We start from the raw sequence: 115,343 nt of genomic DNA, 5'->3' as shown, positions 1-115,343 counted from the left end.
CTGCAAGAAGGCTTCGACCAAGGCTGGATCGATGTGTATGAGAACGAAGGCAAGCGCAGCGGCGCTTACAGTTGGGGCGCATACGGCACCCATCCATACGTGCTGCTAAACCATAAAGATAACCTGAACAGCATGTTTACATTGACGCACGAGATGGGCCATGCGATGCACTCCTATTACTCGGACACTACGCAGAACTATCGTGACGCGCAATATACCATCTTCCTCGCAGAGGTCGCTTCTACGCTTAATGAAGCGCTGTTGATGGATTACATGCTAAACAAATCGACTGATCCTAAAGAAAAAATGTACCTGCTCACCTACTACGCCGACCAGTTCCGTACGACCGTATTCCGCCAAACCATGTTCGCGGAATTCGAAAAAATCGTACACGAGCGTACAGAAGCCGGAGAGTCGCTTACACCGCAAGATTTGTCCAAAATTTATTACGACCTAAACGTGCTGTACTACGGCAAAGGCATGGTCGTCGATAAGGACATCGAAGTGGAATGGGCTCGGATTCCTCACTTCTACACGAGCTTCTATGTGTACAAATATGCGACAGGCTTCTCTGCAGCAACGAGCTTCGCAAAACAAATTCTCGACGAAGGCGCGCCTGCGGTCGAGCGCTACCTCGGCTTCTTGAAGAGCGGCGGCAGCGACTATTCCATCAATATTCTCAAACGCGCAGGCGTCGATATGTCTACGCCAGAGCCGATTGAGCAAGCGATGGCCGTGTTTGAACAGCTTATCGAACAGATGGAGGAGCTGACGAAATAGTCGCTTCCCGCCAAATAAATAGGCTCGCTAACCTGTCAATCGATAAGGTTAGCGAGCCTGCTTTTGTATAATGGGACGAATTCTTTCCTAAGTGATGCTGCGCGGTGCAGAAGTTGACTCCCGCAAAATAAGTTCAACTGGCTCTACAACAACCGACGGGATATGATTCGGCTTTTCAACCAGCTCGATCAGTTGATTGACTGCCCGCTCCCCGATGGAATAAATATTTTGGCTAACCGTGGATAGCCCAGGCTTAACGATCGAAGCAAACGCTGTATTGTCAAATCCGACAACCGAAATATCTGCAGGAACCTGCAGCCCCGCGTCTGTAATCGCATTCATAACACCAAGCGCGATAGCATCGGCTGCACACACAACTGCTGTTGGCCGATCTGGCAGCTTGAGCAGATTCTGCATCGCATTATAGCCCCCGATGCTGTCGAAACTGCAAATCTCTACATAATCAAAATGATAAGGCAACTCAAACTGCTTAAGCCCCTGCTGATAGCCTTCAAACCGTGCCCGCCCCGCGACGAAGCCCATAAACCCAGAAACGAACGCAATTTTTCGGTGCCCAAGCTCATACAGATGCTCCATGACCATCAAAATTCCGTTCCGATTGTCTGCCGTTATGTAGCCTGCGCGCCGCCCGATTAGGTCGGCATCGACGAACATCGTCGGCAATTCTGCTTTGACAAGATCCAGCGGAATCTGGTGGTCGCGCCCCACCCCAAATACGACCATTCCATCGACATTCCGGCTGGAGCAATGGCGCACGATCGAATAATCTGGATCGTCAAAATCTGCCGATAGGAGCAGCAGATCATAGCCGCTTTTGGATAAAGCCTGCTGCATGCCCGCCATTAATTCCGATACGAACGGATTGGTCATAATATTATGCAACAAAATCCCAATCGTCCACGACCTCTTTTTGACCAATCCGCGCGCGACGACGTTCGGCTCATAGCGAAGCAACTGAATCGACTCATTTACTTTTTTCCGCGTCTTCTCGCTGACGTCAGAGTAGTTATTAATCACTTTGGAAACTGTCGTGATCGAGACGCCCGCATGCTTTGCCACATCCGTAATCGATGCCATTGCCCCCACCCTTTATCCACTAATATGGACTGCTAAGCTTAACCCCAATGCGATCGCCCCAGAAGCGATCGAGGCTAACATGTTTACTCGGTCATTGTTCATCCAAGCCCAACCCCGAACAGGTGTTGTAGCTTGTCCACAGTGGCTCGCCCGCTCCGTCTCGCTCCCGCAAGTGCTGCACCGAAACATAGCTTGGAGAGTCGCGCCAAAATAAGAATCGATAAATGCCCCAGCTAACCCTGACAAAGCGCCAATGCCGATAAGCAGGCCAATTGATGCTGCATAGCCGTTACTCTGTTGATAGCCCGCCGCACCCGCCAGGCATCCAGCTGTCAAACCGATCACGATTGCCCCCATCGCAGCTGCACTGCTCCCCAGCAGCGTGACCCCTCCGCTCGTCCCAGTTGAAACGCGCTTGCCTGTCACGACCGAGCGCGGCTGCTGCCGGCTTAATGCCCCGACCTCCGTCGCCCATGTATCCGCATTCACCGCTGCCATAACGCCGACGAAAGCAGCGAGCAAATAAGGGCTAGGGCTTATTGCATGTGCGCTGCACAAAATAAGGCCAATCCCGCCATTTGCCCATACTTGCCCTGCGTCTCGAGCACCTTTTTTCTCGTAGTTTTGCTCGGCAGCTTGCTTGCGGCGATGATGCTTCTTCCAACGGGACAGCAGCGTGGACGTGACGAAGAACATGAGCAGCGTCGCGAACCATAACAGGCCTCCGAACGTTGTATACCACGCCCCCATAACAGCCGCAGCCAGCGCTCCTGACACCGTCAAGGCTCGCTTGCGAACCGCTAGCCAGCCTACGCACGCCCCGCCAACGACACCGATGATGGCCCGGGGGATTTGCCCCTCCGAGCCTCCCCACATCCAATTCGTATCATGCAGCCAACTTTGCCAATCCAATAGATTCATCTTTTTGTAGCTCCTGACGTGCCCTCCCGCCATTTGTCGGGGTAATTCGTGCAAATCATGACATCGGGATCAAGCGCCGCATATTTTTTGATCGTTTTTGCATCGTTTAACGTCCAGAGCATCGTCTGAATTTTGGCTGCCTTAAGCGCCTGTATGCGCTTAGGCGTAGCATGTGGGTAGCCAAGCGAGATGAAGCCCGCTTTCATCTGTTGCAGCTCATCTATTAGGTTCTCGCGCCAGCCATCGATAATTAGCCCGGTAGCAACTTCGCCGTTCAGCTTGCGAACCTCTAGCAAGGAAGGGACATGAAACGAGGTAAGCACGGCATCATGCTGCAAGCTGTATTGATAGAGCAACTGGAGCACTTTATCCGCCAGCCCTGCGTAACGCCCATCCGTCTTCAGCTCGATATTGAGCCGGCAGCGCCCGCATGTAATTGCAAGCACTTGCTCCAATGTCGGCACTGGTTCTCCTTGAAACGCCTCGCTGTACCAACTGCCTGCATCAAGCCGCTGCAGTTGGGCAGCCGTATGCGCCCGAACCTCGCCACTTCCGTTCGTCGTTCGGCCGAGCGTATAGTCATGAATAACAACCGGAATGCCGTCCTTAGACAGTTGAACATCGATTTCGATCCAAAATAAATCGTGCTCCTCCATCGCCAATCGCATCGCGGCGAGCGTATTTTCCGGCGCTTTGCCTGACCAGCCACGATGCGCTACACACGGGTTTCGCACGGCTTCACTCTCCCAACCGTTATTTTGAAATAATATGGCCAGCCTGGTCGACCTTCGCACCTAACGAGATCCGGGACAGGTAGCCGATGATATCCTTCGACTTCTCCGCATCAGCCGGGGCTGGGCGGGATTGCTTCGCCACCATCGGATGAATCGTTAGCTTGCATTCGCCGGATTTCGTACATGCTGCATTAAGCACGCCAGTATCCTTCGTGCGCGGCGTTGCGGTTTCATTGAATACGAAATTGCCAAGGCTGTAGGCAATCCATTTGCCTTTGTATTGCTCGAAGCCTTGCAGGACGTGAGGATGGCTGCCGATAACCAGGTCCGCCCCCGCATCAATATATTGCCGTGCTAGCGTCGTCTGGTGCTCAACTGGCTTCTCCGCCCGTTCTACGCCCCAATGGACCATAATGACAACGAGATTCGCTTCTTCCTTCGCTCTCTTTATCGCTGCAACTGCACGCGTCGAATCATACGTCTCGGCAACGCCCGGATGGTCTTTGTCAGCTTTCCAATTCGTCTCAGGCACAACGCGGCTAAGGCCGATATAAGCGACCTTTACGCCATTCGCTTCCAGAATAACTGGCGCAAACGCTTCGGCATCATTGTTTCCGCCACCCATATGCGGCAGACCGGCTTTATCCAGGTGCTTGATCGTATCCAGCAAGCCTTCAGCGCCTTGATCTAATGTATGATTATTCGCTAACGATACGACATCAAAACCGGAATCCGTCAGCGATTTCAGCAAATCAGGTGCGCCTTTAAACACATACTGTTTATTTTGTGCAGGGACTCCCCGCGTCGTGATCGGGCCTTCCAAATTTCCTGCGGTCAGGTCCGCTCCAGCCAACAAATCAAGAGCACCTGAGAACGGATATCCAAAACCTTGGCTGCGCATAGTCGTCTCCACAGATGAACCTAGCAAAATATCGCCTACGAAAGCCAAGTTAACCGCTGCCGTTGGATCATCCGTTCCCGCCCCCGACTGATTGCCGGTTGTTGCTGGCGGTTGCTCGCCGGAATCGTCCGGTTTGGCTGGATCTGTCGCTTCCGATTCAGAATCAGCAGGGCCATCCGTTGTGCCCTCTGGCTTGTTTGTCTCCTCTGCCTTCGGCTGCTGCCCGTCACTGGTCGGCTCCGTCTGATCTTTCGGTTCAGGCTCGCCTCCCTTCCCCGCTTGGCTTGGGGCAGTAGCCTCGGCATTGTCTGCACGCTCATGCCCTGGCTTATTCGACGCGCCGCTTCGGGATTGATTGGAAGGGAAAATCGTCGACCAGAATACAGCGCCTAGTATTAAGATGAGTGCAAGCATTGTGAAGTTAATAACGACCAGCCGGCGCAATCGCCTCCGTCGCCGTTTCTTGTTCTGCTGCTGCGAATCCGAACGCGATACGTACATGACCAGACCTCCGATAAGGGCTAATAGGGCAATTTTATAAAAAAAAAGGCATAACAGGACTTCACCCATTATACCAGCATTACAGCCGTCCATGTCACACAGTTTTGGCGCCATTGACGGTCTATTCAATTATATCGCGTGTTTATTGCACGAGCTTGCCCGCCGCTTCAACCACGGCATCCGCAAGCGTCGCCATGTAACGGGGATCGCTGTTCAGCATCGCTATCCGCTCCAGCGCCATGTCCAGTTCGCGCGTGAATGCCTTCGCTTCGATATCCAGATCGTACAATACCTCTAGATGGTCAGACACGAAACCAATCGGCGCAACTAACGCCGCTTCGTACCCTTCCTCACGGAGAGCCTTCAACGTCTCTAGCACGTCAGGGCCAAGCCAAGGCTCACGCGTTCTTCCAGCACTTTGCCAAGTGAACTGCCAGTCAGCCACGCCCGCCGCTTCCGCAACCGCAGCAGATGTTTCTAACAGCTGGCGTTCATACGGATCGTTCATCTCACGAATCTTCTCCGGCAAGCTGTGCGCGCTGAACAGCACTTTCGTCCGAACGTTCGACGATGCTCCACGTTCCTGCTCAGCCGTATTTGCCAGGCGCTTCAGGCCATCTTGCACCCGCTCTGCCAGTGCAGCCACTAGCTCAGGATGCAGGTGATACGATTCCACGCTGGCCATCGTAATGCCAAGCTCTGCTGCCTTCTCTTGCGCCCGCTTGTTATAGCCGCCGACGCTCATAATCGAATAATGTGGCGCCAGTACGATGCTAATCGCCTGCTTGATGCCATCCGCCGCCATTTGGGCAACACCGTCTTCAATATAGGGCTTCGCATGCTTCAGGCCTTGATAACAAACATATTGATTCGGCGCAACCTGCTCTAGCTTATCCTGCAGCGAAGCGACTTGTTGGTCTGTATTCGCCCGCAGCGGGAACACGCCGCCTACGATTGCCTCATAACGGCCGCGCAGCTCGTCGAGCTGCTCCTGGGTTGGCGGATGACCGCGGCGAATATGCGTGTAATACGTTTCAACATCATCCATGCTTTGTGGCGTGCCATAAGACATAACAAGGACGCCAATTCGCGAGTTAGACATGCGTGCTTTCTCCTTCCCGCGTGCGTGCGGCAATTGCTTGTGACGAGTAATCGTGGGCAAAGTCGGTCAATGCCTTCAGCTTATCGAGCGAAGCTTCTGGGAATAGGCCATGCCCAAGATTGAATACAAAGCCTGGCTGCTCCAAGCCCTGGTCAATAATCGCCTTTGCATGCGCTTCAATAACCGATTGGGGAGCCGTAAGCACGACAGGGTCCAAGTTCCCTTGAACGGCGAATTTGCCGCCCAACCGGCGGCGCCCCTCCGGAATCGATACACGCCAATCCAGCCCGATCACATCGGCTTGAAGGCCGTGCAGCTCCGTCAGAAGCTCGCCTGATGCAACGCCTGGGAAGTAGATCTTCGGCTGCGGCAAATCCGACAGCTCCGAGAAGATCCGTTCAATCGTCGGAAGCACGAACGTACGGAAGTCATGCGGCGCAAGCGCACCGACCCAGCTGTCAAACAGCTGGAACGCCTTGCCGCCTGCTGCCATATGTGCGCGCAGATATGTAATAACCATGTCACCGAGCTTGTCCATCAATCTAAACCATACGTCTGGCTCGCTGTACATGAGCGCCTTTGTACGCAAATAGTTTTTGGACGGGCGTCCTTCGATGATATAGCTTGCTATCGTAAATGGCGCGCCTGCGAACGTAATCAGCGGCACGTCCAGCTCCCGGTCCAAAATGCGAATCGTCTCGATGACATGCCCGAGATCCCCTTCAACGTCAATCGGCTTAAGGCGATCAACATCGGCTGCAGAACGAATCGGATTCGCAATGACAGGCCCAATGTTTGCAACAATATCAAAGTCGATGCCGATCGAAGCAACCGGATTCATAATATCTGAATACAAAATGGCAGCATCTACACCTAATTTGCGCACAGGCATCATCGTTACCTCAGCTGCTAGCTCAGGCTGGCTGCATATTTCAAGCAATGAATATTTTTCTTTAATTTTCCGATAATCGGGGTCATAACGCCCAGCCTGCCGCATGTACCATACCGGCACCCGGTCGACGGCCTCCTGCCGGACAGCCCGAATAAATCGGTCGTTATAGCTCATTCCCGTTCCCCATTTCTGCGATTTTCCCTTCGTTTCCATTATGCCCGTTTTAGCATCTGCTAACAACTGCCGTTGCCAGCTTTCGTTGACAATAGTATGACAATCCCGTCAGATTGCGTCCTCCGCCCTGCCAAGAATCGACAATAAATCTATGCTATACTTGGCGGGAGGTGAAGGATATGGAGCAATGGAAAAAAAACTTAATCGTCTTATGGATCGGCCAATTTCTCGTCATGGCAGGCATGACCATGATCATTCCCTTTCTCAGCCTTTATTTGCAAAGTGACCTCGGCGTCCATGGCGAACACAATGTCGCGATGTGGTCCGGCGTTATTTTTGCAGCTAATTTTGTAACATCGTTCGTGTTCCAACCGTTCTGGGGCAAGCTCTCTGACCGAATCGGGCGCAAGCCAATGCTGCTTCGTTCCGGATTCGGCATGGCCGCTGTCATGGTGCTCATGGGATTCGCCACCGGTCCCTGGCAGTTGCTGCTGCTGCGGATGGTAAACGGGACTATATCCGGATTTAATCCCGCATCCGTCTCGCTTGTGTCCACGACTACGCCCAAGAACCGAATTGGCTTCGCAATGGGCACGCTCCAATCGGGTGCCATCGCAGGCACGATTCTCGGTCCTTTCATCGGCGGGCTGCTGGCTGACGCCGTCGGCTTCCGCCCTATCTTTTATATTACGGGAACGCTGTTGTTCCTCGCTTCGCTGCTGTCCATGTTCGTAGTCAAAGAGAACTTTAACCGGGAGGCAGCAGCAGCCAAAGTGCAAATGTCCGTCACCGAAGGGCTGCGCAGGCTTAGCCGCGTCCCACAAATTCCGGCGTTATACGCCGTTACGTTCCTCATTCAGTTCGCTATGATGAGCCCGATGACATTAATTCCTCTCTATGTGCAAAAGCTGCATGGAACGACCGAGAACTTAGCATTCTACGCCGGCTTCGTTGGTTCCGTGACCGGCTTGTCCAACATGATCTCATCCCCGCTGCTGGGCAGGCTGAGCGATCGGGTCGGCGGCGAGAAAATACTCGGTATCGCGCTTATTGGCGCAGCGGTCATGTTCATTCCGCAAGCTTTCGTCCATACCGTATGGCAGCTTCTGCTTTCCCGCTTTGCGCTCGGCATTTTCCTCGGCGGGCTCGTTCCATCGGTTAACGCGTTGCTCCGCAAATACGCGCCCGAAGGCATGGCTACGCGTGCATTCAGCTTCAACAGCAGCACGCTCGGGCTAGGGAATATGGTCGGACCAATTACCGGCGGCGTGCTCTCAGGCTGGACAGGCATCGAGGGGCTGTTCCTCATCTCAGCCGTGTTCATGTTCGCGAATGCGTTCTGGGTGTACCGCACGCTGCTCCGCCGGAAGGAGCCTCAGACAGCCAGCTCGTAAAAAAAGGCCACGCAAGCGTTAGTTTTCAACGCTTCGTGGCCATTTTTCGATTTGATTGTTAGCTACTTTACGACTGCTAGCGCCAGCCCATCATAAGACGGCAGCATCGCGCCAATGAGCCGCTCATCATTTGCAATCGCTTCGTTAAACGCCCGAATCGCAAGCACCGAGGGGCCTGTACGCGACATGTCGATCGTTTTGCCTCGAAGCAACGTATTATCCGCAGCAATGACCGCTCCTGGCCGCGCAAGCTTAATCGCCCATTCGAGGTATGCGGGATAACCGCCTTTGTCCGCATCGATGAAGAAGAAGTCGAATTTCCTGCCTTCTTCCGCAAGCTGCTCCAGCGATTGCATCGCATCCCCAATCCGGTATTCGACGGCATCGCCGAACCCGGCTGCCTCCATATTGCGCTTCGCGACTTCGGCGAACTCGGCCTTGAGCTCCAGCGATACGAGCGAGCCACCCTCACGAATGCCGCGTGCCAGGCAAATGCCGCTATAGCCGCCAAGCGCGCCAATTTCGAGCGCATCCTGCACGCCGGAAGCGCGCACTAGAAGCGTAAGCAGCCGGCCATAGCCGGGTTCCACCGATATGTCTGGCATTCCATTAGCCGCCAGTTGTTCCCTTACTTTCGTCCACTGCTCGTCCTCTGCGAACAAGCCGTCCACGTAGCGTTCTGCGCTTTGGACGGATGCTTCTTCTTCATGACCGTTTTGGTTCATAGCCGTTCCTCCAACTCAGGTTTGTACAAGATTGCTCTTTTATCCTATACTTGATTGTATGATTTTGACCGGTGGCGCACAACTGTACGATTGCAGCAGCCGCCCATGATACGAAACGGGGATGACTATGACAGAGCGCAAATTACAATTAATCGCTACCGCTCCGATGGGGCTTGAGGCGATCGTCGCGCGCGAGCTCAAGGAGCTTGGCTACGAGGATATGACCGTAGAAAACGGAAGAGTAACGTTTACAGGCGGTCCTGAGGACATATGCCGCACCAACCTTTGGCTGCGAACCTCTGACCGGGTGCTGATCAAAATGGGAGAGTTCGAAGCGACCACGTTCGACGAGCTGTTCGAGGGCACAAAGGCGCTCGATTGGCCGGACTGGATTCCAAACAATGGCGAATTCCCAGTCGAAGGGCGTTCCCACAAGTCGCAGCTGTCGAGCGTGCCGGCTTGCCAGAAGATCGTGAAGAAAGCGGTCGTTGAAAAAATGAAAGAGCGCTACGGCACCGAATGGTTCCCAGAGGACGGCGCCCGCTTCGTCATCGAAGTGATTATGCTCAACGACCGCGCGCTGCTGACGCTGGACACGACAGGCCCTGGCCTGCACAAACGGGGCTACCGCCGCCTCGTCACCGAAGCGCCGCTGAAGGAAACGATGGCTGCGGCCATTCTCCAGCTCAGCCGCTGGGCGCCGCATCGCCCGCTGTATGATCCGTTCTGCGGCTCAGGCACGTTCCTCGTCGAAGCCGCGATGATCGGCTGGAACATTGCGCCAGGGCTTCGCCGCTCGTTTAACAGCGAGCATTGGCCGCTCGTAACGGAGGAGATGTGGTCGCGGGCACGCGAAGAAGCGTTCGACTCCGTGAACGATGATATTCCGCTCGACATCGCAGGCTCCGACATCGATCCGAATGCGATCGAAGTAGCCGAGGCCGCAGTGAAGAAAGCCGGCTTCGCCAAAGAGATCAAGCTGCGCAACCTGTCTGTTGCCAAAGCGCAGCCGCAAGGTTCCTACGGCGTGATTGTTACGAACCCGCCATATGGCGAGCGGTTAGCCGACCAGAAGGAAGCGGAGAAATTGATCCGCCAGCTCGGCTTCTCCTATTTGATGCTCCAAAACTGGTCGCTGTTCGCGATCAGTCCGGAGAAGCAGTTTGAGCATCATTTTACACGGAATGCCGATAAGAAGCGCAAGCTGTTCAACGGGCGCATTGAGTGCCAGTTGTATCAGTACTTGGGCCCGCTTCCTCCGCGCAATAATTAAAATGATGACAGGGCGCCTATTGGGGCGCCCTGTTTGGCTGTCGAGAAAGTCTCGACGGCCTTATTTGCGTCAAAGAGGCTATCGCGCCGAAGGGCGTATAGGGTAGATTTATCTGCCCTATTCAGGCGATTCACTCGCCGAAGGGCATTTAGGGTAGAGAAATCTGCCCCGTCCCTACGCGCCCTCCATAGGAAGCGTTTGGAATCTATCATTACTGAGTGATATATTAAGTGTGAGGATTTGGTAAATCCCACACATATGGTAAGCATTCATTGCTCAACTCATCTTTCGGAGGTACGTTTCATGGATTTTGTAGCAATAGATTTCGAGACGGCCAATTCGAACCGTTCGAGTGCCTGCTCCGTCGGGCTTGTTGAGGTTCAAAATGGGCTAATCGTCAGCGAACAGTCTTGGCTCATCGATCCCAAGCAGCATTTTGACGGAATGAATATTGGTGTACACGGCATCACGCCGTCAATGGTTGCAGGCAAGCCAAGCTTCGAACAACTGTGGCCCACCCTTCAACCGATGCTGGAAGGCAAGCATGTCGTTGCGCACAATGCTTCCTTCGACATGAGCGTACTCCGCTATTGCCTTGACAATAGCACGATTCAATATCCTTCATTCCAGTATTACTGTACCTACCTATTTGCCAAACGGCTGATTCCTGACCTGCCATCCTATCGCCTTAACGACTTGGCCAGGCTCCACTACATTCCTTTGAACCACCACGATGCCCTCGATGACGCCAAGGCATGTGCGATTTTATTATTGAACCTGCTGCACAATCATGAATGCGACAGTCCCATAGCTTTATCGAAGGAACATGGGTATAAAATCGGAAAACTATTTATGGGCGGTTACACCCCCTTCTCTGCACCTGCTGCGAATAAAGCAAAGAAAAAACAATATTTACCGCCGCAAGCCGAAGCCGAGCAAAAACGCTCACCCGCTCCTCCTTCTCCTGCCACTGAACCGATTTCATTAGCACCCGTGCAGTCGAAACGCACCGAACCGACTCCCGCACGGCATAGCAGTTCTCTTATTCGCGGCCAAAAAATCGATGTCACCAAAAATGAAAGCATCGATAAACTGCTAGCCGAGGTAGAGTGGGATCTGCTTAATCCAGACATCGACTTGGATTCTTCTGCTTTTTTATTGGATGCGAACAATGTTTGCACAAAGGATGACGATTGCATTTTTTATGGAAATCCTGATCATCGCAATGGTTCCGTTGCTTACCACAAAATCAATTCGAACAAAGCGCAGTTCAAGATCGCATTTGATAGGCTGGCCTTTCAGGTTCAGAAAATCGCGTTTTCCCTCACAATTTACGAAGGCGAGGAGCTGTCCCACTCCTTCAGCCAAGTGTCCGAAATCCGCATCCGGTTATTGAACGATCGAACAGGCAAGGAAATCGCAAGCTTCAGCTTCGGAGAAGGCCTGACCCAAGAAACAGCGATCGTCATCGGCGAACTCTATGTTTATAAAGGCGAATGGAAGTTTAATCCGATTGGAAGCGGATTTTTTGGGGGGCTGCGCGCTCTATGCTTGGACTTTGGCCTAGAGGTTCAACAATCACTCCCTGAGGTGGCGGCTGATGCGCAATCCATTGCGTCCAAAGACATCTACGACGTTTATGAAACTTTTCAAATTGGGCAAAACGTGGAGCGCGTGCGACGCAGCCTAAGCACTACCCAAAAGCAATTAGCTGAGAAAATCGGCTATAAAAGCGCCAATTTGATTTCAAGGCTGGAACGGGGCGAATTAGACCGGTTTAGCCATGCGCAGCTTATTCAGCTGGCAGAGGCACTTAACGTGACCACGAGACATTTGTTAAGCAGATAAGCGTGGATTATTTCGTTCCATACAAATCATATTGCGATAAGCCAACCTTTCCCATAACCTTGCATTACGTTTCTACTAGACTATAATGGAATATGGCTTATTAACTATTGGTGAAGAAAGAAGGCTACGTTCCACTATGGATAGACCGTTACAAAGTACGGCGCGGCGCGGGCTTCAAGCTACGTTACAGTTTGCCGTACGCCTCCTTGCCGCAGACCTGTTGTGCTTCTTCTTGCTTATGATGTTCAAACTCGTTCTCTTCGACCGTTACATTCATGTGCCAAATATGGCGATGAGCGTCGACGACGTCTTTGTTGCGATTGGCTCGCTGGCGCTCGCCTCCTTCTGGACGATCTTGCTGCCAAAACGCGGACGGACAATTGCACTCGTCATTCTCAACCTCATTCTGACCTTCATCGTGTTCGCAGATTTGATCTACTTCCGTTACTTCCAAGACTTAATCTCAGTGCCGGTATTAACGCAAGCTGGGCAAGTCGAGTCGCTCGGCGACAGCATCGATTCCCTCTTAAGCTGGAACGACCTGTGGCTGTTCGTCGATTGGCCATTCGTCATCGTGCTGTCGATCCTCGGCATTCGCCGCAAACCGATTAAACAAGACGGGCTTAGCTTCCGCCGCTCGCCTAGGCTTCGCCGGGTGCTGTTCCGCATTTCTTTTGCACTCATCGTATTCGCAACAGGCTTGACGCTCGTCTTCGTGCCAGTAAACATTGCGAAGAAAACATGGGCACAAGGCTTGTTCGTCGGCAACTGGTGGAACCTATCGATCTATAACGTGACAGGCGTGCTTGGCTTCCACGGCTACGACGTTTACCGTTACGCGAATCAGCACTGGATTCATAAAGCTGTCGCAACGGATGATCAAGTGAATGAAGCTGAGCAATGGTTCAAGGAACGCGGTGACGTTCGGCGTACGCTTGAATCCGATCCAACCTTCGGGGAGTACAAAGGCAGCAATGTCATTATGGTGCAAGCCGAAGCGTATATGAATTACGTCATCGGCCAATCGATTGGCGGGCAAGAGATTACGCCGAATTTGAACGCCTTAATCAAAGAAAGCGCCTATTTTGACCGGTTCTACCACCAGACATCACAGGGCAGGACATCGGACGCCGACTTTGCCGTCCAATGCTCCGTACAGCCTCAGCCTAGCGGCTCAGTCTTTATTCAGTACGCGCAAAATGATTTCGACTGCTTGCCCGCTACGCTCAAAGCGAACAATTACTCCACTTCCGTATTCCACGCCTATGACGGCGGCTTCTGGAACCGGAATACGATGTATTCGCGGATGAAATACGATACGTTCTATAGCCGGACGCATTTCACGACAGAGGAGCCGCTGGGCTGGTCGATCGGGGACAACTCGTTCTTCCGGCAATCGGCAGACGTTATGGGCGAGCAGAAGCGGCCATTCTATTCGTTCCTCATCACGTTGTCGAGCCACCATCCTTACGCCCTGCCAGCAAGCTATCAAAAGCTTGATGTCGGCTCGTTCAAAGGCACGATGTTCGGTGACTACCTGCAGGCTGTCCATTATGTGGACGAATCGCTCGGCAATTTCGTAACGAAGCTGAAGCAAGAAGGGCTATGGGATCGCTCGATCTTCCTGTTCTATGGTGACCATGACAATTCCATTCGCGACTGGGCGCCTTTCGAGCAGCTTCTCGGCAAGCCGCTAAACGAAATTCAGCGCCAGCAAATTTTGCGCCAAGTGCCATTCATCGTCCACCTGCCTGACGGCAAGCATGCGGGCACTTACCACAACGTAGGCGGCCAGCTCGACGTATCGCCAACGATTTTGCATTTGCTCGGCATTTCGACTGCAGATGAGCGTAAGGTCGGCACGCCACTTGTGCTGGACAAGCCGCTCGAAGGCAAGAAGGTCGTCTTCCGAAGCGGCGCCTTTACGGACGGCAATGTGTTCTATATGCCTTCCTCAGACGGCATTGTCGCTAACGGCGTATGCTATGATGCCAACACAGGCGAGGTGACCGATAAAGCAGGCTGCGCCGCAGGTGCAGAAGCTGCGCGGGAAGAGCTTCGCGTCTCCGATGAGACCGTACAGTACAACATCATCGGCATTTTGAACAAGCGCTCGGCCGAGACAGCAAGTACAGCGGCAGCGAATAGTGCGTCTAAGTAAGGGCAGGCTAATCGACCGCTGGCACTTCCATGGTCCCTGCTGCCTGTGTCAACAAATATGGAGCGAGTATGCTCCAAAAGAGAAATGCCATTGCAGATTCTGCGATGGCATTTTTTCTTTCCACTCTACGGACCGCAGCGCAACGCGGCGGGCGGATTCTAACGGACCGTGGGGACGTTATTTGCCCATTTTGCTGCCTTTTGAAATTGTAACGGACTCAGCAGCCGTTATTACGCAGATAAGCGGCGAATTCGCTGCAAAATAGCCTAAATAACGTCATATGTGTCCGTTACACGCAAATCGAACGAATTTTGCGCGATATAACGGCCGTGGAGTCCGTTAGCGGCGGTTGCCGGTTGGCCGTGGGACCCAGCGGCGGCCGCCGCTCCACAAAACAAAAAAACCGCGGCTCCACCGCGGCTTTCTGCACTTGCCTATTTCAAATACTTCTTGGCTGCTTCGATAACGTCGTCTTCCGATTTCCCTTTCAAGTATCGCCCATTCACGAAAATAAACGGATACTTAGCACAGGGACCACAGTAAGACTTGCAGCCTACTTTAATTTCCGTTTCCGGCACAAGCTTGGCCAGCTTAGGAAGCATCGTCTTGATGCGAATATATTTGCATTTGTCACAAATTCGTATGTCGTTAGGCATGATGCAACGCTGCGATTAATGATCGCCGTGATTGCCTCGGGACGGATTCGTAACGGCAAACCCTTCTTCCGGCACGTAGAAATAGTCAACGCGAACGCCATCGAGGAAATCGACGCCTTTCTCAAGAATAACGTCAATGTCTTTATCCGTCTTCACGATTTCGTCTTTCTCGGTCGGCGTGTCAATCGCCATGCCGTAATGCGCGTGGTCGCCATGGGCATGCGTCACATGAATGCGGAGAAACTTTCCTTCATTCTCAGGCTTGTCCAGCTCTAGACGGAGAACTTTCGCTGCGTTTTTCGATATTTTGCACTTCATTGGTTAATCGCTCCTTTTACTCTATCAGGCTTATCTTAGTTATTGTATAGAATGCCTCGCATAAGTTCAACCCGTTCATCTGGCTTTTATCGGCTGCTGATGCCGTATTTGCGTTCCATCCGGCCTGCAAACCAGCCTGCAATAAGCAGCGTAACCGCAATATCGTCCAACGGCATAAACGGAATCGGCACGATCACATCGGGCAAAATCCAATACACGGCAACCGGCACAATAAACAGAAGCTTGTCCCCTAACTTCACCTGCGGCATTGTGAGCAGCTTATAGACACGCATCAGCAAATGCTTCCATCGCCGAAGCGACAGCAACTTATTCACTCGTATCCCTCCCTCGTCGGCAGGAATAAGCGACGCATGCTTCGCACGGCCTCTGCCTTTGGTACAAGTATACCACGCGGCAGTGGGCCGCTAAACAGTTACGTTTAGCAGCCTCTTATGCCTATCGTGCCTAGCGCATTCATTCCCTTATCGCCTTACGACTGCATCGCCTCTAGCAATAGCTTCACAATATCGTCATACATATCGTCGAATTGCTCCAACGGCAGCGGATTGACCCCTATACCCGCCTCAATCGTAAACCCTGGCTTACGGTAGGCCTGAATAAACCAATCCTTGTAGCCCGCATCGCTCCCAGTCAAATAGACAGGGCGATATCCGCTAGCCTGCCCTAATCGGAAAGCGATCCCCTCTGATCCAGGCGGTTCATATCCGCGATAATTCCAATAAATTTCCTGCCCTTGCGTATGAAGCGCCAACACAAGCTCGAATTGCTGCTCCTCCGTAAATGCCGCCATCGCAGCCGCCTCCGGCTCACTGAGCGGGCTAGGCCCCGGATAATCGCGGGGCCCCGGGCCTGGTGTTCCCCGCCGGCTGCACTCCTCCTCCCAATGGGCAGGAAATTGGTCATTCAGGTCAACGCCCCGCACGTTCGCTTTCCATCGGCTGAATCGCCCCGACCCTCGATTCATTTCAAGCAACTCCGCATAGAGCGGATGCCCAACATGCAGCCCTTCTTGCACAAGCTGTACGCCATCAGGATTAACCATTGGCACGATCCATAACGTAACCTTTGTTAATAAAGACTTAATATCAACGGCCCGCAGAAGCAGGTTCATCTCCGCCGCTCGAGCCGCATCCTCTACAAAAGCCATCAACAGCACGCTCGTAATCCATTCATTGGCATGGAATGCGCCATTGGCATGAATGACGCGAGGGCCGTTGCCAAGCTTGATCGCTATGATGGGCTTGCCCATTACGCTTTCGCCAATGCTTCTTGCCTCGACAGCCGTGCTATAACGGTCTGCTAACAGCGCACAATCCCGGCTAAGCTCATTAGGGCCATATTCCGCGCGCGCGTCTACGATGCGGTTCGGGGGACCCACAGGAATGCGAAGCAGCATGCCCGGCACCCACTTAGCAGGCGCGCAGCAGCGATTAGCCGCTTCGACAGCGGCCGCCTCTATGCCGAACAGCTCGGACAGCCGCTGAAGGGTATCGCCTTCCTGGACGGTATACCAGACATCCGATGCCGGTGGAATTTGCAAAATGATGCCAACTGGCATAGGTTCCCCTTCTGTTAGTCTAGGGTTGCAGGCAAGCAGCGATGCTGCCGAAATGCCAAAATCCCGCGCGACACGCAGCAGCGTATCACCGGGACGAACGGTATAGGAGAGCAATTGGCCTCCTCCTTTTCTCCCGATCAATCGATCTCGATTATTCGTTTCGTTAAAATGCTTATCCTTATATCGTATTCGCTCACAGGAACACTCATTCCCAGAAAGCCAAAAAGGACAGTGCATCTTGTCCCCGTACGAGTGCGGGCACAGATCACTGTCCTGTCTATTTGTACTTCAATTACCCAATATGAGACACTTGCCATACGACTGGCGCCAGTTCAATCTGCTTGCCCAGCCATTGTGTAGCGATCAGCTTAAACATCTGCTGTTGTCCGCTGCAAAAAAATTGATGCACAGGCTCCACTTCCGTGCTTGCCAGCTTGCCTTGCCCTTCTAGAATCGCTCGAATTTCACGCACGGTTTCCTCAGCGGAGCTAATCAGCGCCACGTCAGGGCCCATCACTTCACTTATGCTCTCGGTCAAAAACGGATAATGCGTGCAGCCGAGAATCATGCAATCAAGCGGATATTCCCGCAAGTAACCAAGCGCCTGCCGGACGGTATCGTACGTTTCAGTTGAACGAAAGTTCCCTTGCTCCACTAACGGCACAAATGCCGGGCACGCTTGGCTAATCACATGGATGTGCGGCGAGAGCTGTTTTAGCGCAAACTCATAAGCGCCGCTTCGAACCGTTCCCTCCGTGCCAATAACCCCGATTACGCCCGTATTCGTTCGGCTTAGCGCAGCCCTAGCCCCTGGTTCAATAACGCCTACAACGGGAACCGATACGATTGTTTTAAGGTCATCGAGGGCGAATGCCGTCGCCGTATTGCACGCAACAACAATCATTTTGGGATTGTATTGAGCTAAATAATCAACAATCTCTTTCGTAAATCGAACAACTTCACCTGCCGGACGCGGACCATACGGCGTGCGAGCGGTATCGCCAAAATAGACAATTTTCTCGCGCGGGAGCTGTCGCATCACTTCCTTGGCAACCGTTAATCCGCCAACTCCGGAGTCTAATATTGCAATCGGCTGCTGCACATCCACACCGCTTTCTTTTCAACAGTTTGACAGATTTCAATAGCATATGAATCCCATCGTGGAAATGTACCTAATTGTTAGCCTTGCCGCGGGAAAACACGGTGGGGCAGCAACTTCGCTTCACGAGCTATTCGCGAATGGTTCGATTGCCGGCAGGCGGACAACCCTTCAAACGCCAAAAGGCGGCCGCCCCTTTAGGGCCACCGCCTCCTGACGTCAATCGCCACTTCGACGGCCAATGAATTTATTCATTAACCAATCGTTTGAAGCGTCTTGTCGATTGTTTCCACTTGCTCTGTTTCCGGCTCCAGCAATGCCAATGCATCGGATTCCAGTTCCGTTTCCGACGAAGCAATGCCTGCTGTCAGCGAGCTAATGATGGCTCTCTCCAGCTCTGCCTCCACTTTCTCTTCGCCGCTCCGCCACGACCGGACACTCGATACGACGCCTACAGCTGCGGACTTCGCACGCTCAGCCACATCAGACGCGCCATTGCCTACTTGTTTGGCGATGCGTCCCGTCGTTTGGCCAACTTGCGATGCGAATCTCGCCGTTGTGTCGCCTACCTTTTGAGCGCCTTCTGCAATGTCATGGCGAAGCTCTTTCCCAGCTTTTGGCGCAAATAACAGCGCGGTAACTGAACCAACAACTACCCCCGCCAATGCGCCGAACAGAAATCCTTTGCTGCCTGTAGATTTTGCCATTATTAATCGCTCCCTCCATCTTTATCGTACCCATCGCCCTCCCCAGAGCATGCGGGCTTATTCGCAACTTTGTCACGCACGGATTGCCACAGCTGCCATGCCGTCATGCCAACTTCAGCCCAATCAAGCGCCTCATCGAGCCCCTTCAGCCGCTTGTTCTCAATCCGTTCCGCTTGCTGCCTAGCCTTATTGGATAAAGCCGCAGTCATTGCATTCATCGCAGCTGAAGCATTCTCGACCGATTCGCCCATGAGGGAAGCCGCTTGGAATAGGCCACTCATCGCACGCAGTTGGGCACTTACGAGCCCAAGCGTATCATCCATACGGTCTGTTGTCCCTTGCAGTTTAAGCATTAGCGTCCGCATATCCCGCTCCAGCTTTTCCGTTGATTGCTGCATCAGGGCCAGCCTATACACGACAGCCCGCAAGCCTATAAGCAAGCCTATCGCCAAAACGATGAATACGACCGTCGCCGCTACCGCACACCATGCCGCCGTTATCATGACATCGCGCTCCTTTCCCGCTCGCCTCTTAGTGGAAGTAGACGAATGCCTAATTTGTAATGACAGTATAAGCAGCATAGGCTTGGATTGACACACCGCTCGATACAAAAAAAACATCGCATGTACCTAAAGGGTACGTAGCGATGTTCTTCTTGTTCGGTGATACATGCTTTTATTTGATAGCGTCTGGCGCTTCCGCTGCATTCGCAATGGCATACGTGCATTTAGCGCCGCCCTTAGCCAGGCATTCCGTTCGCTCTACGCGTGCCTGCAGCAGTTCTTCGAACAATTGCAGCTCGCATGTGCAAGCTTGCTGATACGGCTTCGCAACCTGTGCAATCGGGCAGTTAAATTCATGCAGTTGGTAACTGCCGGCCTCTCCCTGTTCAATCTCCACCATATAACCGCCGGCGTTCTGGATGGCTGCCAGCTCCTCGACCCGATCATGCAGCGCCTTGCCAGCCATTCGAGGCGCGTAACGCTCCAACAGCTTGCGTTTACGGCTCTGGAATAACTGGTCGACAATCGGCGCCGTCGCCTCATCCTTCGCTAAATCATCGAGAATGTCGAGCGTTAAGCCGTGATAATTTTTAGGAAAAAGCTCCTCAGACTCCGCTGTCAGCGTGTACATATGCTTCGGCCTTCCGGCTCCGCGCTTCACGGAAGTCTGCTGAATAAACCCATCGCTCTCAAGCGCATATAGATGCCGGCGTATCGCCATCTCTGTCAAGCCGAGCTGGCTTGCCAGCTCGCCCGCGCTCTGGGTCCCCTTCGTCTTCAGCAATCTGACGACAGTCTGGCGCGTCGATCGTTCGTCCTGCTGTGGAGGATGGCCTGCTCCACTCTGTCTATCGCTTCGTTTCATCCTCACACCGCCTTTCGCTTGCGTTTACGACATTGTAACCGATTTTGCAGCATTCGTAAATTTACATCCCAAAAAGAGCCTGCTATCAGATCGCTGATAACAGGCTCTTCCCTAAGCGCAGAAGTGCATAGGCTATGCCTTCAGCTCACGCTCCAAATATTGTTCCACGGCTGCCCGGAAACGGGAAAGCAGCTGAGGAAGCACAGGAGAGAGCTCATGCAAGCTTGTACGCGGCCATTCATAATAATATTGCACAAGCGGCTTGCGCAGCTTCACCAGTGCCATAAGCGGCTCATGAAGCTCCTTCGCAAATACATGCTCTTCCGCAATAATATCTACAAGATCCTCGTAGCTGCTCGCATCACGCATAATAAATCCGTCAATGAGAAAGCTTCCGACATCCGTAACCGTCTCAATAGCCAAATGCAACGCCCGTTCCTGTGCCATTCCTTCAAGCAGGGACCCGCTCCAGCCTTCTGCCAGCAAAGTTAGCGTGTTCGCAATCTCCGGAATTGCCTCCAGCCGTTGGCGAATCTGTTCGACGTTCACATAGTACATAGCTGGTTGCTGCTCCCTTCTTCGCCACCGCGTTATGCGTTATTCCGCATCCCGCTTGGAGGCTGATCGACGCCCTTTACGTTTGAGCCATGCGACCATAATAATGCTGCTGACAATGACCACAATGAGATACGTCAGCAATTGGTATAAATCTTCATTACCGTTATCCATCCGCTTCTTGACTCCTTAGCTTACGTAGTCGACGCTTGCGGACGCTTCGCGCACCTGCGCCATGTGCTCGATTACTTTTTTGTGAACAGGATGCACTTGGTACGCTTCCAAATCTTCCATCGACTCGAACTTGGTGACCAGTGCGATATCATAAGAACGCTCCGAGTGCAGGACATCCAAGCCTACTTCAAGAAATTTCAGTTGTTCGATCTTGCCTTCCATGTCACGAAGCACTTGCGCGGTCCGTTCAACCGCCTCTGGGCTGCGGTCTTTGAGCTTGAACATAACAATATGGGTAATCATAGTATCCACTCCATTCTTCAGTAAATGCGCTTCGCATGAGATGATAGCGGGTGTCGCATAATAACGGTACCGAATCAGCCAAATTGACGAAAAGGGGATCGGCAAACGTTATGCGCTATCCGGTTACAATTGTGGCCACCCTCATTGGGCTAGCCCTCTGCTTGTACAATTCTACGGGCTATGACCCGCACAACTTCGTATTTTTCATGTTAAGCATTCCCGCATGGATTGCCGACTTGGCGTTCGACATCCATAACGTTGCCGTCATGAGCATCTATGTGTGGACCGTCGTAACGTGGGCCGCGCTCGGCTTCGTTGCTGACCTGATCATCCATCGCCAGCGCACACGGCGCCAAGCAACGGACTAATAATGGGCCTGAAAGTAAGGAAAAGGAGCCATCGGGCTCCTTTTTTGTCTTATTCTACGATCAAAACGGATTTCATCGTTTCATGGCCCGAACCGCACATAACAGAGCAATGCATTTCGTATGTGCCTGGCTTGTCGAGCTTGATGTCTTGCTGCATTTTGTCGCCTTGCAGATCAACGTTCAGATCTTTGATTGCTAAACCGTGGATACCGCTTTTGTTTTGCAGAAGCAGCCGCACTGTCGTGCCAGCTTTCACATGGTATTCTTTCTCGTTGAATACGTAATCATTCGACGCTTGTACTTTCAACAGCTGCATTCCTTCTGGCAATCCTGCCGTCTCGTCCTTCGGCTTATCTGGAAGTCCGAACGTCAGCAAGTATACGCTCAGTAAGGTTGCCGCCGTAAACACGACGAACATGATCCATTTGTGCATAATCTGTGCTCCCCCTTGCAGGCTTTTGTCTACTCCTTATAATACCCAACTTCGTCCATTGTTCTCAACCTTTAAAATGAAGGAGATGAAAAATTTTTGTACAGGATGTGACAAAAGTTTGAACGATTTATTCATGCAAATACGTCTTTAGCAATCGTTCGGATTCCGCTTTCACGAACCCCCACACCATTGCGAATTGATGATGGTAGCCTCGGCATACATACTTCGCATGCATGGCCTCCTTCTGCTGGCTCTCTTCATAAATCTTAATGCCCGCATCGCGAAACTGGCGCCGGAGCGCTGCGAGATCCAGCAGCACGCGGTCCTGAACCGCACGCAGCATCGACTCGTACAGCCGTGGCAGCTTCATCCCAGCGTTTCCGACAACGCGAATATCATGATCAAGTATGCGCATTACGATCCCAAGCAGCACATAACGCTTCACAAGCCCCTGCTCCGCCTCGCTCTGCGCCGGCGGATGGGATGCCTCACGAACCAAGGCCATCACTTTATCGTTCGTAACCGCCATAGGCGATCCCTCCAATAAGAACATTTGTTCTTATTATAACGACAATAAGCCCGCTTATGCAAGCGGGCTATTAGCCATTTTGTACCGCGCATGACGGTTCTGCTTCACTTTCCTTTCGTATTGTCTTTATCTTTCAACACCTCGATAATACGCCTTACTTTTCCCGGCAGCGGCAATCCGAGACGGCCATAGTTCTCTGTAATCGAGATCATTTCATTCGCCAAGTAAAAGTAAATGGCAGCTGCCATTGTCGTATCGTTCGTTTGAAGCAGCTCGTCTATCTGGTGGGCGAGCAAGATAATGAGCAGCGTCAATCCCTTGCGAGTCAATCCCCAGGCGCCAACATTGCTATTTAAGCCCTTCTTCTCCTTCAACGATGCCGCAATGCCTGTCAGATAATCAATGCCCATAGCGATTAACAGCACCGTGAGCGATTGCGGCCAAGCGCCAAAAGCAAAAGCGGCCACATATCCAAACGTGCCAGCAATCGAGCAAACCCACGCTAGTGGCATATCCCCTCCCCTCCTTAATTCTGCCTGCGTTTTCCTGGCCAGCTATGGCGAGAAGCCGCAGCAGTGGGAATATATTGTTACTATATGCAAGCTGGAGCAGGTTGTCCGATGCGGATGCCCATTTTATGACGAAATCTACTAATCGCTGCACTCACGTTCCCTTGCACTTTGTGGTAGGATATATACGGAAGAAAAACATAGAATACTGCGCATTTCCGGAAGATTAGGTGTTCTATCGATCTAAATTTGGAGGCGATTACATTGGCTACGGAACAACAAGCGGCAGAGGGCTACTTCGGGCAATTCGGCGGAAGCTTCGTCCCCCCCGATCTGCAAGAAGTGCTGGACAATCTAGCGGCGCAATTTCATACATTCAAGGATGATCCCGCATTTAACGAGGAGCTTCGTTACTACCTTCGCGAATATATAGGCCGCGAGAATCCGCTGACCTTTGCGCAGCAGCTCACCGAGCAATGGGGCGGCGCCAAAATTTATTTGAAACGGGAAGACCTCAATCATACCGGTTCCCATAAAATCAATAACGTCGTCGGGCAAATCCTGCTGGCCAAACGGATGGGCGCCAAACGCGTCATTGCAGAAACCGGCGCAGGGCAGCATGGCGTCGCAACGGCAACAGCATGTGCGATGTTCAATATGGAATGCGTGATCTACATGGGAGCCGAGGATACGCGCCGGCAAGCGCTGAACGTATTTCGCATGGAGCTGCTCGGAGCCAAGGTCGTTGCAGTAGACAAAGGGCAAGGGCGCTTAAAGGATGCAGTCGATGAGGCGCTGAATGACCTTATCGCGAATTACAAATCGACCTTCTACCTGCTTGGATCAGCGGTCGGCCCACATCCATACCCAACGATGGTCAAACACTTCCAATCCATTATCAGTGAAGAATCCAAGCGCCAAATCCTCGAGAAGGAAGGCCGCCTGCCAGATGCGGTCATCGCTTGCGCGGGCGGCGGCAGCAACGCAATTGGCTCGTTCGCCCACTATATTGACGAACCGTCGGTACAGCTCATCGGCGTCGAGCCGGACCAAGCCCCAACGATGACTCAGGGCGTTCCTGGCGTTATTCATGGGTTCAAATGCCTTGTCCTGTTGGACGAGCAAGGCAATCCCAAACCGACCTACTCCATCGCGGCGGGGCTCGACTATCCGGGCATTGGCCCAGAGCACAGCTACCTGCAGGAGAGCGGGCGGGCACAGTACGTGACCGTAACGAACGAGGAAGTGCTTGCCGCCTTCCAAGAGTTGTCCCGTGCCGAAGGCATTATTCCTGCGCTTGAGAGCGCGCATGCTGTTGCTTACGCGAAGAAGCTTGCGCCTACGCTAGGCCGTGATAAGGTGCTAATCATCAATCTGTCCGGTCGCGGCGATAAAGACGTTGAGCAAGTGTTCCATATGCTGAATAAGTAATTCCAGAACGATAGCTATACAAAAAGCGGTTCCAGCCTTCATGCGCTGCATGAGGCTTGGAGCCGCTTTTTTTGCCACTATAAACCCATCCGCCCTCACCGTCTGTACATCGTTGCAATAGTGTATCGTATAGCTGCCTACAAAGGAGGAGCGTTTCCATGAGCATAAGCAAGGTTCCGGCCGTACACGCATCTAGAGCTAAGCTCTCCCCCAGCACGCTTGGCAAGACAGCCAAAGCCATGCTTCCCTTCTATCGCCGCGTCGCGGCAAGCCGCCCTTACTCGCTCCGTTGGGCTAAAGCGGTCCGGCGGGGCGATTTGGATACGATGATCGCGATGCTGCATCCGTATGTGCCCCGTTTTGCGATTGATGGAATCGCAACGAACGGCATTGGCTACTTCGTCGATTTTCCCATTTCCGGCAATCAGCCGCCTTACACGAACGCTACCTCAATCCGTCCCGGGCAAACGCAATTTACATTCTCAGCAGCCATCCATCGCCAGATTGCCAATGCGATTATCCCGTTATACACCGAGATCGCTGCCAATAAACCGTTTCGGGACTATCTGGTTCAGGCAATCAACGCCAGCAATCAAGCGCTAGTGAGCCGGCTTGTGCGCAGCCTCGTTCCCACGCATAGGCTGAAGACGGTCCGCATCGCACAATCGGGCATTACGCTCGGCTTCCGTTATCCTTCTAGCCGATATGTGTACCATAATGAATTTTTCCAGGTTCGGCTATACTAGGCTCTGCAAATAAGGAAATAAAAAAGCAGCTTCCCGCCTGCCATTCATTATAAATGGCAGGCGGGAAGCTCCTTGGCGCTATGCCCTCAAGGCATCCTCGTTCTGTTCGCAAAACTTAAACCGCGGTGACTGGCAATTCATTGTATGCCTTCAATAGGGTGTGGCGGTTGGCACGCACGCGATGCGCCTCGCGCAAGCTTCGGGTGAGCAGCTCATCATCGACGCCTAGCTCCTGCGCTGTTGCTGGCCCCCCAACGACACGGAGCAGCTGTTGCAGCTCAGCCGTGGACGGCACCGTGGCAAGCGCCTGCTCCAATCGCTCACGATCCGCAGCGAACAAAGTTTCGCCCTGCTCCTCCGCAATTCGGCGGTATACGCCGGCGATAGCCGCGCTTGCAACGCCCACCTTCGCCCCGTGCAACAACGCAGGGCGGCCAAGGCGAAGATACTCCATCTCCCAATAATGGGACAAGTGGTGCTCAGCTCCCGATGCAGGATGCGATTGCCCGAACAGCAGCATCGCGAGGCCTGACTCGATTAACGCTTCCATCAGGACGCGAATGCCTTCTTGCTCCCGGCGCCCAATCGATTCTGCGTGCTTGACGCATTTGTCCAGCGCGTATGCCGTAATCGCAGCAGCTGCATTATCGTGCGGCTCGTTGCCCGCGGCTGCGCCATAAGTCCAGTCGAACAGCGACGTATATTTGCCCAACATATCGCCAAATCCAGCTGCAACCATAGCCGAAGGCGCAGCGCACAGTACATCCAAGTCAGCGAAAATCGCATCCGGTGCAGTGGCGGCAAACGTCCGCTTCTCGCCTCTGATAATGAGCGGGGCCCCCTTGGAGTTAAAGCCATCGACGGAAGGCGCCGTCGGTACAGAAACGAACGGGATGCCTAAGGTATAGGCTGAATACCTTACGATATCATGTATTGTCCCAGAACCAACCGCAATGACGAGCTCTGCGTTCGTCTGGCGAATATCCATTAACAATTGCACTAGTGACGATTCATCAGCAATGACATCGCCCTGCGCATCTGGCTTAATAAGCGCCGTCTGGACCGAAATGCCCGCATCGGCAATGCGCGGCCATAGCATCGTTCCTGCTGCGGCATGCGTGTTCGCATCGGCTGCGATTAGCACGCGCTGAATGCCTCGGTCCTGCAAGTAAGGGGCAACATGCCGGAGCGCTCCTGCTTCGATGATAATCGGATTGATCGCAATTGCTTGTAACGCCTTCCCATCGAGCCAAGGCGCTGCCGCCTTTAGATTATCCAACACCTGATTCATGCCGTTCCCTCTCCTTTTACAGCTGCTTTAGTTATTAATTGTGCGATTGAAGGCCAAATCCAGTCCGGCCGTGCTGGCCAGAGGCCGGCAGCCTCCATTGTTGTTGATCCCGTTAACACAAGCGCGGTTCTCATCCCCGCCCGCTTGCCCAAGCCAATATCGGACGCTAAGCTGTCGCCGATCATCAGGCATCGTTCTGCCGGCAATTGCAGTGCCGTTAGCGCTGCTTCCGCCATAAGCGCGGATGGCTTGCCCACGACGAGCTCCACTTGCGCTCCTGTTGAAGCCGTAATGGCGCCAATCATGCCAGCGACATCGATATGGTCCCCGAACTCGCCAGGAAATGACCGATCCTCATTCGTCGCGATAATGCGTGCGCCATGCCGAACTGCGCGGAACGCATCATTCAATTCATGATACGTCAACGTCTCATGCAGCGTAATGACGAGCCAGTCCGCCAACTCCGGCCGATCCGCCAGCGCAATGCCGCCGGAAGCAAGCTCCTCTTTCAAGCCATGATCGCCCAGTGTCCAAGCTTCGCAGCCTGGATGATGCTCCCGCAAATAGCGGGCCGTCACCGTTGACGACAATATAATTTCATCCATAGACGCTTCCACGCCAAGCCTGCGAAGTTTTGCTAGGCACATCTCTCTTGATATATTGCCTCGGTTGCTAAGGAAGACGAGCCGCTTGCCATTGGCGCGAAGCGAAGCAATCGCTTGCGGCGCGCCTTCGACGGCCGTCTCTCCCCTAAACACCGTACCATCCAAATCAATGACAAACCCGTCCAGATCCATTGCAATCATCGGTGGGTGCCCTGCCTCTCGCGAACCATTTGCTGATCGCATTCGTGTGGCGATCCATACCATCTTATTGTCCGCCTCACGCTGCTCGAAAGTCAATGATTGTTTATTTTTATTATCATTCTCATTCATTATCAATTGAATCGACAGGTGTTGCCGTAACAAAACAAAAACACCCAACGAATATCGTTGGATGTTTTCAGTTAATGCCATTAAACGCTGCTATTCGGCAGGCTCCGCAACAAGCAGCTCGATTCCTGTAATTTGCCGCAGGAACGCAGGGTCGGCCCCTTCATCCGTAATGATCGTATGGACAGCTCGCGTCTGCACGCTCGTCGCAATCGATCGCCTCCCAAGCTTCGTATGATCGAGGAGAGCAACGATTTTGCTTGCGTTCGCGGCCATTAGCTTCTTAAGCTCCGCCTCGTATAGGCTGAAGTCCGTCATTCCTTCCTCGACGGTAAATCCAAGCGAAGAGGTGAAGAAAAGGTCGGCATGAATTTCTTCCAATATCGTCCGGCCAAGCACACCTTCAACCGAACCTGAGCCCGGACGCAGCACGCCGCCGACAAGAATAACGTTAATGCGGGGATTGCGGTTAAGCGTAAGCGCTGCCTCTACCCCATTGGTTACAACGGTCAAATAGTCGCAATCGACGAGCGCCTTGGCAAGCTCCAGCACCGTCGAGCTCGCATCCAGCAAAATGCATTGCCCCTGATGAACCAGCTCTGCTGCTTTCTTCCCAATCGCCTGCTTCAGCTCGGCATTCAATTCGCTTCGCGACGTCATGCGCAAATCTTGAAAGGCTGGCTTCTTCGCGCGAACTGGGACAGCCCCGCCATGCGTGCGTTCCAGCAGCCCCTCCTCCTCCATTTGGCGCAAATCAGCGCGGAGCGTGCCTTCCGACACGTTTAGCTGAAGTGCCAGATCCTTTACGATCACCTGCTTTTGCTGTTGCAACAGCTGTAAAATTTGCTCTCTTCGATGAGGCGCGAACATGATGGGTTCCTCCTGATTGCTATGGTCGTCACGAATATTATAACGAAATTCGATAATAAACGATAGCAAATAACAATCCTTTTGCAAAACGCCGATGGACCGCTTTAAATCCCGCCTTTACAGACGAACATACATTCGGTACAATATCGGTGTATTAATTTTCCATAAGTTACAGGAGGCGTTCCTGATGGCCGATGCAATCAAAGCAAGAATTGAAAACTCTCTGACTGTCCTGTTAGTATCCGACGTTGAAAAATCGAAGCAATATTATGCAGAAGCATTAGGCTGTGAAGTGAACGAGCATTGGGCCGTCCGGGACGATTTTGGGTTAGGGTTTAAGTTAATTCAAGCTGCTGATCCCGCTGATGTAAAACCCAACAAGGGCACATGGAATACGTATGCTTATGTCAAAACCCATGCCGAGCTGGATGCGTTATATGGCGAATTCAAGGCCAATGGGGCAATTATCGTTTCCGAACTTCAATTAACGGAGCATGGCTGGGGCGTCTGGAAAGACTTTTCGGTCAAAGATTTGGATGGGTATGTCATTGGCTTTGGTTCGGGCAATAAAACTAGCTAATCTAAAAATAAAAGCCGCCCTACGCCATGAACCCATGGCGAGTAGGGCAGCCTTATGAACGGCTGAGCCGATAAGATGCTAGCTTACGCTTGCAGCTTGTTGAACGTATCGGTCAGAACCGGCACGATTTGTTTCTTGCGGGAAACTACGCCTTTGAGCACTGCCGTGTTGTTCGACAGCGACACGTTGTACGCCTGCTCGACTACGCTTGCGGAACGGCCAAGTGCCAGACCGATCGAATCGTTCGTCAAGATGTCCGTTACGACGAACAGGAACAGGTCGAGGCCTTTTTCTTCGATGATCGTGTTCAGTGCAGCTTCGAGCTCGCCTTGGCGGGAAAGCACGTCGTTCGTGTCAACCGCGTTAACTTGCGCGATTTCAACTTTGGAGCCGCCCATCGAGAACTCTTTCGCATCGAGGGAGATCAGCTGTGCGATCGATTTGTCGCTCAGGTCAGCGCCAGCTTTAAGCATTGCCAGACCGTAGCTGTCTGCGTCAACGCCAGCAATAGCAGCTAGCTCTTTCGCTGCGTCTACGTCTTCTTGCGTGCACGTAGGCGACTTGAACAGCAGGGAATCGGAAATGATTGCCGACAGCATCAGGCCTGCGATTTCCTTAGGAATCGCTACGCCTTTTTCTTTGTAAATTTTATTAAGAATCGTCGCCGTGCAGCCTACTGGCTCAGCGCGGTAGTACAGCGGGTCGCTCGTCTCGAAGTTAGCGATCCGGTGATGGTCGATAACCTCGATAACGCGTACGTCTGCGATATCGTTCGCGCTTTGTTGGCGCTCGTTGTGGTCGACGAGAATAACTTCTTTCGCTTCAGCAGCAACCGCTTCTACAAGGCGCGGCGCTTGAATGCCGAATTGGTCGAGCGCGTATTGCGTCTCGCCGTTTACTTCGCCAAGGCGAATTGCTTCAGCGTCAACGCCAAGCTGTTTTTTCAGTTCGGCATAAGCGATAGCCGAGCAAATCGTATCCGTGTCCGGGTTTTTATGACCGAAAACAAGAACTTTAGTCATGATTCACTTTCGCTCCTTCATGTTTCGATATTCGATTCTGGCGTTTCTCCTAGCACAGATTAAAGCTCACAATGGCAGCAATTCTGCTTGTCCAGTTGTACATCCTGGCAAGGGAGAAATAGGCTCGTCCATAATAATAGCATACTTATCGGAATATTTTTAGGTCGAAATCTTGAAATTTATGGCGCATTTGCATCAACAGCGCTTGCCACTGCGCCGCGAACGGCTCGGTAAGCGCTGTCGATACTGCAAGCAATGTTCAGCCTTTGACGAGCGCGTCAATTGCCGCCTTTGTCTCAGCGCTAAATCCGCGGAAGAACGCGATCAGCTCAGCGTTGCATAACCCAGCGTTGTACAGCATTTGAATCATAACCAGCTCGGCGTGCCCCTTATCATTGGAAGTCGTAATAAGGCCTGCGCCTTTAGCCGCAATAATGGCATCATTGGCCCATGCAGGAGGCGTCTGGTTGCTCGACATATTAACACGCTCCTCAAGCGCCGCCACGCGATCCGCCAAATCCTGCATTTGCTGTTTTTCTGCGTCTGTCATCGAATCATCCTCCCCGTTCTCGCCATCTTGGGCGTAGGCCTTGCGCAGCTCATCTTCCGTGCCCGCGTATTCATTCAAATCGACCGGACCAGCAATGCCTGCGACCGCTCGGCCGCCGCCTGGCCGCACGCCACCTGCGGAACCATCGCTGTACTGCCAGAACGTCCACTTGCTCCACGCCACTGTATCGGCAGGCGGAGAACTGCTATAGCGTGCTGCCCATAGCTCATAAGCGCCCATCGAAGCGTCAAAATTGTTTGCGAAACTGCTGCCAGAATAGATGATCGGCTTAACGCCGGTCAGCCGCTCTGTCTCCGTCAGAAACGCTTTCGCTACCGCATTAATGTCCCCCTTGCTCATGCTCGAATCTGCCTGCTCATAATCCATGACCGGAGGAAGCTCGAACGCTGCCGCTCCACCTGCCGAAGCAATCGCATCGGCGAAATTTGCCGCTTCCTTAGCTGCCGCATCTGTCGTTTTAGCATTGACGAAGTGGTAGGCGCCAATTAGAACGCCTGCCGCTCGGGCACCATTCGCGTTGTTGATAAAAGTTGCATCCCGTGAGCTGGTTCCTTGGCTTGCTTTTAAGAAAGCAAACGAAATCCCATCACTTTTAACCTCGCTCCAGTTGACCGTGCCCTGATAATGCGAAACATCAATCCCTTGGGCGTTGCCTGCGCTTCTGTCCTGCATGTAAGATCCCCTCGCCTTCTTAATTCCGGCAGCTAACTGCCCCATCCTATGCGCCATGAACGCGCTTCATGCCTGCTAATCTCGCAGGGACGGCCCGAACTAGCGTAAATTTCCCAGTCATGCTAATCTGTACAAAGCGGCACTTTCGTTCTGCCCCTAAGGCCAACCACTCCGGCAGAACTATACGCATTGTGATCCATCCTACAAGCTGTATAAAGAAAGGACGTACTTATGATCATTCAACCTAAAACAAGAGGCTTCATTTGCACGACTGCGCATCCAGATGGCTGCGCCCGTCAAGTCCAGCGCCAAATTGAATATGTACAAGCTCAACCGGCCATCCAAGGCCCTCGCAACGTGCTCGTTATCGGCGCATCAACAGGCTACGGCCTAGCGTCGCGCATCGTCGCATCATTTGCTTCCGGCGCTAACACCGTAGGCGTTTACTTCGACAAAGCGGCAGAAGGCGCGCGCACTGCATCGGCAGGCTGGTACAATTCCGCCGCATTCGAGCAAGCTGCCCAAGCAGCGGGGCGCAAGTCGTACAGCATCGTCGGCGACGCTTTCTCCGACGAAATCAAAGCGAAAACGATCGACCTCATTCGCACGGAGCTCGGCAACATCGACCTGGTCGTATATAGCGTTGCTTCCCCGCGCCGTACGCATCCGAAAACAGGCGAAACGTTCGCATCGGTCATCAAGCCGCTTGGCGAAACGTATTCGAACAAAACGGTTAACTTCCACAGCGGCGAAGTCACGACGGCGACGATTGAACCTGCAACCGAAGATGAGCTGCGCCAGACGATCGGCGTCATGGGCGGCGAAGACTGGGCGATGTGGATCGACGAGCTGCAACAAGCCGGCGTGCTGGCTGACGGCGCAACGACAGTCGCTTACTCGTACATCGGGCCGGAAATCACGCATGCTGTGTACAAGGAAGGCACGATCGGCCGCGCGAAAGACGACCTCGAAGCAACGTCACAGCGCCTTAATGAGAAGCTCAGCGCTACGGGCGGACGCTCGTTCATTTCGGTCAACAAAGCGCTTGTTACGCAATCCAGCTCCGCTATTCCAGTCGTTCCGCTGTACATCTCTGCACTGTACAAGGTCATGAAGGAAAAAGAGCTTCATGAAGGCTGCATCGAGCAAATGTACCGTTTGTTCAATGATCGCCTGTATAGCGACGCTCCAACTGCTGTCGACGAGCGTGGCCGCATCCGCATCGACGATTGGGAAATGCGCGAAGACGTTCAAGCGGAAGTGTCCCAGCTTTGGGCAGACTTGACGACGGAAAACGTGTACGAGCTGTCTGATCTCGAAGGCTACCGCCGCGAGTTTTTCCAGCTGTTCGGCTTCGAAACCGAAGGCGTCAACTACGAAGCGGAAGCAAACGCGGACGTAGACATTCCGAACTTGCGTTAATGCCATTCGTTCAATACGCTTAGAAGAAAGGCTGCGGCGAGCAATCGTTGCAGCCTTTTTTGCCCCGCAATTCCTTTTCACCGCAGCCCTTTATGCGACAGTTCTTTTGGACTAGCATCCCATGCCTATCGAACCTATCAACATGAAAACTAGCATAATTTACTAGTTCTTGCAACCTTATTTCTTGGCGAAAAAGAGCATTTCTCAACACCTCGCCCTCTCACTTCTCACTGCAATCCCCCTATTCACCACGTGATTGCAGTTTGTGCAATGAAAACAATCCTCAAGCATGGCTCAGAGCCATGCTATTGCATGCTGTGCAATGACTGCTCTCGCAAACATCCCTACGTGCTAGATTCGAGCTACTTTTAACCTTTTCAATTGCACAAACTGCAATGGGAGCTAGATTAGGCGCTAGCTTGGCGGACGCCATTGCATGAAGTGCAATCACGGCTAGATTCAGTGGTGCGAATGGTGTAGTGTGTGCTGTGGATGCATGCGAATGCACGATAAGGTGCAGTGTGCTGTGAATCCATGCGAGGCGCGGTGTGGCACAGCTCGGTGTGATACGTTGCAGCACATTGCATAAAAATCCCTATTGACATCCAGAAGGAGATTTCTGTAAGATGATGAACAAATCAAGCGATGACCAAAGACATGATGCCCGACACGCGCTGCCCAGAGAGAGAAGCCTTGGCTGAAAGCTTCTTCAGTAACCGGTTGTGGCGTTACCCCTTTGCAGCTGTGGCGTTGAACCCGACGATTGTTGAATCGCGGCAGTATACGGCACCGGCTAATCCCCGTTAGCGGATACCAATAAGGTCCTTGCAGCAGCAGTTTCGCGGCGATTCTCGCCGAGAAGCCATGCGCTAGAGGATGAATTAGGGTGGAACCACGAGCTGAACGCACTCGTCCCTTTCCGGGCGAGATGCGTTTTTTTGCGTTCAAAAAAAACGCATCCCAGCCAACCAAAACGCTCAGAATGGAGGAAAACGCATGGAGATCAACGTAACGTTGCCAGATGGCGCAATCAGGAGGTATTCGCAAGGAACAACCGTGGGAGAAATCGCTTTATCTATCAATGCCAACTTGTACAAAAATGCGGTCGCAGGCAAGCTCAACAACGAGCTAGTCGACCTCAATCGCCCCATCGAGCAGGACAGCACGGTTGAGATCGTGACGTTGGACAGCCAACTGGGCCTCGAAATTCATCGGCATAGCACGGCGCATGTCATGGCGCAGGCGATCAAGCGATTATTCCCAGGCCAGAACGTGAAGCTCGGCATCGGGCCGGTCATCGAGGACGGCTTTTATTACGATATCGACATCGACAAGCCGCTATCTAGCGAGGATTTGGTGGCCATCGAGTACGAAATGAACCACATTATCGGCGAAAATCTCCCTATCGTCCGCCGCACGGTTAGCCGCGAGGAAGCCGTAAGGGCATTCGAGGAATGCCAGGAGCCGTTGAAGCTGGAAATAATTCGCGATTTGCCCGAGGAAGCGGTTATCTCGATTTATGAGCAAGGCGAGTTTTTCGATCTATGCAGAGGTCCGCATCTTCCCTCCACAGGGCGGATCAAAGCGTTCAAGCTGCTTCATATGGCGGGCGCCTACTGGCGCGGAGATTCGAATAACAAGGTACTGCAGCGCATTTATGGGACGGCTTTCGCGAAGAAAGCGCAGCTGGATGAGCATTTGCACAGGATTGAGGAGGCAAGAAAACGCGATCACCGCAAGCTCGGCAAAGAGCTTGGCTTGTTCATGTTTTCCGAGGAAGCGCCGGGCATGCCGTTCTACCTGCCGAAGGGCATGGCCATTCGCAACGAGCTTGAGAGCTTCGCACGCGAAATTCAAAGGCTCCGGGCATATGAAGAGGTGCGCACGCCGCTCATGATGAACAATCGGATCTGGGAGCAGTCCGGACACTGGGACCATTACAAGGACAACATGTATTTTACACAAGTCGATGAGACGAAATTTGCGCTGAAGCCGATGAACTGTCCCGGGCACATGCTCATCTACAAAAACAGCCGGCACTCCTATCGCGAGCTGCCGATCCGGCTATCCGAGTTCGGCCAAGTGCACCGCCATGAGTTTTCCGGTGCGCTGAGCGGCATGATGCGCGTTCGCACGTTCTGCCAAGATGATGCCCATCTGTTCGTGCTGCCGAGCCAGATCGAAGAAGAGATCGGCCGCGTCATTGAGCTAATCGGCCATATTTATGACGTATTCGGCTTTTCGTACAAAATCGAGCTGTCTACGCGCCCAGACGATTATATGGGTTCAGAAGCACTGTGGGACCAGGCGGAGCAGTCGCTGCAAAGCGTGCTCGACAGCCGCGGCATCGCGTATACGCTTAACGAGGGAGACGGCGCGTTCTATGGGCCAAAAATCGATTTTCATATCCTCGATGCGCTCAATCGCAGCTGGCAGTGCGGAACGATCCAGCTTGATTTTCAAATGCCGGAAAAATTCGACCTCACTTACATCGGCGAAGACAACCTGAAGCATCGCCCAGTTGTTATCCATCGTGCAGTATATGGCTCCATCGACCGATTCATCGGCATCTTAACGGAGCATTATGCCGGGGCCTTCCCCCTATGGCTCGCGCCCGTTCAAGCGAAGCTGCTGCCGGTATCCGACCATTATCTTGACGATGCCTACGCCGTGAAGAAGCAGCTTGAGGAAGCCGGCATTCGCGTCGAGGTCAACCATCGCAACGAGAAGCTAGGCTACAAAATTCGCGAGGCGCAGCTTGAGAAGACGCCGTATATGCTCATCCTTGGCGAGAATGAACGGGGCAGCGGCAGTGTTTCGGTCCGCAAACGAAGCGGCGAAGAGCTTGGACTGCTTGCTGTTCCAGCGTTCGCAGCCATAGTGATGGATGAGATTTCGAAACGCAGCTAGAAGGCTGCCCGTATCGGATCGAGGATAATGGTTTTGCTTTACGGGCGGCCATGATAGCTATGAGCTAGATCTAACGCTAGCACTTAGCTATCACGCTCTGGTCCAAACCAAAGCAAAAGCGCCCGTCGCCTAATGATCAGGCGCAACGGGCGCTTTTTTCCTTCGGTGCTGCCGCACAATACTGCACTGCTGAGCCTAAGCTTTCTTCTTCTGCCGGCTATAAATATCCACATACACCGCAAGCACGAGTATGCCGCCCTTCACGATGTACTGCCAGAACGACTCCAAGTTCATCAGGCTCATGCCATTATCCAAGCTGGCCATGACGAGCGAGCCGATGATCGCGCCAGCAATGGTGCCCGTGCCGCCCATCAAGCTTGTGCCGCCGATGACGCATGCCGCGATGGCGTCCAGCTCATAGTTTTGCCCTGCGCTCATCGTTGCCGCATTCAGGCGGGCCGTCAGCACTAGCGCTGCAACAGCTGCCAGCGTGTTGCACAAGACGAAAACGAGCAGGATGCGGCGTTTAATGTTAATGCCCGACAGCCGCGCAGCCTCGGGATTGCCCCCAATGGCATAAATATGCCGGCCGAACGTCGTGTTGCGCGAGATGAAGGTGAACACCAATGCCAGCACGATAACCATAACGAACGGAACCGGAATGCCTTTGTAGCTATTCATTAAATAGACAAAGCCAATAATAAGCGCCCCCGTAACGCCAAGGCGAAGCATGCTGACCGCGAACGGCTCAACCTCAAAGCCAAATTTGGCGCGCGCTCTCCGCTTGCGAATAATAAGAAGCGCTGCAACGATCAAGCCGATAATGCCGAAAATCCAGCCGATCACATCACCAACGTACGATTGCCCGATCGATTTCAACGATGGCGTCAGCGGCGCAATCGTTACGCTGCCTGTTGTTCCGAACAACGCCCCGCGGAATATAAGCATGCCGCCAAGCGTCACGATAAACGCAGGCACTGCCCGATAGGCAATAATCCAACCCTGAACGAAGCCGATTGCAGCTCCGGCCCCAAGCGTAGCCAATATGACGGGAATCGTGCTCCATTCATACCAGACGTTAAGCATGGCGGTGATGCCGCCTGTAAACCCGACAATCGAGCCAATCGACAAGTCGATCTGGCCCGCGACGATGACGAGCACCATGCCGATTGCGAGAATCGAAGTGACGGACATTTGCAGAAACAGATTCGATAAGTTCGTTGGCGATAAGAACCGTTCATGCAGCAGCGAGAACAAAATCCAGATCGACATTAACGCGCCAATCATCGTATACGCGCGCATATCGAATTTGAACCAATTCGGCCGCTGCTTCAGGCGGGCATGCTCTAATACCGTTTCGTGATTAACGCTCATATCCGATTACCTCCAGTGGCAGCCGCCATTATCAGCTCTTGCGTAGCCTCTTCCGCTTGAAACATGCCTGCTTGCTTGCCTTCGGCAATGACCATAATGCGATGGCTCATGCCCAGCAGCTCCGGCAGCTCCGACGAGATCATAATGATCGCGACGCCTTGGCTGACCAGCTCATTCATCATGTTATAAATTTCGAATTTCGCGCCAACGTCAATCCCGCGCGTCGGCTCGTCGAGAATTAATATTTTCGGATTCGTCATGAGCCATTTGCCCAAAACGACCTTCTGTTGATTCCCGCCGCTAAGCGTGCCGACGACCGTCTCGACGGAATTCGCTTTGATCCTAAGCGAGCTGAGATAGTGATTGCCGCTAACGGCTTCCTTGTAGTGATTAATGACGCCCCCTGATGCAATGCTGGAGAGGCTCGCCATGCTGACATTGCTCTTAATATCCATGCCGAGCACCAGCCCGTATTTCTTGCGGTCCTCGGATACGAGCGCCAGCCCCTCGCGTATCGCCGCCCGCGTATCGCTCAGCTTGACCGGCTTGCCGTCGATCTCTACCTTCCCTTGTGACTTGCCTGCATATGCACCGAACAAGCTCATCACAAGCTCAGTACGCCCTGCTCCCATCAGCCCCGCGATGCCGAGAATCTCGCCTCGGCGGACATCGAAGGAAAAGCTATCGATAACCTTCTTGCCAGGCTGGTTCGGATTAATAACGGAGTAGTCCGACACGCGCAAGACGGCCTCACCCGGATTGGACGGCATGCGCGGGAAGCGCTCCTTCAGCTCGCGCCCGACCATCAACGAGATGACCTTATCCTCGGTAAGCTCGCCGATCGGATACGTGCCGATCGTCTGCCCGTCGCGCAGCACCGTAACGGTATCTGCGATTGCGAACACCTCATTGAGCTTGTGCGAGATATAGATGCACGTCACGCCGCGCTTTTTGAAGTCTTGCAATATGTTCAGCAAAATCTCAACTTCCTGCTCGGTAAGCGCCGCAGTCGGTTCGTCGAGAATGAGCAAATTTGCATTTTTGGACAAAGCCTTGGCGATCTCGATCTGCTGCTGCTTTCCAATCCCGAGCGTCCCGGTTTCTTGCTCCGGATTAACGTCTACTAGCCCGACCTCTCGCAGCCAACGCCCGCTCTCGTGGAAAACTTGCTCCCAGTTAATGATGCCCCACTTCGCCGGCACCTTGCCCAGAAACAAGTTCTCTCCAACGGACAGGTCCTTGGCCAGTGCAAGCTCCTGATAAATAATCGCGACGCCCGCCTGCTCGGCATCCTTGATCTGGTGGAACCGCTTCTCCTCGCCCTCAATGACAATCTGCCCCTCGTAGCTGCCATAAGGGTACAAGCCACTGAGCACCTTCATTAACGTCGACTTGCCTGCTCCATTCTCCCCACAGAGCGCATGCACCTCGCCCTTCTTGACTGTAAAAGTGACGTTGTCAAGCGCTGTGACGCCCGGAAATCGCTTCGTAATATTACGCATCTCTAATGCGGCTGCCATCGGATTCGCCACCTCATCTATAAGAAGAAGGGGAAGCATGCGGGAATTCATTAGCCGCTTCTTCCCCTTCTTGCTCGTTCTACGTGCTTATTTTACGTTTTTGTATACATCTTCTTTGGAGTGGAAGCCGTCTGCGATAATCGTCGCGTCGATGTTGCTCTTATCCACGGCAACAGGGTCGAGCAGGACGGAAGGCACATCGATTTTGCCATTGTTCAGCTTCTTGTCTGCGCCTGGGTCTTCGCCTTTCGCCATCTTGATCGCCATTTGGGCAGCAATCTCCGCTTGCTTCTTGATCGGCTTGTAAACCGTCATCGCCTGCGTGCCTTCTACGATACGCTGCGCTGCAGCCAGCTCCGCATCTTGGCCGGATACTGGAATTTTGCCTGCAAGGCCTTGTGCCGTCAGCGCTTGGATAACGCCGCCCGCCGTGCCGTCATTCGCTGCAATGACCGCATCGATGCCATTGTTGTTCGCTGTCAGCGCATTTTCCATGTTCGCCAATGCATTAGCCGGGTTCCATTCCTTCGTCCATTGGTCAAATACGACTTGGATATCGCCGCTGTCGATCAATGGCTGCAACACGTTGAAAGCGCCTTGCTTGAACAGATGCGCATTGTTGTCCGTTTCCGAGCCGCCGATGTAAACGAATTTGCCTTTTGGCGCTAGCTTCAGAATCGCTTGCGCTTGCAGCTCGCCGACCTTCTCGTTATCGAACGATACGTACAGGTCAACGTCGGAGTTTTTGATCAAGCGGTCATATGCAAGCACTTTAATGCCCGCAGCATGTGCCTTCTCGACGATTGCAGCCGTTGCTTCCGCGTTATGCGGAACGACGACGAGCAGGTCAACGCCTTGGCTGATCAGGTTTTCCGCTTGCGCGATTTGTTTGGCATCATCGCCGTTAGCTGCTTGTACTTCTACTTCTCCGCCGAGCCTCTCCACCTCTGCTTTGAAGAAGTCACGGTCCTTCTGCCAACGTTCTTCTTGCAACGTATCGAGCGACAGCCCGATAACGATTTTCTTATCCCCTTTAACTTCCCCCTTGTCTTCCGTTGCGGTTGTCGTCTTAGCTGGCCCATCATCCGTGCTTTCTTTTTTGTCGTCGCTGCCGCATGCCGAAAGTGTAAACATCATCGTCAGCGCAAGTGCCATTACCCCGCTTTTCATCCATTTGGTTTTCATTTTCTTCTCTCCTTCACCCTCTAAATGTAACTGCTTACATTTGCAATCTTACCATCTTGGAGAGCGTCCGCTTTATACAACGATCTGCAATCTTTTATGATCATCTGCACTTTTTGGAGGAGGAATTCCTGCCCGCACGCCTAGGAGCTACAGCTTCTAGTGAAGCACCATTTTGCGATATTCGCTCGGCGAAGCGCCGCATATTTTTTTGAATACCTTGCTGAAATAATTCGGATCGTTGTAGCCAACCTCGAACGTAATTTCCTTCATGCTGAGTTGCGGATTAAGCATGAGCGCCTTCGCCTTATTTATGCGGCATTCGGTCAGAAAGTCGATGTAATTGATGCCGAGCTGCTCCTTGAACATTTTGCTAATGTAATGAGGGCTTAGCTGCACCCGCTTTGCAATCGTTTCAAGCGAAATCTCCTCCTGCGAATGCTCCGCAATATACTGCTTGATTTCCCCAATGATGTCTGGCTCCAGCTTGCTGCGATGCCGGGTGAACGATTCAATAAGCTGGTCGAGCACGCTCTGCGCCTCTGAACGCATCTGGTAATATTGCCGGGCCTGAAACGAGAACAGCGGCCGATCCGCCTCCACGCCAAGCTCCATCGCCGTCCGGTAGACGATCCACAGCTGCTCCAGCACCGCCTGGCCGCATGCGACCAAGCTTGCTCCGCTATGCTCGAAACCATCAATCAGCCGGCTGACCGACTGGCGAATGCCCTCCCATTGCCCAAGCCGAATTCGCTCAACCGTCTCCTTGTCCACGCGAATGCGATCAAGCCCGCCGATGCTGCTTGCTGGCTGGCGCAAATCCATGTCAGCATAAAAACGATGGCGGGCGAGCAGCGACGCATCTGCTGTTGCAAGCAGCGCCTCGCGAAACGAATGGCGAATATCGTTCAAGGAGCCATACGGATTGCCAATGCCGACGAAGCCATCTGTGCCAATTGCACGTTGCTGAAGCGTTAGCATCTGCTGCACAAGCGAAGACGCCTGCGCACGGAACGAAACGCCCAATTGGCGAAAAATAACGATAGGCACCTGCCGCCCCGTCATCGCGCCTACCCATCCGCAGCCCAGCTCGCGCATCCTCCGTTTAATCGCGCTGTAAGCTGCTTCTGCTGAGCAATCACCGAGCACGACCAGCAGGACGAATGCTTCCTTGGTGTTGTCACTGCCAAGCATAGCGAGCATTTCCTCAATATGAATCTCGTGCACATGATCATAGAGCAATCCCGTTACGACATCACATTCGATCAGAGGCATGACACGATGCAGCGTTTGCCGTTCCTGCTGGATCTGCTTTTCGAGCGCGCGTTCCTGCAGCAACTTTTCCGTCGCATGGCGGACAACCGCTACGATCTCACTTGCTTTGCTAGGCTTGAGCAAGTAGTCGCTGACCCCTAGCTTCATCGCTTGCCTCGCGTAATCAAACGCCTCATATGCAGAAACCATAATGAATTTCATGGCAGGCTGCGCCTTCTTAATAATCGCCACCGCTTCGAGCCCGCTCATCCCAGGCATTTTGATATCCATCAGAATGATGTCCGGTTCAAATGATCTTGCGACCTCGACCGCCATCGCGCCGTTGCGCGCCAACTCAATATGCGACTCCGGTATGCCATGATGCAAAATCGCTTGCAGCCCTTCGCGCTCCAACGGCTCATCATCCACGATTAACAGCTTCAGCATGCTTAGCAACCCTCCCATCGACTGGAATTTTCAACGTTACCTTCGTTCCATGTTGAGTGCCGCTATCGATCTCGATCACATCCTCTAGGCCAGTAAACAGCCGGAGACGCTTGACAACGTTGCTAAATCCGATGCCCGTGGAATGCCCCTGCTTGCTCCCCCCCTCTTGCGATTGCTCCTCCAGCATGCGATGCACTTGATCCGGCGCCATGCCCGCCCCGCTATCTTCTACCTCTATTCGAACCGTATCGCCATCCTCGGACAAAATGCGGAACACGATTGTGCCCCCCTCCTCCAGCGGCTCAACCGCATGGATAACAGCGTTTTCAATGATCGGCTGCAGCGTTAAGCATGGCAAATGGACATCGAGCCACCGCTCATCGATTTGCTGGACAAACCGAAGGCGGTCCGCGAAGCGCGCTTGTTGGATTTCGATATACTTTTGAACGACATTTAGCTCCTCGCGAAGCGTAACGGAACGGTCCAAGCGGCGCAAATTGTACCGGAGCAGCCCTGCGACATTTGCAATTAAGTCGCTTGTCTCCGGCGAGCCTTCCAAATAAGCTTTTTTGCTAATCGTGTCGAGCGTATTAAACAGAAAATGCGGATTAATCTGGCTTTGCAAGCTGCGCAGCTGGCTCTCCTTCAGCAGCAACTTACTCTCTTTAAGCTCCAACTCTAGCTGTGCAGTGCGGTGAATTTCAGAGATAAGCTCATTAATATTGATGCGCATCCGGTCGAACGTACGGGCGAGGAACGAGATTTCGTCATTGGAATGCACCTCGATGCGCATATCGAACTTGCCGCGCGCCAGCTCCCTTGCCGCAACGGTCAGCTTCTGGATAGGCCTGGTCATGCTGCGCGAGAACCAATAGGCGAATAAGAGCAGCGTTACGGTAATAAAAGTAAGCAGCCAAACGCCCAAGCGCTCAAGCTCGGTGCTCTGCTTCATGATGCTGCGGTAAAAGTGGTCATACGTCTTGAGATCCTTATCGATAAGCGACAGCGTCGTCTCCGCGATGTAGTTATGAATGCGCGTCGCTTCTTCGAACCGGGCGTTCGAGAGTTCGTTGTTCTTCTGGCTATGAAACATAACGGACCGATTTTCGGACTCAACGAGGCTTTCAATCATGTGCATGTAATTGGTGAGGGTAAAGCCATTGTCGGCTGTGCGAAGCTTGGCGATTTCGGCGTTCGCTTGCAAAATCCGCTCTGTGGTGACGTGGAACGCATCGAGGGTATTGGGTGTGGGCTGCAGCAGATAAACATTCAAGCTTGCGATTGTCTGCTGGCTGAGGTTGGTCATTTCATTCATGCGCATGTAGCGCTGCAGCACTTCATTGTACTGCTCTTGTGTCTTCTGGTTATAGTAGGTCAGGACGACCCATATGGTCGCCATAATAAATAGGACGATAACGGAGAGCGACATAATTTTGCGTTGGATGCTGTTCATTCGGCTTCCCCCGCCCGCAGCACGCGGATGTTTGTAAAATAGCCATCTGGATTAAGCGGCACAACCTTCCCATCCAGCCACTGGACCATCAGCTTCACGCTTAATTCGCCCATCTGCTCGGGCGATTGGGCAATTAGGGCATCGATCTTGCCCTGCTTCAGCAGCGCCATCGAATCCGGGCTGTCATCGAACGAGTAAATAAAATACGGCTCGACCTGCGACCGTTTCTCGATTTCTTGAATAATGACGTTCGCGTGATTGGCGGCGACCGCAATGAATGCTTTGGCATCAGGCTGCGTGTTAAGCAGCTCGTCCGTCGCCGAGACAGCTGCATCCTTCTCGTCACCGGAGGCGACGATTTCCGTCTTCACCTGTGGGTACGCCCTTAGCACCTCTACTATTCCTTTCAAGCGCGAGCGCTGGTAATCCTCTTGCCGATCAGAAACCATGAGCACCACTTTGCCAGTGCCCTCCATATCCTTGACGAGCTGGCGCGCGATCATCCGTCCTGCCTCGAGATGGTCTGAGCCCACATAGGTACGCCGCAAGCTATCGTTCATCGGCACATCATTGGCGACGGCCAGAATCGGGATGCCGCTGCCTGCTGCTTTGATTTTGGTCAAATACGTAAATTCCGGTGTGTTAAGGCCCTGTACGATAATGCCGTCTACTTTGGAAGCAATCGCGATCTCAATCTGTTTCAAAAATTCATTGCGGTCCGAGCTGTACGTCCCCCACATCTCCAAGCTTACGCCTCGCTCGGCAGCGGCGGATAAAGCGCCCTTCTTCACTTGCAGCCAGAATGGCGTGTCCAGCTCCTGCGTAATGACGACCAGCCGATAGGCGTGGGCATCAGCTTCAGCTTCGGCTTCGGCGGCAAGCGCGAGGCCCGGCACGGGCAAATCGGACGCGAACAGCTTGTACGCCGCATGCACCGTAAAATAAAACAAGACGAGAAAACCAATCGATAGCGCAGCAATCGCCAATCGGCGCATGCCTGTCATTCCCCCAATCGTGTGGCCAAGAAATGTAGATGATCGGTGAATTCAAACCAATTGACCTCATCTTAAATCTTTCCCACTTGATTGCCAAGCATGAACAAAGTTAGAAATTGTCGAAGGATGTACGATTTAACTTCATTGTAACCGGTACAATGGCAAACGTTTGTTAGAAGCAGCTTAGGCACTGCCATTGCAGTTTGTGCAACGGCCACCGCTGTTGGAGCACCTATGACACGTTTTTTACAAGAAAAAGGGGGTTGCCATTGCATGAATTGCAACGACACACGGAGCAGCGCCGCACATTAACCATTTCATTGTACAAACTGCAATGAGGAGCAGTTTACGCTGCACGCGCTGATGAACGTCATGCCATGCGCGACGAGCACTTTCCCCTGCCGCACCACGGCGAACTCTTTGCGGAAGCCTGCTTGCTGCTCATCCTCAATGTGGGGAATGAGTTTCCAAATGCCGATGAGCGCGATATCGCCTGTTACGGTAACGACCCAGAAGGTCGAGCACCAGCCCACGTTTGCCCGATCCAAGTGCCAAGTGGAATGCCAAGTACGTTGGACATCGTCAAGCCGCCGAGCATAAGCGCCACTGCGCTTGCTTTTTTGTCTGGAGCGACGACGCGTGTTGCCACAATTGAGCCGATGCCAAAAAACGTGACATGCGCGAGCGACGTAATGATCCAGGCTAGGCATCCCCCGTAACTAGCAGTCCTGCCGAGCTTAAGGATACATGAAGAGCAGAAGCGACATCGGGCAAAATGCCCATGATCACAAACTCCGTCGTTCCAATCGCAAATGCACTGATGAGCAGCGCGTAAAGCGCCAATGGCATTTTATTTCTTTTCTCTCTAATATTCACAACTTAAATCTCCTCTTTCTGTTGCTCTCAGCTGTTAAGGTAAGCTAATCGACGAAAACGTACGCCAGCAAAATCGACGTCATCTTCTCGATGATGCATGAAGAATCGACCGCCCAGCGCGAAGGGCATCGGATCATCTGCGAGCATCTACTATCAGCGCTCATTACGGTCATCCAGCGGATTGTCCAAGTTGATGGGGCAACCGTGAGCGATCCCGATACGCTGGCTAACCCGATCAAGGATTATTTGGACCGAAGCCTTTTGAAGCATCTGCAATTAAAAGATATCGCGAACGCATTCCATGAATGCGAACTATTTTACGATCATGTTCACGAAAACGATGGGAGAAACGCCAACCCAATACAAAAAGAACGAAAGGCGCGAGCCTGTAGACCTATTTGAAACCCGGTAGGCGGCCGGAGTAGCGCAGCGCTGCCCTATTTTCCAAAATATGACTCGGCATCCGCCCTCCCCTATAGTAGAATGATAGTCACATCATGCTAGGACAAGGGGTTGGCGCATTTTATGATATCGATCCTCGGCTGGCTGTTCTTCCCGTACATCATGCTCGCCATTCAATGGCGGCGATTGCGCAAGATTCCACGCTTGGCCGGCATAATTTGGGCAATGATTGCCCTTCTCTTCATCATTGGCTCACTAACGAACTCCGATCAGCCCGAGCCTAACGCAGCCTTTGATGGGAAATATGACGTAAAGCTCGAATTTCCCGTTGACCGTTATCCCGAAACGGCCGACCACATTCATGACGCGATCGCCAATGGCGAATCGGCGGTTTGTACAATTGAGCGTGATGCCGCGGAGTCCCATCGGGAAGCTTCACTTGCAGGCATTCCGACCAAAAAAGGCTACGACCGCGACGAGTGGCCAATGGCAATGTGCGCGGAAGGCGGAGCAGGTGCGGACATCCGATACGTCACGCCAAGCGACAACCGCGGTGCGGGCTCTTGGATTGGCAACCAACTCGACGGTCTCTCTAACGGAACGCGGGTCCTCATCGTATTGGAAGGCGGCAAGGGCAACACCGCCAACACGACGTCAAACGATAGCTTGACCGTCAAGAAAGATAGCGGTGCTGAAAGTGTAAACGTGCCTGTAAAGAGCAACCTGGCGGACGAGAAAAACGGTGCGAAAGTGCCGGCGGAACCGCCGAAGGATACAGGTGCCGATGAGAATGGCGCGACAGGCGAGCAAGCGGACACGCAACCTGCCGAAAGCGCAACAACGCCGGCAGCGGAGAAGCCTGCCAGCAAGCCGCAATCGGACGCTTCCGGCAAGCCTGCCGCCACCACACCAGCCGTCGAAACTACGCCAACGAAGCCTGCAGCCAGCGAGCAACCAGCAGTCAGCTACCGGAACTGCACCGCCGTCCGCGAAGCTGGCGCCGCTCCATTATACGAAGGCGATCCCGGCTACAGCCGCAAGCTGGATCTGGACGGCGACGGCGTCGCTTGCGAGTAACGGTGGCGCTGCGAGTCGATTAATTATGATTACACTGGATACTTGCTACAGAACAAAGGGCCGACGCGATGCGTCGGCCCTTTCTGACTTATAAGAAACTCTCAACCGTTTTCTTTACCTCAAGACCTAGCTAAATCCGCCCTATTCAATCAACTAACACACGAGGTGCGGATAGGAGACAGAAAAACCTGCTATATTTAACCAATTAACGCACCGGAGCACGAATAGGTCAGAAAAACCTGCCCTATTCAGCCGGCTAACGCGCCACTGAGCGAATAAGGCAGATATATCTGCCTTATTCAGCGAGACGAAAAGTCCACTTTAAACCAACGCTTCCGAGTCATATGCCGCTCTCGCATGCTGAACCTCGGCCAAGTGGGCGCTTGCCCATTCGGTTAACTGCTTCATGTAAGGAATCAGCGATTCCCCAAGCCGTGTCAGCGTGTAGTCGACAACGGGCGGAACGGAGGGCGTTACTTTTCGGCTTACCAATCCGTCCCGCTCCAGTTGTTTTAAGGTCTGGGTCAGCATTTTTTGCGAAATGCCTTCGATCCGCCGGTTGATCTCCCCGTATCGAATCGTGCCATCCTCAAGAGCATAAATAACCAGCGCCGTCCATTTGTTCGAGATGATATCAAGCACATGCGAATAGCTGCATGCCGTCAAGGAAATATCCGGTTCCCTCATATTCCCTCCCCCTCCTTGCGCACCTTCTCGTTCGTAACCGACCTAAAAGTGCCGTCTTACCCGATTGTAGATCAAGAACTATGATAAGTCTATTCCACCGTAAGGAGAGATGTACAATGAAAGCTTTTGTCCTTCAAGGCGGCTTCGGCCTGGACCATATCGTAGAAACCAATCGGGAGATTCCGAGCCCTGGACGCGGCGAAGTGCTCATCCGAATGAAAGCTGTGTCGCTGAATTCCCGGGACATTGGGGTTATCGACGGATTTTACAACCCCGATCTAAACACACCGCTAATTCCTGTTTCCGACGGGGTTGGGGAAGTGATCGCGCTAGGCGAAGGCGCAACGAAGTTTCAATTGGGAGAACGCGTAAGCGGAATCTTCACGCAAAGTTGGAAAACGGGCGAAGCGACGCAACAAAATTGGGTCACGACACTAGGAAGCCCTCTCGACGGCTTGCTTGTGGAATATGCTGTTCTGCCGGAAGAAGGTCTTGTTCGCGTTCCCGGCTATCTGTCCGATGCCGAAGCCGCCACCCTTCCCTGCGCGGGCGTAACGGCATGGCATGCGATAGTAGAGGAAGGCAAAGTGAAGGCGGGTGACACCGTAGTCGTACAAGGCACAGGCGGCGTCTCCTTGTTCGCCCTCCAATTCGCCAAGCTTCAAGGCGCCAAAGTGATCGTCACCTCCAGCAGCGATGGGAAGCTCGAACGCGCAAAAGCGCTGGGAGCAGATTTTGGCATCAATTATAAGAAGAATGTGAACTGGGACCAAGCTGTTCTCGATTACACCGATGGCCGTGGCGCGGATCACATCGTCGATCTTGGGGGGAGCGCTACTCTAAACCGCTCTTTATCAGCCTTGAAGGTAGGCGGGCAAATCAGCATCGTTGGCCTATTATCGGGATCTAGCGTCGAAGGATTAAATCTTATCCCGGCCATCCTACGCAAGGCGCGGCTGCAAGCCATTAACGTTGGAAGCCGTACGATGTTCGAACATATGAATGCCGCACTGCAGCATCACCGCTTGCATCCGGCCATCGACCGGGTCTTCCCTTTCCCGCAAGCCGTGGAGGCGCTTCAGCATTTGGCTCATGGTTCGTATTTCGGGAAGATTTGCATTACGTTCTGATAAGCAAAACGGCGGCCTTTCTCGGGGTGAAATCGCACACCGGGATAGGACCGCCGTCTTCTTTTCGTTAAAAACTTAAGTTAGCGATTGCAGCTCTGCAATCTCCTCTTCCGTTAGCCGGAAACGCATCGCATTCACAAGCTCCTGCGCATGATGCGGCTTGGATGCGCCCGGGATCGCGAACACCGTATCACCGTGGGCATGGATGAGCCAATTGAGCGCGATTTGCGTCGGGGATGCTTGATATCGCTCTGCAAGCTGCTCCAGCCGCGCGATCAAAGGGCGCGTACGCTCAAGTGACGAAGGCTTGAACCCGCCGTAGTTCCGCCGGAACGACGTCAGCCCTTTCAGCAGAGCCGGGTCTGCATGAAACTTCCCGCTTAGCAGCCCTTGCTTAAGCGGGCTATAAGCGATTATCGCGACGCCAAGCTCCTTAGCCGTTTCCAGCACGCCGTTATGCTCGATTTGCCGATCAAGCAAATTGTATTTGACCTGATTGGATGCAAGGCGCAGCCCGTGCTCGCGAAGCGTACGATCGGCAGTACGCATTTGCTTAGCGGAAAAATTGCTAACGCCGATATAACGAATCTGCCGTTGCTCCGCCAGTTTCGCCATTTGCTTCATTTCGCTAGACACAGAAGAGAAGGAAAACGGCTGATGCACCTGATACAGGTCAATCGTCCGCCCTTCCAGCACGCGCTGGCGTTCCCCAATCGTCTTCGGAATGCTCGCAGCAGTCCGCATGATTGGCCACCACTTGGTCGCAATATGGGCGGCTTGGCTAAGCGGCTCCAGCTTGCGCAATGCGGCAGCCAGCACACGTTCCGACTCCCCGCCACCGTATATTTCAGCCGTATCAAACCAGTTCACGCCGCCTTCTAGCGCAATTCGTATAATATCCTGCACCTGTTCCTCCAGCAAGGGCGCCCAATACTTTCCTATCATTCCTTGGCCACCGCTGAACTGCCACGTTCCTAGCCCCAGCGGGGACAGCTGTAAATCCGTTGTGCCGAATTTGCGCAGCATGCTATGGCCTCCTTGTTTGTTTCCTCTATTAAACATTTTCACTATAGCATAATGCAATCTGAGGCGTATATTGGCGATCAAACATAACGCAGCGCCACTAAGCCCCACCATACAAAATAGAGCTATCTTCCCGATCTATTTCAGACCGGAAAGACAGCTCATAAAAACAACGCAAGTTAACCCATCATCGATTCCTTGGCTGCAAATTCTTGCTCCGCACTCGTCGGGCTTCCCTTCGGCTTTCTGATCGTCAGCCCTAGCACCAGCGCGACGACAGCAAGCGCAGCAAGCATAAGATACGTGTCATGAAAGGCTTTTGCAATCGCATCTGGCATCGGTTTGAGCCCTTCCGCCACATGATGGTTCGTCCGGCTGACGACGATCGTCGTCAAACCGGCTACCGCAAAGGAGGTAACGACCTGCTGGGTCGCGCTCGTCAACGAAGTGACGCGGCTAACCAGATTCGCTGGCGCCGATTGGATAAGGAACGTATTCAGCGGCAGGAACGACAGCCCCATGCCCATGCCAAGCAGCGCTCGCGGAATGAAGAACGCCCACGCGCTCTGGTCCGGCGTAATGCGCGAAATCAGATACGCGCCCGTTGCGACGAGAACCATCCCTGCAATGACGAGCGGACGTGCGCCAATCCGGTCATACAAGCGTCCGCCGAACGGCATAAATAGAGCAGCGGCAAGCGCCTGCGGCAATGACCACATCCCGGCATGGAACGCGCTCATCCCCATAATACGCTGCATGAAATACGGGATTAAGAAAATAATGCCGAACATCGCAAACTGCAATACCCATTGAATAATAATGCCACGCGTAAACAGCATGGAACGGAATACGCGCAGCTCCAGCAGCGGCTGCCCTTTGCGCGTCAGCTCAACCGCTATGAAAGCGCCCAGTGCAACAGCGCCAACCGCAAGGCCGATAATCGTTTTATCCGTTGTCCAGCCCGCTCCTCCCTCGCTTATGCCATAAGACAATCCGGCAAAAGCAAGCGGCCCAAGCACAATGCCCCATTTGTCCAATCCAGTCGAAGCACTCTTCGGCAAATTAGGCAGTTGCCATACGCAAAGCACAAGCCCAATAATGCCCACCGGCACATTAATGTAGAAAATCCAATGCCAACTCACATAGTCGACCAAATAACCTGCGAGCATCGGTCCCAGCGCTGGCGCGAGAAGAATGGGGATGCCCATCATGCCCATGATGCTTCCGGCTTTCTCCGGGGGGCTCATGCGGAACGTCATTGCAAATGCAATTGGCATGACCATGCCGCCGCCTAACCCCTGCAGCACACGGAACAAAATGAGCTGCTCAGCCGTTGTCGCCACTGCGCACAAAACCGAGCCTAGCGTAAACAACACTAATGAAATAATAAAAATCCGCTTCGCTCCGAATTGATCGGACATCCAGCCCGCGAGCGGGATAACGGCGGCCTGCGCAAGCGCATAGCCCGTAATGGTCCACTGTACGACAGTCAGCGAACGATGGAAGTCATCCACGAAAACAGGAAGCGCGACATTCACGGCAGTCGTATCCAAAATAACCATGAACATTCCGACGATAATAGCGATCAACGGCCCAATTAATTGGCGCGTCGACAAGACGAGCGATTGCTCTGAAGCTTGTGCTGCCATACTGCCTCCTTCTGCGATCCCGCATGTTCGGGTCTCATTCTTTCTCACTATCGATGTGAGTTTATCGCATTGGGATAAATTTATCAATATACCAGAAATAAGATAACGCTATCATCACAACTGCGATGGGAAGCATCCGCTAATTGTTGCTCACACCGCAACGGGACGTTTGAAAAAAGCGACGGTCTGCGTTCCTGATGGCAGCACGGATACAAGCTCCCAACCATACCGCCCCCAGTGGGCTAGCGCCGCATCAAGCGTCCAGCTCGATACTTGCCCATCCCCTCCTGGCTGCAAACAATCGCTTATCGCGACGTCGGTCGCATACTCCCAGCGAACAACTTCCTTCGCCTGCCCGGCAAGCGCAGGGCCTGCCAACCGTTCCTCGGGCATATCCCAGCGATCTCGCGTCGCCGCGTTAGACAATGCAGTTAAGATGCCATCCCGTTCTGTAGCGTCGACCGAGACAAACCGAGGCGCACGCGGGAGGCGGAATGCACGATGCGAATGATAGATTTGGAGAATTAACGTACCTAGCAGCTCTCCGCTTTCCGAAGTGACAACGTACCAAGCGCACCGTTCCCGTTCCTCAGGCGGCCCCCAGTTCTCAATCGAATCGTTTCGGTTAAACCCGCCTTTTATTACCCAGCCTTGTTGTGCCAGCTGTGCCACAATCGGCGGCATAAAACGTTGAATCCACACGCCATATGCACGGTCCCCCCATTGGTTGAACATATCCTCCCATTCCGCTTCTTGGCCCTCGTAAGCCTGTCTCCATGCGGCAGGCAACGCCTGCTGCGCAACGCGAACAATCGCATTCATCGGCCTCTGGTTTGTATCCTTGCTCATTTGAATCCCTCCGCCATCATTTAATTTAACAATAATAAATTATAATTTAATGACGTTAGATTAATCCCTTATGCTATAATTGTCAATAACCAAATGAGTGGAGGCTCACGAATGGCCCGAAGACGCATTTATCCCACTTCCGAATCTATACCGCTCGCCGGGCAACAGGAGCCGCTTCATACGCCTCTTGATCGTGACCGAATTATAAACATCGCATTAGAGCTGCTTCAATCGGAGAGCCTTGCGAACATTAGCATGCGGCGAATTGCGGATGCACTTGGCGTGAAGGCAGCCGCCCTTTATTATCATGTCAAAGATAAAGAGCAGCTGCTCCACGGGCTAGCGGAACAAATCAGCAAACAAATCCCGTTCCCAGATGCAAGCTTAGCTTGGCGTGAGCAGCTGGCACAGTGGGCAAGCAACTTCCGCCACACGCTGAACCAATACCGGGACGCCGTCACGATTATGGGCGCTACCATTGCAGGAAGCCCTTCTCGGCTTGCTCATATCGAATACTTATACCGTGTGCTATCACAAGCGGGATTTCTCGATGCCCATGTCCCATGGCTAGCGGCCATGATCAAAAACTTCATCATGGGGTTTGCTGACGAAGAGCGCCGGCTGCAAAGCCGCGCCTCGGACAAAGGCGAAACAATGGAGGCAATGAGTGCAACCTATGCCGACCGGTTTCAATCCCTTCCGCAGGACCAATATCCGCATGTTATCCGATTGGCAGCCATAACGACAGCTCCCGATTTAGATGCCGAATTCGCCTTTGGCCTGAACGTATTGTTCGACGGCTTCGAAGCTTCCCGCCAATAACAAAAAAAATGCCCCAAAAGCCATTGTTAGCAGGCTTTTAGGACAGCTTTTGCTGTGAAAGAACATGCTTTCATGTCGGGAATTGCGGTCGAAAGCAATAGGGGGAGTTTCAACTTATGTAAATGCGCCACATGATGCGGTCCACGGTGGGATCAGCTGCTTCATTTGGGCTGATTGCTATACCGTTGCTTGCATTTTGTGCAACGATAAAGGCAGGACTAGTCCGCCCCGAAGGTTCCCATTGCAGTTCATGCAATGAGATTCGGCAGAGCAGAGCCACAATGTGCCCCAAACATACAAAAGCCGCGTTTCCCGTTGCACGATCTGCAATGACATCCCCTCGATGCCGTATTCGAGCTGTTCCCATTGCACGATCTGCAATGAGCAGGCTTCCGCGCGCATCAATGCGACCTCACCCGGGGCATACTTCGGGGCACATAAATACACCACAGTCCGCACGCAAACGCAACCCCATTCCACCCGCAACTCCGACCCCTACAATGCACAAAGAGGTGTCCCCCAGCCTTCGTGGCTGTTGGGACACCCCTCACTCCTCTTGTTCATCTTCGTATATGCATCTGCGCCTGCCACTGCCAGCGGGCAGGACATTAGAACGGGTTCACCACATGGTAAAACACATTCGGCGAAGCCATCCGGTAATAGTAGCTGCACCAGCCCAAGCCGCGGTTATTGAACCGGTTAGCCGAACTGTACACTAATCGCTCCTGCTCTAGCTCTTCGATCCGGCCAAGCCGGCCATCGGCATATTCCAGCAAGCGATAAGCTGCTGTATCCAGCCGGCTCAGTACGCCGCCGTAACGAATATCAATTACTTCCCAGCCGAATGGCTTGAAGGTGCGCAGCCATACCGTGCGATGCGCTGCCCGAAGCGCGCGGACCGCCTCGGCAATCGCAGGCAGCTCAACCAGAGCAGCATGGCGAAGCGCCTCACGGTCGCCCGCGTCATACGCCGCTTTGAGTGCGATGCCCTGTTCGCTCTTCAGCTTCAATACCGCGCACAGCTTCTCAGGCACGTCCAGCACATGGTCCAGCTTATCGCCCGGTACGCGCTTGCTCAGAATGCGCGCTTCCAGTTGCGCATAATGGCTGTTCAGCTCCAATCCTGCGATCTGGTGATCGAACAGCCCAAGCAATACGTCCTGATACAGCAAAAACTTCGACGGATTGCTTTGCTTGCTGTTATTCGGCTCCGCACCCGGCGTCTCGTCCAAATCCTTCTGCAGCAGGAACGACTCCGCGTCCATGCCCGTACATTGCTTCACGCGCTCCGCAAGCTGCGCCGCTGTCGGCTGCCCAGCTGTGTAAGCGTGCTCTGCATACAGTTGCAGGCCAAGCAAAGCAGCGAACGGGTTGCCCTCGTTGCCATCATCGCCCCACATCGTCGCGTATACCTCATCAATGCCCTGCTCCTTGCACACTTGAAGCGCCGTATCCGAGGCTGTCAGTGACAAGCCATAATTGACGCCGAACGTGTTGAAAATCCAGACCGCGCCTGCAAAAATAAGGCGGCTGCCAATCGGGCGATGGGCTGCGATCAGCTTCTCGTAATCTTCCCGCTCCGTATGCACGTAATCCCAGTACACCATATCAACGCCGCTAGGAATCCGGCTAGCCATCTCCTCGGGAATCGTCGTTTCGGTGTCGTAGTCCCGCCCTTCCGCTCCCGAAGCAATCTTCAAAAACATGTCGCTCCACATCATCGGCTGCAAGCCTTGGCTGCGCACGACAGCCAGCACGCGGTCCAGATGCGCAGTCATAATGTCGAACCGTTCCGAGAAGCCGTTGCGATCCAAATACCGGCCGCGCCCCAGCTCCTCTGCTTCATCCATCCCGATATGAATCTTCTTGCTGCGGAACGGTGCACTAACCGCCTTAATCATCCGCTCGACCAGTTGGTTTGTCCGCTCATCGCCGACGAGCAGCGCACCTTTCGTATCCTTATAATGGAACACTGGCTCCCACTTCAAAAACTCCTCCATATGCGCCAGCGTCTGAATACTTGGAAACGCCTCGATGCCGTACTGGTCCGCATAATCGTCGATCTCCTTCAATTCATAGAAGGAATAACGGCCCCGCATATAGCCGAAGTACGGTTCGCCGTCAATCGTGTACGTATCCTCCATATACAGCATGACTGTATTCATGCCCATCAAAGCCAGCATATCGAGCATTTGCTTGAAGCTCTCCACCGTCAATACCGCATTACGGGACACGTCGAACATCGGGCCGACTTGGCGAAAATGCTGCTCTTCCTCCACTCGGAATGGCTCGCCCTGCTTGTAGTGTTGCACGAATAAGCTCAGCGCCCGGAAAAATTGATGCTTCTCCGTATAGCCGATCCGTCCCGCCGCGCCATCCCAGCTTGCGCTCAGGCCGCGTGCCAAATGCGACACTTGTACCTGAATCGCATCCTCTTCGCTTGATAACGTCACGCCAAGTGCAGGCGCTAGCCGCTCAATGCCTTGCAGGAGCGTTTCCACTTCACCGTTAAATCGAATCTTCATCGTAAGAGCCCTCCACTGGGTTCAAATTAGAAAAAAGCAGGAAAGCTCGCGGGTCTATGAAGTCGCCGCGAGCCGTGCTGAATTTGTTTCTTCATAACCGTTTCCAAGCGTTTAACCTTTAACCGCTCCTGCAACCATCCCTTGCATAATCGAGCGTTGGAACACGAGATAAACAATGATTGTCGGGATAACAGCCATGGCAAGCGCCGCCATCGTAAGCTGGTAGTCCGTCATGTAGCCGGTTGCAAACATCGACAAGCTGAGCGGCAGCGTTTTGAGTGCTGGCTTGCTGATGAAGACGAGCGCGAACGAGAAGTCGTTCCAGTAGCGAAGGACAGCCAAAATCGCGACAGTCGACATCGCAGGCGCCGAGAGCGGCAGCATCATTTTACGGAAGATGCCCCAGTAGCCCATGCCATCGAGGAACGCAGCTTCCTCAATCTCGCGAGGGAACGTGTTCATGTAAGCTTGCAGAATGAAAATCGCAATCGGCAATTCAAATGCAACATACGGGAAAATGAGCGCGCCGTACGTGTTAAGCAAATGCGTTTGGTTCATCATAATGAAAAGCGGCACCAGCGTACTGTGAATCGGAATGAGCATGCCGAGCAGGAACAATCCCATCACGAGCAGCTTGAGGCGGAATTGGAAACGCGACAGCACATATGCGGCTAATGCGGCGATGACCAGCGTCAGCACAAGCGAGATGCCCGTTACGATGATGGAGTTGAACATCCCCGTCCCCATATCCGAGACGTTCCAAGCGCGGGAGAAGCTGTCCCAATGCCACTTCGTCGGCAGCAGAAACGGCCGCGAGTAAAATTCTTCGTTCGATTTCACCGAGCTCATGAATAGCCATAACAGCGGATAAAGCGTAATGAGTGCATAGAGGACCATGAGCGCTTTAACTAAGCCGCTCTTCCATTTGCGCTGAATCAGCTGCATCATAGACGATCCCCCCGTTTCATCAAATATTGGCTGCCAGCGACCAGAAGTAAGCTAATGATGATGATGACCGTCGATACCGCGCTGCCGTAGCCATATCTGTAAATCGAGAATGTATTATTGTACATGTAGGATGCGAGCAGCTCCGTCGAGTGCGCCGGGCCGCCGCCTGTCATGACGTAGATCAGGTCGAATGCTTTCAAGCTGCCGGAAATACAGAGTACGACAGCTACCTTGATCGTATCCCATACGAGTGGAAGCGTAACCGAAAACAGCTTGCGGGAGCCTTCGGCGCCATCGATCTTCGCGGCATCGTCCATCTCGCTCGGAATGTTGTTGAGCGCCGCGATAAACATGATCAGATAAGGGCCGATATAGTTCCAGATGATCGGCACCATGAGCGAGTACATGGATACATCCGGATCGGACAGCCATTCCTTCTTCCACGAGCTAAGCCCAATCCCATCGAGCAAGAAGTTCAAGATACCAATCTCAGGGTGATAGATGTAACCCCAAATGATGCCGACAACGACGGAAGAGAGAACCATCGGCATAAACACGGCGCTGCGGATAAACGTATGCAGTCGCGAGTTTTTGACGAGCAGCAAGGCAAGCACTAACGCGATTGGCACTTGTCCGAATACGGACGCAATGACAATGAGCATATTATTTTTTAACGAAGTCCAGAAGATGGGATCTTTCACGACCTCCGTATAGTTGTCGAATCCGATGAACGTGGCAGCTCCAATGCCTTTCCAATCGAAGAAGCCGTAATAGGCGGACCAGAGAATCGGAAGAATAACAAAGAGTACAAATAAGAGCAGCGCGGGGAGAAGCCCGACCGCTATAAACGCTTTCGTGCGGCTGGCAGATGTCATAATGTCCCCTCCCTTTCTATTTCAATTCGTGTTGGAAGTAACGGCCCGGCTCTCCTTCATCAGAAGAACCGAAGCCGCGTAATCTAGTTGTGCTGTTGCGTCTTATTCCTTATTGTTACTTCTTTTCCACTGCGCTTTGGATTTTCTTCGCGATCGATTCTGGGCTTCCGCCCATCAATAGTTCTTGCAAACCGTTGTTCACTTCATCTGCTGCTGCAGAGGACAATACTCCATCGTATACTGGCGTACGCTTCACGTTGTTCACCAGCTCATACACTTCAGCGAAGATAGGCGTTACTTTCGATTTATCAAGGTCAACCTTGTAGCTTACCAACTGGTTGCTTTCCAAAACCTGTTTCTGCGCTTCTGGCCCTGCCAAAGCATACATCACTTCATAAGCCGCGTCCTTCTTCTCGCCCGACACTTTAGCGCTCATGCCAAGGCCAGTGCCGACTACGCCAGCAAGCGTGTTCGGGTCGCCTTTGCCGCCCGGCACCGATGGAAGCACAGTCGCGCCCATTTGAGCCATCGCTTCCGTCGAAGCTGTCGACGCAATGTTCGTCAGTGCCCAGCCGCCGTCAATCATCATAGCTGCTTTGCCTTGGGCAAAGTATTGCTCTGCTTGCGTGTTGTCCAGCGAGTTGAAGCCGGATTGGAACGCCCCGGCGTCACCGAGGTCCTTCATATATTGCAGCGATTGGATGAACTCCGGGTCTGTGAACTTCGCACCGCCCTGAGTGGCTGCGTTCAAGAACCATTCCGTGCCTGTCACGCGGTCAGCAAGCGAGCTCAAGATGCTCGATTGTGCCGGCCAAGCCGCTTTGTTGCCGAGCGAGATCGGCGTAATTTTTTTGCTTTTGAACACTTCAACCGCGTGCATCATGTCGTCCCACGTTTTAGGCACTTCCAGGTTATTTTGCTCGAACAGCCCTTTGTTATAGAACAAAATCGAAGTTGGGGACAAGGCGATCGGCGCGCTATAGATGTCCGTGCCAATCGTGAACCCGTCGAAGGAGCCCGGCAGGAAGCCGTCTTTCCATTCCTTCTTGCTGTCGAGCAAGCCATTGATTGGTTGGATCAAATTGCCGGCTTGGAATTCCTTCGTCATAACGCCCGGCCACATCACGAACAGGTCTGGCATTTCGTTCGCCGCCGCAACCGTCTTCAAGCGTGTCCGGTAGCCATCGGGCGGAATCGCTTGTACGTCGAGCTTAATGTCCGGATGCTCCGTCTCGAATTTCTCGATGAGCGAGCGCATCGTCTTCGCACGTTGGTCGTCACCGGAATAGTTATGCCAGAGCGTGAGCGTTACTTTGCCTTTGCCGCCCTCTGCTGATTTATCTGTCGAATCGTCGGCTTTTCCACAAGCGGTTAATGTAAGCGATGCTGCAAGTACAAGGGACAGGATCATAGTTGTCTTTTTGTTCATCTTTAGAACCCTCCTATTAGTGCTTGTCTGTGAGTTACTCCGTGAGGCGTTGTTGCTTGTGCCCGGTGGAATAATCTTAGTATAGAGGGGACAGCGATCATTGGGCAGGGGACAGGCTTCAGCATGAGGGTAGACATCCATCAGGTGTTGAGCCGGTACTCTGAAGGCGTTTTCCCCGTCGTTTTTTTGAACAATTGGCTAAAATACTTGACGTCCTCGTAGCCGACAAGCCCTGCAATCTCGCTGATCTTGGCAGGGGACTGCTTCAGCAGCTCCATCGCGCGTCGCATGCGTTCCTTCGTGACGAATTCAATATACGTCAGGCCCGTCTCGCGCTTGAACACCTCGCTGAAGTGATTCGGATTCAGGTGCACATGCTTGGCGACCTGCTGCAGCGTCAGGTTTTTGTCCAGATTGTCGGCAATAAATGCAACGGCGCGCTTCACATACGGTACGCGTTCGCCCGTGACATGCTCCCGATAGATGTCCATAACAGCTGCAAGCTGATTAAACAGCGCCTCCTGCGGCGACTTTGATCGAGCCAAGAGCTCTTGCCCATGCTCATCACTAGGCGAGGCAGCTTCCCCCACCGCCTGCAGCGCACGCTCCAGCCAGCGATGGCCGGAGATAACGATTGAATGGAGATAAGCGTGCAGCGAATCCGGCGTTAGCTGGTCATCGGCGAGCTGAACGGCAACCGCTGCGTCGACCCAGCGCCGCAATTCGATTGCACTGCCGCTCTTAAGCACAGCGACCAATAGCGTCTCATCCTCTTGCGAACACACCGTTCTGCCGCCTTTGCGCGCGCGCACATCTTCGAACGAAAGCTGGGCATCTTCGCCTGCAATCCAGTGGAAGGTAAACGCGTAAGCAGCTTCCACATACGATTGCTGCAGATGCGCCCTGCCGGCCCCAACGGAGCCAGCAGCCGTAAAGAGCTTGCACTTGAGCTTGCGGCTAATGCGTTCCAGCTCAATGTGGAATGGCCGTGCAGCATCATGCCGAATAGCCAGCACGATATGGTCTTTGCGCAGCAGCGCCTCGCCTTCGATAAGCTCTTGGACCATGTTCGATACAGCGAATTGTGCCAGTGAAACATGATAAGCATCGTCTCCCCAGCCCGACGCAGCCAGCAGAAGCACCTGATACAATTGCTCCTCTTCCGCTAACAGGGGCAATAGCTCTCCAATAGCATCCGCAAGCGGTCCCTTCCTTTCCCCCTCTGTAAGCAACCGCTCCAGCAGTTGGTCGCGCAAAGCGATACGGGACTGAATATCCTGCTTCTTCGATTGCTGCTTGGCGACGATCCGCTGCTTTGCCTTCATCGCGGCCATAATGATTTCTTCCGGGCGGCTCATCTTAAGCAGGTAGTCGCTCACGCCCTCGCGAATCGCTTGCTGGGCATAGGTAAACGTGTCATAGCCGGTCAAAATAATCACTTCCGTATCCGGCATCTGCTTTTTCAGCTCCGCTGCAAGCTCTAGGCCATTCATGCCAGTCATATGGATATCCGTAAGCACGATATGCGGCTTCTCCTGCTGGAAGCGGGACAGCGCCTCCTCAGCCGAAGCCGCAGGGGACAATAGCTCGAAGCCAAGCTCCTGCCAGTTAATGACCGTGCTCAGCCCGTTCCGGATAATAACCTCATCATCTACAATTAACAGCCTCATCGTTTGATCATTCCTCCGTCACTGGCAAAATGAAGCTTATGCGCGTACCGACGCCCGGCGTGCTCTCGATCTTCAGCCCCGCATCCGCTCCATAATGCAGCAGCAGCCGCCGATGCACATTGCGAAGGCCATAGCTTTCCTCTGGGGAGCGGTCCCGATGCGGGGCATCCGGCGCATTCAGCAGCGAAACGAGCCGCGCGAGCCGATCCGGCTCTATCCCGATGCCAGAATCCTCAATGGCAAACATCATCTCTGACCCTTGCTGGCTAGCCAGTACGCTAATCACGCCTTTGCCGCTCTTCTTCTGAATGCCATGAATGAGTGCGTTCTCGATAAGCGGCTGCAGCAGCAGCTTCACCATCATTGCTCCGCGAAGCTGGGGGTCCATCATGAACATCATCTCGAATTGCTCGGGGTACCGTATCGCCTGAATGTTGGCATAGTGGCGCGCATGCGCAAATTCTTGCTCCACTGTACAATATTGCGCGCCCTTGTTTAAGCTGAAACGAAGAAACTCCGTTAAGCTGCCCACCATCTCTGCCGTGTTATGGTCTTGTTTCATTAACGCCATCCAATGGATCGAAGACAGCGTGTTATATAAAAAATGGGGATTGATTTGCGCCTGCAGCGCAATCATATCCGTATGCGTCCGTTCAGCCTCGGCATGCTTCACTTCCTCGGTCAACCGTTCGATGCGACCGCTTAATCGGTTATAGCTGCGGATGAGCTGGCCTACCTCGTCCATGGATTCCACCGGATATGTTTTCATCGGCTGCTCGGGATCCGAGTTTTTTAAGAACGCAGTCAACATGCGCAGCGGCCTTGTCAACCGCTGGACGAAGAAGATAACGAGTGCAATAATGAGCAGCAGCGCAACGCCAACCGCAATAGCCGTCAAGGCCAGCACGTAACGGTTCTGGGACGTGTACGTCGCGGACGGAATCGCTTCGAGCAGCTTCCAGCCCACTTTCGGCATCGTCAGAAAGAGGACAGACATCTGTTCATTGCCGTCATCCCCTTGCAGCGCGCCGGATTTCCCTATCATTGCAGCAAGATTAGGCAGCACTTCGCTTAGCTTGCGAGGCAGCGGGTCAAGCGAGCCAGAGAGAACGCTATTGTCGCGGTCAAGCAGCAGTACATAGCCCTTGTCTGGCAGCCCTGAGCTTTGCAGCATGCTGGCCACGACAGACTCATCCAAACTAACCACGAGCTGGCCGATGGGATGGTACCCGCTTAAGCTGCGTACAGGGCGCACGTACGAGACGACGCGTTTATCCCCTCCCGCTGTGCGAATGTTATATAACGGCGACCACCATGCGGCCGTCGATTTGCTGGAAGGATTAAGCCGTCCGCCCGGCATCACCGTAAGATCCGATTCGAAGATGGTAACATTGGATACCGGGCTAACTTGGTTATTTGGATAAATCGTAATGTCCGATATGTAAGGCTTAGAGTACACGAGATTCGTCAAAAACTCCGTCATCCGTGTTTGCTGCTTAATGGCTTCGCCCTCCGAGCTGGTCAAATATTTCTGGACATCCTTATTGCCTATCAGAAAGATCGACATGTTCTCCATGTCCTTCATAATAAAATCGAGGTTCGTTTCCATCTGTTCGAGTATGCTGATGCCCGATTGCTTAGTCTTCTCTTCCGTCAGATCCGAAGCGATCCAGTACGAGAAAAGCCCGAGTGATATGAGAGGCACCAGAATGGACACGAGCAGCAAAATCGTTATTTTGCGCTTCAACGACCTACGGAACCATTGTGCCATGAACGTCCACTTCCTTCTCCCGTCCATTTTCATCCTAAGCTACTGCTATTGTGATCCGCTTGCGCCTGCCCAATACAAGAAACTCCCTCTGCCGCCACAAGAAGGCAGGCCTTCTTAGGCGCATGGGAGTCCGAATTGCGTTATCCATCATAGTTAACGACATAAGGATGCAGCTTCGTGTTGTAATAGCCGACACTGTATTCGATCAATTCCCCGTTCTCGCCATACGAGAAGCGTGACCGCTGAAGGCACGCCGCATCCTGTTCATGAAGCCCCAGCGCCTCCCGCACAGCAGGCGGCGCAACGGACACTGCGAACGCATCCCGATGCTTATCCAGCACCACGCCTTGCTCCTCAAGCAGCTCGTATAATGACTGTGCGCTCAAGTCAGCAGCCGATACCTCAACCAGCTCAGCCGATACATAATGCTTGAAATGAATATACGGATGATTGTCCAAAAGATACAGCCGCTCAATACGCAAGCACCGGGAGCCGAACAGCCGGGCTGGCTCACTGCCCTCTTCATTATCCACAAGCTCCGACCGTAGCAGCTGCTTGCGAATTTGATGCCCTTCCTCCACCAGTACCTCGGTAAACCGTTTCAGCTTCGACAGCTTAGAGGATGAAGTGTTGCGAATGACTCTCGTCCCTCTGCCGCTGCTCGTCTCCAGGTAGCCGTCTTGCACGAGGGCTTTAATGGCGTTGCGAACCGTAATCTTGCTCACTTCGAACTCCTGCTCTAGCTGCGGCTCCGATGGAATCGTCGAATCGACGGGATACATCCCGTGCAAAATACGGTCTTTAATAATGCTCATGACCTGCAAATATAGCGGCTTGCCGTTGCGGGTTAATTTCATCCGGCTTAGTCCCTACCTTTCTACATCACCTGCAGCTTCAGTCATCGCTCGGCGGACATCCCGCTCCGAGGACATCGGCGTGTCGCCTGAGATTGTATGCGCGAGCATCGCAGATGCAACGGCGAAATTGACTGTCTCCTCTGGCGTAAAGCCCGTCAATTCGCCATGCACAATCCCGCTGGCATAAGCGTCACCTGCACCGATTCGGTCATAGACGGAAAATGTTCGAGGCTCCGCGAATGTAAAAGCATCGTTCTTATAATGAAATCCACGCAAGGTGTGCGTATTGTCTCCATTCACTGCACGATGCGTCCCTGCGAGCACATTAATTCCGTAATGCTTGGCTACCTGCGGAAGCAGCTCTACTAGCTGCTCCTCGCGCCCTTCCTGCTTCGCCGGCATCCCAAGAATGAGCATCGCGTCCCGTTCATTCATCATGGCGATATCCGCCAGCTCCAGCATTTCCTCATAATGCGGCTTCGCTAACGCATAACCGCCTTCTCCCCAGTGGGCAGGGCGATAGTTGCAGTCGAAAACAACGGTGCCGCCCTTCGCCTTCACGGCTCTAGCCAGCGCCTTCATTTGCGCGCGTACGCTATCGTTCATCGCAAGCGAAATGCCGCAGAAATGGATGAGATCGATTTGCGGCGCAATCCGCTCCGCTTCGTACGTGCCGTTCGGCGCCGTATTGAAGCTGCTCATTTGGCGATTCGAATAGGTCACGCGGCTTGGACGGGCGCCGAACCCATTTTCGAGAAAATACATACCGAGGTACGCCCCGCCGCGCACAATGTGTGGCGTTAAGATGCCGAGCTTCCGCAAGAAAGCTTCCGCCGCATCGCCTAGCGGATTATCGGGCAGCCGTGTCACGAGAGAGGCCTCATGGCCAAATCGCGAAAGCGCCGAAGCGACATTTACGCCCGTGCCGGAAAAGGAATATTGCAGCGTATTCGCTTGCGTCAGCAATTCATATCCCGGCGCTTGCAGGCGCATCATGACTTCGCCGAAGGCTGCAACCCGTTTGCGTTTAGCCGCCATATTGATCGACCAGCTTCTTCATCGTCGCCAGCAGCTCACTGACATCGCTTGGAATCGTATTCCCCGTCGCCTTGTCGATAATAGAAGAGTACACATGCGGAATAACTTGCGGCACACCAGCTTCAAGTGCGATGCGCACAATCGGTTCGAAGTTTACTTTATCAATGCCACCTGTCGGCTCTAACGCGAAGCCTTCTTCAGCGCAAGCCCGCGCCACCTCGCGAAGCTCATCCTCGCAGCTAAGCCCGTTCATCGGGAAATATTTGAGCGCATTGCCGCCCATGTCGCGCACGAGCGCAATAGCTGCCCGAACGGGAACAATTGCATGCTCGCTTTGTGCCGCACTGGCAGGGCCCGTCGACAAGTTCACGTAACCGACTTTGCCCGTAGGCGAAACAAGGCTGTTAATCCAGCTATCCTGTGCGCCAAGATTCGCGCGCGTAGCGCCTACTGCCGGAAACATCTGATTAATGTGCGTGCCCGGATACGATTTTACAATCTCCGCGACGACTGCAGCTTGACGATTATCGCCAGCGCCTAGCCCGATAGAAACCGCGTCTTCAATCGCTTCGCCGTAAACCTTCATCGCAGCCACTGCCGCTTCAACCGTCGGATAGTCCTTGGATAGGACACCGACAAGCACATAGCCTTCTGCCGCTTCGAATACTTCTCGTGCATTGTCCACGCTGCCAGCCAAAACGTTCAAAGCCGCGCGCCCTTTATACAGCCGTTTCGCCATCGTTGTAGGAATCGTCATCGTTAGTTGCCTCCTGCTTGTGCTAGTTTACGGACTTGATCTGCAATAACGTCCATGTCGTCACCTTGTAGCGGGCGAGGATCGATATCAAAATACCCCTGCTTCACGCCATAATCGCGCGTATACACCGCAATATCGCCGTCCATGAGCCTTTGAACAACCGCCTTGGCCGTCGTGCCCGATGCAGCCGGATCAATCTGGATACGCGCACGGTAGATGGTCCGTCCCGCTTCATCCTGTACGACTGTCACTTTAACGCCAGCCAGCTCATTGAGCGGCATGAGCTTGTCCAATGAAGTGCGCTCCTGCTCGCTGCGATCAACTTTCACTTCATACTCGTCAAGCGCCTGAAGCAAGCCGAATGTCGTTTCCTTGCCAACCTTCATGCTGCGGCCGATGCCATGCAGCTGTACTTTCACCCATTCGATGTATGCCCGTTTGCCGGCAACAATGCCGGATGTCGGCCCTTCAATTGCTTTGGAGCCGCTGTAGATCGCAAGATCAGAAACCTTCACGTATTTGCGCAAATCCTCTTCCGCCGCCGCATCCACGATGAGCGGAATGTTGTTCCGCTGTGCGACTTCCCACGCTTCTTCGACGGAAATCATATTTTTCTGGACGGCATGATGGGATTTTACGTACAAAATAGCGGCAGTCCGCTCGCCGATTGCATCCTCAATATGCTCGGCTTTTCCTTCGTTTGCATAACCAACCTCGATGAGCTTCCCGCCTCCGAGATATACCATCGTTTCAACCGGTGCGCCATACTGTACGTTATGGCCTTTGAGAATAATGATCTCATTCACCGCGATTGGCTCTTGATGAAGCCGGACGCTCAGGCGGCGATTGCCCTTCGTCACGATGCCCGCCACTGCAAGCGCAATGCCGCTCGATGCTGAATTCACAACAACAGCCGCTTCTGAATCGATCTGCCGAGCGATATAGTCCCCCGCCTTATCAACGAGCTCAGCAATCTCAACATAACGCTGGCCGCCTTGCTTCATTGCTTCCATAACCGAATCGGATGGAGCCGACACGCCGAGTATGCTCATGCGCCCGCTGGCGTTAATAACGCGTTTTAACCCATATTTAGCATTCAATGAATTGACCATGTATATAAGCTCCTTTGGCTTGAATTCGTTGCGTTGCCGTTCGGCGCACCCCTTCAGAGTCGACGAGCTCCACGTTCTCGGCCGTGACGGTGTAAAGCGTGAGATTGGCGGGCTCGCCAACTTGAATGCGACCTAACTCCGGCCTGCGCAGCCATGCCGCTGCATGTGACGTTACTGCTGCGATGACCTCTTCCAAGGCATAGCCGATATGCAGAAACTTCGTTAAGACGAGCGATAAATTGTAAACGGGACCGTTCAGCCGGTTCCCGCGATAAATATCTGTACTAATCGTGTGCAGCGGAACATGGTTCGCTTTCGCCGCTTCCGCCACCTCAAAAGAAAAGCTTGCCGTGCCATGGCCCACATCGAGCTGAACACCTCGCTTTAGCGCATCTGCCAGCACTTGAAGCGGTTTGCCGTGGTCGTCGAACAGCCGATTTTTTTTGCCGTTCAAATAATGCGTAATGACATCTTGGTCCGCCAGCAGCGGAACGATTCCCTCAATGCCGGGCGGCTTCGAGCCGATGTGCACCATTAAAGGAAGCCCTGTCCGCACCGACAGCTCGCGTGCGGCGATTAACGGCTTCAAGCCGTTTTCCCCGATGACGCTGCCGCTCATTCTCGCTTTCAGCCCGACAATAAAGTCAGGATGCCGCTGAACAGCGTTGACTGCTTGGCCAAGGTCGATCCACGCCATGTTCGAAAGCTCGTCCACGCGCTTTAAGCCGATTTTTGAAACATTAAGTAAAGCGAGCAGATTCGTCTTCGCGGTTGCGCGGCTGGCTGCTAAATCATCGATTTGATCAGCGCCGCAGCTGCCTGCATCTACAATTGTCGTCACGCCCTGCTTTACGCCAATTTCGTCGATTTCATCCCCATAAGGCTCTAGCTCAGCAAAGGCATGGACATGAAGGTCGATCCAGCCGCTCGATACGAATTGCCCCGAACAGTCTAGCACTTCATCACCATTGCCTTCTCCCGCTGCTAAAAGCTCGGCGATTTTTCCTTGCTCGATGACGATGTCCATCGGTTCTTGGACGCCTGCCATACTTACGTTCCGCCATACGATTCGTTGTGGTTTCATTTCATCACCTGTCTCCAAGATCATTCTCGTTAGCATACGCATCGATGTGATAACTCAACCATTTATAACGTTATAATGTTAAGATACATCGAAAAGCCGCTCCGGTCAACAAACATTATAATGTTTGAACACCTAAACGGCTTTTTACGCAAGCCTTATGATCATTTCCCCGGAAATAGTAGGCCTATTAGCGCATAGTAGCTTACTTCTTCCCGATAAATTCATCTGCAATTTTTCTGCCTTAGCCGCGTGGATCAAGCGCAAAATTGTGTTACTGCACACCTAGCTGATGCAACACATAGGATAGGGCAAATGACCAGTCGCCTAATAAAGCGACAAGAAAGGCAGGTACTTCGTGTCCGTTTCTTATATGGATTACACGTCCCCTAATGTTCAATTTACTTATGATTTGCGCAATAACCCCTTCTTCCGCAAAGATAACCAGAACTACATTAATGCCCTTTCCATCAAACAACTGAATACGCTAGGCAACGTATCCATGCTTGATATTTTTCTCAGTACGGGCAATGTGGTCGAGCCACATATCCACCAAAACGCATCGGAATTAGTTTATTGCGTCTCAGGTGCAGCGGTCGTTTCGCTTATCAACCCTTTTACCAAGAAGCTGTTGAACTTCCCAATTCAACCGGGACAAGTCGCCAACGTTCCGCAAGGCTGGTGGCACTATGAGGTCGCAACTGTCGATAATACGCATCTCATCGCAATCTTCGATGCACCTGTGCCTGAGTTTATTCCCGCCTCAGACATGCTGCGCTTAACGCCAGCCAACGTATTCGCACATACCTATTGCCTCAATGAAGCGCTAGTGAAGCAGGCATTCGCGCCGATTCAAGATACGGTCGTCATCGGTCCTCCTCGTAACTGCAATATGCCTATGCCACTGCCAGTGTCGCAGCCACAGGTGCAAGGAGTAATGCAAGCAGCCCCTGTCCACACCGGCCATCCGCATTCGCACCACCAGCACTATTACCCCGGCGTCGTAAACCACCGTGCTGGGGACTCGCATTACCCGCAGCAGAGCATCGGCAATGGCTGGGCATTCGATCAGAGTGAGCCGCCATACGGACGGTGAAGAACGAGTAAATCGATTCAGGTGGGCTGATAGGGCAGGTTTTTCTGCCCTATTCGGCCGATTATCGCCCCTGCGGGCTGATAGGGCAGGTTTTTCTGCGCTCATAGATTTGCTATACCGACGCTAAAATCACGGCATAAAAAGATGGCTACACAATTCCGGATAACCGGACTTATATAGCCATTAATTATGTTATGGGAGGGGACTTGCTAAGGAAATTACCCGCACCGATTACTTTTGCAAAATCCGCAGCAGCAATACGGTTGCTTCCGCGCGTGTCGTTTCTGCATTCGGCTCAAAGCGGTTGTCGCTTCTGCCTTGGATAAAGCCTTCGGCTTGAAGTACGTCGATTGCGCCTTGTGCCCATTGCGGGATAGCCGCTTGGTCTGAGAAGCCAGCCGCTTCTGCGCTAGAGGTGATGCCTAAAGCGCGAGTAACCATAGCTGCCATTTCGGCACGGGTAATGGTCGCGTTCGGTTGGAAGCTGCCATCCGCGTAGCCTTGAACGATGCCTGCTTGGACAGCAGCTGCAATCGCTGCTTGCGCCCATGTGCCAATCGCATCTTTGTCTGCGAATGCAAGTTCAGCACCTTTGGCTTCTGGATGCAGTGCATTCATCAGCATGAAGGTAAACTCCGCACGCGTGATCGTGTGATCAGGCTGGAACGTTCCGTCTGGGTAGCCGCTAACGAGCTTCTGCTGTGCTGCCGACAAGATTTGCTGTTCTGCCCAATGCCCGGTCAAGTCAGAGAATGTAATTGGCGTCGTTGTTGTTGGAGCCGCCGAACGGTGAATCTTAACCGTGTACGATTTGGTCAAGCCAATCGCCGATCTTACCGTAATGACAAGGCTATTATCGCCTTCCTTCAGCGCAGCTTTGCCATCACTAATCGGTTGGCCGTTCACGGCCAACGTCGCAGTTGCCCCCGCATGCGCGGTTTTAACTGCTACTTGCACCTGAGCTGCTTCTGTTGCCGCTGTGTATGACGTCACATTGGCTTGGAAAGCTGGCGTAATCGCCAAGCTCTTGCCATCCGCTTGAAGCTCCAAGGATTGCAAGTCTGCATTGTCGGACAAGTTGGCGCCTCCACCGCTGGATACTACTGGCGGTACTGTTTCTACTGTCCATGTGTAGCTTGCTGGCGTTGCATCCACATTGCCTGCTGCGTCAATCGCACGCACTTGCAGCGTGTGGCTGCCGTCTGCTAAGCCTGCAAGCGTCAGCGGGTTTGTGCTTGCTGCGAATGCTGCGCCGTCCAAGCTTGCTTCGAACGTGCCGCTCTCGTTGCTGCTGAACGTGAACGTTGCCGTTGCACTGTTCGATACTGCCGCTGGACTCGAATCAATCGTCGTTTCTGGTGCCGTCGTATCTTGCGGAGGCGTTACGGCTGTGTCGATTGTCCATGTGTAGCTTGCTGGCGTTGCATCCACATTGCCTGCTGCGTCAATCGCACGCACTTGCAGCGTGTGGCTGCCGTCCGCCAGGCCTGTGAGCGTCAGCGGACTTGTGCTTGCAGTGAATGCTGCACCATCCAAGCTTGCTTCGAACGTTCCGCTCTCATTGCTGCTGAACGTGAACGTTGCTGTTGCGCTGTTCGATACTGCTGCCGGACCCGAATCAATTGTTGTTTCCGGTGCCGTCGTATCTTGCGGCGGCGTTACGGCTGTGTCGATTGTCCATGTGTAGCTTGCTGGCGTTGCATCCACGTTACCTGCTGCGTCAATCGCACGCACTTGCAGCGTGTGGCTGCCGTCTGCCAGGCCTGTGAGCGTCAGCGGGCTTGTGCTTGCTGCGAATGCTGCGCCGTCCAGGCTTGCTTCGAACGTGCCGCTTTCGTTGCTGCTGAACGTGAACGTTGCCGTTGCGCTGTTCGATACTGCCGCTGGGCTCGAATCGATCGTCGTCTCTGGCGGCGTCGTATCCGAAGGTGTTACGACCGAAGGCGTCCCATAAACATAAATCTCATTGATGGACCACCAGCTTCCAGAAGTGCCTGTCTGTACGATTTTGATATAGCGAACATTTTGGGCAACCGCATCAACGGAAATAACCGCGCCTGTACCTGTGCCGCTTGCTATAGCGCTGCCCCAGTTCGTGCCGTCTGCCGAAGCATAAATTTCATACCCGCGGGCGTAGTCATTCGCACTATTAGATGAGTCCATTACTACTCTCGTAATATCGTTAGCGGCCTGCATGTCAATCGTCAGGCTTTGGCCTGGAACCATCGTCGTGCCTGCACTCCAACGGGAATTCAAATTATCATCGAATAAATTCGAGTAAGGGTCATTGCTGCCAGTAGACGTCGTAGCCGTCCAGCCGATACGGTCGACTTTGCCGCCATTGGATTGCGTTGTAGCTGAAGCCGTATTGCTGTCAGCGGAAGTGTTGCTGGCTGCATCCTTCGCCCTGACCGTGTACGTATACGCCGTGGAGGAGCTTAAGCCGCCGTCTTGATAGCTCGTTGTGCCACTATATCCGACTAGAACTCCATTCCGGTAAATATCGTAGCCTTCTACCCCTACATTGTCGGTGGAAGCTGTCCAGTTCAATTCAATCTTGCTATTCGATATTGCCGCTGCGGACAAGTTGGCAGGCACGCTAGGCGCAACCGCGTCACCGCCGACGAATTCCGTAAGCGTCTGCCTCATCGCAGATTCCGGGCTATTCGCATAAACCCTGCCGCCATTTTGATTCACAATATGCGTAATTTCACTGCCCGCCATGCCGCTCAGGAAGATCGTCGTAGCATGATGAATTTTGATTCCGGGCACATTCGGCACTTCGATTGCACTTTCCAATTTCACAGCAGCATCCCTGAAGTAGGAGTAGATGCCTAAGCCCCATGCTTCATGTGTCGTTACCCCATCTGCTACCTTATAGGATGCATATCCGTTAACTGTTCCATTATTGCTCATCCAATCCGCTTGAGCCGGTGGATCATAAGGAATTTCCGATTGGTAGAAATAAGTCCGGCCGCGCTCGCCGTTCCACAACGTTTGATACTCGCTATGATGCTCATTAAACAAACCATACATGGTGATGTCATCCCCGTTGACGATTAATCCAGTCTTAGAGGATGTTCCCCACGTCACGGAAGCGCCATGGTCCGCACGCCATATCCAGAAGTGATCACCGATTACATCGTCACTGTTGATCGTCATTACGTTGTCTGCCAAACCAAGAATGTCGCCGCCCACACGGAAGAACAAATCATGCAGGGAAGTTGGGTTCGCCGCATGGTCCAGCGAGCTGCCTGCCGGCCCGACTTCCAGCAAGGAAGGCGAGTTTTGCGGTCCCGCATCGAACAAGAGCCCCGCGACTTTAACGCCATCCACGTCCGCAATCGTCATGCCAATTTGCCCATTATCCGGAATAATGGTAGCCATGCCGAGCCCCAGCACGATCGTGTCAGGGTTCGTAATGCGAATGGTATCATCCGTGTGGAAGATGCCTGGCGTGAAAATCACATTTTTGCCGCTGCTCAGTGCCGCATTGATGCTTGCTGCATCGGAAGTGCCTGGCTGAGCGATATAAAAATCATTGATCGAAACCGAATGTCCAGGCGTCGAGCCATTCGCCCAGCTTACGCCTTTAGCATTCGTTTGCTTATCAGGCACGAATACTTGATATTCGCCATTCGAATCGATATACAAATACGGCTTCTCGCGAATGACCGGCGACTCGTCAACAACGGTATAAGGCTCCTGCGGGAACGTTCCAGAAGGCGGAGCCGAATCGCCAACAAACACCATATTCCATACGCCATTGGACCAGCTGCCATATTGATTATTGCGGGAGAACCATTGTTGCTGCGAAGCTGGAATGATTTGATTATCGATAATGGAATCCGCCAAGAAACCGCCGCTTCCCCAGCCTGCATTCCACCACGGATCGAAGTCGAACAGGAGCATGTTGCTCTTGATATGCATACGGCGCATCGGCGCTGCCTGTGCAACCGCATATTTGGTATCATTGCCTACCGGGTCTATAGCAAAGTTTTCGAACGACCGCCAGAAGTTCAGCGTCGCATTGCCGCCCCACCACTGCGCATCGACGTTCGCGCTGCCGGTAATTAACACATCGTCAGGATTTTGTCCCAAGCCTGAAACCTGCGTATAAAAGCCTGCCTTCACGTCCACATCATAAGTGCCGGGCTTGAATAACAGCGCATACCGGTCATTGCCGAATTGGTTATCTTCTTGAATGTCGAAGACGGCGTTGGCATCGCTTTCAATATCACTCGTAGACATCGATTGATCGAATACGAACACATTCGGCCCGAAAATCGAATTGTTAGCCCCTGTAGCTGCGCTTGCGGCTGCCGGAGCTACCAGGCATAAGCTGCTGGCAACGACAGATGCAACGGACAAAGTTGAAATCATCTTCTTTAGTTTTTTCATTCGCGTCCCCTACCTCCAGTAATTAAACAAATAGATGATAACAGTGTGGTTTCATCCAACTATAGCACTACGATTTTTTGAAAAACATGCGTGATTTTTATGATAGAGTACTAGAAACTTTCGAATATAGGACTGGATTGGCAGCGCATACATAGATGTTGGAATAGTCAATGCCAGCCCTGCCTCTTGGCTAGTCTGCAAGTACTACAAAAAAACAAAAACATCTCCAAAATTGTCCCCACCTCTTACGGCAAAGGAACAATCTTGAAGATGTTCATCATGTTACATTTACTAGTTCAAAATTCGAAGCAACAATACCGCTGCTTCTGCGCGAGTAGCCTGTTCATTAGGCGCGAAGCGATTGCCGCTGCGGCCTTGGATTAAACCATTGGCTTGAAGAGCATTGACTGCCTCTTGCGCCCATTGCGGAATGGCTGTGAAGTCAGCGAACCCAGCAATATTAGCATCGGTTGTAAAGTTGAGCGCCCTTGCGATCATAACTGCCATCTCTGCACGAGTGATCGTTGCGTTCGGATGGAAGTATCCGTCCGTGTACCCTTGGATAATGCCAGCATGCACGGCTGCTGCGATTGCCCCTTGGGCCCACTCTCCAATCTCAGCCTTATCCTTAAAGGTTAGTGATGCCCCTTGCGATAAGTTTGGCTGGATCGCATTCATCAGCATAACTGTAAATTCCGCACGCGTAATCGAATGGTTAGGCTTAAACGTACCGTCAGGATAGCCTGTTACAAGCTTTTGTTCAACGGCCTTCAAAATTTGCTCTTCCGCCCAATGCCCCGCCAAGTCGGAGAATGATGCCATGAGCCGAATCGTAACCGTATACATCTTCGTTACGCCGCTTTCTGCTTTCACAACAATAACGAGGCGATTATCGCCTTCCTTCAAGGCCAGCTTTCCTCCATTTATATCTTGGCCGTTCATCGTTAAAGCAGCTTTTGCAGAGGCATCTGATGTTTTTGCCGTCACCAACGCTTCATTTGCCGTCGTTTGTGTCACATAAGATGTAATATCCGGCCTAAAAGCAGGCGTAATCGCTAAATGTTCTCCTTCTGCTGCCAGCTCTAACGAGAATAGATCAGCATTAGCGGACAAGGCTGTACTACTGCCGCTGGTTACAGGAGACGTAGCGGGCGCTGCTATCACTTTTACAACCCGCTCGACCGTATCCGCCGCATTGCCCGCTGCATCGGACACGGTGTAGGCCATCGTATATTCGCCAATGGTTTGTGTGTCTACAGCATCACCGGAAACCGTGATGGCCGTTGATAAATTGCCATCCACGTTATCGGAGGCGGAAGCGCCAGGATCTGTAAAAGCTGCTCCCTGAACGATCTCAATGCGGGCGTCGCCATTTCGTGTAATGACGGGCTTCACTCGATCGATCATCCACGTATAGCTTGTTGGGACCGCATCCACATTGCCTGCTGGATCAATAGCCCTGATTGCCAGCGTATGGCTGCCGTCCGCTAATCCATTCAGTGTTATGAGGCTCGTGCTTGCCGCAAACGCAGCGCCATCCAAGCTCGATTCGTACGTTACGCCACTCTCGTTGCTGCTGAAGGAAAAGCTCGCACTGGCATCCTTCGTTATGGCCGCCGGGTTTGTGTTGATGATTGTATCTGGTGCCGTGGTGTCAACCGTCCATGTATAGCTCGCGGGTGTTGGATCGACGTTGCCGACGGGGTCAATTGCTTTAACGAGCAGCGTGTGGCTGCCGTCTGCCAATCCGCTGAAAGTCTCGGAGTTAGCACAAGCGCTATACGCCCCATTATCAAGTTGGCATTGGAAAGCCACATTATCCTCATTGCCATTAAAACTGAAGGTTGCGGAAGGTGTTGAAGCCAAGACAGCAGGCCCTGACACGATTGCCGTATCTGGCGGCGCCGTATCAAACACGATATCCGTTCGAATCGTAAAATTGGACCCTGTCGTATGCCGCTCTGCCTGGAACAAAGCAAAATCATAAGCTTGCCCAGGTATTAATGCTTTAGTGTCTAAATCGACAGTGGCACTTATAGGTCCATGAACGCCTCCGCCATCAACGACTAATTTGTTATCAATAAACACCCAGTAATCATCATCCATCGTGAAGGAGACCGTTTGTCCTGGTTCATATATAAATTTACTATGCGACTCGACTGTAAAATGATAATTATGAGGCAAGCCCTCATTCCCCCATAATTGATTGTCAATCGGGAAGAAGCTTGCATTCGAATACGTATAGATGCCATTTTGCATCGTCAACTCAAGAGTGCTATTAATGGCTTGGTTAAACGAGTTATCCGTGTACCACTGCCCAAAGCTTGCCGCGCTAGATACAGCTAACGTATTCCCTGAAAAAACAGGCTTGCCGTTTGCGCCTAGCGTTGTATTCACGATCCCGGTAACAAAACCTGTATTGAACGTTTCAAAATCGGGATGTTTTTGAGGCGCTAGCATGGAAAAATCGCGAATGACGACAGGCAGGCTTATCGCCGTAGGTGCCGAAGCCTCAGCAGAAGGCGAAAAGCTCGCATAACACGAACCAATAATTAGCGCGGTTATCGTTGTGAATAACCATTTCAATGGAGTAATCCCCTTTCTATTTCTAAAGAAACTATCAAATTAATTCCTTTCAGTATATCGATTTCTGCCAGTTAAAAGAAGTATTTTTTCGTCACAAACTACTATAATTCGACATCGGTTCATTGCATGAACATAACAAAAACACGCCTTCCGGGCGTGCGCGGTCTTTACCGTTCCACTGTGCTGCAGTAAAAACTATGAAGCAAAAAGCGGCGATGCCGCCAATACAGCAACGATAAATACAAGCTGAAGCAACGTTCGAACCGCGAGATTCGGCACTGGCTTGCCGCCAATCGTCAGCTTCTCCTTCGCTGCCCTTACATTCGCCGGGAACATCGCGAGGAGCATGAGCACCAAGCCTAAGGCAGCAGCCGATGAAACAGCTGGAATGAGGATGCCGATCGCTCCTGCGATTTCGAGCCAACCGGTAGCGGTGACGATCCAATCCGGCCTTGGGAAGGATGGCGGCACCATCCGAATCAGGTCGCCACGCCTTTTGCCCCAATGGGCCGAAGCTGTTAACAGGAACATGACAGCAACTGCAGCTTGCAGCGAATGCTGCCATTCTTCTACATAGGACCAGCCAAGTAACCCCGCCAACCGAAAAACGCCGAACGACACGATAAGTGCAATGAACGGTGCCATAAGATTAGTCCCCCTTCTCCCCCATATAGTGCCTATTAATCGGGTAACGTAATATACTCCGACACGCGCGACTCTAACAATGCAATCACTAACTTCTTGAAAGTGTTAGGGGTATTATACGAAACTTGGTTCCCGTTAGGTAGCTTAAATTTAGTTCCGGCCACACGCTTACAAAAAATCCACATTGCCACTTATTGACATCTTTCAAGCTTGCGCATATTATAATTACGTTACCGTTTAGTAATTTAATTAGGCCGAGAGGATGATTAGCCATGATTATTCAAAAGCTTCCTTGGGCAGGTATCCATGTCCAAACGAAAGAAACAAACGTCGTCATTGACCCGCTTTACAATTTCCCAGAGAAATTCGGTGAATCGCATGAGCCAATGATCCCGTTTCATGAATTCGGATCTGTAGACGCCGTTTTCATCACGCATCATCATGGCGATCATTTTGATCCCGCAGCTATCATTCAATTTTATGGCGCTGATATTCCCGTATTCATGTACACAGATTCACTGCCATTTGCTAGCGAGAGCGGGCTTACCCGAATTCAAGGCGTAGCACTCAATGAGTCCGTCACGCTTGGCGGCATTACGGCAACGGCTACTTACGCCGTCGATGGCGTAGGCGATCCGCAGGTGGCTTGGATCATAGATGATGGGAAGAAGAAGCTCATTCATTCTGGGGATACGCTGTGGCATGGCTACTGGTGGAAAATCCGCAAAACCTACGGCCCCATCGACATTGCATGCTTGCCGGTCAATGCAGCTGTCGTCCAATTCCCGGGCATGACGCCGAGCGGACAGCCAATTACCCTCTTGCCTGAACAGGCTATTGCGGCTACAGTTATATTTGAAGCAGAAGCACTCATACCGATTCATTACAAAGCGGTTCACCGTCCTCCACTTTACACAGAGACGCCGAATTTGATGGAGCGATTGCAAGCGGCTGCTGCTGAGAAGGAAGTTAAACTTGCCGTCTTGATGTCGAAGGAAACGTATCACGTGAAATAGATGTCGAGCGGATACCCCAACCGTACGAGGTGACGCCCTATGGACACATCACGCAACCGAAAACCGGGGCGACCGCGCAAAGAGCAAACCGATCAGATCATTCTGCAGGCCGCTCGCGAGCTTATGTTGGAAAACGGCGTACAAAGCTTTAGCATGGATGCGCTTGCCTTACGCTCAGGCGTCAGCAAACCCACGATCTATCGCCGATGGGCGACCAAAGAACAGTTGCTCACGGATCTCTTCGGCCAAGCATCGCATCAGATGGCGATTCCCGATACGGGGCATGCTTTGGAAGATTTGCGTATGCTGCTTACAGGAATGTTGAATGGGGTTTATCAAAATTTCGGGGCGCAGCCGCAGTCCATCCGCCGGTTTATCGCTGGCATTATCGATTCTGAACAGCTGGTCGCACAATATAAGAAGCAGTTCATTGAGCCTCGAAGAATTGCTTTTGCAGAGATTATTACGCGTGGCATCAAACGTGGAGAACTTCGCAGCGATGTTCATGTGGATCTTCTGGTCGATTTGATCGGAGGGGCTTATCTGTATTGCTTATTATTCAGGCCAGATACCATTTCTTCCGGAGACTGGCTGAAGGATGTTAGCCAATTATTGATGCAAGGCATCAGTAACGCAAGGCTGCCCCATGATTGAGTGATCATGGGCAGCCTTTTTGTCATTGCCAGCATTGGTTAGGACGGCCATTTGCTGCGAAATTTGCTTGCAGCCGCTTTCTTGATTTCCTTGCCGTGTCCAAAACAAGCAATTTCGAAATCCAGTTTCCCAAGCTGCTGCAAACTGCGAATGCCAGCCTGTCGATCCTCATATCCAATGCTCCAGTTCAGCCCCATCACATTCGCAGCTGCGTCCGCAGCGAATAAAACGCCTCCATGCTGCGGCAGCAGCAGCGCGAGTTGCCCTTGGCTGTGGCCTGGTATGAGGATCGTCTTCATTCCTTCTGCAAAACTTAATGTTTCGCCATCTTTCAACTTCCGATCGATGGCCACAGGTTCAACCGGCGTATCTCTCACAAATGCAGCAAACAAAAGCTTATTCATCAAACCAGGCGAGGGCACCATCGGCCGCGGCTTCCGTCCTTCCTCCACGATTGGCGCCTCGATTTCACTCATATACAGCCGCACATGAGGCACGAGCCGCTTCAGAGCAGCTGCGCTTCCTGCATGATCCAGATGGGAGTGCGTGAGAATAATCGATTTTAGGGCAGACGGGTTGTACCCAAGGCTCTGGATCGCTGCTAAGATCGCTTCCGCTTTGCCCGGCGCCCCAGCATCGATCAACACAAGCCCTTCATGAGCGGTTTGAAGCAAAAAAGCATTCACGTTGCCTAGCGGCAACGCGTATACATTAGGCGCAACTTGTCGCAGTTTCATAAAATATAGTCTCCTCCGACTTTTATTTAGTCTACCTAATTAATAATCTAAAAAAATATACCTTTCCTCTCTTTATCGTCACCTATTCAGGCAAGTTCTGCCGCATTTTGTTCAACCAAACCAGCATTAGCGACACTTCCTCTGGGATCATGCCTTGGCGGACGAGCTGTTCGAGTTCGATAATCATGCCCATACAGATATCCCGCTGCGCCAACCCTTGTTCGGTCAAAAAAATCCGCTTCAAACGGGCATCGCCTGCATCCAGCTTACGCGCAACCCATCCGCCTTCCACAAGCGTATCCAACAAATTCGTGAGCGAGGCTGGGCGAATTCTAAGCCGTTCATGCAGTTGCTTCTGCGTCTGGCCGTCTCCCGCCGTCCATAGCTGCTCTAGCACATTCACCTGAGCGGCCGTAAGGCCGTAATCAGCTAATTTTTGATCATATAAATCATTAAATGCCCGAAAAAACTGCTTAATGCCATAACCGATGAATGATTCAAACGGATGAGACAAATCATTTAGCCCCCCTAAACAAAATACAAGATATTCAGCTGAGATGCAATCTCTTTTTTAAATAATCTATACCATTGTACATCATGCTAAGGGGGCGCTGCCTTCTGCCGATATTAATCTCTTCCGATCTCGTGGAAAAACTGGGCTGTTCTCGCGATAGCGTGCTCAAGTGCGTCCGATGTCCCTACGAAAGGATGTCCGCTATTAAACGTATGGTCGGCACCCGCGATTGTTATATGTAACGCCTGCTGCGCCGATTCCCGTAATTGGCGATTGCCGGACAAAATTCGCTCCGAGTCTCGATCCCCTTGAATGACGAGCAGCGGTGTGATTAGCTGCCCCGCACGGGCTGCAATGTTAAATCGTTCGCCACTGCGCTCCAAATCATCGAAGAAATCGGCGCGAATCGGCATCTGTTGCTTCGTCCTCGCATTCGCCACATAAGCTACGCCATTACGGCGTACTTCATCACGGAATGCCGCATCAAACAAATTCGGGTTCGCATTCGAATTCCAAGTCGCAACTGCCCGGATCGCCGTTGGATGCTCATCAGCGAAAACGATGCTGGATCCGCCGCCCCGGCTATGCCCAACCAAATACAAATGCTGCAAATTCAGGATCGATGCCAGCGGCAGTTCACCATGCAAGAGAGCGGCGTAGAGCGCTGCCAGATCCTCCTGATCTCGCGAATACGTATTCCGGGCGAATTTTTCCAGCTCATCAAAATCGGTTTCATTGACGCCATTGCGGGAGTAATTAAACGAAATCACGCCAAATCCACGTTCAGCTAGCGATTCAGCTACATAAGGGAACCAGCCCCAGTCCTTAAAGCCTTTGAACCCGTGGCTAACGATAACTACAGGCTTAGCCTGCCCATCATCGATCACGCGGACGTCACCGCGCAGCCAGAGATCATTCCCCAGCGATAAAACAAATTGCTCATGCTTCCGTTCCGCAGGCATGCCGCACTACACCTCTCCTTCTATTCTCACATCACGATGACTATTTATGATTGACGCTCTTATCTTACATGATATAATCTCGCTGAATCAATAATTTGGCTCAGAAGGCAGGTTTTGCACGAAGGAACCGCGTATCTGATCTTCGTTGGCATTGAATTCGCCGCGGCTGGCGCAGGAGCTTTCTTACTCATGGGTTTCCGACAACCATACGCCATTCGCCGCTTGAATCGCTGCTGCCGCGCGAGGCCAGCCCGTATAGAACGCCAAATGGGTGAACGCTTCAACCATTTCTTCCTGCGTCAGGCCATTCTCACGGGCAAGCCCAAGGTGGTAGGGCAGCTGTTCCATGCATCCACCTGCCACTAAAGCTGCTATCGTAATGAGGCTGCGGTCCCGCAGCGGCAACTGCTCCCGTCTCCATACGTCGCCGAACAGCACCTCTTCCGAATACTGAACGAATGCAGGAGCAATCTCGCCGAACGTGTCGCGCGCACTAGAGTGGATAAGCCGATGCTTCATCCTAACGCCTCCGCTTGTGCCTCTGGTTGGTTAAGCATCTGTGCGATGCCGTTGCCGAATGACCAATCCTCGAATTCCGTATCGACCAGCACAACGAATACATCCTCCCGCCGCATAGGAAGTGCCGCCGAGAGCTTCTCCGCCAGCAATCGGTAGAAGCTTTTCTTCTGTTCCGTGCTTCTCCCTGACTTCAGCGTTATTTGGATATAAAGCAGCCCGTCGCTTCGCTCGACATTTAAATAGTTCCGGCTGTAATTAAATTCGCTCTTTCGGTGAGCATGGAACACTTGAAAATAATCGTCCTCCGGGACGTTAAAATGTACGGTTAGCGCGGCCATGATGGCTTCGCTGGCTGCCTTTAGCTGCTGGTCCGAATACGCTTGTTCGAGGTAACTTACTCTAACGAATGGCATAGATGGCATCACTCCTTCCACGAGTTAGCCTTATTGTAATCCCCTTCACTTCATTTGTATAATTGAATATAATGAATATCTTATTCAATTTGATCGATGGAGATGAGAAGCACCTTATGGATCTAAAAGAACTGCTAACGTTTCGGGCCATTCTGCAAGAAGGCAACTTCTCTAAGGCAGCTGCGAAATTAAACTATGCGCAATCAACCGTCACGAATCAAATTCAGCGGCTGGAGAAGGAACTGGGGATATTGCTATTTAAGCGGGGATGGGATGCTGAGTTAACCGCTTCTGGGCGGTTATTCGCAGCAGAAATCGACGGCCTGATTCAGCATTGGAACGATGTTGCGGAGCAAGCCCGTGCATTACAGCGCGAAGAGGTTGGCAGCTTAAGCTTCGGGGGCCTCGAAATGCTGGCAGAGCATGTGCTGCCCTGCGCGATCGGGCGTTTCGCCGAACAAAAGCCCCTAATTGCATGCCAACTGCACATTAGCAACACCGACACTTTGAGCCGCATGGTTATGCAACAGCAACTCGACTTTGCGATCTGTGGAGAGCCGGCTGATCCTGCGCCTATGTTATTCGAACCTTTATACGATGAGCACATTACGTTCATTGCAACTGCCAGCCATCCCTTCGCTGAGCGGGAATCGATCCCGTTCGAGGAGCTGTTAGGCGGGCTAATTATTGCAGGCGGAAGCACTTGTCTGTATGCGATACGGTTAGCCAAGCATTTTTCCTATTACGCCAAAACGCCATTGCTTTACAACGTCAGCCAAATCTCCGCTATCCCGAGATTCGTCCAGCAGTTGCCTGGCTCCGTAGGCGCCGTCCTAGCGTCGACGCCATTGCCGGAGGGCATAAAGCAATTGAAGGTCGCATTGCGCGACCCTGCAATATCAGTTGGCATGCTGCAATTACGGAACGCTTCGTATCGCTCTTCGTCCTCCAAGCTGCTCATGAGCCTTATTAAGGAAGAGCTTCTGAAGCAATTCAGGGCTCGCTAAGGCCGCCTCACACGGCACATTTGCATCGTTGAAACAACTAAAAAGACTGCCTTCAAAGCCGATTGGCAACGGCTTTTGGGGCGGGCCTCTTGTTTATCCGCTTACATAAAGCCATTGCTCTCAACCGATACCAATCCTCTGCATGGGAATTCCCTGTTACCGTCGGCCTCACGCCAATTCCCTCCTTGATGTTTAACCGTTCCGTTCTTGCGTTTCCTTGTGTGCATTATAGCACGGAAGCAAGGGCTAGCAGATTGGCGAAACGACTGGCGCCACAACAAAAAACTGGCTGAACAGGATGGTTTCCCGTTCAGCCAGCTCACGCATTACTTCGTCATTTTATTCTTCAAATACCTGCGCGTCGAGAGAAGCAGAAGCGCAGCTGCCGTTAGCATGTAGCCAACCGTTGGCAAGAACGGCATCGCTTCGCCCGTCTGTGGCAGCGTACCGCCGCCTTCTTTGCCATTGTTGCCTTTGGAGCCCGTAGACGTTCCTTGAGGCGTTCCAGGCTGCTGTGTATTTGTGCCATTGCCCGTGGAACTGTTGCTCGAGTTCGAATTCGGCTGCCCATTCGGCTTGCCTTGGTTTCCATTGCCATTAGCGCCTGTGCCAGAGCTTGAATCAGGCTTGCTGCCGGTATGTCCGCCATTAGAGCCGCCGCCGTTCGAACCCTCTCCATTGCCTGGGTCCGTTCCATTGTCTGTACCCAGATCGGTTCCGTTATCCGTCCCCGTATCGGTGCCGCCGTCTGGCGTTGCAGGAACGGCTGGATCTTTCAGATAGAATCCTGCATCAATCGTCTCATTCGATTCGCCTGGCTGCAGGACGATCGATTTGGTTTCGCCACGCTTATCAATGTTCGAATCATTCGCCCGTGAGCTTCCCGCCTCTTGCTTCGTCACGAGATAGCTGCTCGGAATAATGAATGTCACCGAATATTGGCCAGGCAGCAAATCCTTGAATCCATAATAGCCGGCTTGTCCACTATTCGAATTCGCCGTTATTGCAGTAGCGACTTCTGCACCCGAAGCATTATGCAAAATCACGGTCACGCCATTTAAGCCAAGCTCGCCTGCATCTTGAATGCCGTCCTTGTCCTTATCAATCCATACATAATTGCCAAGGGAGGCTAGCGGGACGAGCCCCGCGTCGAGATCCAACCGGATTTGGGCCGGCTGAAGCGTCACTTGCTCGGAAACGCCGTTGGCATCGATATCCGAATCTTTGCCCTTATCGGCGCTAGTGGACTTGCTTGTCACTGTATAGCCGGAAGGAACCATTACCTTGATCGAATAAGTGTCCGGCAGCAGATCATCGAACAAATAATACCCCGGTTTTCCGTGGGAATCATTCTTCGTCACGAAGGTAGCGATCGATGCGCCGTATTTATTGATCAATTTAACTTCCACGCCGTTTAACCCATGCTCCGAATCATCCTGAACCCCATCGTTATTCAGGTCGATCCAGACGTAATCGCCCACTGTTGCGCGTACGACTGGCGGAATAGGCTGAATGCCGGCATCAATGTCCACATTATTTTCTCCTGGGAGAAGAATAATGTTATCCGATTTGCCGTCATTTCCGACGTCGGAGTCTTTCGTTCGGTCTGTGCCTGCATGCTTGTAAACGAACATTTGGCCTGCAGGTGCATTCATTTCAATTTGATAAGTGCCTGGAATCAGGTTCGTAAAGGCATAGTAGCCTGCATTCCCTGCTGGATCATTGGCTGTTGTCGTTGTGCTTATCACATTGCCGTTCTCGTCCAACAAGTTAACGGCAACATCGTTGACGCCAAGCTCCGTTGCTTCTTGAATGCCATTGCCATTCTGGTCTTTCCAGACGTAGTTGCCGACAGCCGCAGGCACGACAACCCCTGTATCAATCGAGAGGTTTTCTTCGCCTGGCTGCAGCGTTACTTGCTCAGTTACGCCATTCGTATTTACATTGGAGTCCGTATCCGCCGAAGCAGCCGCAATCGCTTCATTCGTGAAGAGATAACCTGTCGGCAGAATGAACTGCACCGAATACTTGCCTGGTTTAAGATCAATAAACAAATAATAGCCCGGATTTCCTGCTGCGTCGTCCGCAGTCGTTTGTGTGCCTACGACTGTTCCAGCTTCATCCATCAGCTTCACTTGGACACCGTTAATGCCCAGCTCGCCAGCTTCCTGCAAGCCAATCACGTTCTGGTCGATCCACACATAGTTGCCAAGCTTCGCTTTCTTGATCATGCCAGCGTCAACAGACATATTGTTCTCGCCAGGTGCGAGGATAACGACATCCGTCAACCCAGTCGCCGCGTCAGCATTCGAATCCGTTGCTGGATCCGCGACAATTTGCTTCGTAAAGAAATAGCCCGATGGCAGTTGGAATGCTACTTTATACGCCCCTGGCGCAAGGTCGCTAAACCTGTAATAACCAGCTACGCCACTGCCATCATTCGCTGTAGCCGTTGTTGCAACAACGGTCGTTCCCGTACTGTCATACAGCGTAACCGTTACACCATTAATTCCTGACTCGGTGCTATCTTGAACGCCATCTTGATTGTAATCCATCCAGACATAGTCCCCGAGCGATGCCAATGGCACTAGTCCCGCATCGATAGTCATGTCATGCGTGCCCGAAGGAAGCACCACCGCATCGCACTCGCCTGTTGCAGCATTTACATTGGAATCGGCCGCAATCGAACCTCCCTTGTTCTTGCCAGCGAACAAATAGCCTGCTGGAAGATCAAACTTCACCTTGTATGTGCCATGCACCAGCTTGTCGAATTTGTAGGCGCCGTTCGCGTCCGTCACCGCCGTTACCGCTGCTCCACCTTTCATAATTGGCGCGCCAGCGCTATCCAGCAAGTGAACGGTTAATCCTGCATAGCCTGTTTCCCCATTCGTCTGAATACCGTCATTGTTGGCGTCGATCCATACATAATCGCCAATGGATACCAGTTCTACAATGCCCGCATCAACCGTGCGGATCACATCGCCTGAGTCTACATGTATCGTGTCGCTGAGACCGTCAGACGGATTCGCATCCGAATCAGTTGCAGCCGTTGCGCTTGCGCTATTCTTGCTGCTGAAGACGAACGTATCGCCTGGCAATACGAACTCGACCTTGTAGTCGCCTGGCCAGAGATTTGTAAATAGATAATTGCCGTTCGCGTCCGTTACTTGTGTTGCAACCGGCGCCGTCAGGTTAGCAGCATCATAAAGCTTCACCGTAATGCCTGCTTTGCCAGCCTCACTGCCATCTTGAACGCCGTTGTCGTTCGCATCAAACCATACGTAGTCCCCAATCGAAGTACGGGTTACGATACCCGCATCAATCGTCAGGTCCTGCTGATGCCACGCGATCGTGACAGGGCCGGAAATGCCAGTCGTTTGATTCGCGTTAGAATCGTTAGCCGCCGTGCCATTGCCTGTTTCCGTAAATTCATAACCTGTTGGCAGGCCAGAGAATTTCACTTTATAAGTGCCTGGCAGCAAGTTTTTGAACAAATAATTGCCGCTCGCATCCGTCACTACAGGCGAAATCGTATTGCCGAGCGCATCGGCCGTGACTGGAAGATCAGCGTTATCAACCAATTCAACCGTAATGCCGGATGCGCCTGTCTCGCCTGCATCCTGAACGCCATCGCCATCGGTATCGTACCAAACATGGTCGCCAATCGATGGCATCGCGAGCGCCCCCGCATCCAGCGTCAGGTTATTCTCGCCAACGCCTAATGCTGTTGTTGCCGTCATGCCTACCGTTGCATCTGTTAAGTCGGTTACAGCATCCGAATCAACCGCATCGTCTGCACCCGTGTTCAAATCAGCGAACCAATAGCCTGTCGGCAGCTTGAATTTCACGCGATATTGGCCTGCGGGAAGATTCGTGAACAAATAAGCGCCGCTTGCAGAGGTTGTTACTGGTGCAATAGCCGTACCGTACGCATCCTGCGTAACTGGTGCGCCCGTCTGGTCGACCAGCGTGACAACTGCGCCGGACAGCCCGGGCTCGGCAGCATCTTGAATGCCATTATCGTTCGAGTCTATCCATACGAAGTTGCCGATCGAGCCCAGCTTAACCAAACCAGCATCGATCGTTAGGTTTTCCGTGCCGGATTGAAGCGTAACTGGGTCGGTCGCCGCCGTAATCGTCGATGCCAACGCCGGTACATTTGCATTGGAATCCGCTGCCGTATCGCCGCCCGCACCTTTGGCAGCGTACAGATAACCGCTAGGGCGCGTGAATTCAACAATAAATCTGCCAGGCGTCAAGTTAGCAAAGCTGTAAAGCCCGGAAGCATCCGTCGTTATTGTGCCGACTAGAGCAGATGTTTCGTCATAAAGCTTGACCGTAACGCCGCTTACGCCTTGCTCACCCAAATCTTGAATGCCGTTATCGTTATCATCCGACCATACGCGGTCACCGAGTTTAGCAAGCCGCACAAGGCCGCCGTCTACGGTCAGGTTCACATCTCCCGGGTTCAGTGTATACGCAGCGGTCTTCCCGGTTGAGCGGCTCGCATCTGAATCCAACGCATCATCTGCGCCGGAATTGATGCGCGCAATCGCATAGCCCACAGGTGCAGTAAATTGAATTTTGTACTGGCCTGGAAGCTTTTTGTTAAACAAATAATGGCCAGTTGCATCCGTAGCCGTTGTTGCTAACACGGTATCGGAACTGTTCAAAAGCTTGACTGTAACGCCAGATACTGCTGGCTCTCCCGCGTTTTGAACGCCGTTGTCATTAAGGTCTTCCCATACATAATCGCCAATTGAAACTGGCTGAACATAGCCAGCGTCAATCGTGAAGTTGATTTGTCCCAGCTTGAGGTCGATCACATCAGAGAATCCATTGGCATTCGCGTTGGAATCCAGCTTCGTATCCGAACCGCGATTTTTAAACGTAATTATGTTGCCAGAAGCGTCTTCTAGCGGGAATTTGATCTTGTACTTCTTCGGAAGCAATCCATCGAATTCATAGTAGCCAGGCTTCGCTGGGTCTCCGCCTTTATTTTTCGTTACATCCGTTGCTAACAACGTCGTGCCTGTCTCGTCATAAAGCTCAATCGTAAGGCCATTCGTGCCTTGTGCTGCTGCTTCGTCGTTAATGCCATTGCCGTTAACGTCTTTCCATACATAGTCGCCGAGCTTGCCCTTAGGCGGTTGCAAACCTGCATCCCACTTCAAGTCCTTCGTGCCTAGCGGCAACGTAATGACAGGGCTGATCGCTGTCGGTTGAACAGGCGCTTCATCCACAACATCGGAATCGTTAGCATCCGTTCCCGTCGGGCTGTCAACAACCGTCCAATTGGTAAACGGTACGTCTGTGTATCCATCAGGCAGATGGAAACGTACGCGGTACGTGCCATTCGGAAGGTTAGGGAACAAATAGTAGCCCGGATGATTGCTTGAATCATTGCCTGTAACGGTGAATACGTCCTTGCCGAACTTCTGGACTGGTGCTCCTGCACCATTCAGCAGGTCGACGCGAATGCCGTTGAGGCCCCATTCTGCCCCTTCGTTTTGCACGCCGTCTTCATTTATGTCGACCCACACGTAGTCACCTATCGAGCTTTGCGTATCTGGCTGAATGTTAATGCCGACCTTCGGAGGCTCAGCAGCTACGATGTTCGCTCCTGTATCTTCCTTGGCCTTATAACCGAAGGAGTTCCAAGCAATCTCAAAGTTCGGCGTGCCGACTGGCGCTTTCATCGCCCATTCGATATCGACCGATTCGGAAGGCTGAAGCTCAAAGGTTGGATCAAACACAAATTTAAGGCCCGTTACCATCGTCAAATCTGCCGGCGGCGTTAACGACCAGTTCGTCGCTGTTTCCATTTTTACATTCGGTGTCGTGTTGTAGTATGTCGTTACGTTCGGAACAGGATCAAGCGGCGCCGTCAAAACGGTGCTCCACGTTGTTCCACGCTGGTCGCTTACGATCACCCCTTCATCGTTCACTTTCGGAAGGGCATCTACAACAACAATTTCTTTCACGTTAATGTTGCTCTCGTTCGTTACGGTCAGCTTGTAATCCACTCGCCCGCCTGCCGTCGTATTGCCCAGATGCGCAAGGTCACCGATCTGCCAATCGGAATCCAGTTCGCCGCGTACCTGCTTGACGGAGGTTAGCTGTACGACTTTGTTAACCGCCACGTACGCTTTATGCGTAATCAGCTTATCCGTCGTTTCGGAGTCGCCATCATGATCGTCCGTATCGGTCGCCATTGGATCAAAGTAATAATCATTGAAATACGTATGTGCATTCGATGTCAGCTCTGCCGTATTCACAAGCTGAATCGCAGGCGTGTATTTTTTGATTTTCGCTTTGAAGCGAATCGTGAAGTTATCGTTCTTGCCCATGGTTACGGCTTGGTCAAACTTCCAACGCATTAGCGTCTGGCCAGTGCCGTGGAAATCAGGCGTAAGCTGGTCCAGCACTAGCGTTGCTCCGCCCTGGAAGCCCGTCGAACTATGCAAGGAGAAGCTGCTTGGAATGTAATCGATTTCTTTCGGCAGCATGTCAATCACGATTGGGTCATTGAAGTTCGCACTTGTGTATGCGGTATTCGTTACGCCAAGCTCGAATTCGACGACGTCCTCAGGCTTGAACGGCCCAGCGCTTACTACGGACTTGTCCAGTTTTACGAGCGGGCGGTCCGGCGTAAGCTTCACTGCATCCTTGCTGGATGCCGACTTTGTCGTGCCTTCGAAGTCATAGGTGAACGTTGCTGTGTTTTCTACCTTTTGCCCCGCGGTCGCCATGTACGACATCGGCAGGCCATACAGCATAGTAAGGGTTCCGGTCTGATGGAATGAGATCGGCAACGGCTGGTTAAACACATATTTTACGCCTGTCACATCGCCCAGAGCGGTTGCATCAAGCGTTTCGGCAGCCGTTGCGCTTACTGCCTTCCACAAAATCCAATCCGATGGCGCCGGGCTCGCAACGAGTGAATAATACACATCGTAAGTTGTGCCAGCGTCTTGGAAAGTTGGGGTCGTTACACTGTGAAGCATCAGCGGCACCGCAGTTCCAACTGTATCCTGCTTCGGTGTCATGTCGACGATGCTGGCATTATCAATTGCCGTATTGGATCGGTTGCGAATGCCATCGATATAAAAATGTACCTGTTGGCCAGGGGAAATCTCTTGCTCGCGGTATTCGACCGACTTGTGAATGCCCCCTGGGCCAAGATCGGAAGGAGCGGCTATAAAGGTATGCTGATAGTTTGCGGTCAATTGTACGGGACCTTGTGCAATCGGATTAAAGTCCGCAACAGCATTATTGTCCACAGTCGGCATCGGTACAGGGGTTGGCACAATCGCCGGATAATTTACGGTTACATAGTAACGTTGATCATCCTGCAACGAACCATAAGCGCCCCACGAAACCGTATGGCTTGCGCTATCATACGAGCCTCCCGATACCCACACAGCTTCAGGCGGCAAAATATCGGTAATCGTCACGTTCTCGATGTCAAGGACGCCATGATCCGTTCCGGATTGTTCATTGTTCAGAAAAATCTCATATTGGACATTTCCGCCTAACATTGGCGTCGGCTCTGGCGAAACGCGCGTTTTCTCCAGCTTCCATTTTGCTTTGGCATGGGAGATAACCGTTGCATCCCCCGATTGCTCCAGTGTAGTCCAGATCGGCAAAGCCGGATCAACCGTATCGTCACGGACAACGCTTGCTTGTGTTGTCGTTGACGTCCCTTCTGGCGTCGTATGCGTCGTATAATGCGCATTGACTTGGATGGAATAAGTCGAGCCAGCGCTTGGTCCCGTTGGACCGAAGCTAAAGCTTAGCATGTTGCCTGTTTTCGTTACGCCCGAAATTAGCGAGGGATAGATGCTATTCTCGTACTCTACTCCAGCAGGCATGGGAAGTTCGACTTTAACTTTCGAGAAATCAGTCGAGCCTATTGCAAGTGCAGAGAAACTGAAATTAATTTGGTAGGTGAATGTATCACCCGAATCTACGCTATTCTTGTTCACGTTCAGATCGAGAATAACGCCATTGGCTGCTGAAGCTTGTGCGCTAGGAAGCGGTATCCATGTGTAGTTGACGATTAATGAGACGATGAGTGCGAACATCAATAATGGCTTTGATAATTTCATCCTACAGCTCCTATTCTTCATGCTTTTTTCTTATTGTTGTTGCAGGTCTGCCCGAATGATGAGGCGATGCGTCGGGTTCCGCTTCGGGTAACACGTAATTAGCGTTAACTGCGCTTTGCCTTCCACTTCGTCTAGCACTGTCAAATCATCCGGGCTTACGATAGCAGAACCTGATACCTTGTACCGGTATGTTCCCGCCGACGTCTGGATCTCGATGAGATCGCCTAGTTTTAATTCCCCCAATCGGTTAAAATGCCGCCCAAACTTCCAGCTGCGATGGCCAGCCAAAACAAAGTTCCCCTCACGGCCTGGCAACCGATCCTCAACAACGGTTCCCGTGCCCTTCTTCAAGGACTCGGCACTCGCGCCATAAATGATCGGTTCATTCAAATCAATTGCAGCAATCTGCAGGGAGCCTAGCATGCGATTTCCATCGATTTGGGACCATACGGGTGTGGGATTTGCGGTGGAGGCGGCTTGTGTGGTGACGATTCGTGGTGGTACGCGGATGTCTTGATTCCACTCCGTTAATAGTTCATCCTGCTTATGTTGTTGAATCCAAACATCCACTCGGGGATACACGATGCAGCCCACTCCAACAAAGAGTATGAACCATAGCACCCAACCTATAAGGCGATGCTGCAGCTTAAACGGGAATATGAACATCAATCCTCCTTATCCATATAACGGAAAAATGACTAGGCATTTTTACCCATTATACGTTAGAAAGTGTGACAAAACTCGTAAAAAATGTGTCTATTTTTATGAAAAGATAGATTTAAGGTCCAGGGCATACTGTCCCTTGACTTTTCATTCCCGGACAATTACAATCCACTCATACAACTAAATATTTAGTTATATGATGGATGATAGGGAGCTGTTGCACACACATGGAACCATCGAACACAACGCAGCTAGAGCTTATCGTTCGTGACCAGCTAAGAGGCTGTAGTGCGATTTTCCTCGCGTTGGCTGATCCGATTCGCCAAGATATCATCATGCTTTTGACTAAGCATGAGACATTGAATGTAGCCCAAATTACAGAACGTTCGCCAATGTCCCGCTCCGCGATTTCCCATCATCTGAAAATTTTGCGACAAGCCGGTTTAATTACCTCGAACAAAATCGGTACGGAAATTTATTACGAGCTAGACATCGAGGATTCTGTAGCACAGCTGCAAGCGTTTCTTGCAACGACAGGGCAAATATTAGCGCTCAAAACCCCTTAGGCTGAAAAGCCTTCTTTTTTCAGATTAAACAACTATATAATTAATTATTTAGTTATTTGGTTGATAATCCAATATACATGTGAACCGGAGGATGATCATTATGGGCAAAATCGTTCTTATTACAGGTGCTTCTAGCGGGATTGGCAAGGAATTCGCGGAAATCTATGCAAAACAGCAGGCCACGGTCGTGTTAGCATCTCGGAATGAGGATAAACTTGTGGCGTTTGCAACGCAGCTTCATGCGCGATACGGAGCAAAGGTTTTTGTAATTCCTGTAGACCTGTCGCGGGCTGATGGCCCACAGCTGTTGTTCGATGAGGCCAATAGGCGGGGACTAACGATTGATGTGTTAATTAACAATGCTGGGGTCGGCACGTACGGCTTCCTTCATGAACGCCCAATTGCAGAGGAGCTCGCCATGCTGCAGCTTAATGTCCATTCGCTCTCCCATCTTATGATGCTGTTTACCCCTGGCATGGTGCGACGAAAGAGCGGCCAAATTTTGAACATCGGCTCCACTACATCCTTCTACCCTTGCCCTTTAAGCGCTAACTACTCGGCGTCCAAGGCTTTTGTCCTCTACTTGACCGAAGCCGCTGCCAATGAACTGCGGGGAACAGGCGTTACCGTAACCGCCCTTTGCCCGGGTGGTACAGGGACGGAGTTTTTCAGAAGCGCAAAAATGGATAGACAAAAGGTCGCAGACGCCAAGGCGCTCATGGACCCACGCAAGGTCGCTGAGCTGGGCGTCAAAGCGTTGAACAAACGTAAAGTTGTCTTCGTGCCCGGCCTTCAAAACTGGCTGCTCACGCAGGCGCCGCGCTTCCTGCCTAGGCACTGGGTAACGCGGACCACGCGTAGCGTGATCGAGCAGAAACGATAGGCCGTAGGCGGAAAACACACTCGTAGTTCCCTTTGCTCATTGCTCCGCTCAATGTTGCTCCGCTAGATGACAGCCAGATAAGCGTTCCGCTCTAACGGACCATATGGCCGTTATTTTGCTCACATGGCGCCGTTTGAGATTCTAACGGACTGAGCGGTCGTTATCGGCGCAGTTTTCGGTGTTTTGGCCATCAAACTGCTGCAATAACGCCCCCTGGGTCCGTTAGAATCCAAATGCAGGGTTTTTATACGAAATAACGGCCGTGGAGTCCGTTAGCCGGGTGACCGCTTACCTCATTACTGCAAAAACATATCACCGAAGGCGTTAATATCCTTGGCTGTACCGATTCCGCTATTGTATTCCAGCCAGCCTCTCCGTCCGCCGCCGTCATTATCGTTCACTAGCAAAGAAAATTTAAGCTTCATGCCCGGCTTCAACAGCTCGGCATCGGTCACCAGTTCCTTCCATGGGATCGCAAGTTCATAGGTGGTCGATTGCCCTTGCCTATCGGCCGCTTGCTGCAGTTCCATCCGGTCCTCACCATTGAAGCCGCTCGGTGCCAACCATCGCCACTTGGACAATTCGCCTTGATCATTCACCGCTACGCCGAATTCATGGTACGAATCCGGGATGCTGCCATCCTCATTCGCAATGCCGATCGCAAGCTGAACGCCATCCCCGCTCCAAATGCCAAACCCTGATTCAGGCTGGGAATGGCTATCATCCGTCACTTGAATGGCTAGGTACAAATTATCCTTATCCCACGACGAGTAGCCTATGGCGCTTAAATCCGACTCGCCCTTCCAGTCCGCCATCCTAACATCAGTAATAGCGAATCGCCCGTGATTGCCTTGCTCGCCCTCATCGCCCCATTCCGCCAAGCTGCCATCCACATGGATCGGCTGCACAGGCTGGTGCATGAGTATCGTATGGAAAACTTCCTCTGTTTTCTGAATCAGCTCCCCCGATTGATCGTGAATCTGTAGCGTCCGTTTATCGTCCGTTACATCAGGCAATAGCAGTGTAACGCCCTTCCCCGGCTCAAGCTGCTCAATAGCCCCTTTAAATGTGCCAGCCTTGTGATCTGCCGAGCTGTAATCGACCTGCGCTTCCCCGCTAAAAGGGTTCCGCGATCGGTTCGTGACAGCCAATCGCGTCTTCAGCTTATTGTCAGCCTGGTCATAGTAGCTCTCGTAGCTCGATACAATCGGATCGACGGCTTTCACATTAACGACGAAACTCATCTCCTGCTCTTTCCCTTGATCGAGCGAAAAGGCCAGCGTATGATTGCCGCGATCTAAGCCGGCCGGCAACTGAATGTTTACGATTGAAGGTTGGCCATTAGCAAACTCTGCCGACCAGCCCTCTGGCAACTCAGCTTGAAGCTTCTTCCCATCATTCATCCCTTGCTGATACGTCTCAGGCAGCTTCAATGCAAAAGCATCGCCAGACACCGCCTCCACTCCCGATTTTCCAGGCAGTGACTCCTGCTTAGGGTGTCGGCTTACATTCCAAAGAAAATGTGCGGTTGTCTCTATGACCTCGTCGAGATATTTGGCATTCTTGTAGTCATGGCCGACTCCCTCCATCGTGAACAGGTCCTGATAGATGCCAGACTGTTGCAGCCTCTCTTTCAAATTCAAGCTTTGTTGGTAGGGAATCATTTGATCAATCGTGCCGTGAACAATTAGTACAGGCGGCAAGTTTGGATCCACGCTGTTGTTATCCAGCTCTCCGCCATAAATGTCGACAATCGCATAAATCGAAGACGTATGTGCCGGGTCACGCAACAAATACCCATTCACATAATTAAGTGCGAGATGGCCGCCAGCCGAATCGCCGCCGATCGCGATTCGGGCCGGGTCCATCCCATAGCCAGCTGCATTGTCCTTGATCCACTGAACCGCATCAATGATATCCTCATAATCGTCCAATAGCGTAAGCGCAAAATTAGCTTCCGGGTCTTTCTTCAGCCGATAATCCATCGACACGACCACATATCCCCGCTTCGCCAAAGCGGTTGAGAACTCTGTTGTATCCGCTTTGCTCCCTTCCCGATAGCCGCCACCATGGATAAATAAGAAGACTGGCCGTTCCCTCAACGCATCGTTTGCCGGCTCATATACGTCCAGCTTCAACGATTCTAACGCTTCTGTCTCATTTGCCTTATTGGCATATGCAATATCACGGTGTACGTTCACTTCAAACTGCGGGGTTAAATAACGAATCGCCCTCGCTGCTTCGCTCGTATGTTTGATCGCGATTTGAGGCGCGGAAGGTGCTGAAGGCCCCTCCTCTTCACTCTTTGGCCAAACCCAGAATAACCCGGTCCCAAGCACAATAATGATAATGAGTAAAATAGGCACATGCCGAAGCTTCAATGGAATAACCTCCTGCGTAATGGATTAGCATGAATAATTGGATGATATTTTCATATTCATCGTATTCTTGCAAGAGGCTATTCACAATTAGGCGTTCTACCGTTTATTGAGAGATATATTACGCAATTTTCATACGCATTTCCTGCTTCTTAATCGGTTAGCGCATTGAAATGACGATTTTGCCGAATCGGTTAGCGGCGCCTTGATCCAAATCTTGCAGAGCCGAAACCGCCTCCGCGAACGGGTATACACGATCAATCACAGGACGCAACCCATGTGCTGCAATGGCTGCATTCATCGCCTCGAACATCGCTTTGCTGCCGGTAGTAATGCCTTGGATGGTCGGCTTCTTCTGCATCAGCGCCAGAATGCTAAACCCTTCTACGATAACGCCTGTCAAAATGCCAACAGCACTAACCCTTCCGCCTATGCGGATAGCAGCTAAAGAGCGATTCAATGTTGCTGCGCCACCAACATCAATAACATGATCGGCACCTCGGCCCTCAGTCAATGCAAGCACTTCCGCTTCCCAATCCGGCGTTGTTTTATAGTTAATGCCAATATCTGCGCCCAATTTAATTGCTTCTGCCAATTTATCATCGCTGCTTGAAGTCACAATGACTCGTGCACCATGAAGTTTAGCGAACTGGAGAGCAAAGAGTGACACGCTTCCCGTCCCTTGCACGACTACCGTGTCCCCAGCTTGCACCTTGCCTTCTGCAACGGTCGCATGCCATGCCGTGACGCCCGCGCAAGCTAACGTTGCAGCCTCTTCGTCAGTCAAATGCTGTGGCACATGCACAATCTCATCCTCATGGACGACTGCATATTCCCGCAGGTAGCCATCTGTTGAACCGCCCGGTGTCCGTAGCAGCGATACGCGCTCCGGCATGCCGCCCTTCCAATCGGGGTAGAACACAGGGCTCACGCGATCGCCAAGCTTGAATTGCGTGACGCCGTTTCCTGCCCCGACAACCTCGCCTACCGCATCTGATGCTGGAATATGCGGCAGCTGCAGGTTCGGATTGTAAAACCCTTTAACGACGCTCAGATCGCGGAAATTAAGCGAGGCCGCCTTTATTTTGATAAGCACCTCATGCGGACCAGGAACAGGAATTTCCCGTTCAGCGGGCATCACCGATTGAAGCCCAAAGCCTTGCTGCAGTTCGAAAGTTTTCATAATCAACAACTCCTTATTATCGTTATTGGGTGGATTCAACATCGCTTGTTGAATGCCTTGCATTAACAATAAACGGAATTAGCGAATCGCGTAAGAAGGCACTTTAAAGTGCCCCTCCCCCCTCTGCCAAGACGCACACAATGCGCATGGGATCGCTAACCAAGAAAAGGGAAAGCGCCTCCGCATGCCGCGGCTGCACTCTCCCTTTTTGCAATCAGCTATGCATGTTCTGCATCGCGTTTAGCCGCGGTGTAGAAACGCCATTGCGCTTAGCGATCTTCATCAAGTCCTGATAAATCATTTTATTTTCTTCTGCGCCCTTATGCAGCTTAAAGATGGTCGCTTGCGGCTTATTGATTTTCATTACGAGCCAGAACGCAAACGCAGCAATCCAAGAAGGCAAATAGAAGGCTTTCGCATCCGAAAACGATCGCACATCTACCCCTCTAGACCTCGTAACCTCAAGCGCTTCCCGAATAAAGAAAATGCCTTGCCGAATGCGGGGAATGCTCGATAGAAATCTCGAATCTCCCCCAGCCTTCAAGATCCCGTTGCTAATGCCGGCATTCAGGGAAAAATGTTTCCACTGCCAATGCAGCACATTGCCAGGATGAATCGTTTGAAGCCCAATGCCATTAAACAGCTCTGCAAGCTTCAGGAGGCGGGGTGTAACCTCCCCGTTAATCTCCGCGATATGAAGGCGATTCATGAGCACGCCGTCTAGCTCCGTGCCATCTGCATCCCTGAAGCCCCCGCCCCCTGAAGGAAATCCCCATAGAAACTTATCCGAAGGAATATACGGCGTGACCAACGAGAAATCTGACCAGATATGATTGAAAAACAAAATGTCAGCCTTTCCCGTTTTGCCTGCAAGCTCAGAGAGCACACTTTCCAATTGATAATGCCGTACACTAACGACAATCAAATCGAATTCGTCCATATTCGGCAACTCGCTTACACAGGCCAATGCGTACTGGCCGCTCGTCACTTTGTTTTTGTTCCGGCCATCCAGCAGGTGAATCTTCATGCCATTCTTTAGCTTATCCATGCGGGAAGGCCGCACATAATGGACGACATCATGCCCTTTCTGTTTCAACGCATACCCGTATATCGCACTAATAACGCCAGCCCCAACAAACAAAATCCTCATCCATAAGCCTCCATTAATGAAATACTGCTAGATCCACTTGTAAAATCATACATGAATTTACATCTTAATTCACTAAAATTTTATTAAATATTTTCTTAATTTCCATGTTTATATAAATTAATTAATTAAAGTTCGGTTTTCCTAAAGCGCCTGCGCAATGCCTTTTCCATTCTCCCCCTTCTTGCGCAGGGATGCCGCCTCCCTTACACTTGTATGAATGGCGTATAACTTTGGCGATAAGGGCCGAAGGTCTCTACCGGGAACCGTAAAATCCCGATTACTGCATGCTTATTGCGCATGCCGGTAATCGGGATTTTTTAATTTGCATAAAGAAAGGGAACAATTGGCATATGAGCAGAGTAGAGCAGCTATTCAAACGGATTCAAGTCGCTGGCAAGAAAGCACCCGCCGATCTAGTCATTAAGAATGGAACAATCGTTAACGTGTTTACTGGAGAACTGATGAAAGGAAATATAGCAGTCATCGACGGCATGATTGCCGGCATTGGCGCTTATGAGGATGGCAAACAGACCGTAGACGCGGCTGGCCAATGGATCGTTCCTGGCTTAATCGATGGGCATGTTCACATTGAAAGCTCGATGCTGACACCGCCGCAATTTGCCCGTGTTGCCGTGCAGCACGGCGTAACGACTGTCGTTACTGACCCGCATGAAATCGGCAACGTCATGGGAACCGATGGCATCCAATATATGTTGGAGCAATCTCGCGACCAACCCATCGATATTTTTACCAATCTCCCATCCTGCGTGCCATGCACCCCCTACGAGACGAGCGGTGCGCGTTTGGGTGCGAACGATTTGCGCCCATTCTACTTTAACGATAATGTGCTTGGCCTTGCTGAGGTGATGGACTTCCCCGCCTTGGCTTCGGCCGATTCGGAACTGCTGCATAAGCTCGCAGACGCGATCGAGTTAGACGCACATATCGACGGGCATGCGGCTGGCATCCCACGTGAGCAGCTCAATCTCTACATGGCGGCTGGCATCCGTACGGACCATGAAAGCATCAACGCCGAAGAAGCCAGGCATCGCCTCGATCTGGGCATGTATCTCATGATTCGGGAAGGCACCGTCGCCAAAGACTTGCAAGCAATCCTGCCCGCCATTACGCCGCGCAATTCGCGCCGCTGCTTATTCGTCACCGACGATAAATTGATTGATGACTTAGTCGAGGAAGGGAGCGTCGACCACATCGTTCGGCTTGCCATCCTGTCCGGGCTTGACCCCATCACCGCCATTCAGATGGCGACCATCAATGCAGCGGAATGCTTTGGCCTTCGCGACCGTGGCGCAATTGCACCGGGCTATATCGCGGATTTCGTGATCGTGGATGACCTGAATCAACTGGCTATCCGCCAAGTGTTCAAGCACGGCCGTTGTGCGTATGCGGATGGCCAATTGCAGGAGTGCACATTCCGGGAGGAAACGGCTCGCGATAACACCATCACGACATCCGCACGGATCAATGACAACGTAAAGCCGCTTACAGCAGCAGAACTTCAAATCAAGCCAACGTCCAGCATGTGCAACATTATCGGGATTATTCCGAATTCGCTCGTAACCAACCATATTAAAGCTCCCGTGAAGCTGGATGGAACAAGCTGTTTCGTTGCCTCAGCAGATCAGGATTACATGAAGCTTGCAGTCGTCGAGCGGCATCATGGCACGGGCAATATCGGGCTTGGCATCGTTCAGGGGTTTGGATTCGCCAAAGGCGCAATCGTCTCTACCGTTGCGCATGATTCGCACAATATCATTTGTGCTGGCGTATCCGACGCGGATATGATCGACGCGATCGCGCATGTGACGGCTACGAATGGCGGCTTGGCTGTCGTCGCAGACGGTGAAGTGCTTGCTTCCCTGTCGCTGCCGATCGGCGGCTTGATGTCGAATCTTGGCTACCATGATGTGTATAAGCAAATGAAAGAGCTAAATCACGCACTTCGCGCCATCGGGGCTCCCGAACATTTTAACCCGTTCCTGACGCTATCGTTCCTCGCGCTTCCGGTCATTCCGCAGCTTAAGCTGACGGATTTGGGCCTATTCGACTTCGCAGCCAACTCGCATATCGGCATTGAAGCCGAATAAGAGGATACAACAAAGACAAGCCAGACGTTATCGCATTGGCTTGTCTTCTTTCAATTTTTAATAAGAAAACCCGAGCCTTTTTCAATCCCATTCGAGTCCGCCCACGCGATGGATGCTAACCGAAACAATGATCTGTTCAAAACCCGATGGATCAATATACGCTTCGCCTTGTTCCCGATCTAAATATTCCGTCTCGCCATCGATCTGCAAACGTAATTTAGACAATTGTTCTGCATCCTCGTTATTCGCCGATCTAATCCTGTAATTCGTCCCATTAACGAAATCAATCGCATTGCGCCCTGCTAATCGTTTACGCTTCGTTTGCGCAGCCAGCCTAACAACTCCGCGCGGTGGGTAATGGCGAGTATCGCCCAATTGCCAAGCCATATGAGCCGAGTGGCGGAATCGAACGGCCGCACCGCTAAATATACGCCAAGCAGCAGCATGCCACCGACGACCTGCAGCGCATCTGCTCTTGGCGATGATGTCCCCCTCCCAGAACCAAGCCAGCGGTTTGCCACCGACAGGATCGCCAGCAATACCGCATATACGAGTGAAACCTCGAATGCCGTCAGCGCACTCCATACACCGAAGGTGACCGCGATCGCTTTGCCGCCTTTGCCCCGCAGGAAAGGGGAGAACGCATGGCCCGCAATCGGCGCAATCGCCAGCGGCACGCGCTCATATCCATCACCGAACCCGATCCCAATAATGAATAGGAGGGGTACATACCCTTTGGCAAAATCGAGCAATACACCTGCTATGCCTAGCTTATACCCGGCAGCTTTCCACAAATTTAACGCACCTGGATTGCCGTCGCCTACTGCTTTCAAATTTTTGCGGCTTACAAGCCCTAACCAGTAAGAAAACATAAGCGACCCCGCTAGAAACAGGACAGCCGTCCATCCGATGACGATCATTCGCCTCTGCCTCCTACCCGCACCAGCCTGCCCTTCCACCGGACATGCCCAACGACCACAACTTGATATAGCGAGTACAACATAACGGCGATGAAGAAGAGTGTTGAGATGACATGGAGCACGGGGATGGCAATGCCGAACCGGCCAACATATCGCATAAAATAAAATAGCTGTGCCATATACAAGCCATAGCCGATTAGCATCGGGACTGCCCATGATGTGTGTGTAACTAGAATCCCAACATTCGATGCCAACAAGCCAATGACCCAGATTGCGATCAGGATCGTCGTCCATGGCCTGAGCGTTGCCGTGCTTAGGACTGCCCCCTTGCTAAAGCCTTCAATCTCGCTGCGAATGCCGCTTGGATACATTCGGAACGAAACGAGCCCATGACCGATAAAATTCGTGACGGGAATGCTCGCTGCCATAAATTTTGACCCGATCAACAGATCATCAAGCACCTCGGACTTTACGCTGGCATGCCCGTTAATCCGCTCGTAATCTTCCCGCAATGCGATGATGCAAGATCCATACAGCCCTTTTCTCGGGTTATGCCGTTCGAACATCGACGTGAAAGCGAATATCCCCAGCATGTTCAAGATTAACGCAAGCTTCTCGTACATCCGCTCCGCATGGTGATAGGGTACGACGGAAATCACCCCTTTGAACCGCTCCCTTACATGCAGCAATGATGCCAAGGCATGAGGCTGCAATCGAATGTCCGCATCCAAAAAAACGAGCACATCGCCCGCCGCGTGCAAATAACCGTTCCACACCGCCCAGCTCTTCCCGGTCCAGCCCTCTGGCAATGCGCTATTCACGATCACTCGAACGCCATACTGTTGTGCGATTGCTCTCGTTTGGTCCTCTGAGAAATCATCCACCACAATAATTTCATAGGGAGGGGCACTCTGCGCTTGAAGCGATTCGAGCAAGACCGGCAAGTTCTGCTCTTCATTGCGAGCCGGAATGATAACAGACACCTTGCGTGGAGACAGGCCTGTGTGCGCCACGCTCTCCGAATTTGGCAAGATGGGCACGGTGTTCTTCCTGAACAAAATAAAGCCGGATAAGCATCCTGTGATGATGAAACCGAGCACAATCATCCACATCGTCCAATCCCCCCTCTCCTATCGATATATATGAGGGTTGGCGTGCCGCCATCTCTTTTTTCGTTTGCCAATCATCCAATCGGGCGTTACGAATTCCGAATAGAATAGAGCGCAGAAGTTCAACTACTACTTCAAGGGCGTGCTGAGCGGATGAAAATGCTATTTATCTTTTCCGTCCCTAGCGGCGGTGTCGAGACGATGAACCGATTACGATGCCAGGCGCTTAGGCAAATCGGAATTGAGGGCCATTTGCTCTATTTGCAGGATGGTGCCGGCCGGCAAAACATTACCGATATCCCGTTGTTTATTACGAATCGTGACGAGGACCTTGCCAATTTGCTGCGAACGCATCAATATGCTGCAATTGTCTCGACTTGCGATCACATCATGTTGCAAAGGCTGAGAGGGCTCGGCTACACGGGCCCGCTTCTCTATGAAGCGCAAGGCCTGGGAACGAAGGAGCAAGCGTTCTCTACATTATCGAACGCCGCTTATTTTATCCGTCTGTATGCCAATGGCGCCATTACGAACAAGACCGCCCACTTAATGGAGCTCTATAATGCGTACCTTCATGATTTTCCGCGCTTCTATATTCAAAATATCGTCGATACGAATCTTTTCCGCCACCAGCCGATTCCCGCCTTGAATCCGACAGGGCAGCCGATTCTCGCCTGGATTGGCCGAATTGAGCGCAACAAGAATTGGAAGCTATTCTTGCAGGTTGGCTCCGGGCTTGCGCGTTTTTATCCTGGGCTTAGCTTGTGGATGTGCGGAGACTCCTCGATCTATGAAGCTGACGAGTTGGTGCAATTCCATAACATGGTTCACAAGCTGAACTTGGGCAATCGGCTTACCTTCCACTCCAACATTCCGCACAGCTCGATGCCCTTCTATCTCTCCACGGTCGGCAGCTCAGGCGGCATGCTCGTCTCTACCTCGGACAACGAAAGTTTTGGTTACGCGGCATCCGAAGCGCTTAGCTGCCGTTGCCCCGTGCTGTCAACGGATTCCGATGGCATTCGCAGCGCCATTATTCACAACGTCACAGGCAAGTTTTTCTCTGGCGCCGTTCACGATGCCGTCTGCCATGCCATTGAACTGATGGAAAACAAGGCGATGCGGGCAGACATCATCAGGCAAGGTGAGCAGCATATTCAAACACAGTTTTCCCCTTCGCGCTACGTGGCGGATTTCAATAACGTTCTAATTGCCATGCAAATAAAAACAATCTCTTAGCCAGGCATTCATACAGCCGCGAATCTGAAAACGAAATGTTCGGCTTTACAGCGATCGATATGCCGCCGGTAGCAGACATCTAATCCGGCCAAATCCAATACACTGCAGAAATTTACACGAACGCTGCCGCAACCGATATTTTCAACAATATCCAAGCTCGCAACTTTAGCGGAATTGCTGGGGCAGGCAACTTTACGGGATAATCCTAGATCCTTAAAAACATCAAAAACCCACATCGGGGGATGTGGGTTTTTGCGTCATGTTGCGATACTTCTATGAGGCTACTGGAGATGCGCCAGCTTATCCGGGTTCCGAACGATATACATCTCTTGCATCAACCCTTGTTTTTCTTGCAGGAAAATGACATTCGTCACGCTTCCGCCCTCTCGCATCACAACGGCGATTTGGCCATTTATTGGCACCAGTTCGATCGCTAGATCAACTACAAGCTCCTGCTGACCTTTGCGTATAATGCCAAGCAAGAATCGTGCCACACGCTCTTTCGATACGATCGGTTGAATCGCAGCGAGCACTTTGCCGCCGCCATCGGATACAACGACAGAATCATCGGCAAGAAGCTCAAGCACGGTTTCCACATTTCCTTGCGAGAGCGCCGCTAGAAAATGTTGAATCCATTCTTCCCCCACAGTTCCTGCCCCGGCCAGCTCCTCTTCGGACACGCCCATCTTGCCTCGAGCCCGGCTCATCAGCTTACGGCAGTTCGCCTCACTCTTATCGATTAGCCCTGCAATGGCGGGGTAATCGAAGCCCAGCGCTTCCCTCAGGACAAAGACAGCCCGCTCGGAGGGTGTCAATCGTTCCAATAACGCCAACAACGCATAAGAGAGCAGGTCATTACGGACGACAGCTTCGAACGCATCATCTTCCGTAGGCGTTAGAAAAGGCTCAGGCAGCCATGGCCCAACGTATTGCTCCCGGCGTGTCTTCGCTGACCGGAGGTGATCCAAGCAACGGTTCGTTACCATTTTGCACAGATACGCTTTCGGTTCCGATAATTGGCTCACCTGCACGTTCACATTCTGCAGCTTCACGAACACATCCTGCACCGCATCTTCGGCATCCGACACGGATCCGGTTAATTGATAGGCGAGCCGGAAAAGAAGGCTCTTATACCGTTCATACAATTCGATCATTACATGCACCGCCCTCTATCATCACTGGCACCAAACTGATCCTTCCTGTTCATCCCTTCAGCATACTGGCGGCATCCCATACGTAGTTTTTGATTCGATATGCCAGCTTGCCTGTAATGATCATATCAAGCCCCCACTTATGCGTCCATAGAAGCCCGCGGCCAGGGCCGAGACCAATGCAGAACAAATCCGTCACTGCTTTATGGGAAGGAGCCGGTTGTCCCGATTGGTCTGCCCGGATGATTTTGCCTAAACGCTGAGCCTGAGGGACAGCTTCCTTGCAAGTCATCTGATCCGCCTTCCCGCTCACGGGGTCTACGATATGCGCACAATCGCCGATGCTGTACACATTCGTTAATCCTTGTACCCGGTAGCATTCATCCACGATAATCTGTCCAGCCTCCGTGAGCGGCAGTGGCATATTGCGTAGAGCAGGATTCGGCACGAGGCCGAGCGTCCAGACGGTTAACCCAACAGGCAGCGGAGCACCCTCAACGAAGAAGAGCCGCCCTCCGTCTTCGCGCAAAACCTGGCATGAATGGTGAACAGCTACTCCGCATGCAGCCAATTCCCGATCCAGCTTGCGGCTCGCCTTCGGCGCCCCCTCCATAAATAGCCGCGGCTGCTTATTCAACAGATGTACGCGAACACGCGACGGGTCAAGCCCTAGTCTCGCCGCTTCGGCTTTCATCGCATAGGCGAGTTCAGCCGCTGTCTCGATACCCGTAATTCCCGCACCAACGACTGCGGCAGCCATCAACTGGTCCCTTTTCGCTACGGATGCTTCAGCTGTGGCTTGCTTCATATTGGCCTGCCACTGCGCCCGAATGCGTTCTGCCGCTCCTACATCGCTTAATGCAAACCCGCCCTGCTCTGGCAACGGCTTGCGAGCGCTGCTCCCTGCCGCAATTACGAGCACATCATAAGCAAGCTGCTGCTCATTGCCATCGGGATCCAGATAGTGCAAGCTTTTGTTCGTGCCATCGACATTCGTTACTTCGCCTTGCACGAACTGAACGCTCTCCGGCAGGATCTGCCGCCAAGGAACGCCGATGCCTGCCTCGTCTACCGCCGGCCGGAACAACAACACCTTCCGCACATGATGCTGTGCTTTGTCTACGAGGACAAGCCGCCATTGCTGGCTGCCCTCCGAGCTTTTGTACCATTGCTCTATCGCTTTGATCGCGTGTATGCCCGCATAGCCCCCGCCCCATACGACACAAATTTGTTCTTTCATTCGTATCCACTCCTTCTTTGCGCATTTGCACATAGAACGGGGAAGGGGCTTTTTTTGTGACAACGAGGTTTTAGCATGCAAAAAAACCGCCATATTAGCGTGGCGGTTTGCGGAGCGAGATATGGAAGCTTAAGCCGATCGGCTTTAAGCGCTTGTTGCTTCTGATTGTGCATCTGCTCCTGCTTGTATGCATGCCACTTTCTCAGCCCGTTCGGCAAGCGTCATTCGCGGACAGACGAAGCATTTCTCGCCGTCCTTCCGGCTATCGTAGTAACAGCAGGCCGAACGCATGACCCATTGCTCACCCGGCTCGTAAGGGTTATCGATATAACGAAGCTCCCACTTGAACGGATTCCGCCTCCGGTTGAATACATCAGGCGCAACCTCTTCAGACAGCAGGTTAAAATGATGCGTAAACCGCTCAGCAACTTCCGGGGGCAGCTGCATATTTTGCACAAAATCCCGCACCATGCCGGTAATCCCGCCGAACTGCTGCCAGATCATCTCCGCCTTTGCGTTCGCCGCCTCCGCAATCGCCTCTACGGCTGGCGTCACGCTGGCGGACAAAAACTTGCGCCAATCGGCCAAAACAAACCCATCCCCATTGCCGGCAGGCATGTCCTGCACGCGCACTTCTTTGATGCGATAGCCCAGATGAGGATGCCCATGCCCTTCCTCATAATCGATCTGCAGCATCACATTGTCCAGCGACAGGTCGATTACCTTATCATACATCGCAAGGAAAATCAGCTTCGTAATGCACAGATGGCTAAGGGACGTGCCGAAAAACGAACCCGGCAGCTTCCGGCCATTCGCCTGCACAGCTTCGCCCGTCTTCTCCATCATTTCCACAAGCCGAGCGGAGTTGAAAAATTCCGTTCCAGCCATTTCATCCAATAAATGATCCACGCCCTCAGGCGAAATATGTAAATAAGTTTTCACCAATGAAAAATCGTATGCGCTCACCGTCATGTCATCGCCCCTATTTGATAATGATTATCATTATAAGCATCATACCATATCCGCTGATGGCCGACAATTTTACACTTCTTTTTCATTGTACGATTTGCAATGGCACGTCCGGCACTGGACTGTACAAAAAAGAGCGCAGGCCCAATCCCCTGCACTCTCCTTCCTTACATTAAATCGCAATATTCAATACTTTGTAGCTAATTAAACCGGATGGCGCGGTTACTGTGATCTCGCTGCCAACCTTTTTGCCCATGAGCTCTTTGCCTAGCGGGCTCTCGTAGGACAACTTATTGTTCGCGATATCAGCTTCGGCAGGACCGACAATCGTGTAAACGACTTCTTCGTCGAACTCGACATCATGAAGTGTAACTGTGAATCCTACTTGCACTTCGGTTGCTTCAAGCTGCTCTGCTTTCACGATCCGAGCGTGTTTAAACATTTGTTCCAGCGTCTTAATTCTCGTCTCAACGAACGATTGGTCGTTCTTCGCGGAATGGTATTCGCTATTTTCCTTAAGATCGCCATAGCTGATCGCGACTTTCAGGCGCTCCGCAAGTTCCTTGCGCGTGGTCGTCTTAAGCTCCTCGAGCTCCGCCATTAATTTGTCATAGCCCTCTTGCGTCAATATCACTTCTTCTTTCGCCATCGTGACAACTCCCTATCCCATTTATCTAAAAGAACGTTCCGTCGTTCATCGCTAGTTCCATGCGTTGCGATTTGCCGAACCCGTACTAACCAGTATACCACTAATAAACACATTTCTGATAAAAAGAAGCCAAATCCGCTTCGCTCGGCTTCTTTTGCGCTGCTGAAACCGGCTGAGTTGCCACAATGCTGTGACGTTGCACCTTACATTTTATAAAGAAAACCAATCTACATAGGTAAAAAAAGGACAAGTAACACATACTAACCAAACACGGCATGCATAGTGACATGCAGTCTGAGGAGGTGCGAATGTGAGGAAGGTACGAAGAGCTTTGTTCAGCAATGGCGGTGCCAGCGGCGGCGGCGCTAACAGCATCGGCAGCCAGAATGGATCTCCTAGCCGGGCCGCCCCACCTGTTCAACTGGATACGGATCTAGAAGCGAACATTAGCCGAATTCGCTCCGATCTGGCATCAAGCCCTGACTTAATCGTGCGCAAATTCACTTTACAAACCGGACAAAAGCTTCCTGTAGCGGCGATTTATCTGGATTCGATTATCAATAAAGAACTAGTCAACGAGTTCGTCATGAAGTCGCTAATGTCCCCTTTTTTGCCGGAAATGCCTGACGGCGATGGGTCTCCAGAAGCTGCTTTTCAATACATCTGCGACAATGCGCTGGCAATCGGCCAAATCGAAGTGATAGACAACTGGACGAGCATGCTCCTTGAACTATTGACAGGCAAGACGATTGTGCTTGTCAACGGATGGGATCAATGCATCTGCGGCAATACGATTGGGGGAGAAACAAGGGCGGTAACCGAAGCAAGCACTCAAGTCGTCATCCGCGGGCCAAAGGACAGCTTTACCGAAGCGATTGCGACGAACATTGCGCTTGTGCGGCGCCGAATCCGGAGCCCCAAGTTTGGGTTCGAAACGATCAAGATCGGTGCAGTCACACAGACGAGCGTCGCAATGCTGTACATCGAAGGGATAGCGAAGGACGAGATCGTACAAGAGGTCAGGACACGCCTTGGCAAAATCAATACCGATGCGATCCTGGAGTCAGGTTATATCGAGGAATTTATCGAAGACAATTGGAATTCGCCTTTTCCTACTGTATTCAATACAGAAAGGCCCGACGTCATTGCCGCGAACCTGCTAGAAGGGCGTATTGCGATTTTGGTCGATGGAACGCCGTTCGCCTTGGTCGTGCCTACCATATTTGCGCAATTTTTCGCGGCTGCTGAAGACTATTATCAACGGTACGATATCGGAACTTTTATCCGCTTGCTTCGTTACGTAGCATTCGTTATCTCCCTATTTGGACCAGCTTTCTACATTGCCTTGACTACTTTCCATCAGGAAATGCTGCCAACGGCGCTTCTGATCAATCTGTCAGGTTCTAGAGAAGGCGTGCCATTTCCTGCGATTATTGAAGCATTTTCTATGGAAATCAGCTTCGAAATCCTACGGGAAGCAGGCGTTCGAATGCCACGGGCGGTCGGACAGACGGTATCCATCGTCGGCGCTCTCGTGCTGGGAGAGGCAGCAGTCCAAGCAGGCATCGTATCTCCGATTATGGTCATCGTTGTTGCCATTACCGCCATCGCGAACTTCTCGATTCCGGCTTACAACATGGCCATCACAGCAAGGTTGCTCCGTTTTCTGTTCATGCTTGCGGCTGGGTTTCTAGGCTTCTATGGCATCGTGCTTGGCATGATCATGATGATTGGGCATATGAATGCGCTGCGCTCGATTGGCGTATCGTTCCTATCGCCGCTTGTCCCGCTTAAATACAAACAGATGAAAGATATTTTCGTACGGCTCCCGCACTGGAGCATTCGAGACCGGCCAGACGATACCGCAGAAGACACCGTTCGGATGCCGCCAGGACAACAGCCACAACAATAATCTCATGAATCAGACAGGAGGCGCTGGCATATGAAGCGAGTTAGACGATTAGCAAAGCTTGTTCTAGCAGCATTAGTACTCGCCTCCACCTTCTTCTTGACAGGCTGCTGGAACAGCAGGGAACTGAATTCACTTGCAGTCGTAACCGCCATGGCAATCGACAAAGCGGAACACTCCGATGAATACGAGCTTTCTTTTCAAGTCGTCATGCCCGGCGAGCTGTCGAGTTCAGGCAAAAGCGGCAATGGGTATGCGCCATTTTCCATTTATAGCGTACGGTCCAATACGTTGTTTGAAGGCATTCGCAAAGCGTCTAAACAAGTTCCTAGGCAACTGTTTTTCTCCCATGTGCAAGTCGTCGTTCTTGGCGAACGGATCGCGAAATCAGGAATTAAAGAAATATTCGATTTTTTCGAACGCTCACATGAGGTTCGGTTAACGTCTATGCTGCTCGTTGCCAAAGGAACATCGCCCAGCAAACTAATCAGCGCAATCGTCCCGCTATCGCCGCTGGAAGCAGAAGCGCTTCTGGGCGCCAGCGAGGTGTCCTCGCGAATTTGGTCCGAATCGCCCATCATCGGCATTGATGACACCATTCGCAAGCTCATTAATCCGGGTGCGGAACCCTCGATCAGCGGAGTGAAAATCGTGGGAGATGACGAGCATGTTGGCAAAAAACAAAATTTAGAGCAGACCCGCCCTCCCTATCATCTTGAAGTATCCGGGGTTGCAGTGTTTCGAGAGGGGAAGCTTGCAGGGTGGCTGGAAAATGAAAAAGCAAGAGGATACATGCTCGTCGCGAATCGAACGAAAAGTACAGTCTTGAATTTGCCATGCGAAGGAAAGCCTGATGGTGTAGCGCTCGAGGTGATCAAAAGCAAAACGAAAACGGATGTCTCGATCAAAAATGGGCGAGTTAACGTTAAAATACACGTCATGTCGGAAGGTAACGTAGCCGAAGTGAAATGTGGGATTCCGTTAGGAAAACTGAGTGTGCTAACCCAGTTGGAGCAGGAATGGGGCGAAGAGACGAAAGCGAATATGATGGCCGCGATCCGCCAAGCGCAAACGTTCCAAGCCGATGTGTTCGGCTTCGGCATTATTTTGCAGCGTACCCATCCCAAGCAGTGGAAGCAGTACGAAGAGACATGGGGCGAAACTTTTGCAGAGGCAGAAGTGAGCATTGCCTTCGAGGGACAGATTCAACGGGCAGGCATGAGGGGCAAATCGTTGTTAGAGAAAGAGAAATCCTAATAGCTAGGAGGAAGCTTGCATGAAACGCCCACTAGAGTATTTTGGCCCCTTGCATCTGTTCGCATGGGTTACTTTGTTTGAGCTAGGATCAGCCGTCGTCATTCCGGTCGGCATGGAAGCGAAGCAGGATGCCTGGATCGTCATTTTGTGCGGATGCCTTATTGGCATAACCTTCTTCGTATGCGTACATGGGACACTGTATCACATGTATCCAGACCTTCCATTGACGGGGTATTTGCGCAAGATCATCGGTCCTGTTCCCGGTTGGATCCTTGGCTTTGCCTATCTCCTTTATTTCATCTATATTGCAGGACGCAACACGCGCGATTTCATCGATTTGCTGGCTGCCGCCGCCTATGATTCCACACCAATGTTTGCGCTAGCAGTCTTCATTATCATCGTCGTCGGCTATTTGATCCGCCTCGGAATCGAAGTATTCGGGCGAACCGCTTTCGTCTTCTTCCTGCTATGTTGCGCGATGTTTCTATTTATCGTCTCACTGGTCGCATTCTCGGATTTATCGGACCGCCATCGCATGCTTCCGATTTTGGGCAATGGCTTCAAGCCCGTCTGGAAAGCATTATTTCCGACGAATCTTACATTTCCCTTTGGCGAAATGGTCGTAATGACCATGTTCTTGCCTTACTTGACCAAAAAAGTGAACATCGCCGTTCCAGTCGCGATCGGCGCAATGGCGTTAAGCGCCATCTTATTGTGCTTTGCAACTTTCGTGAATATATCGGTCCTTGGCATTGAGATCGCCTCAAGGGCGACATTCCCTCTCTTCACTTCCTTGAGCCGTCTGCGCCTTGCTGAATTCATTCAGCGGATGGATTCGCTTGTTCTGTTCTTGCTTGTCATCACGAGTTTTTTCAAAATCGGCACGTTCATGTTCGCTGCCATATTGGCAGCCCGCGATTTGTTCCGAATGGATAACTACAAGACGTTAGTTACGCCCATCGGGTTAATCGTATTGTTCACCTCGCTCACTATCGCCGGCAACCTAACCGAGCACTTGAATGAGGGGCTTAAGCTTGTACCTTATTATCTCCATTTGCCGCTGCAATTCGGAATCCCGATGCTCCTATTGCTGATCGGATGGATTCGACGAGGGCGGCGTCCCTCCGCTCCCGCTTAATGATTGATGCATGCGTTTCAGCAGGCCCGAGACCAGCGCGGCCAATGGCTTCCGGAACAAGATAATGATGAGTATGGCCAAAACAACTGCCTCAATTGGGTCCAGCATCAGATAAGGGAACAGTAAGTTACGTTTGATTCGGTACGGTGGAAGCTGTTGAATGATGTCTAAGGCAATATCCAACGAAACGCTGCATGCGAAAAGAAGAGCAAACACCATGTACCTTTTCGTAAATTTCATGTAAGGGCACCTGCTTCCCAGAGTTGGTTAATGATCGTATTGTGTCCCAAATTCCGAATGAATTTCCTAGGATGCCGAGCGAGAATCAAAAAAAACCGCAGGAGAGCCACTTTTGCTTCGTGTGGCCATCTAGCGGTTCGGTGTGGGGGAGTTGTGGGAACGTCCCCGTTACGTGAAGCTTACAGAAACATGCCGCCGGATGCTTCGATCCGCTGCGCGTTCACCCAGCCCATCTCATCCGAGCATAGCGATGCTACGACACCGCCGATGTCATCCGCTTCGCCTGCTCTGCCAAGTGCTGTGATCGAGCCGATATACTCGCGCATCTCTTGGCTCGCTTTCAAGGAGCCGCCGCCAAAATCGGTCGCGATTGCGCCAGGCGCGATTACATTCACGCGAATGCCGTGAGGGCCAAGCTCCTTCGCTAAATAGCGAGTCAGCACTTCAATTGCACCCTTCATCGCCGCATACGCGCTATAGCCTGGAAGCGAGAATCGTGCGAGTCCCGTCGAAACGTTCACAATTCCGCCTTGATCGGCCAGCAGCGGAAGCAGCTTTTGCGTTAAGAAATAAACGCCCTTAAAATGCACGTTCATCAAGCTATCGAACTGCTCCTCCGTCGTGCTGGCGAATGGTGTATTGATTCCGAAGCCCGCATTGTTGATTAGAAAATCGAAGCTCGTCCGATTCCAGTTGGCTTGCAGCACTTCGGTAAGCCGCGCCGCAAAATCATCGAATGAGGATACTAAGCCTGCATCGAGCTGCAAGGCTGCCGCGCGATTGCCCATCGCTGTGATCTCGCTTACGGCAGCATCCGCTTGGTCCTTCTGGCTGTGATACGTTACGATGACATCGAGTCCTTTATTTGCTAAAGCCAGCGCCGTATTCCGGCCTAGTCCACGGCTTCCTCCGGTTACTAATGCAATTTTTGTGCTTGTATTCATGGCAAGATCTCCTTTAATGTATGGGTTAACCACTGAGGTTGATTATGTTCGTCGGTGGCTTAATTCGAGGTTATCACTTCGAGTTCACTCTAAGTCAAGCACGAAATGGGGATTATTTTATATGGCCTATACGATCAATGAAGCTGCCCAACAATTCGGTCTCACTGCACACACCTTACGCTTTTATGACAAAGAGGGGCTGCTGCCCTTCGTCTCCCGCAACGCATCCGGCAACCGCGTATTCTCCGACGCCGATATGAATTGGCTTAAGTTAATATGCTGCTTGAAGGATACCGGTATGCCCATCAAAGAAATTAAGCAATACTGCGATTGGAGCAAGCTAGGCAGCTCGACGATCGAGGAACGCAAGGCGCTGCTTGCCTCGCATCGGGAGGAAGTGCTGAAGGAGATTGAAGCGTTGAAGGCGAATGCGGAGCTGCTTACGGCGAAGATTGCATTTTATGAGGATCCAGGGAATGTTGCGTTGGTGGATGAGTTGGCTAGTCGGGGAAAAGAAAAGACCCTAAGGAATTAATTCCCTAGGGTCTTTGATTAATAATCATGTCGTACTGTTTAATCCCCTCACGGCAAATTCTATGCCCCTTTGACCCGCGCAACAGAATGATTTCTTTTCCCTTCACTCAATCTCTAATATTCATTGCAGTTCCTCCTCAAATTCAAAATGAAGTGCATAAGAAAGCCTTAGATTGTCCACAACTCCAAGGCTAGGCGCGTAACAAAATTACGAAGAAACTATTTTCTCTAGTTCAACAATATCATCGTTGTTTATTTGGAAATCTTTATTCTTAATAACTTTGAGAACGCGTCTTGATACGTTAAGGATCGTATGTCTTAGAACATTACCATCAACATCGATAGTGTTGAGAACTTCTTCACCACTTGAAGTTCTTTTTACAAACATCAATGTTACCTTCTCACTGTCTTCGCTCTTCGTCCCCCGGATATTAAAAGGTCCATCCATAAAACTAAAATTAGCAGTAGCCCCTACAGAGGATGTAGCAAGTAAATCTGCGGATTTATTCCACCAAGTTAAAATAACAACGATAAAATCGCTCCAATTTACAGCAGGAAAGAAAGTGTCCTTTACTTGAAAATAAAGTTCTCCTGTTATCGCACCATACTTACTTATTTCAATCTTATCTTCATTAAAAATGATCTTGACCAAAATATCTCACCCTTTCTTAATTGATTGGGTATGCTGTCTCTATAGTATTTGTTTTTGTATTCACCCACATTTCAACCTGTACACCATTTGCTTCCCCTCTAACTAAGACACGGTCTCCTTGGGTTTGTACTTTACTTCCATTTTTATATGCTTCACGTACAGTCTTTTCAATTTGGGACTCGCTCATATTAGATGGGAAGATAGTTTTCCCTCCACTCTGTTTAGCGCGCGAACCTCCAGCAGTATGACCCGAAGTTATATGGTCCATATCGATATTAATTGACTTATAAGATGGTAAATTGATTGGCTTACATGCATTATGAGTCCATATTCCAAGGTTTGAAACGAAATATGTGTGGAAATCATTAACCATAAAGTTATAGACAGTCTTATGTTCCTTCTTAACTTCAATCTTCTCAATGGCTAATTCCTTGCCATCAGAAGTTGTGAGAACATAGCCTACAACAAGGTCTTTGGACTTGATCCAACCTTTGTTGACAATCCAGAACGGATGCTCTTCGGTTGTTGTAATGATTTCGCCGCCAACAGTAATATTATACGTTTCCTCAACATCACGTTGGAAGAGCCACTCGACTTCCTTGTAAGCCATCTCGCCTGTCTCATCATCTTTGGCTAGGACTTTGTCACCTACTTCAATTTCCTCGATAGGTTTCTCCCCTTCGTCTGTGAGAACCTTCGTTCCCGCAGTAAAACAATCACAGCCGGACCGTCCTGATGCAGGTTTACCCGCAACCGCCCCACCTTTGTAACCAATACTAGCAACATATCCACTACCATTCCATGTTGAATTATACAATGCGGGCATTCCCCCACCTGGGGTTGCCAGAACATAAGTATTATAAAATTCTTTCTCACTAATCCCCATCTGCCAGAACGTTTGATAATTCCAATCTCTCTTAGCGTAATATAATATTTTTCCATGTTGAAAATTCCCTCTAATTTGACCATTCACTATATAAGGCATGGAATCAGATTGGTAATCACTTATAAAATATCCATCCGAGTTGGGAGCGCACTCGCCTGCATGAGTATTTCTCCCGTCCTTTGATACACAAAAGTGACCGCTAGGATCAACGTTAACTAACGGATTACTATGCACATACGTATACTGATTTAAGCTCAGCGGGTTATTTATATCACCTTCATACGTATCCTCGCTAATAAACCGCCTATCATTCGGGTCATAATACCTTGCTCTTAAATAAATAAGCCCAGACTCGTCATCATAATTTCCCCAGTATACTGGAATGGATTGGACATCTGTTCCGTTTGGGTGATGATTTTTCCCCAGATGTCATAATAATATCTGTTCAGCAGCGCCCCTGAGCTACCTCTAATCTCAGAGTCAGTTTCAATCGCTACGCTAAGTCAAAAGAAAAGCCACATGCAAGTTTGTTACACTCGCATATGGCATCATGTTACTTAATCAATTGGAATAGGCTTAAGTGTAGTATCTTCAGACCCCTTGAGGTTGTAAGCCGTGTCATATTCATGTTTTAGTATCATTTTAATGGAACGCGAGCCTTTCTTGAACCCTCTGCGATGAAAGGCTTTCTTAATAAGCGCGCCGGATTGTTCGTCTTTTCGCGCACGTTCTTCGCGTTTAGGGGCAGATAAAAGATAGTTGTAAAAGCCTGAGCGTGATACGTCAAGCAGTTCGCAAAGATAGCCCGTCTTGCGTCCAAAACCTTGATTAATCGCACCTTGGATGAATTCGAACCGTTCGCTCTTATTTAGGTTTTCTCCGTTTGCTAACAGCCTCCTTTCGCTCCTGTCTAACTTTTTTACGTATTCCAGTTGTGCTTCTAGCAGCCTGTTCTTCGCTTCTTGTTTGGCAATAATCTCATCGGGTGATAACGTTTGTTTCAACGGGCGCAAGGCTGCTTCTTTGCGTGAGTCCGCCAGTCCGATTATTCCGTCTCTGTCATAGGCTTTTTTCCAACGGTCCGCACTTTGCTCGACTCGTTTGATCCCGAGCATCTCCATGTCAAAGCCATTCGCTTCAAAAATCTCTCGAGGAGTTCTTCCTAATAAATATTGATCGATGAATCGGCGTTTGAACTCATCTGCATAGGTGATTGATTTCTCACTGACCCGCAAAACATTTGGATTATTCGCCAAAAGTACACGTTCATTTTCATTAAAGAGCTTCTTGCTCATATTCTCGCCCCCACTGTTGAATCTAGTATACAAAAAACAGGTACCCACACGCTAAACACTTTTTTTTAAGTGTCCAGTGTATGGGTACCAGTATAAGCCGCTCGAACCTTACATGTTTATTAATGTGTGCCGTTGAAATCCATATTTTTATCTAGTTCGTCTAGATTAACGGATTCAATTTTTTCATCATCGTCAAGTTCTCCAAGTACAGCGAGTAATCTTAAATCCTTCCCGGGAGTACCTAACAATAGTGCTTTAGAATAAAATGTTCCTAGCCCCATCTTTTTTGCTAAAAATTCGGTTAAAATCTCTAAAATATCATCCTGATTGTACTTAATACATTTTATCTCTTGAGGTTTTGATGTATTTGTTTTCTTCTTAACCATTTTTTAATTACCACTCCAATTCTGTTCATATTTTTGCGCTTTTTTCAAAGCAGCATTGATTTGTTCATTTCCTCTAAGTGAATTAGGTAATCTATTACCATTAGCATCAAGGAATTCGCCTTTTTCCGAATTGTAGAAATATTTCGTATCATTTACTTTTACATGAATATTAACTTGACCAGAGCCACCCTTTTCAACATCCATACTAATTGTGTAGCCCTTAACTTTTGTATTTTGCATAACACGAACATTGTTCATGCCCCCACTACAACTTGTGTTATGAACCCAAATCCCAAGACCACTAACAAAATACGTATGGAACTCATCAACCGTCATGTTGTAAACCGTGACATGCTTTTGTTCTAATTCGATGCTGTCAATTTTGAGTGTATTCCCATCGCTCTGAACAAGCAAGTCGCCAACCTTGAGGTCTTTTACGAATGTCCACCCTTTGTCTTTTACATAGAATGGATGGTTAAAGGTCGATTCTATTGTCTGACCGCCCACTTGGATGCTATATATTTCATCCGTTTCATGGTTGAACGTAGCCGTAACCTCTTTATACGCTACTTCTCCAGTCTCTTCATCCTTCGAGAGAACCTTATCTCCGACTTCAATGTCTTCGATATTCTTCTCCCCTTCGTCTGTCTGAATCTTCGTACCTGCTGTAAAACAGTCACAGCCTCCTTTACCTGACGCCGCTGTACCATTAAAACGATAAGTTCCAGTATACCCATTCCACCCATAAGTTGGAGTGGATACCGAACCCTTCGGAACCCCAATCACATAATTATCATAAAAATACTTTTTGTCAACAAATTGCCAGAATGTTTGATGCGTCTTATCATTCCAATAAATTGGTGCTAAAGTTTGATGATCTT

Annotated in this window: 102 protein-coding genes, 3 pseudogenes and 1 riboswitch (1 of these 106 running past the window's edge); of the genes and pseudogenes, 28 read left to right on the top strand and 77 right to left on the bottom strand. The window is 51.8% G+C overall.

What is annotated here, in order from left to right; translation table 11 throughout:
- Positions 1 to 780, top strand: partial view of an oligoendopeptidase F gene (gene pepF / locus GON22_RS12385; protein WP_160396410.1) — the 3' end only. It extends 1,011 nt beyond the left edge of the window; 780 of the gene's 1,791 nt are visible here — the last part of the coding sequence; its start codon lies off the left edge, out of view; the stop codon is at positions 778 to 780.
- 87 nt (positions 781 to 867) lie between these two features.
- Here the strand turns inward: pepF and GON22_RS12380 are convergent, their stop codons facing one another.
- From GON22_RS12380 to hemE, 6 genes are all read right to left on the bottom strand, one after another.
- Positions 868 to 1,878: a LacI family DNA-binding transcriptional regulator gene (locus tag GON22_RS12380; protein WP_160396409.1), complete on the bottom strand. Its 1,011-nt coding sequence runs from the start codon at positions 1,876 to 1,878 to the stop codon at positions 868 to 870.
- 12 nt (positions 1,879 to 1,890) lie between these two features.
- Positions 1,891 to 2,799: a DUF92 domain-containing protein gene (locus GON22_RS12375; protein WP_160396408.1), complete on the bottom strand. Its 909-nt coding sequence runs from the start codon at positions 2,797 to 2,799 to the stop codon at positions 1,891 to 1,893.
- Complete coding sequence (locus tag GON22_RS12370; RefSeq protein ID WP_160396407.1) at positions 2,796 to 3,533, bottom strand: glycerophosphodiester phosphodiesterase family protein; 738 nt, start codon at positions 3,531 to 3,533, stop codon at positions 2,796 to 2,798. Before GON22_RS12370 ends, GON22_RS12375 begins: the two co-directional genes overlap by 4 nt.
- Positions 3,534 to 3,552: 19 nt before the next feature.
- Entirely contained in the window at positions 3,553 to 4,935 is a 1,383-nt protein-coding gene (locus tag GON22_RS12365) for a CapA family protein (protein ID WP_160396406.1), read from the bottom strand.
- Positions 4,936 to 5,077: 142 nt separating this feature from the next.
- Positions 5,078 to 6,037 (bottom strand): ferrochelatase, encoded by a 960-nt coding sequence (gene hemH, locus GON22_RS12360; protein ID WP_160396405.1) that lies wholly within the window; start codon positions 6,035 to 6,037, stop codon positions 5,078 to 5,080.
- A complete protein-coding gene (gene hemE / locus GON22_RS12355; RefSeq protein WP_160396404.1) occupies positions 6,030 to 7,103 on the bottom strand; it encodes a uroporphyrinogen decarboxylase in 1,074 nt (357 codons plus the stop codon). Before hemE ends, hemH begins: the two co-directional genes overlap by 8 nt.
- A 170-nt stretch (positions 7,104 to 7,273) precedes the next feature.
- Here hemE and GON22_RS12350 point away from each other — a divergent pair, with 170 nt between their 5' ends.
- Entirely contained in the window at positions 7,274 to 8,497 is a 1,224-nt protein-coding gene (locus GON22_RS12350) for an MFS transporter (RefSeq protein ID WP_336604299.1), read from the top strand.
- Positions 8,498 to 8,559: 62 nt separating this feature from the next.
- Here GON22_RS12350 and GON22_RS12345 read toward each other — a convergent pair whose 3' ends face one another.
- Positions 8,560 to 9,222, bottom strand: coding sequence for an O-methyltransferase (locus GON22_RS12345; RefSeq protein WP_160396402.1), 663 nt, complete (start codon positions 9,220 to 9,222; stop codon positions 8,560 to 8,562).
- Positions 9,223 to 9,349: 127 nt separating this feature from the next.
- On the opposite strand from GON22_RS12345, the gene GON22_RS12340 reads away from it, so the two are divergent.
- From GON22_RS12340 to GON22_RS12330, 3 genes are all read left to right on the top strand, one after another.
- Complete coding sequence (locus GON22_RS12340) at positions 9,350 to 10,495, top strand: THUMP domain-containing class I SAM-dependent RNA methyltransferase (RefSeq protein ID WP_160396401.1); 1,146 nt, start codon at positions 9,350 to 9,352, stop codon at positions 10,493 to 10,495.
- 258 nt (positions 10,496 to 10,753) lie between these two features.
- Positions 10,754 to 12,343, top strand: coding sequence for a TerD family protein (locus tag GON22_RS12335; protein WP_272898787.1), 1,590 nt, complete (start codon positions 10,754 to 10,756; stop codon positions 12,341 to 12,343).
- 136 nt (positions 12,344 to 12,479) lie between these two features.
- Positions 12,480 to 14,504, top strand: a complete 2,025-nt coding sequence (locus tag GON22_RS12330; RefSeq protein ID WP_160396399.1) for an LTA synthase family protein — start codon at positions 12,480 to 12,482, stop codon at positions 14,502 to 14,504.
- A gap of 434 nt (positions 14,505 to 14,938) precedes the next feature.
- On the opposite strand, the gene GON22_RS12325 is transcribed toward GON22_RS12330, so the two are convergent.
- From GON22_RS12325 to GON22_RS12280, 11 genes are all read right to left on the bottom strand, one after another.
- A complete protein-coding gene (locus tag GON22_RS12325; RefSeq protein ID WP_160396398.1) occupies positions 14,939 to 15,160 on the bottom strand; it encodes a DUF1450 domain-containing protein in 222 nt (73 codons plus the stop codon).
- Between the two features lie 15 nt (positions 15,161 to 15,175).
- Positions 15,176 to 15,478 carry an iron-sulfur cluster assembly accessory protein gene (locus GON22_RS12320; RefSeq protein WP_160396397.1) on the bottom strand — a complete coding sequence of 101 codons (303 nt, stop codon included), beginning with the start codon at positions 15,476 to 15,478 and terminating at the stop codon, positions 15,176 to 15,178.
- Positions 15,479 to 15,564: 86 nt separating this feature from the next.
- Positions 15,565 to 15,813, bottom strand: coding sequence for a hypothetical protein (locus GON22_RS12315; RefSeq protein ID WP_160396396.1), 249 nt, complete (start codon positions 15,811 to 15,813; stop codon positions 15,565 to 15,567).
- A gap of 155 nt (positions 15,814 to 15,968) precedes the next feature.
- Positions 15,969 to 17,171, bottom strand: coding sequence for a M14 family metallopeptidase (locus GON22_RS12310; RefSeq protein WP_237179131.1), 1,203 nt, complete (start codon positions 17,169 to 17,171; stop codon positions 15,969 to 15,971).
- A gap of 178 nt (positions 17,172 to 17,349) precedes the next feature.
- Positions 17,350 to 18,159, bottom strand: coding sequence for a glutamate racemase (gene racE, locus GON22_RS12305; protein WP_160396394.1), 810 nt, complete (start codon positions 18,157 to 18,159; stop codon positions 17,350 to 17,352).
- 251 nt (positions 18,160 to 18,410) lie between these two features.
- On the bottom strand, positions 18,411 to 18,863 hold the full coding sequence (locus GON22_RS12300) for a YtxH domain-containing protein (protein ID WP_160396393.1): 453 nt from the start codon (positions 18,861 to 18,863) through the stop codon (positions 18,411 to 18,413).
- Positions 18,864 to 18,865: 2 nt separating this feature from the next.
- The gene (locus tag GON22_RS12295) at positions 18,866 to 19,366 is read right to left on the bottom strand and encodes a DUF948 domain-containing protein (protein ID WP_160396392.1); all 501 of its coding nucleotides are present in this window, start codon (positions 19,364 to 19,366) and stop codon (positions 18,866 to 18,868) included.
- Between the two features lie 172 nt (positions 19,367 to 19,538).
- On the bottom strand, positions 19,539 to 20,231 hold the full coding sequence (locus GON22_RS12290) for a helix-turn-helix transcriptional regulator (RefSeq protein ID WP_160396391.1): 693 nt from the start codon (positions 20,229 to 20,231) through the stop codon (positions 19,539 to 19,541).
- A 132-nt stretch (positions 20,232 to 20,363) separates the two neighbouring features.
- Entirely contained in the window at positions 20,364 to 20,789 is a 426-nt protein-coding gene (locus GON22_RS12285) for a DUF86 domain-containing protein (RefSeq protein WP_160396390.1), read from the bottom strand.
- 39 nt (positions 20,790 to 20,828) lie between these two features.
- Positions 20,829 to 20,960, bottom strand: coding sequence for a hypothetical protein (locus GON22_RS26435; protein WP_006036150.1), 132 nt, complete (start codon positions 20,958 to 20,960; stop codon positions 20,829 to 20,831).
- A 15-nt stretch (positions 20,961 to 20,975) separates the two neighbouring features.
- Positions 20,976 to 21,263: a Dabb family protein gene (locus tag GON22_RS12280; RefSeq protein ID WP_160396389.1), complete on the bottom strand. Its 288-nt coding sequence runs from the start codon at positions 21,261 to 21,263 to the stop codon at positions 20,976 to 20,978.
- Positions 21,264 to 21,373: 110 nt separating this feature from the next.
- On the opposite strand from GON22_RS12280, the gene GON22_RS12275 reads away from it, so the two are divergent.
- Positions 21,374 to 21,631, top strand: coding sequence for a hypothetical protein (locus tag GON22_RS12275; RefSeq protein ID WP_160396388.1), 258 nt, complete (start codon positions 21,374 to 21,376; stop codon positions 21,629 to 21,631).
- 49 nt (positions 21,632 to 21,680) lie between these two features.
- Here the strand turns inward: GON22_RS12275 and GON22_RS12270 are convergent, their stop codons facing one another.
- The 3 genes from GON22_RS12270 to GON22_RS12260 form a co-directional block, all read right to left on the bottom strand.
- Positions 21,681 to 22,064, bottom strand: a complete 384-nt coding sequence (locus GON22_RS12270) for a cupredoxin domain-containing protein (protein WP_160396387.1) — start codon at positions 22,062 to 22,064, stop codon at positions 21,681 to 21,683.
- 127 nt (positions 22,065 to 22,191) lie between these two features.
- A complete protein-coding gene (locus GON22_RS12265; RefSeq protein WP_160396386.1) occupies positions 22,192 to 22,593 on the bottom strand; it encodes a hypothetical protein in 402 nt (133 codons plus the stop codon).
- Between the two features lie 104 nt (positions 22,594 to 22,697).
- Entirely contained in the window at positions 22,698 to 23,105 is a 408-nt protein-coding gene (locus GON22_RS12260; RefSeq protein ID WP_160396385.1) for a phage holin family protein, read from the bottom strand.
- Between the two features lie 261 nt (positions 23,106 to 23,366).
- Between GON22_RS12260 and trpB the strand changes: the two genes are divergently transcribed.
- Entirely contained in the window at positions 23,367 to 24,533 is a 1,167-nt protein-coding gene (gene trpB, locus GON22_RS12255; protein ID WP_160396384.1) for a tryptophan synthase subunit beta, read from the top strand.
- Positions 24,534 to 24,691: 158 nt separating this feature from the next.
- Positions 24,692 to 25,279, top strand: a complete 588-nt coding sequence (locus GON22_RS12250) for a hypothetical protein (RefSeq protein WP_160396383.1) — start codon at positions 24,692 to 24,694, stop codon at positions 25,277 to 25,279.
- 115 nt (positions 25,280 to 25,394) lie between these two features.
- Here GON22_RS12250 and GON22_RS12245 read toward each other — a convergent pair whose 3' ends face one another.
- The 3 genes from GON22_RS12245 to GON22_RS12235 form a co-directional block, all read right to left on the bottom strand.
- Positions 25,395 to 26,570 (bottom strand): sn-glycerol-1-phosphate dehydrogenase, encoded by a 1,176-nt coding sequence (locus GON22_RS12245; protein WP_160396382.1) that lies wholly within the window; start codon positions 26,568 to 26,570, stop codon positions 25,395 to 25,397.
- On the bottom strand, positions 26,567 to 27,376 hold the full coding sequence (locus GON22_RS12240; protein WP_160396447.1) for an HAD-IIA family hydrolase: 810 nt from the start codon (positions 27,374 to 27,376) through the stop codon (positions 26,567 to 26,569). Before GON22_RS12240 ends, GON22_RS12245 begins: the two co-directional genes overlap by 4 nt.
- Positions 27,377 to 27,595: 219 nt before the next feature.
- Complete coding sequence (locus GON22_RS12235; protein ID WP_160396381.1) at positions 27,596 to 28,372, bottom strand: DeoR/GlpR family DNA-binding transcription regulator; 777 nt, start codon at positions 28,370 to 28,372, stop codon at positions 27,596 to 27,598.
- Positions 28,373 to 28,559: 187 nt separating this feature from the next.
- Here GON22_RS12235 and GON22_RS12230 point away from each other — a divergent pair, with 187 nt between their 5' ends.
- Positions 28,560 to 28,952 carry a VOC family protein gene (locus GON22_RS12230; RefSeq protein ID WP_160396380.1) on the top strand — a complete coding sequence of 131 codons (393 nt, stop codon included), beginning with the start codon at positions 28,560 to 28,562 and terminating at the stop codon, positions 28,950 to 28,952.
- Between the two features lie 83 nt (positions 28,953 to 29,035).
- On the opposite strand, the gene GON22_RS12225 is transcribed toward GON22_RS12230, so the two are convergent.
- Both GON22_RS12225 and GON22_RS12220 read right to left on the bottom strand, forming a co-directional pair.
- On the bottom strand, positions 29,036 to 29,974 hold the full coding sequence (locus GON22_RS12225) for a manganese-dependent inorganic pyrophosphatase (protein WP_160396379.1): 939 nt from the start codon (positions 29,972 to 29,974) through the stop codon (positions 29,036 to 29,038).
- A gap of 259 nt (positions 29,975 to 30,233) precedes the next feature.
- Positions 30,234 to 31,217: a glycoside hydrolase family 25 protein gene (locus GON22_RS12220; RefSeq protein WP_160396378.1), complete on the bottom strand. Its 984-nt coding sequence runs from the start codon at positions 31,215 to 31,217 to the stop codon at positions 30,234 to 30,236.
- A 231-nt stretch (positions 31,218 to 31,448) separates the two neighbouring features.
- On the opposite strand from GON22_RS12220, the gene fabV reads away from it, so the two are divergent.
- The gene (gene fabV, locus GON22_RS12215) at positions 31,449 to 32,639 is read left to right on the top strand and encodes an enoyl-ACP reductase FabV (protein ID WP_160396377.1); all 1,191 of its coding nucleotides are present in this window, start codon (positions 31,449 to 31,451) and stop codon (positions 32,637 to 32,639) included.
- A 996-nt stretch (positions 32,640 to 33,635) separates the two neighbouring features.
- Positions 33,636 to 35,549 (top strand): threonine--tRNA ligase, encoded by a 1,914-nt coding sequence (gene thrS, locus GON22_RS12210; protein ID WP_160396376.1) that lies wholly within the window; start codon positions 33,636 to 33,638, stop codon positions 35,547 to 35,549.
- A gap of 195 nt (positions 35,550 to 35,744) precedes the next feature.
- On the opposite strand, the gene GON22_RS12205 is transcribed toward thrS, so the two are convergent.
- The 8 genes from GON22_RS12205 to GON22_RS12170 all read right to left on the bottom strand — a co-directional run bounded on the left by GON22_RS12205 (position 35,745) and on the right by GON22_RS12170 (position 44,650).
- A complete protein-coding gene (locus GON22_RS12205) occupies positions 35,745 to 36,923 on the bottom strand; it encodes a sugar ABC transporter permease (protein ID WP_160396375.1) in 1,179 nt (392 codons plus the stop codon).
- Positions 36,920 to 38,443, bottom strand: a complete 1,524-nt coding sequence (locus tag GON22_RS12200) for a xylose ABC transporter ATP-binding protein (protein ID WP_160396374.1) — start codon at positions 38,441 to 38,443, stop codon at positions 36,920 to 36,922. The genes GON22_RS12205 and GON22_RS12200 overlap by 4 nt, the downstream gene beginning before the upstream one ends.
- Positions 38,444 to 38,530: 87 nt before the next feature.
- Positions 38,531 to 39,628: a D-xylose ABC transporter substrate-binding protein gene (gene xylF, locus GON22_RS12195; RefSeq protein WP_160396373.1), complete on the bottom strand. Its 1,098-nt coding sequence runs from the start codon at positions 39,626 to 39,628 to the stop codon at positions 38,531 to 38,533.
- Positions 39,629 to 39,784: 156 nt separating this feature from the next.
- Positions 39,785 to 41,326 carry a response regulator gene (locus tag GON22_RS12190; RefSeq protein WP_160396372.1) on the bottom strand — a complete coding sequence of 514 codons (1,542 nt, stop codon included), beginning with the start codon at positions 41,324 to 41,326 and terminating at the stop codon, positions 39,785 to 39,787.
- A complete protein-coding gene (locus GON22_RS12185) occupies positions 41,301 to 42,779 on the bottom strand; it encodes a sensor histidine kinase (RefSeq protein WP_160396371.1) in 1,479 nt (492 codons plus the stop codon). Before GON22_RS12185 ends, GON22_RS12190 begins: the two co-directional genes overlap by 26 nt.
- The gene (locus GON22_RS12180; protein WP_336604298.1) at positions 42,776 to 43,783 is read right to left on the bottom strand and encodes a substrate-binding domain-containing protein; all 1,008 of its coding nucleotides are present in this window, start codon (positions 43,781 to 43,783) and stop codon (positions 42,776 to 42,778) included. The genes GON22_RS12185 and GON22_RS12180 overlap by 4 nt, the downstream gene beginning before the upstream one ends.
- 308 nt (positions 43,784 to 44,091) lie before the next feature.
- Complete coding sequence (locus GON22_RS12175) at positions 44,092 to 44,307, bottom strand: MFS transporter (RefSeq protein WP_160396369.1); 216 nt, start codon at positions 44,305 to 44,307, stop codon at positions 44,092 to 44,094.
- Positions 44,308 to 44,476: 169 nt separating this feature from the next.
- The gene (locus tag GON22_RS12170; protein WP_160396368.1) at positions 44,477 to 44,650 is read right to left on the bottom strand and encodes an MFS transporter; all 174 of its coding nucleotides are present in this window, start codon (positions 44,648 to 44,650) and stop codon (positions 44,477 to 44,479) included.
- A 90-nt stretch (positions 44,651 to 44,740) separates the two neighbouring features.
- Here GON22_RS12170 and GON22_RS12165 point away from each other — a divergent pair, with 90 nt between their 5' ends.
- The 3 genes and pseudogenes from GON22_RS12165 (at position 44,741) to GON22_RS25735 (ending at position 46,129) form a co-directional block, all read left to right on the top strand.
- Positions 44,741 to 45,052, top strand: coding sequence for a hypothetical protein (locus GON22_RS12165; RefSeq protein ID WP_160396367.1), 312 nt, complete (start codon positions 44,741 to 44,743; stop codon positions 45,050 to 45,052).
- 186 nt (positions 45,053 to 45,238) lie between these two features.
- Positions 45,239 to 45,676, top strand: a pseudogene (locus GON22_RS25740) (NucA/NucB deoxyribonuclease domain-containing protein); the annotation flags it as partial.
- 81 nt (positions 45,677 to 45,757) lie between these two features.
- The gene (locus GON22_RS25735; protein ID WP_336604300.1) at positions 45,758 to 46,129 is read left to right on the top strand and encodes an excalibur calcium-binding domain-containing protein; all 372 of its coding nucleotides are present in this window, start codon (positions 45,758 to 45,760) and stop codon (positions 46,127 to 46,129) included.
- Positions 46,130 to 46,450: 321 nt separating this feature from the next.
- Here the strand turns inward: GON22_RS25735 and GON22_RS12155 are convergent, their stop codons facing one another.
- Positions 46,451 to 46,816: a winged helix-turn-helix transcriptional regulator gene (locus GON22_RS12155; protein WP_160396366.1), complete on the bottom strand. Its 366-nt coding sequence runs from the start codon at positions 46,814 to 46,816 to the stop codon at positions 46,451 to 46,453.
- Positions 46,817 to 46,932: 116 nt separating this feature from the next.
- On the opposite strand from GON22_RS12155, the gene GON22_RS12150 reads away from it, so the two are divergent.
- The gene (locus GON22_RS12150; RefSeq protein WP_160396365.1) at positions 46,933 to 47,946 is read left to right on the top strand and encodes a zinc-dependent alcohol dehydrogenase family protein; all 1,014 of its coding nucleotides are present in this window, start codon (positions 46,933 to 46,935) and stop codon (positions 47,944 to 47,946) included.
- Positions 47,947 to 48,021: 75 nt separating this feature from the next.
- Here the strand turns inward: GON22_RS12150 and GON22_RS12145 are convergent, their stop codons facing one another.
- The 3 genes from GON22_RS12145 to GON22_RS12135 form a co-directional block, all read right to left on the bottom strand.
- Positions 48,022 to 48,972 carry an aldo/keto reductase gene (locus tag GON22_RS12145; RefSeq protein ID WP_237179130.1) on the bottom strand — a complete coding sequence of 317 codons (951 nt, stop codon included), beginning with the start codon at positions 48,970 to 48,972 and terminating at the stop codon, positions 48,022 to 48,024.
- 176 nt (positions 48,973 to 49,148) lie between these two features.
- Positions 49,149 to 50,618 (bottom strand): DHA2 family efflux MFS transporter permease subunit, encoded by a 1,470-nt coding sequence (locus GON22_RS12140; RefSeq protein ID WP_160396364.1) that lies wholly within the window; start codon positions 50,616 to 50,618, stop codon positions 49,149 to 49,151.
- A 150-nt stretch (positions 50,619 to 50,768) separates the two neighbouring features.
- On the bottom strand, positions 50,769 to 51,467 hold the full coding sequence (locus tag GON22_RS12135; RefSeq protein ID WP_160396363.1) for a DUF6022 family protein: 699 nt from the start codon (positions 51,465 to 51,467) through the stop codon (positions 50,769 to 50,771).
- 111 nt (positions 51,468 to 51,578) lie between these two features.
- Here GON22_RS12135 and GON22_RS12130 point away from each other — a divergent pair, with 111 nt between their 5' ends.
- Positions 51,579 to 52,289, top strand: a complete 711-nt coding sequence (locus tag GON22_RS12130; protein WP_160396362.1) for a TetR/AcrR family transcriptional regulator C-terminal domain-containing protein — start codon at positions 51,579 to 51,581, stop codon at positions 52,287 to 52,289.
- A 608-nt stretch (positions 52,290 to 52,897) separates the two neighbouring features.
- Here the strand turns inward: GON22_RS12130 and GON22_RS12125 are convergent.
- From GON22_RS12125 to GON22_RS12075, 11 genes are all read right to left on the bottom strand, one after another.
- Positions 52,898 to 54,814 carry a beta-N-acetylhexosaminidase gene (locus GON22_RS12125; protein WP_160396361.1) on the bottom strand — a complete coding sequence of 639 codons (1,917 nt, stop codon included), beginning with the start codon at positions 54,812 to 54,814 and terminating at the stop codon, positions 52,898 to 52,900.
- A 111-nt stretch (positions 54,815 to 54,925) separates the two neighbouring features.
- Positions 54,926 to 55,762, bottom strand: a complete 837-nt coding sequence (locus GON22_RS12120) for a carbohydrate ABC transporter permease (protein ID WP_160396360.1) — start codon at positions 55,760 to 55,762, stop codon at positions 54,926 to 54,928.
- Positions 55,759 to 56,637, bottom strand: coding sequence for a carbohydrate ABC transporter permease (locus GON22_RS12115; RefSeq protein ID WP_160396359.1), 879 nt, complete (start codon positions 56,635 to 56,637; stop codon positions 55,759 to 55,761). Before GON22_RS12115 ends, GON22_RS12120 begins: the two co-directional genes overlap by 4 nt.
- A gap of 115 nt (positions 56,638 to 56,752) precedes the next feature.
- Positions 56,753 to 58,066, bottom strand: coding sequence for an extracellular solute-binding protein (locus GON22_RS12110; RefSeq protein WP_160396358.1), 1,314 nt, complete (start codon positions 58,064 to 58,066; stop codon positions 56,753 to 56,755).
- Between the two features lie 140 nt (positions 58,067 to 58,206).
- The gene (locus tag GON22_RS12105; protein WP_160396357.1) at positions 58,207 to 59,736 is read right to left on the bottom strand and encodes a response regulator; all 1,530 of its coding nucleotides are present in this window, start codon (positions 59,734 to 59,736) and stop codon (positions 58,207 to 58,209) included.
- 7 nt (positions 59,737 to 59,743) lie between these two features.
- A complete protein-coding gene (locus tag GON22_RS12100; protein ID WP_160396356.1) occupies positions 59,744 to 61,507 on the bottom strand; it encodes a cache domain-containing sensor histidine kinase in 1,764 nt (587 codons plus the stop codon).
- 140 nt (positions 61,508 to 61,647) lie between these two features.
- A complete protein-coding gene (locus tag GON22_RS12095) occupies positions 61,648 to 62,364 on the bottom strand; it encodes a GntR family transcriptional regulator (protein ID WP_160396355.1) in 717 nt (238 codons plus the stop codon).
- A gap of 12 nt (positions 62,365 to 62,376) precedes the next feature.
- On the bottom strand, positions 62,377 to 63,402 hold the full coding sequence (locus tag GON22_RS12090) for a sugar kinase (protein WP_160396354.1): 1,026 nt from the start codon (positions 63,400 to 63,402) through the stop codon (positions 62,377 to 62,379).
- Positions 63,392 to 64,159 carry a 2-dehydro-3-deoxy-phosphogluconate aldolase gene (gene dagF / locus GON22_RS12085; RefSeq protein ID WP_442954373.1) on the bottom strand — a complete coding sequence of 256 codons (768 nt, stop codon included), beginning with the start codon at positions 64,157 to 64,159 and terminating at the stop codon, positions 63,392 to 63,394. The genes GON22_RS12090 and dagF overlap by 11 nt, the downstream gene beginning before the upstream one ends.
- A 2-nt stretch (positions 64,160 to 64,161) precedes the next feature.
- Positions 64,162 to 65,271 carry a DgaE family pyridoxal phosphate-dependent ammonia lyase gene (locus GON22_RS12080; protein WP_160396353.1) on the bottom strand — a complete coding sequence of 370 codons (1,110 nt, stop codon included), beginning with the start codon at positions 65,269 to 65,271 and terminating at the stop codon, positions 64,162 to 64,164.
- Entirely contained in the window at positions 65,249 to 66,355 is a 1,107-nt protein-coding gene (locus GON22_RS12075) for an amidohydrolase/deacetylase family metallohydrolase (protein ID WP_160396352.1), read from the bottom strand. Before GON22_RS12075 ends, GON22_RS12080 begins: the two co-directional genes overlap by 23 nt.
- 355 nt (positions 66,356 to 66,710) lie before the next feature.
- On the opposite strand from GON22_RS12075, the gene GON22_RS12070 reads away from it, so the two are divergent.
- Positions 66,711 to 67,448 (top strand): cupin domain-containing protein, encoded by a 738-nt coding sequence (locus GON22_RS12070; protein ID WP_160396351.1) that lies wholly within the window; start codon positions 66,711 to 66,713, stop codon positions 67,446 to 67,448.
- Between the two features lie 231 nt (positions 67,449 to 67,679).
- On the opposite strand, the gene GON22_RS12065 is transcribed toward GON22_RS12070, so the two are convergent.
- The 3 genes from GON22_RS12065 to GON22_RS12055 form a co-directional block, all read right to left on the bottom strand.
- Positions 67,680 to 71,849, bottom strand: coding sequence for an S-layer homology domain-containing protein (locus tag GON22_RS12065; RefSeq protein WP_160396350.1), 4,170 nt, complete (start codon positions 71,847 to 71,849; stop codon positions 67,680 to 67,682).
- Between the two features lie 291 nt (positions 71,850 to 72,140).
- Positions 72,141 to 74,435, bottom strand: coding sequence for an S-layer homology domain-containing protein (locus GON22_RS12060; RefSeq protein ID WP_237179129.1), 2,295 nt, complete (start codon positions 74,433 to 74,435; stop codon positions 72,141 to 72,143).
- A 195-nt stretch (positions 74,436 to 74,630) separates the two neighbouring features.
- Positions 74,631 to 75,080 carry a DoxX family protein gene (locus tag GON22_RS12055; RefSeq protein WP_160396349.1) on the bottom strand — a complete coding sequence of 150 codons (450 nt, stop codon included), beginning with the start codon at positions 75,078 to 75,080 and terminating at the stop codon, positions 74,631 to 74,633.
- Between the two features lie 272 nt (positions 75,081 to 75,352).
- Between GON22_RS12055 and GON22_RS12050 the strand changes: the two genes are divergently transcribed.
- Positions 75,353 to 76,096 carry an MBL fold metallo-hydrolase gene (locus GON22_RS12050; RefSeq protein WP_160396348.1) on the top strand — a complete coding sequence of 248 codons (744 nt, stop codon included), beginning with the start codon at positions 75,353 to 75,355 and terminating at the stop codon, positions 76,094 to 76,096.
- A 39-nt stretch (positions 76,097 to 76,135) separates the two neighbouring features.
- Complete coding sequence (locus tag GON22_RS12045; RefSeq protein ID WP_160396347.1) at positions 76,136 to 76,750, top strand: TetR/AcrR family transcriptional regulator; 615 nt, start codon at positions 76,136 to 76,138, stop codon at positions 76,748 to 76,750.
- Between the two features lie 38 nt (positions 76,751 to 76,788).
- Here the strand turns inward: GON22_RS12045 and GON22_RS12040 are convergent, their stop codons facing one another.
- From GON22_RS12040 to GON22_RS12020, 5 genes are all read right to left on the bottom strand, one after another.
- The gene (locus GON22_RS12040) at positions 76,789 to 77,487 is read right to left on the bottom strand and encodes an MBL fold metallo-hydrolase (protein ID WP_160396346.1); all 699 of its coding nucleotides are present in this window, start codon (positions 77,485 to 77,487) and stop codon (positions 76,789 to 76,791) included.
- Positions 77,488 to 77,569: 82 nt separating this feature from the next.
- Positions 77,570 to 78,001 (bottom strand): MarR family winged helix-turn-helix transcriptional regulator, encoded by a 432-nt coding sequence (locus GON22_RS12035; RefSeq protein WP_160396345.1) that lies wholly within the window; start codon positions 77,999 to 78,001, stop codon positions 77,570 to 77,572.
- Between the two features lie 113 nt (positions 78,002 to 78,114).
- A complete protein-coding gene (locus tag GON22_RS12030) occupies positions 78,115 to 78,963 on the bottom strand; it encodes an alpha/beta hydrolase family protein (RefSeq protein WP_160396344.1) in 849 nt (282 codons plus the stop codon).
- A 183-nt stretch (positions 78,964 to 79,146) separates the two neighbouring features.
- Entirely contained in the window at positions 79,147 to 79,482 is a 336-nt protein-coding gene (locus tag GON22_RS12025) for a carboxymuconolactone decarboxylase family protein (RefSeq protein ID WP_160396343.1), read from the bottom strand.
- Positions 79,479 to 79,895, bottom strand: a complete 417-nt coding sequence (locus GON22_RS12020) for a tautomerase family protein (protein WP_160396342.1) — start codon at positions 79,893 to 79,895, stop codon at positions 79,479 to 79,481. The genes GON22_RS12025 and GON22_RS12020 overlap by 4 nt, the downstream gene beginning before the upstream one ends.
- A gap of 116 nt (positions 79,896 to 80,011) precedes the next feature.
- On the opposite strand from GON22_RS12020, the gene GON22_RS12015 reads away from it, so the two are divergent.
- Positions 80,012 to 80,902, top strand: a complete 891-nt coding sequence (locus tag GON22_RS12015) for a LysR family transcriptional regulator (protein ID WP_160396341.1) — start codon at positions 80,012 to 80,014, stop codon at positions 80,900 to 80,902.
- Between the two features lie 326 nt (positions 80,903 to 81,228).
- Here GON22_RS12015 and GON22_RS12010 read toward each other — a convergent pair whose 3' ends face one another.
- Both GON22_RS12010 and GON22_RS12005 read right to left on the bottom strand, forming a co-directional pair.
- Positions 81,229 to 89,013, bottom strand: coding sequence for an SdrD B-like domain-containing protein (locus tag GON22_RS12010; RefSeq protein WP_160396340.1), 7,785 nt, complete (start codon positions 89,011 to 89,013; stop codon positions 81,229 to 81,231).
- Between the two features lie 30 nt (positions 89,014 to 89,043).
- Positions 89,044 to 89,679: a class D sortase gene (locus tag GON22_RS12005; RefSeq protein ID WP_160396339.1), complete on the bottom strand. Its 636-nt coding sequence runs from the start codon at positions 89,677 to 89,679 to the stop codon at positions 89,044 to 89,046.
- A gap of 224 nt (positions 89,680 to 89,903) precedes the next feature.
- Between GON22_RS12005 and GON22_RS12000 the strand changes: the two genes are divergently transcribed.
- Together GON22_RS12000 and GON22_RS11995 are read left to right on the top strand one after the other, a co-directional pair.
- Positions 89,904 to 90,242: an ArsR/SmtB family transcription factor gene (locus GON22_RS12000; protein ID WP_160396338.1), complete on the top strand. Its 339-nt coding sequence runs from the start codon at positions 89,904 to 89,906 to the stop codon at positions 90,240 to 90,242.
- A gap of 100 nt (positions 90,243 to 90,342) precedes the next feature.
- Positions 90,343 to 91,125 carry an SDR family NAD(P)-dependent oxidoreductase gene (locus GON22_RS11995; RefSeq protein ID WP_160396337.1) on the top strand — a complete coding sequence of 261 codons (783 nt, stop codon included), beginning with the start codon at positions 90,343 to 90,345 and terminating at the stop codon, positions 91,123 to 91,125.
- A gap of 296 nt (positions 91,126 to 91,421) precedes the next feature.
- Here the strand turns inward: GON22_RS11995 and GON22_RS11990 are convergent, their stop codons facing one another.
- From GON22_RS11990 to GON22_RS11980, 3 genes are all read right to left on the bottom strand, one after another.
- Positions 91,422 to 93,506, bottom strand: a complete 2,085-nt coding sequence (locus GON22_RS11990; RefSeq protein ID WP_160396336.1) for an alpha/beta hydrolase fold domain-containing protein — start codon at positions 93,504 to 93,506, stop codon at positions 91,422 to 91,424.
- Between the two features lie 157 nt (positions 93,507 to 93,663).
- On the bottom strand, positions 93,664 to 94,686 hold the full coding sequence (locus GON22_RS11985) for a zinc-dependent alcohol dehydrogenase family protein (protein WP_160396335.1): 1,023 nt from the start codon (positions 94,684 to 94,686) through the stop codon (positions 93,664 to 93,666).
- 214 nt (positions 94,687 to 94,900) lie between these two features.
- Positions 94,901 to 95,836, bottom strand: coding sequence for a ketopantoate reductase family protein (locus GON22_RS11980; protein ID WP_160396334.1), 936 nt, complete (start codon positions 95,834 to 95,836; stop codon positions 94,901 to 94,903).
- Positions 95,837 to 96,036: 200 nt separating this feature from the next.
- Positions 96,037 to 96,136: riboswitch (purine riboswitch) on the top strand.
- A 50-nt stretch (positions 96,137 to 96,186) separates the two neighbouring features.
- Between GON22_RS11980 and ade the strand changes: the two genes are divergently transcribed.
- Complete coding sequence (gene ade, locus GON22_RS11975) at positions 96,187 to 97,944, top strand: adenine deaminase (RefSeq protein WP_160396333.1); 1,758 nt, start codon at positions 96,187 to 96,189, stop codon at positions 97,942 to 97,944.
- A gap of 126 nt (positions 97,945 to 98,070) precedes the next feature.
- Here ade and GON22_RS11970 read toward each other — a convergent pair.
- The 3 genes and pseudogenes from GON22_RS11970 to GON22_RS11960 form a co-directional block, all read right to left on the bottom strand.
- A pseudogene (locus GON22_RS11970) lies at positions 98,071 to 98,232 on the bottom strand (GNAT family N-acetyltransferase); the annotation flags it as partial.
- A 14-nt stretch (positions 98,233 to 98,246) separates the two neighbouring features.
- A complete protein-coding gene (locus tag GON22_RS11965; protein WP_160396332.1) occupies positions 98,247 to 98,864 on the bottom strand; it encodes a glycerol-3-phosphate acyltransferase in 618 nt (205 codons plus the stop codon).
- The gene (locus tag GON22_RS11960; RefSeq protein WP_160396331.1) at positions 98,861 to 99,976 is read right to left on the bottom strand and encodes a glycosyltransferase family 2 protein; all 1,116 of its coding nucleotides are present in this window, start codon (positions 99,974 to 99,976) and stop codon (positions 98,861 to 98,863) included. The genes GON22_RS11965 and GON22_RS11960 overlap by 4 nt, the downstream gene beginning before the upstream one ends.
- Positions 99,977 to 100,126: 150 nt before the next feature.
- On the opposite strand from GON22_RS11960, the gene GON22_RS11955 reads away from it, so the two are divergent.
- On the top strand, positions 100,127 to 101,212 hold the full coding sequence (locus GON22_RS11955) for a glycosyltransferase family 4 protein (RefSeq protein ID WP_160396330.1): 1,086 nt from the start codon (positions 100,127 to 100,129) through the stop codon (positions 101,210 to 101,212).
- Positions 101,213 to 101,493: 281 nt separating this feature from the next.
- Here the strand turns inward: GON22_RS11955 and GON22_RS11950 are convergent, their stop codons facing one another.
- The 4 genes from GON22_RS11950 to greA form a co-directional block, all read right to left on the bottom strand.
- Positions 101,494 to 102,366, bottom strand: a complete 873-nt coding sequence (locus GON22_RS11950) for an RNA polymerase sigma-70 factor (RefSeq protein ID WP_160396329.1) — start codon at positions 102,364 to 102,366, stop codon at positions 101,494 to 101,496.
- Between the two features lie 49 nt (positions 102,367 to 102,415).
- On the bottom strand, positions 102,416 to 103,603 hold the full coding sequence (locus GON22_RS11945; protein WP_160396328.1) for an NAD(P)/FAD-dependent oxidoreductase: 1,188 nt from the start codon (positions 103,601 to 103,603) through the stop codon (positions 102,416 to 102,418).
- A 144-nt stretch (positions 103,604 to 103,747) separates the two neighbouring features.
- The gene (locus GON22_RS11940; protein WP_160396327.1) at positions 103,748 to 104,575 is read right to left on the bottom strand and encodes a hypothetical protein; all 828 of its coding nucleotides are present in this window, start codon (positions 104,573 to 104,575) and stop codon (positions 103,748 to 103,750) included.
- A 169-nt stretch (positions 104,576 to 104,744) separates the two neighbouring features.
- A complete protein-coding gene (gene greA, locus GON22_RS11935; RefSeq protein WP_160396326.1) occupies positions 104,745 to 105,221 on the bottom strand; it encodes a transcription elongation factor GreA in 477 nt (158 codons plus the stop codon).
- Between the two features lie 310 nt (positions 105,222 to 105,531).
- Between greA and GON22_RS11930 the strand changes: the two genes are divergently transcribed.
- The 3 genes from GON22_RS11930 to GON22_RS11920 are packed head-to-tail and all read left to right on the top strand — an operon-like array spanning position 105,532 to position 109,525.
- Complete coding sequence (locus GON22_RS11930) at positions 105,532 to 107,133, top strand: spore germination protein (protein WP_160396325.1); 1,602 nt, start codon at positions 105,532 to 105,534, stop codon at positions 107,131 to 107,133.
- Positions 107,134 to 107,163: 30 nt separating this feature from the next.
- The gene (locus GON22_RS11925; protein ID WP_160396324.1) at positions 107,164 to 108,387 is read left to right on the top strand and encodes a Ger(x)C family spore germination protein; all 1,224 of its coding nucleotides are present in this window, start codon (positions 107,164 to 107,166) and stop codon (positions 108,385 to 108,387) included.
- A 19-nt stretch (positions 108,388 to 108,406) separates the two neighbouring features.
- Positions 108,407 to 109,525, top strand: a complete 1,119-nt coding sequence (locus GON22_RS11920; protein ID WP_160396323.1) for a GerAB/ArcD/ProY family transporter — start codon at positions 108,407 to 108,409, stop codon at positions 109,523 to 109,525.
- Here the strand turns inward: GON22_RS11920 and GON22_RS11915 are convergent.
- Together GON22_RS11915 and GON22_RS11910 are read right to left on the bottom strand one after the other, a co-directional pair.
- Entirely contained in the window at positions 109,472 to 109,765 is a 294-nt protein-coding gene (locus GON22_RS11915) for a hypothetical protein (protein ID WP_160396322.1), read from the bottom strand. The genes GON22_RS11920 and GON22_RS11915 overlap by 54 nt on opposite strands.
- A 179-nt stretch (positions 109,766 to 109,944) precedes the next feature.
- On the bottom strand, positions 109,945 to 110,709 hold the full coding sequence (locus GON22_RS11910) for an SDR family NAD(P)-dependent oxidoreductase (RefSeq protein ID WP_160396321.1): 765 nt from the start codon (positions 110,707 to 110,709) through the stop codon (positions 109,945 to 109,947).
- Positions 110,710 to 110,830: 121 nt separating this feature from the next.
- Here GON22_RS11910 and GON22_RS11905 point away from each other — a divergent pair, with 121 nt between their 5' ends.
- Positions 110,831 to 111,244, top strand: coding sequence for a MerR family transcriptional regulator (locus tag GON22_RS11905; RefSeq protein WP_160396320.1), 414 nt, complete (start codon positions 110,831 to 110,833; stop codon positions 111,242 to 111,244).
- A gap of 207 nt (positions 111,245 to 111,451) precedes the next feature.
- Here GON22_RS11905 and GON22_RS11900 read toward each other — a convergent pair whose 3' ends face one another.
- From GON22_RS11900 to GON22_RS26045, 6 genes and pseudogenes are all read right to left on the bottom strand, one after another.
- Positions 111,452 to 111,895, bottom strand: a complete 444-nt coding sequence (locus tag GON22_RS11900; RefSeq protein ID WP_160396319.1) for a hypothetical protein — start codon at positions 111,893 to 111,895, stop codon at positions 111,452 to 111,454.
- Positions 111,896 to 111,911: 16 nt separating this feature from the next.
- Entirely contained in the window at positions 111,912 to 112,868 is a 957-nt protein-coding gene (locus GON22_RS26760; protein ID WP_442954372.1) for a polymorphic toxin-type HINT domain-containing protein, read from the bottom strand.
- A 165-nt stretch (positions 112,869 to 113,033) separates the two neighbouring features.
- Positions 113,034 to 113,123, bottom strand: a pseudogene (locus GON22_RS26755) (hypothetical protein); the annotation flags it as partial.
- A gap of 215 nt (positions 113,124 to 113,338) precedes the next feature.
- Entirely contained in the window at positions 113,339 to 114,076 is a 738-nt protein-coding gene (locus tag GON22_RS11885; protein WP_202113207.1) for an HTH domain-containing protein, read from the bottom strand.
- Between the two features lie 119 nt (positions 114,077 to 114,195).
- Positions 114,196 to 114,462: a hypothetical protein gene (locus GON22_RS11880; protein ID WP_160396318.1), complete on the bottom strand. Its 267-nt coding sequence runs from the start codon at positions 114,460 to 114,462 to the stop codon at positions 114,196 to 114,198.
- A 3-nt stretch (positions 114,463 to 114,465) separates the two neighbouring features.
- Positions 114,466 to 115,343, bottom strand: an 878-nt coding sequence (locus tag GON22_RS26045; protein ID WP_237179127.1) for a polymorphic toxin-type HINT domain-containing protein, incomplete at its 5' end; no start/stop codon positions are given.

The sequence above is a fragment of the Paenibacillus sp. MMS18-CY102 genome (assembly GCF_009789195.1).
Lineage (GTDB): Bacteria > Bacillota > Bacilli > Paenibacillales > Paenibacillaceae > Paenibacillus_T.
This window is presented reverse-complemented; position numbering and strand designations above follow the sequence as displayed.

Coding starts and splice junctions, on each gene's coding strand:
- GON22_RS12380 (WP_160396409.1), bottom strand. CDS start 1,878: ATGGCATCGATTACGGATGTGGCAAAGCATGCGGGCGTCTCGATCACG.
- GON22_RS12375 (WP_160396408.1), bottom strand. CDS start 2,799: ATGAATCTATTGGATTGGCAAAGTTGGCTGCATGATACGAATTGGATG.
- GON22_RS12365 (WP_160396406.1), bottom strand. CDS start 4,935: ATGTACGTATCGCGTTCGGATTCGCAGCAGCAGAACAAGAAACGGCGA.
- hemH (WP_160396405.1), bottom strand. CDS start 6,037: ATGTCTAACTCGCGAATTGGCGTCCTTGTTATGTCTTATGGCACGCCA.
- hemE (WP_160396404.1), bottom strand. CDS start 7,103: ATGAGCTATAACGACCGATTTATTCGGGCTGTCCGGCAGGAGGCCGTC.
- GON22_RS12345 (WP_160396402.1), bottom strand. CDS start 9,222: ATGAACCAAAACGGTCATGAAGAAGAAGCATCCGTCCAAAGCGCAGAA.
- GON22_RS12340 (WP_160396401.1), top strand. CDS start 9,350: ATGACAGAGCGCAAATTACAATTAATCGCTACCGCTCCGATGGGGCTT.
- GON22_RS12335 (WP_272898787.1), top strand. CDS start 10,754: ATGGTAAGCATTCATTGCTCAACTCATCTTTCGGAGGTACGTTTCATG.
- GON22_RS12330 (WP_160396399.1), top strand. CDS start 12,480: ATGGATAGACCGTTACAAAGTACGGCGCGGCGCGGGCTTCAAGCTACG.
- GON22_RS12325 (WP_160396398.1), bottom strand. CDS start 15,160: ATGCCTAACGACATACGAATTTGTGACAAATGCAAATATATTCGCATC.
- GON22_RS12320 (WP_160396397.1), bottom strand. CDS start 15,478: ATGAAGTGCAAAATATCGAAAAACGCAGCGAAAGTTCTCCGTCTAGAG.
- GON22_RS12300 (WP_160396393.1), bottom strand. CDS start 18,863: ATGGCAAAATCTACAGGCAGCAAAGGATTTCTGTTCGGCGCATTGGCG.
- GON22_RS12295 (WP_160396392.1), bottom strand. CDS start 19,366: ATGATAACGGCGGCATGGTGTGCGGTAGCGGCGACGGTCGTATTCATC.
- GON22_RS12290 (WP_160396391.1), bottom strand. CDS start 20,231: ATGAAACGAAGCGATAGACAGAGTGGAGCAGGCCATCCTCCACAGCAG.
- GON22_RS12285 (WP_160396390.1), bottom strand. CDS start 20,789: ATGTACTATGTGAACGTCGAACAGATTCGCCAACGGCTGGAGGCAATT.
- GON22_RS26435 (WP_006036150.1), bottom strand. CDS start 20,960: ATGGATAACGGTAATGAAGATTTATACCAATTGCTGACGTATCTCATT.
- GON22_RS12280 (WP_160396389.1), bottom strand. CDS start 21,263: ATGATTACCCATATTGTTATGTTCAAGCTCAAAGACCGCAGCCCAGAG.
- GON22_RS12275 (WP_160396388.1), top strand. CDS start 21,374: ATGCGCTATCCGGTTACAATTGTGGCCACCCTCATTGGGCTAGCCCTC.
- GON22_RS12270 (WP_160396387.1), bottom strand. CDS start 22,064: ATGCACAAATGGATCATGTTCGTCGTGTTTACGGCGGCAACCTTACTG.
- GON22_RS12265 (WP_160396386.1), bottom strand. CDS start 22,593: ATGGCGGTTACGAACGATAAAGTGATGGCCTTGGTTCGTGAGGCATCC.
- GON22_RS12260 (WP_160396385.1), bottom strand. CDS start 23,105: ATGCCACTAGCGTGGGTTTGCTCGATTGCTGGCACGTTTGGATATGTG.
- GON22_RS12250 (WP_160396383.1), top strand. CDS start 24,692: ATGAGCATAAGCAAGGTTCCGGCCGTACACGCATCTAGAGCTAAGCTC.
- GON22_RS12245 (WP_160396382.1), bottom strand. CDS start 26,570: ATGAATCAGGTGTTGGATAATCTAAAGGCGGCAGCGCCTTGGCTCGAT.
- GON22_RS12240 (WP_160396447.1), bottom strand. CDS start 27,376: ATGATTGCAATGGATCTGGACGGGTTTGTCATTGATTTGGATGGTACG.
- GON22_RS12235 (WP_160396381.1), bottom strand. CDS start 28,372: ATGTTCGCGCCTCATCGAAGAGAGCAAATTTTACAGCTGTTGCAACAG.
- GON22_RS12230 (WP_160396380.1), top strand. CDS start 28,560: ATGGCCGATGCAATCAAAGCAAGAATTGAAAACTCTCTGACTGTCCTG.
- GON22_RS12225 (WP_160396379.1), bottom strand. CDS start 29,974: ATGACTAAAGTTCTTGTTTTCGGTCATAAAAACCCGGACACGGATACG.
- GON22_RS12220 (WP_160396378.1), bottom strand. CDS start 31,217: ATGCAGGACAGAAGCGCAGGCAACGCCCAAGGGATTGATGTTTCGCAT.
- fabV (WP_160396377.1), top strand. CDS start 31,449: ATGATCATTCAACCTAAAACAAGAGGCTTCATTTGCACGACTGCGCAT.
- thrS (WP_160396376.1), top strand. CDS start 33,636: ATGGAGATCAACGTAACGTTGCCAGATGGCGCAATCAGGAGGTATTCG.
- GON22_RS12205 (WP_160396375.1), bottom strand. CDS start 36,923: ATGAGCGTTAATCACGAAACGGTATTAGAGCATGCCCGCCTGAAGCAG.
- GON22_RS12200 (WP_160396374.1), bottom strand. CDS start 38,443: ATGGCAGCCGCATTAGAGATGCGTAATATTACGAAGCGATTTCCGGGC.
- xylF (WP_160396373.1), bottom strand. CDS start 39,628: ATGAAAACCAAATGGATGAAAAGCGGGGTAATGGCACTTGCGCTGACG.
- GON22_RS12190 (WP_160396372.1), bottom strand. CDS start 41,326: ATGCTGAAGCTGTTAATCGTGGATGATGAGCCGTTGGAGCGCGAAGGG.
- GON22_RS12185 (WP_160396371.1), bottom strand. CDS start 42,779: ATGAACAGCATCCAACGCAAAATTATGTCGCTCTCCGTTATCGTCCTA.
- GON22_RS12180 (WP_336604298.1), bottom strand. CDS start 43,783: ATGACAGGCATGCGCCGATTGGCGATTGCTGCGCTATCGATTGGTTTT.
- GON22_RS12165 (WP_160396367.1), top strand. CDS start 44,741: ATGATGCATGAAGAATCGACCGCCCAGCGCGAAGGGCATCGGATCATC.
- GON22_RS12155 (WP_160396366.1), bottom strand. CDS start 46,816: ATGAGGGAACCGGATATTTCCTTGACGGCATGCAGCTATTCGCATGTG.
- GON22_RS12150 (WP_160396365.1), top strand. CDS start 46,933: ATGAAAGCTTTTGTCCTTCAAGGCGGCTTCGGCCTGGACCATATCGTA.
- GON22_RS12145 (WP_237179130.1), bottom strand. CDS start 48,972: ATGCTGCGCAAATTCGGCACAACGGATTTACAGCTGTCCCCGCTGGGG.
- GON22_RS12140 (WP_160396364.1), bottom strand. CDS start 50,618: ATGGCAGCACAAGCTTCAGAGCAATCGCTCGTCTTGTCGACGCGCCAA.
- GON22_RS12135 (WP_160396363.1), bottom strand. CDS start 51,467: ATGAGCAAGGATACAAACCAGAGGCCGATGAATGCGATTGTTCGCGTT.
- GON22_RS12130 (WP_160396362.1), top strand. CDS start 51,579: ATGGCCCGAAGACGCATTTATCCCACTTCCGAATCTATACCGCTCGCC.
- GON22_RS12125 (WP_160396361.1), bottom strand. CDS start 54,814: ATGAAGATTCGATTTAACGGTGAAGTGGAAACGCTCCTGCAAGGCATT.
- GON22_RS12120 (WP_160396360.1), bottom strand. CDS start 55,762: ATGATGCAGCTGATTCAGCGCAAATGGAAGAGCGGCTTAGTTAAAGCG.
- GON22_RS12115 (WP_160396359.1), bottom strand. CDS start 56,637: ATGACATCTGCCAGCCGCACGAAAGCGTTTATAGCGGTCGGGCTTCTC.
- GON22_RS12110 (WP_160396358.1), bottom strand. CDS start 58,066: ATGAACAAAAAGACAACTATGATCCTGTCCCTTGTACTTGCAGCATCG.
- GON22_RS12105 (WP_160396357.1), bottom strand. CDS start 59,736: ATGAGGCTGTTAATTGTAGATGATGAGGTTATTATCCGGAACGGGCTG.
- GON22_RS12100 (WP_160396356.1), bottom strand. CDS start 61,507: ATGGCACAATGGTTCCGTAGGTCGTTGAAGCGCAAAATAACGATTTTG.
- GON22_RS12095 (WP_160396355.1), bottom strand. CDS start 62,364: ATGAAATTAACCCGCAACGGCAAGCCGCTATATTTGCAGGTCATGAGC.
- GON22_RS12090 (WP_160396354.1), bottom strand. CDS start 63,402: ATGGCGGCTAAACGCAAACGGGTTGCAGCCTTCGGCGAAGTCATGATG.
- dagF (WP_442954373.1), bottom strand. CDS start 64,159: ATGACGATTCCTACAACGATGGCGAAACGGCTGTATAAAGGGCGCGCG.
- GON22_RS12080 (WP_160396353.1), bottom strand. CDS start 65,271: ATGGTCAATTCATTGAATGCTAAATATGGGTTAAAACGCGTTATTAAC.
- GON22_RS12075 (WP_160396352.1), bottom strand. CDS start 66,355: ATGAAACCACAACGAATCGTATGGCGGAACGTAAGTATGGCAGGCGTC.
- GON22_RS12065 (WP_160396350.1), bottom strand. CDS start 71,849: ATGAAAAAACTAAAGAAGATGATTTCAACTTTGTCCGTTGCATCTGTC.
- GON22_RS12055 (WP_160396349.1), bottom strand. CDS start 75,080: ATGGCACCGTTCATTGCACTTATCGTGTCGTTCGGCGTTTTTCGGTTG.
- GON22_RS12050 (WP_160396348.1), top strand. CDS start 75,353: ATGATTATTCAAAAGCTTCCTTGGGCAGGTATCCATGTCCAAACGAAA.
- GON22_RS12045 (WP_160396347.1), top strand. CDS start 76,136: ATGGACACATCACGCAACCGAAAACCGGGGCGACCGCGCAAAGAGCAA.
- GON22_RS12040 (WP_160396346.1), bottom strand. CDS start 77,487: ATGAAACTGCGACAAGTTGCGCCTAATGTATACGCGTTGCCGCTAGGC.
- GON22_RS12030 (WP_160396344.1), bottom strand. CDS start 78,963: ATGCCTGCGGAACGGAAGCATGAGCAATTTGTTTTATCGCTGGGGAAT.
- GON22_RS12025 (WP_160396343.1), bottom strand. CDS start 79,482: ATGAAGCATCGGCTTATCCACTCTAGTGCGCGCGACACGTTCGGCGAG.
- GON22_RS12020 (WP_160396342.1), bottom strand. CDS start 79,895: ATGCCATTCGTTAGAGTAAGTTACCTCGAACAAGCGTATTCGGACCAG.
- GON22_RS12015 (WP_160396341.1), top strand. CDS start 80,012: ATGGATCTAAAAGAACTGCTAACGTTTCGGGCCATTCTGCAAGAAGGC.
- GON22_RS12010 (WP_160396340.1), bottom strand. CDS start 89,013: ATGAAATTATCAAAGCCATTATTGATGTTCGCACTCATCGTCTCATTA.
- GON22_RS12005 (WP_160396339.1), bottom strand. CDS start 89,679: ATGTTCATATTCCCGTTTAAGCTGCAGCATCGCCTTATAGGTTGGGTG.
- GON22_RS12000 (WP_160396338.1), top strand. CDS start 89,904: ATGGAACCATCGAACACAACGCAGCTAGAGCTTATCGTTCGTGACCAG.
- GON22_RS11995 (WP_160396337.1), top strand. CDS start 90,343: ATGGGCAAAATCGTTCTTATTACAGGTGCTTCTAGCGGGATTGGCAAG.
- GON22_RS11985 (WP_160396335.1), bottom strand. CDS start 94,686: ATGAAAACTTTCGAACTGCAGCAAGGCTTTGGGCTTCAATCGGTGATG.
- GON22_RS11980 (WP_160396334.1), bottom strand. CDS start 95,836: ATGAGGATTTTGTTTGTTGGGGCTGGCGTTATTAGTGCGATATACGGG.
- ade (WP_160396333.1), top strand. CDS start 96,187: ATGAGCAGAGTAGAGCAGCTATTCAAACGGATTCAAGTCGCTGGCAAG.
- GON22_RS11965 (WP_160396332.1), bottom strand. CDS start 98,864: ATGATCGTCATCGGATGGACGGCTGTCCTGTTTCTAGCGGGGTCGCTT.
- GON22_RS11960 (WP_160396331.1), bottom strand. CDS start 99,976: ATGTGGATGATTGTGCTCGGTTTCATCATCACAGGATGCTTATCCGGC.
- GON22_RS11955 (WP_160396330.1), top strand. CDS start 100,127: ATGAAAATGCTATTTATCTTTTCCGTCCCTAGCGGCGGTGTCGAGACG.
- GON22_RS11950 (WP_160396329.1), bottom strand. CDS start 102,366: ATGATCGAATTGTATGAACGGTATAAGAGCCTTCTTTTCCGGCTCGCC.
- GON22_RS11945 (WP_160396328.1), bottom strand. CDS start 103,603: ATGAAAGAACAAATTTGTGTCGTATGGGGCGGGGGCTATGCGGGCATA.
- GON22_RS11940 (WP_160396327.1), bottom strand. CDS start 104,575: ATGACGGTGAGCGCATACGATTTTTCATTGGTGAAAACTTATTTACAT.
- greA (WP_160396326.1), bottom strand. CDS start 105,221: ATGGCGAAAGAAGAAGTGATATTGACGCAAGAGGGCTATGACAAATTA.
- GON22_RS11925 (WP_160396324.1), top strand. CDS start 107,164: ATGAAGCGAGTTAGACGATTAGCAAAGCTTGTTCTAGCAGCATTAGTA.
- GON22_RS11920 (WP_160396323.1), top strand. CDS start 108,407: ATGAAACGCCCACTAGAGTATTTTGGCCCCTTGCATCTGTTCGCATGG.
- GON22_RS11915 (WP_160396322.1), bottom strand. CDS start 109,765: ATGAAATTTACGAAAAGGTACATGGTGTTTGCTCTTCTTTTCGCATGC.
- GON22_RS11910 (WP_160396321.1), bottom strand. CDS start 110,709: ATGAATACAAGCACAAAAATTGCATTAGTAACCGGAGGAAGCCGTGGA.
- GON22_RS11905 (WP_160396320.1), top strand. CDS start 110,831: ATGGCCTATACGATCAATGAAGCTGCCCAACAATTCGGTCTCACTGCA.
- GON22_RS11885 (WP_202113207.1), bottom strand. CDS start 114,076: ATGAGCAAGAAGCTCTTTAATGAAAATGAACGTGTACTTTTGGCGAAT.
- GON22_RS11880 (WP_160396318.1), bottom strand. CDS start 114,462: ATGGTTAAGAAGAAAACAAATACATCAAAACCTCAAGAGATAAAATGT.